The sequence below is a fragment of the Streptomyces sp. NBC_00285 genome, assembly GCF_036174265.1.
Lineage (GTDB): Bacteria > Actinomycetota > Actinomycetes > Streptomycetales > Streptomycetaceae > Streptomyces.
Genome location: NZ_CP108055.1, coordinates 2912633 through 3027975, shown reverse-complemented (window position 1 = coordinate 3027975; position 115343 = coordinate 2912633). Strand labels below are relative to the sequence as shown.

The following is a 115343-nucleotide window of genomic DNA, read 5'->3' as shown; positions in this document are numbered from 1 at the left end:
GAGTGCCCCGTACCTGGGCGGCGCGTCCATCGACTTCGTGGACACCATCGAGAAGCAGGGCTTCACGATCGACAACCCCAACGCGACCGGCTCCTGCGCCTGCGGCGACTCCTTCAGCTAAGTCGGCGCGGACCGGCTTCGGCGCAGACAGACAGAAGAAGGCGGCGGCCCCCTCCGAAGGGGCCGCCGCCTTCATGCGTCCTCAGGGCTACCGGGCCCCGGAGGTCTCCGGCAGCCGCGCCGAGCCCGCCTTCTCCAGCGGGATCGCCTTGCCGTCCGAACCCACGACCTCGCGGTCACCGAGCGGCTCGTCCAGGGTCACGGTCTTCTGGATCTCCTTGGCGATCATGATGCAGACCTTGCCCTGCCACGGCGTCTCGGTCACCGTGACCGTCACCTTGCCCGAGCTCTCGCTCGCCGTCGCCGCGTAGTCCCCGCACACCCCGCCCGTGAAGCTCACGGTCAGCTGGTCGCCGTCGGCAGAGTAGCCGTCCACCTTGACGTCGCGCGTCTTCGACGTGGAGGTCGGGTCGCCGGAAGGCGCCGTGGGGGTGGCGGGCGCGGAGGGCGTCGCGGTCGCAGGCGAGGCGATGTACGTCGGGTCGACCGCCGGATACGTCACCGTGAAGGCGTCCTGCGCGCCCGCTGCCCGCACCTCGAACAGCCAGGACGGCACGAGCGCCTGCCGGCCGTCCACGAGGTGCGAGGCCAGTCCGAACACCGCCTTCTCGACCGTGAGCGCGTTGCCCGCGGCGGGGCTCGCCGTCGACTCCCCGCAGGGCGCCTCCAGCCGGTCCTTCAGCGGTACGGGACTGGCGCAGCCGCCGATGCCCATGCGGTGGTCGGTGCCGGGCACCTTGTTCAGCAGGCCCAGCGTCTTCTCCGCGCTCAGCACGGGATACGTGTCGCTCTTGACCGGCGCCTTCAACTGACCGGTGCCGCCCACCACTTCACCCTGCGCGTTCACGGTGACGCCGGTCGACCAGCCGTACGTGGGCAGTCCGCCCACCACCGGATCGGCGTTCACGACCCGCTGGGCCCCCAGGACCTGGCTCGCGTCGAGCTTCGCGCCGTCCTGGCCCACTGCCTTCAGTACCGGCGCCGCGGCCTTCTCCGCGACCGCGACCGTCACGCTCACCGGATCACCGACCGAGCCGTCGAGGCCGCACACGGTGGCGCTCTTGCAGTCGTCAGTGACGGGGGAGTAGCGCTGGAAGGTCCACGCGCCCGGCGCCTGCCGGTTCACCGTGAGCACCGGACCCGAGCCGTCCATGACCCCGATCCGCCAGAACTGCCCCTGCGCCACCGGAGTTCCGTCGACGCCGAGCGCCTTGGCGAGCCGCGCCACGTCGGCCTCGGCGACCTGTCCACCGGTGCGGTAGACGGGCGCCGAGGCGGGCCCCTGCGGGAGGCTGCCGTCGACGCGGTAGGTCGCGCCGTACGGGTTCGGCTCCCCGGGCGCGATGCCGTTGCCGGTCCCGCCGCTCGCGCCGTAACCGTCGAGTGCGAGGGGCGGGGGAGTGTCGTCGCCGGACGCGCCGGACGTGGTGTCCTTGCCGGACCCTCCGGAGGCGCCGGCGGCGAGATACGCCCCTCCGCCTCCGACCAGCAGTACGGCGGCGGCGACAGCGGCGACGGCGACGGGCGACCGCCGCCGAGCGGAACGGAGATCGTCGGACTCGCCGTCCCGGGCGACCTCGGTATCGGGGGCCGGGAGTTCATCCGGTTCGTCGGCGGCAGCGACGGCCGGGGTCCCGGAGATGCCGGAGATGTCGATGGGCGGGGAGTCGTCCGTGTCGGCGTCGGCGATTCCCTCGACGTCCTGCGCCGGGTCCCCGGAAGCGTCCTCGGTGTCCCCGGCGCCCGTCTCTCCTGCGGGAGCATCCTCGGCGTCCCCGACCTTCCGGTCGGTCCCGGCTCCGGCGCGGCTCTCCGTCTCCGCGGCGCCCGCCTCCCCCATGGGGAGGGACTCGGCGCGGCTGGGCTCCTCGTCACCGGAAACCGCGTCACCGGAAACCTCGGTGCCCGGTTCCTCGTCAGCGCCGCTCACGTGTTCCGCGCCGCCCGCATCCTCCGGGCCGCCCGCATCCCCCGCGCCGAGCGCTTCCGTGGCGTCGGCTTCCCGCGCGACAGGAGCTTCCGCAGCGCTCCCGTCCCCGCCGCCGGAGGCCTCGGCGGAGGCGCCGGTGTCGTCGTTGTCGGGTCGCTCGGTGTCCACCGCATCGCTCCTTCTGCTGCGCAACTGTCCCTCGACCCTGACCCGACCCTGTCAAAAAGGTCGGCAAAAGGGTCGTATCCCGCATCCCCTTTCCGGGGGACGGCGATGGGACGCAGCGGGGGAGCGCGCGGTTCCCTTCTGCGCGCTGACTCGCGCGCCGTGCGTCAGTCGCCGTACTCCGACATGGCGTCCAGCAGCCGGGCGGAGCCCTCGGGAACGGTCACGCCGTGGATGAGGGAGGGAGACACCGGGAGGGAAACGATTCGGTCGGGCGCCGCCCAGTGGGGTGCCATCCGGGCGCAGTCGCCGCGCAGCGAGGCGAGGCCCCCGTCCACGTCGGCCGGGGCGGAGGCGTACAGCTCGAGGTTCGTCATGACGGCACCGTATGCACGTCGGAGCCTGCGAAGAAAGATCTACTATCGGGTAGTTTTTCCGGCTTGGCCGAGCAGTCGACCGCCTCGCGGTTCCCTATACGGACCCGGTAGCGTTAAACGTCAATTCACCCTCCCTCAGGAGAGTCCACGCCGTGCGCATCGCAGTCACCGGCTCCATCGCCACCGACCACCTCATGACCTTCCCCGGCCGTTTCGCCGACCAGTTCGTCGCGGACCAGCTGCACACGGTCTCGCTCTCCTTCCTGGTCGACAACCTCGACGTACGCAGGGGCGGCGTCGGGGCGAACATCGCCTTCGGGATGGGACAGCTCGGCACGAACCCGATCCTCGTCGGGGCCGCGGGCTTCGACTTCGACGAGTACCGCGCCTGGCTCGACCGGCACGGCGTCGACACCACGTCCGTCCGGATCTCCGAGACGCTGCACACCGCCCGCTTCGTGTGCACCACCGACGCCGACCACAACCAGATCGGCTCCTTCTACACGGGCGCGATGAGCGAAGCCCGCCAGATCGAGCTCAAGACGGTCGCCGACCGGGTGGACGGCCTCGACCTCGTCCTCATCGGCGCCGACGACCCCGAGGCGATGCTCCGCCACACCGAGGAGTGCCGTTCGCGCGGCATCCCGTTCGCCGCGGACTTCTCCCAGCAGATCGCCCGTATGAACGGCGACGAGATCCGGATCCTGCTGGACGGCGCCACGTACCTCTTCTCGAACGAGTACGAGAAGGGGCTCATCGAGTCCAAGACCGGCTGGTCCGACGCGGAGATCCTGGCGAAGGTCGGGCACCGCGTCACCACGCTGGGCGCGCAGGGCGTGCGGATCGAGAGGACCGGCGAGGAGCCGATCGTCGTCGGCTGCGCGGAGGAGGAGCGCAAGGCGGACCCCACGGGCGTCGGCGACGCCTTCCGCGCCGGGTTCCTGTCGGGACTCTCCTGGGGCGTCTCGCTGGAGCGGGCGGCGCAGGTCGGCTGCATGCTGGCGACCCTCGTCATCGAGACGGTCGGGACGCAGGAGTACCGGCTGCGCCGGGAGAGCTTCATGGAGCGGTTCACCAAGGCATACGGCGACGAGGCCGCCGTCGAGGTCCAGGGGCATCTGGGCTGAGCCCGTCGGGGTGCGCGGGCGCCGATCATGCCTGGTGCGGCGCCCGCCGCACCTCGACCCGGCCCCGCGCCCCGGACGGCGTCACCTGAGCCGGCGGACCACGTACGCCGTTCCGCTCTCCTCCGGTTCCTCTCCCACGTACTCCTGCTCCCGCATCTCGCACCAGGCGGGGATGTCGAGGCGTGCGGCCTCGTCGTCGGAGAGGATCCGGACCGTCCCGCCCACCGGGACGTCCCCGATGACCTTCGCCAACTCGATGACCGGGATCGGGCAGCGCTTGCCCAGGGCGTCGACGACCAGGGAGTCCTCGCGGGTGACGGCTGACGGAACCGGCGCGCCCAGCTTCTCCCGGACTCCCGCCACCGCCCCGGGCAGCACCTCCAGGAAACGGTCGACCTCCTCGGAAGCCGTCCCCCACGGCAGGGAAACCCTCACATTTCCCTCACTCAGCACTCCCATCGCTTTGAGCACATGGCTCGGCGTCAGCGTGCTGCTCGTGCAGGACGATCCGGAGGAAACGGAGAAACCCGCCCGGTCCAGCTCGTGCAGCAACGTCTCCCCATCGACATAGAGACACGAGAAGGTGACGATCCCCGGCAGCCGCCGCTCGGGATCCCCGACCACGTCCACGTCCGGGACCAGCCGCGACACCCGTGCCCGGATCCGCGCCGTCAGCTCCCGCAGTCGTACGGCCTCTTGTGCCGCCTCGGCCCGTACCGCCCGCAGTGAGGCCGCCGCCGCGACGATCGCCGGCAGGTTCTCGAACCCCGGCGCCCGCCCCGACTCCCGCTCGTCGGCGGGCCCGGACGCCGCGAACCGCACACCCTTGCGTACGGCGAGCAGGCCCACCCCCGACGGCCCGCCCCACTTGTGGGCACTCGCCGTCAGCACCGACCAGTCACCCCCGACCGGTCCCCACCCCAGCGACTGCGCCGCGTCCACCAGCAACGGCACCCCCGCCTCCCGGCACAACCCGGCCACCTCCGCCACCGGCTGCACGGTGCCCACCTCGTGGTTGGCCGACTGGAGACACGCCAGTGCGGTGTCCTGCCGGAGCTCGGCCGCGTAGGCCGACGGGGCCGCCGCTCCCGCCCGGCTGACGGCCACTCGGGTGACGGTTCCGCCGTCCGCCTCGTGGGATTCCGCGGCCTGGAGCACGGAGGAGTGTTCAACAGCTGACACGATCAGGTGACGTCCGACGCGACGGCGACCGGCCAGCACCCCGGCGATCCCGCTGTGCACGGCCCGCGTCCCGGACGGCGTGAACACCAGCTCGTCCGGCCGGCACCCCACCGACTCCGCGGCGGCCTCCCGGGCGGCGTCGAGCAGCATCCGGGCCCGCCGCCCCTCCCGGTACAGCCGCGCGGGATCGGCCCAGCCGTCGTCCAGGGCGGCCAGCAGGGCCTGACGTGCGACGGGATGGAGCGGAGCGGCGGAAGCGGCATCGAAGTAGGACACACGGCAACGCTAAGCGGCCCGGAGCCGTGCGGGGCCACGCGCGGGCGACCACCTGGCCCACGCAGTCGCAAACACGCCCGAACCCCCCACCCGTTGGGCGCTTTCGAGTGACCGCCCGCGCGTATGCCACCCTCCCCGCGAACCCCCGAAGAGCGTCGGCTAGGGTTTGGTCCGCATAAACATCCAAACCCCTGCCCGACGCAGGGCGGCGACCGACCCCCGATGAAGGCAGGCCGCAGCCAACACGCGCGGGCGAGACTCTCGGGAAGGCGCTACGTGAGTCCCAACGGCTCCGACCGCTCGCCGCGGCGCCCGATGCGGCGGAAGCTGCTGCAGGCAATGACCGCGGGCCTGGTCCTGGCGACCGCCACCGGTTGCACATACAAGGACTTCCCCCGCCTTGGTATGCCCACCCCGACCACGGAAGAGGCTCCGCGAATCCTCTCCCTGTGGCAGGGATCCTGGGCAGCCGCGCTGGCCACCGGCGTGCTGGTGTGGGGCCTGATCCTGTGGAGCACGATCTACCACCGGCGCAGCCGCACCAAGGTCGAAGTTCCTCCGCAAACCCGGTACAACATGCCCATCGAGGCGCTGTACACGGTCGTTCCGCTCGTCATCGTCTCGGTCCTGTTCTACTTCACGGCCCGTGACGAGTCGAAGATCCTCAGCCTCAAGAAGAACCCCGACGTCACCGTCAACGTCGTCGGCTACCAATGGAGCTGGGCCTTCAACTACATCGAGCCCGTCGCGGGCTCCACGGGCGACGCGAAGACCGACAAGAACCTGGACGCGATTCCGACCCGGTTCAAGAACGCATTCCCGGCGAACGCCGGCGGCGTCTACGACTTCGGGACGCCCGCGACGAAGAACCCGCAGACCGGCAACCCCGGCCCGACCCTCTGGCTCCCCAAGGGCAAGACGGTCCGCTTCGTCCTCACCTCGCGTGACGTCATCCACTCCTTCTGGGTGGTGCCGTTCCTGATGAAGATGGACGTCATCCCGGGCCACACCAACTCCTTCGAGGTGACTCCGAACAAGGAGGGCACCTTCATGGGCAAGTGCGCCGAGCTCTGCGGCGTCGACCACTCCCGGATGCTGTTCAACGTGAAGGTCGTCTCCCCCGAGCGCTACGAGCAGCACCTCAAGGACCTCGCGAAGAAGGGGCAGACCGGTTACGTTCCCGCGGGCATCGAGCAGACCGCCCACGAGAAGGACCGGGAGACGACGAACCTGTGAGCATCCTCAACGAACCCCAGGGTGCCGCCGAAGCAGGGTCCCACTACGCGGACGAACTGCCGGTCCGGCGCCAGAACCGCGGCAGCGTGGTCATCAAGTGGCTCACCACCACTGACCACAAGACGATCGGCACGATGTACCTGGCCACGTCGTTCGCGTTCTTCCTCATCGGTGGCGTGATGGCGCTCTTCATGCGCGCCGAGCTGGCCCGGCCGGGTCTGCAGATCATGTCGAGCGAGCAGTTCAACCAGGCGTTCACGATGCACGGCACGATCATGCTGCTGATGTTCGCGACGCCGCTGTTCGCCGGTTTCACCAACTGGATCATGCCGCTGCAGATCGGCGCGCCCGACGTGGCGTTCCCGCGGCTGAACATGTTCGCCTACTGGCTCTACCTGTTCGGCTCGACGATCGCGGTCGGCGGCTTCCTCACCCCCTCGGGCGCGGCCGACTTCGGCTGGTTCGCCTACTCCCCGCTCTCCGACGCCGTCCGCTCCCCGGGCATCGGTGCGGACCTGTGGATCATGGGTCTGGCCTTCTCCGGCTTCGGCACGATCCTCGGTGCGGTCAACTTCATCACCACGATCATCTGCATGCGCGCGCCCGGCATGACCATGTTCCGCATGCCGATCTTCGTGTGGAACGTGCTGCTGACCGCGGTGCTGGTCCTGCTCGCCTTCCCCGTTCTCGCCGCCGCGCTCTTCGCGCTGGAGGCGGATCGGAAATTCGGGGCACATGTCTTCGATGCCGCCAACGGCGGAGCGTTGCTGTGGCAACACCTCTTCTGGTTCTTCGGCCATCCAGAGGTGTACATCATCGCCCTGCCGTTCTTCGGCATCATCTCCGAGGTCATCCCCGTCTTCTCCCGCAAGCCGATGTTCGGCTACATGGGTCTGATCGCGGCGACCATCGCGATCGCGGGTCTGTCCGTGACGGTGTGGGCGCACCACATGTACGTCACCGGCGGTGTGCTGCTCCCGTTCTTCTCCTTCATGACGTTCCTCATCGCCGTACCGACGGGCGTGAAGTTCTTCAACTGGATCGGAACGATGTGGAAGGGGTCACTGAGTTTCGAGACCCCGATGCTCTGGGCCACCGGCTTCCTGATCACCTTCACCTTCGGTGGTCTGACCGGTGTCATCCTGGCCTCGCCGCCGCTGGACTTCCACGTCTCGGACTCGTACTTCGTGGTGGCGCACTTCCACTACGTCGTCTTCGGCACCGTCGTCTTCGCGATGTTCTCCGGCTTCCACTTCTGGTGGCCGAAGTTCACCGGCAAGATGCTCGACGAGCGCCTCGGCAAGATCACGTTCTGGACGCTGTTCATCGGCTTCCACGGCACCTTCCTGGTCCAGCACTGGCTGGGCGCCGAGGGCATGCCCCGTCGTTACGCCGACTACCTGGCGGCCGACGGGTTCACGGCCCTGAACACGATCTCGACGATCAGCTCGTTCGTGCTCGGCCTGTCGATCCTGCCGTTCCTCTACAACGTGTGGAAGACGGCCAAGTACGGCAAGCCGGTCGGCGTCGACGACCCGTGGGGTTACGGCCGCTCGCTCGAGTGGGCGACCTCCTGCCCGCCGCCGCGGCACAACTTCCTCACCCTGCCGCGGATCCGCAGCGAGTCCCCGGCGTTCGACCTCCACCACCCGGAGATCGCCGCTCTCGACCAGCTCGAGAACGCCGGTCACGGTGAGAAGGCTCTGGCCGGCGACGGCGGCAAGGAGGCCGGCAAGTGAAGATCCAAGGACGGATGTTCTTCTGGCTGAGCATCTTCATCCTCGCCATGGCGATCGTCTATGGCGTGTGGTCGAAGGAGCCGGCCGGTACCACCGCGCTCTTCCTGGCCTTCGGCCTGTCCATCATGATCGGCTTCTACCTGGGCTTCACGGCCCGACGGGTGGACGCCGGCGCGCAGGACAACAAGGAGGCCGATGTCGCGGACGACGCCGGCGAGGTCGGGTTCTTCAGCCCGCACAGCTGGCAGCCGCTCGCTCTCGGCTTCGGCGGCGCCCTCGCCTTCCTGTCGGTCGCGATCGGCTGGTGGCTGCTGTACTTCTCGGTGCCGGTGCTCCTGATCGGCCTGTACGGCTGGGTCTTCGAGTACTACCGCGGTGAGAACCGCACGCAGTAGCACGAATCGAGCCCAAAAGGAGCCCGGACACTCCGTCAGGAGCGTCCGGGCTCCTGCTTTTGCCGCAATCAGGGTCCCTCGTACGAGTCACCCGGCGTGCCGGAGTTGACGGCGCTCCCTAGCGTGAAGTCATGAACCAGGCACCGCGTACCCGCATCGTCGTCAGCTGCACCCTGCTGGTGATCGCCCTAGGCGTCAGCGCAACCGCCTGCGGGTCCGACGGGAACCCGCTGGCGGAGGCGCCGTACGACGCGGCGGACCAGATCGCCTTCAGCGCGCCCACGGGCAACGGGAAGAAGGCCGACCCGGACAAGCCCCTGGAGGTCACCGCCGACGACGGCGACGGGCGCCTCACCGACGTCACGGCCGCGGACGCCACAGGGCGCCATGTGGCGGGCGAACTCTCCGCCGACGGCACCCGGTGGCGCAGCACCTCCCCGCTGGCCGCGAACGCCCACTACACGGTCCGGGTGAGCACCGAGGACGACGACGGGGCGCCGGGCCGCAAGGTCCTCGACTTCGACACCAGCAGGCCCGTGGGCAAGAAGCGCCTGACGGTCACCTTCGGCCCCAAGTCGGGCTCGTACGGCGTGGGCCAGCCCATCACCGCGGCACTGGACAATCCCGTCAAGGACAAGGCGCAGCGGGCCGTCATCGAGCGCGCCCTCAGGGTCGACTCCACGCCCGCCGTACCGGGCGCCTGGTACTGGGTGGGCGACAAGGAACTCCACTACCGCCCCAAGGAGTACTGGCCCGGCCACGCCACGATCCAGGTCCGCAGCGACCTGGAGGGCGTCAAGATCGGCGACCGGCTCTGGGGCGGAAAGGCCAAGCCCCTCAAGCTGACCACCGGTGACCGCATCATCGCCGTGACGGACGCCTCGTCACACTCGATGAAGGTCTACAAGAACGGCGCGGTCATCAACGAACTCCCGGTCACCACCGGCAAGCCCGGCTTCGAGACCCGCAACGGCGTCAAGGTCGTGCTGGGCAAGGAGTACTTCGTACGTATGCGCGGTACCAGCATCGGCATCGCCGAGGGTTCCTCGGACTCGTACGACCTCCCGGTCTACTACGCGACCCGCGTCACCTGGAGCGGCGAGTACGTGCACGCCGCCCCCTGGTCCACCGGTTCCCAGGGCTACGAGAACGTCAGCCACGGCTGCACCGGCATGAGTACCTCGAACGCCGAGTGGTTCTTCGACACCGTTCACGAGGGCGATGTGGTGAAGGTCATCAACTCGAACGGCGACACGATGGAGACCTTCGGCAACGGCTTCGGGGACTGGAACCTGGACTGGAAGAAGTGGCGCACGGGCAGCGCCCTCCTGAAGGGCACCCCGGACGCCCCGAGTGCCGACCAGACGGCAAGGCTGCGACCGACGGCGGTGTGACCTGCCCGCGCGCGGGGGGCGTAACCAGCCGCAGACGGCCCGCAGCCGCCCGAACGCGGAAGTCCCCGTGTCCTTAAGCGCTCAGAGCCTTCCGGTCCCGCAGCAGGGAAGCCAGCGCCGCCGCGAACTCCACCGGATCCACCGGGTGGGTCACCGCGGCCTCCGCCCGGCTCCACGTCGCCAGCCACGCGTCCTGCGGCCGCCCGATCAGCAGGAGCACCGGCGGGCAGTCGAACACCTCGTCCTTGATCTGCCGGCAGATCCCCATGCCGCCCATCGGCACGGCCTCACCGTCGAGGACACAGACGTCGATCCCGCCCTTGTCCAGCTCCTTCAGCACCGCCGCGGGCGTGGCGCACTCCAGGAACTCGATCAACGGAACGTCGGGAGCCGGTCGCCGGCCGGCGGCGAGCCGTACCTGCTCGCGGGTGTTGGAATCGTCGCTGTAGACCAGCACCGTGGCGGTCGGCTGCATTGTTCCTCCGTGACGTCAGCGTCGTAAGGACAGGCCCGTTGGCCCGGATGCTACTCCCTTGAACACCACGTCAACACCGGTATGGAGCAGGGAGACACTCCGAACGGCACCCCCCGGAGTGAGGGCGGGATAAGCGACCGACATAATGTCGGTCGTGGCGACAGCAACGACAGTAGAAACCGGGCACGCGCACCCGTCGGTCAACCGGCCGAACCTCACCAGCGTCGGAACCATCATCTGGCTGAGTTCCGAGCTGATGTTCTTCGCGGCCCTCTTCGCGATGTACTTCACCCTGCGATCGGTGACGGGTCCCGACCACTGGAAGGAAATGGCGTCCAGCCTGAACTTCCCGTTCTCGGCGACGAACACCACGATCCTGGTGCTCTCCTCCCTCACCTGCCAGCTCGGCGTCTTCGCTGCCGAGCGCGGTGACGTGAAGAAGCTCCGGGGGTGGTTCATCATCACCTTCATCATGGGCGCGATCTTCATCGGCGGTCAGATCTTCGAGTACACGGAGCTGGTGAAGAAGGACGGGCTCTCGCTCTCCTCCGATCCGTACGGCTCGGTGTTCTACCTGACCACCGGCTTCCACGGCATGCATGTGACGGGAGGCCTGATCGCGTTCCTGTTCGTCCTCGGGCGTACCTACGCGGCCAAGAGGTTCACCCACGAACAGGCGACCGCGGCCATCGTCGTGTCCTACTACTGGCACTTCGTCGACGTCGTCTGGATCGGCCTCTTCGCCACGATCTACATGATCAAGTAGCCGGGCCCGCTCCCAGACATCGCAAGCATCGACGCAGAAGATCCTGACACCGGGGTAATCCGTGAAAAAGCTCTCCGCACGACGACGCCACCCGCTGGCTGCGCTCGTCGTCCTACTCCTCGCGCTGGCATGCACCGGGGGGCTGTACGCCGTGTTCGCACCCGCGAGCAAGGCGCAGGCAGATGAAACCGCCCAGTCCCTGGCCATCGACGAGGGCAAGAAGCTCTTCGCCGTAGGCTGCGCCAGCTGCCACGGCGCCGGAGGTCAGGGCAGCTCCGACGGCCCGAGCCTCGTGGGCGTCGGCGCGGCGGCCGTCGACTTCCAGGTCGGCACCGGCCGTATGCCGGCCCAGCAGCCGGGCGCGCAGATTCCGCGCAAGAAGGTCATCTACTCGCAGGCCGAGATCGACCAGCTGGCGGCGTACATCTCGTCGCTCGGCGCGGGTCCGACGGTCCCGACCGCGGCGCAGTACGGCCCTGACGGCGCCGACATCGCCAAGGGTGGCGAGCTGTTCCGTGACAACTGCACGCAGTGCCACAACTTCACCGGCAAGGGTGGTGCGCTGACGCACGGCAAGTACGCGCCGAGCCTTGACGGCGTCGACCCGAAGCACATCTACGAGGCCATGCAGACCGGCCCGCAGAACATGCCGTCGTTCCCCGACACCACACTGTCGGAGCAGAACAAGAAGGACATCATCGCGTACCTGAACGCGGTCAACGGCGACGACACCGTGAGCCCCGGCGGTCTTGAGCTGGGCGGTCTCGGCCCGGTCTCCGAAGGCCTGTTCGGCTGGATCTTCGGCCTCGGCGCGCTGATCGCGGTCGCCATCTGGGTCGCCGCTCGGACCGCAAAGGCCAAGAAGTCATGAGTAGCCAAGACATTCCAGAAGAGAACCTGCCCGCTGAGCAGGACGCGCACGGCGCGGTAGGCGTCGCGGACGACAAGAACCCGTTCGCCGACCCCGGACTGCCGCCCCACGAGCACCGGGTGCAGGACATCGACGAGGCGGCCGCCAGGCGGTCCGAGCGCACGGTGGCCATGCTCTTCACGGTCTCGATGCTCGCCACGGTCGGGTTCATCGCCTCCTACGTGGGCATCCCGCACGACAAGTCGATCTTCGTCTTCCCGATCGGGCACATCAACGCGCTGAACTTCGCGCTGGGCCTGACCCTCGGTCTCGCCCTGTTCTCGATCGGCGCGGGCGCGGTCCACTGGGCCCGCACCCTGATGTCCGACGAGGAGGTCGCCGACGAGCGTCACCCGATCGAGGCGTCCCCCGAGGTCCGCGCGAAGGTCCACGCGGACTTCAAGCAGGGCGCCAAGGAGTCGGCACTCGGCCGCCGCAAGCTGATCCGCAACACGATGTTCGGAGCGCTGGCCCTGTTCCCGCTCTCCGGCGTCATGCTGCTGCGCGACCTCGGCCCGCTGCCCGGCACCAAGCTCCGCCACACCCTGTGGTCCAAGGGCAAGCTGCTGGTCAACGTGAACACCGACCAGCCGCTGCGTGCCTCCGACATCGCGGTCGGCTCGCTGACCTTCGCCAGGCCCGAGGGCCTGGAGGAGCACGACGAGGACTTCCAGACCGAGATCGCCAAGGCCGCCCTGATGATCGTCCGCATCCAGCCGGACAACATCAAGGACAAGCGCGAGCTCGAGTGGTCGCACGAGGGAATCGTCGCGTACTCGAAGATCTGCACCCACGTCGGTTGCCCGATCTCCCTGTACGAGCAGCAGACGCACCACGTGCTCTGCCCTTGCCACCAGTCCACCTTCGACCTCTCCGACGGCGCCCGGGTGATCTTCGGTCCCGCCGGTCACGCCCTGCCGCAGCTGCGGATCGGCGTGAACGAAGAGGGCTACCTTCAAGCGCTCGGCGACTTCGAGGAGCCCGTCGGCCCTGCATTCTGGGAGCGCGGATGAGCACTACGAACTCCACCGACTCGCGCTCGCGCGAGAAGGCCCCGGCCGGCGAGCGTGTCGCCGACTGGGCCGACGGACGGCTCGGGATCTACTCCCTTGCCAAGTCCAACATGCGCAAGATCTTCCCCGACCACTGGTCGTTCATGCTGGGCGAGATCTGCATGTACAGCTTCATCATCATCATCCTCACGGGTGTGTATCTGACGCTGTTCTTCCACCCGTCGATGAACGAGGTGGTGTACCACGGCAGCTACCCCCCGCTGCAGGGGCAGCTGATGTCCGAGGCGTTCAACTCGACCATGCACATCTCCTTCGATGTGCGCGGTGGTCTGCTGATCCGGCAGATCCACCACTGGGCGGCGCTGATCTTCCTCGCCGGCATGTTCGTGCACATGATGCGTGTGTTCTTCACGGGCGCGTTCCGCAAGCCGCGTGAGGTCAACTGGCTGTTCGGCTTCCTGCTGTTCGTCCTGGGCATGTTCACCGGCTTCACCGGTTACTCGCTCCCGGACGACCTGCTCTCCGGCACCGGTGTCCGCTTCATGGAGGGCGCGGTCCTGTCCGTGCCGATCGTCGGCACGTACCTGTCGTTCTTCCTGTTCGGCGGAGAGTTCCCGGGCGGCGACTTCGTGGCCCGCTTCTACTCGATCCACGTCCTGCTGCTGCCGGGCATCATGCTCGGCCTGATGGTGGCGCACCTGATCCTGGTCTTCTACCACAAGCACACGCAGTTCGCGGGCCCCGGCAAGACCAACAACAACGTGGTCGGCATGCCCCTGCTGCCGGTCTACATGGCCAAGGCCGGAGGCTTCTTCTTCCTGGTCTTCGGTGTCATCGCGGTCATCGCGGCGATCGCCTCCATCAACCCGATCTGGGCGATGGGCCCCTACCGTCCCGACCAGGTGTCCACGGGCGCCCAGCCGGACTGGTACATGGGCTTCTCCGAGGGCCTGATCCGTGTCATGCCGGGCTGGGAGATCAACTTCTGGGGTCACACGCTCGTCCTGGGCGTGTTCATCCCGCTGGTCATCTTCCCGCTGGTCCTGGTCGCGATCGCGGTCTACCCGTTCATCGAGTCCTGGGTCACCGGCGACAAGAGCGAGCACCACATCCTGGACCGCCCGCGCAACGCCCCGACCCGTACGGCGTTCGGTGTCGCGTGGATCACCTGGTACCTGGTGCTGCTGATCGGTGGTGGAAACGACCTCTGGGCCACCCACTTCCACCTGTCGATCAACGCCATCACCTGGTTCGTCCGGGTCGCGTTCTTCGTCGCCCCGGTCCTCGCGTTCATCGCCACCAAGCGGATCTGTCTCGGCCTCCAGCGCCGCGACAAGGACAAGGTGCTGCACGGCCGCGAGTCCGGCATCATCAAGCGCCTGCCGCACGGTGAGTTCGTCGAGGTCCACGAGCCGCTCAGCCAGGAGCAGCTGCACACGCTCACGGCGCACGAGCAGTACCGCCCGGCCGAGATCGGCCCGACGACCGACGAGAACGGTGTCGAGCGCAAGGTCAAGGGCTCCGAGAAGCTGCGCGCCAAGCTCAGCGAGTCGTACTACGGCGAGGAGTCCCAGATCCCCAAGCCCACCGTCGAGGAGTACAAGGAGATCACGAGCGGCCACGGCCACCACTGATCGCTGCGCTCGCCACGCGCGGTAGAAGGGCCCCGTCCGAACACCGGACGGGGCCCTTCGCCGTGCACCGGGCTGGATAGGGTGGGGGCAGACTTCTCTACGACATCTGGAGCGGCCCCATGAGCGCTGTGACCCCCGCTGGAGGCGACACCGCGGCGGGCCGTTCCTGGCCCGCCCTGCTCAACGGCCTGCTGGACGGCCGTGACCTGTCCGCCGACGACACCGCCTGGGCGATGGACCTGATCATGCGCGGTGAGGCGACGGACGCGCAGATCGCCGGTTTCGCGGTGGCGCTGCGGGCCAAGGGCGAGACCGTCGAGGAGATCACCGGGCTCGTCCGCACGATGTACGAGCACGCGAACGTGATCGAGGTGCCGGGACGGACCGTCGACATCGTCGGCACGGGCGGCGACGGCGCGAAGACGGTGAACATCTCCACGATGTCGTCGATCGTCATCGCCGGCACGGGCGCGAAGGTCGTCAAGCACGGCAACCGGGCCGCATCCTCCGCGTCCGGCGCCTCGGACGTCCTGGAGAAGCTCGGCGTCAATCTGGAGCTGACGCCGAAGCGGGTGGCCGAGGTGGCCGAGGAGGCCGGGATCACCTTCTGCTTCGCGGTCAAGTTCCATCCGGCACTGCGTCATGTGGCCGCCGCGCGAGGGCAGTTGGGGATCCGGACCACCTTCAACGCACTCGGCCCGCTGACCAACCCGGCGAGGGTGAAGGCTCAGGCCGTGGGAGTCGCCGACCCCCGTCTGGCGCCGCTCATCGCCGGGGTCCTGGCCGAGCGGGGCAACTCCTCCCTCGTCTTCCGCGGCGACGACGGGTTCGACGAGCTGACCACGACGTCCACGTCCCGGGTGTGGATCGTCCGCGACGGCAAGGTCACCGAGGAGAGCTTCGACCCCAGGGACGTCGGCATCGAGCTGGTCCCGGTGGAGGCGCTGCGGGGTGCGGACCCCTCCTACAACGCCGACGTGGCGCTGCGCCTGCTGGACGGCGAGACGGGGCCCGTACGGGACGCCGTACTGCTGAACGCGGCGGCCGGGCTGGTGGCCCTGGACCCCGGCCCCGGGACGCTCGCCGAGCAGTTGCGGGCCGGGATGGACAGGGCCGCGGAGTCGATCGACTCGGGCGCGGCGAAGCGGACGCTGGAGCGCTGGGTGGCCGCGAGCAACGCATAGCAGGGCATCGCGGTCCCGTAGTTCGGACACCGGTTGCGGGACCGCGATCACTTCCCGTACGTTTCTGTACCAGGTCATGAGTGACAGTCATGAGGCCCCGGCCGACTGTCCGGCAACCCTCCGTCCGTGGCGGGGTGCCCCGGGTGAAGACCAGGCCGTAGGCAGTGAGGTCTACGGCAAGCGCGGGCCCCTCTCGACACCAGGGGTCCTGGTCGTTCGAGGGAGTCTTCCGTGAGCAATCGAATGCGATAGGGCCGCCGAGCCCCGCCTCCGCGCACCCATCTCACCTTTCTCTTTCACGGGAGTTCCCCATGTCTGTCTCCACCGCTGCCCCCGTCCAGACCATTTGTGCCCAGTTGCCCGTTCTGGGCAGGGATGTCACCGTGCCGCTCGTCACCGGCGGCGAGGTCACCTACGCGGCGCTGGACTACGCGGCCAGCGCACCGGCCCTCCAGCGGGTCTGGGACGACGTGGCGGCGTACGCGCCCTACTACGGCAGCGTGCACCGCGGTGCCGGCTACCTCTCCCAGCTGTCGACCGACCTCTTCGAGAACGCCCGCAGGACCGTCGCCGAGTTCCTCGACTGCCGTGACGACGACCAGCTGGTCTTCACCCGGTCCACCACCGACTCGCTCAACCTCCTCGCCGCCGCTCTCCCCGCCGACTGCCAGGTCTTCGTCTTCGAGACCGAGCACCACGCGAGCCTGCTGCCCTGGCAGGACGCCCGGGTCAGCTACCTCGACGCCCCGCGCACCCCGCGACAGGCCGTCGAGACCCTGGAGAGGGCCCTCGCCGTCCGTGACCCCCAGGGCCCGGCCCTGGTCTGCGTCACCGGCGCCTCCAACGTCACCGGCGAGCTGTGGCCGGTCCGCGAGCTGGCCGCCGCCGCCCACGCGCACGGCGCCCGGATCGTCCTCGACGCCGCCCAGCTGGCCCCGCACCACCCGGTCTCCGTGCAGGACCTCGACGTCGACTGGATCGCGTTCTCCGGCCACAAGCTGTACGCCCCCTTCGGCTCCGGCGTCCTCGCGGGCCGGGCCGACTGGCTGCGGGCCGCCGATCCCTACCTCGCCGGCGGCGGCGCCAGCCGCAAGGTCACCCGGCGCGAGGACGGGGGAGTGGACGTCGAGTGGCACGACACGGCCGCCCGCCACGAGGCCGGTTCCCCCAACGTCATCGGCGCCTACTCCATCGCGTCGGCCTGCAAGGCGCTCACGGAAGCCGGCTTCGACAGCCTGGTGGCCCGCGAGCAGTACCTGATCTCCAGGGTTCGTGAAGGACTGGCAGAGGTCCCCGAGGTCCGTGTCCTGTCCCTCTTCGGCGACGACGCCCCCCGCGTCGGCGTGATCTCCTTCGTCGTCGAGGGCTGGAACAGCTCCCACTTCGCCGCCGCCCTGTCCGCCGAGTACGGCATCGGCGTCCGCGACGGCCTCTTCTGCGCCCACCCCCTCCTGCGCACCCTCCTGGGCAGCGACCCGCAGGCCCAGGGCGAGTGCGGGGCCCCCGAGGCCGCGCCCGGCGAGAAGTCCCTCAACGCGATCCGGGTGAGCTTCGGCGCGGGCACGCCGGACGAGCACGTCGAGCGGTTCGTGCAGGCTGTGAAGGAACTGGTCGCGGACGGTGCGAAGTGGACGTACCGCACCGAGGACGGCCGCTGCGTCCCCGCCGTCTGACGTACGGACGGCGGGCGCGCGTATACGCTCCCCCTCGGCAGCCGTACGAAATGCAGGGGGAGCACGGGGTGCAGGAGCTGCGCGAGACGGACCCGCGGACCATCGGGCCCTACGGGGTCCTGGGCAGACTCGGGTCCGGCGGCATGGGCGAGGTGTATCTCGCCGAGGCGCGGGGCGGGCTGCGGCTGGCCGTGAAGGTCGTACGGGCCGAGCACGCCGAGGACCGCACCTTCCGCGCCCGGTTCCGGCACGAGGTGCGGGCCGCGCAGACCGTCGGCGGGGCGGGCACGTACACCGCGCGGGTCGTGGACGCGGACACCGAGGCCGCGCGACCGTGGATGGCGACCGAGTTCGTGGCCGGGCCCAACCTGCGCGACGCGGTGCTCGACCGGGGGCCGCTGCCCGCGGACGCGGTACGGCTGCTGGCCGCCGCGCTCGCCGAGGCCCTCGCCGCGATCCACGGCAAGGGACTGGTGCACCGGGACCTCAAACCCTCCAACATCCTGCTCTCGCCGGACGGGCCCCGGGTCATCGACTTCGGGATCGTGCGGGCGCTGGAAGGGACCGCGCTCACCCGGACCGGCGTGGTCGTCGGGTCGGTCGGCTATCTCTCGCCCGAGCAGATCCGCAACGGCGCCCAGGTGGTGCCGGCCAGTGACGTCTTCTCCCTGGGCGCGGTCCTCGCGTACGCGTCCGGCGGGAAGGAACCGTTCGGCGAGGGGCAGGATTCGGTCGTTCTGCTGCGGATCCTGACCGGGGACGTCGATCTGTCCGCCGTACCGGAGGAACAGCTGCCGCTGGTGGAGGCGTGTCTGCGGGACGACCCCGGCGCGCGGCCGACGACCGCGGAGCTGGTCGCGGCCGCGGGGCACACCCCGGGCTCGCTGCGCGAGCAACTGCGGGCGGGGTGGTACGCCCCCGGTGCCGTGAAGGAACCCGAGGCCGCTCAGGGCGGTGCGCGCTGGGTTCCCGCGCACGACTCGGGAGAACGGGAGAGCCGGGTCGAGTACGTGGCGCCCGCGACCGTCGCGCACGTCCCTCCGGTCACCCACGTCTCGCCGACGCCCGCCCCGCCGTCCCGGCGCCGGCTGCTGCGGGCCGTGGCGGGCGGTGCCGGGGTCGTGACGGCCGGCGGCGTGGGCGGCTGGCTGTGGCTGCGGGACCCGTCGGACTCCGTCAAGGGCGGGGCGGGGGCGCCCGGTACGGGGTCCAAGGCGCCCACGTCCGCGACGGGCTGGCAGTACAAGGTCCAGGGGCTCGGCGGGCGGCGCGGCCCCTGCGCCGCGATCTCGCCGGACGGCACGCGGGTGTACGTCGGTGGCGCGGACCGCTCGCTGCACGCGCTGGACCTGGACGGGCGGACCGTCTGGCACACCGCGCTGGGCACCGAGACCATGTCTCCGCTCGCCACCGCCCAGGGCGTGTACTGCCTGCTGGAGGACGACCAGGAGGGCGCCTCCAAGCTGTGCGCGCTCGGCAGGGGCGGCAAGGTCCGCTGGACCAGGGCGTTCGCCTCGAACAGTCAGTTCCTGGTCACCGAGGGGCAACTGATCCTGGTGTCCTACGGCAACGGTTCGGACGCGGGCGGGGTGCGGGCCTACGCCCCCGACGGCAGCGTGCGCTGGTCCACGCCGACCGGACCGGCGCCCACCGGTGAGCCCCTGGTGGCGGACGGCGTGGTGTACGTCGGCACCTTCGGGGACCAGGTGCAGGCGCTGGACGCGAAGAGCGGCAGGCGGCTGTGGGCCACCAAGGCCGGCGCCGACCCCGGGCGGCCCGCGCTGGTCGGCGGCACACTGCTGGTCGGATCGGGCGGCGAGCAGATGCTGCACGGCCTCAGCCGCGCGGGCAAGCCGCTCTGGGACTCGACCAACAACAAGGTGTACGGGGGCCGCTACCTCACCTGCGTGCCCTTCGCCGGCCTGGGCGTCACCGCGTCCGACTTCGAACTCGTGGCCCTGGACCCCGCCGACGGGTCGACGGCGTGGTCCTTCCAGTTCACCGATGAGGGAAGCCAGTACAGCAACCCGACGGTCGTCGGCGACACCGTCTACGTGCGCCGCGGCTCGACGCTCTACGGGGTCGACCGCAAGGGTCGGCAGATGTGGCAGAAGCGCGTCGAGGGCGGGGCGTCCGTCGGGACCCAGAGCCCGGTCGTCCGGGGCGGCCGCGTGTACGTCGCCACCGCCGACGGCATCACCGTGCTCACGCTCGACTCCTAGCCGTCGAGGCCGATCGCGAACGCGGCTTCCAGGTCGTGCTGGGAGTACGTGCGGAACGCCACGTGGGTGTCCGTGCCCTCCACGCCGGGGATCTTGCTGATGCTGCCCGGGATGACCTCGGCGAGGTCCTCGTGCTGCTTCACCCGGACCATGGCGATCAGGTCGTAGGTGCCCGTGACGGAGAAGACCTCACTCACGGATTCCAGTGCGGCGATCCGCTCCGCGATCTCGGGGATCCGGTCCACGCTGGTCTTGATGAGGACGATCGCGGTGATCACGGTGTGTTCTCTCCCTCGGGGGCCGTTGCTGGGGCGGCCTTCACTCTAGTCGTACGGCCGAATCGCACCCAGGCGAAGACCAGGCCCAGGCCGAAGCCCACCAGGTGGGCCAGATAGGCCACCCCCGGCCCCTCGCTCGCCCGGCCCGCCGCCAGCCACTGCAGGGACGCCCAGAAGGGGAGGACGACCCAGGCGGGGAAGCGCAGCGGGAGGAAGAAGAGGAAGGGCAGGAGACTGGTCACCCGGGCCCCGGGGAACAGGTACAGCACCGCTCCGAGGACCGCGGAGATCGCCCCGGAGGCCCCGACCAGGGACTGCTCGGAGCCGGCGTTGGCAGCTGCGTAGCCCACCAGTGCGAGGTAGCCGCAGCCGACGTAGAAGAGGAGGAACTGCATGCGGCCCAGGCGTTCCTCGGTCATCACCCCGAAGACGTACAGGAAGAGCATGTTGCCCAGCAGATGCACCCAGCTGCCGTGGATGAACAGGGCGGTGGCCGGGGTGAGGGCGGCGCCGGGGGAGCCCTGGAAGAGCTCGGCGGGGACCACGCCCCAGCGGTGGAAATAGGCCTGCTGGGCGGCCAGGAGCGAGTCTCCGGTGCCGTACGACGGGTTGAGGCCCGAGGCGGGGCCGGCCAGGAAGATGAGGCAGCACAGGGCGATCAGGCCGTAGGTGACCGGTGCCGGCCCCCACAGCGACCCGCGTGGTCCACCGACCGTCACTCTCCGGTTGCTGATCATGAACACAGAGCATGACGTAACGGGACGCAACCGAACAGACCGCCTCGCCGCCGTGGACGCCCGAGCGGCGAGTACCCGCCAGGCCTTAGGGTTACGAGCCACACACCGGGGACCCCGGTTTGTGGCGGACAATAGAGGCCTAGAAGGAAAGAGCACAGCCACGATGACGGTTCCCCTCCCGACCGCCTCGACGCGGTGGCGCTGCACCCTCTGCGGCAATCTCACGCGCTTCGATGTGACCCGTTCGTCGAAGGTGGTCGAGTACGTCCACCTCGACCTGGCCGGGGAACCGAAGGTCGAGGAGCGCGAGGTGGTCAGTGAGACCATCGAGTCGGTGCGGTGCCGCTGGTGCAACGCCGTGGATCAGGTGGAACTCGTGGACAGGCCGGGCGCCGACTCCTGAGCGGAGCGGCCCCCGCGGGCATTTTGGGGTGTGACGGATGGTGGAGACCACAGGCGGGGAGCCGGGCGACGGCGCCGCCGAGGTGCTCGACCGTCCGCTGCCCGACGGTGTGCGGCGCAGGGTCGTGCACATCGTCTCGGACGGCTTCGGCGGCCTGACCGTCGGGGAACTGCCCGCACAGCTGCGGCAGTACGCGCGCTTCGCACCGAACCGTCGGGCCAAGTTCGCGGGCAACGCGATGGCGGCCGCGCTGGAGACCGATCCGCTGTTCCGTCAGCGCATCGGGGAGAAGTTCAGAGAGGCCCAGCCGGAGCTTGCCGGTGCCCTCGACTCCGGTGCTCCGCCCCCGGCCGCGGATCCGCTCGATGTGGCGGCCGCGGCCTACGTTCTGCGGCCCACCGGCTGGGTCAAGCTGGTCGCCGCAGCAGGCGAGGAGGCCCAGCGGGCGGACGCCGAGCGGGCCGACGAGGAGAGCCGCGCCGAACTGGAGCGGCTGCGCGAGGAGCTCACGGCCGCCCGCAGTCAGACGCGGACCGAGACCGAGCGGATGCGCGGCGAGCTGGAGTCCGCCAAGAAGGAAGCCGAATCGCTTCACCGCAAGCTCCGCGCGGCACTCAGTGACGTCAAGCGCGGCGAGGCGGCCCTGCGCAAGCTGCAGGCCGAGACGGAGACCGCCCGCACCGAGGCGCAGGTCCAGGTGTCCGCCGCCGAGAGCGAGAGCAGGCGTCTCAAGGGCCGCCTCGGGGAGGTGGAGACCGCGCTGGAGGCCACGCGCCGAGCGGCACGGGAGGGGCGCAGCGTCGAGGACATGCGCGTGCGGCTGCTCCTCGACACCGTTCTGGACGCGGCCCAGGGGCTGCGGCGGGAACTGGCGTTGCCGCCCGTGTCCGTACGACCCGCCGAGACCGTGGACGCGGTCGAACCGGGACGTATGACCCCGAAGGACATCGCCGCGCGGGCGCTGTCCGAGAACGACCCCGCGATCCTGGACCAGCTTCTGGCCCTGCCCCAGGCGCACTTGGTGGTCGACGGCTACAACGTCACCAAGACCGGCTATCCCCAGATGCCGCTGGAGAAGCAGCGTCTGAGGCTCCTCGGGCAGCTCTCCCAGCTCGCCGCGCAGACCGGGGCGGAGGTGACCTGTGTCTTCGACGGGGCCGAGCTGGTCGCGCCGGTGCTGCTCGCGCCGCCGCGCGGGGTGCGGGTGCTGTTCTCCAAGCCGGGTATCACCGCCGACGAGTTGATCCGTCAGCTGGTGCGCGCCGAGCCGCCCGGGCGGCCGGTGATCGTCGCGTCGACCGACCGTGAGGTCGCCGACGGGATCGCGAAGGCGGGAGCGCGGCCGGTCGCTTCTGCGGTGCTTCTGAAGCGCTTGTCCTAAACCTTGAAGTTCCAGGTTTAATGCCCGAATTGGCGGGATCGTCACGCAACGTAGCGTCAACCGGGTATGACTGCATGTGAGTTATGGGTCACGAATGCATGCCGTGACGAGATTTTGCTCCTGAGGATTTGATCTGATCACAGGAAGGTCACTAATGTCTGGGCTCGAACCTCCGAGCGGGTGATCACTCAAAAGAAGGAGTTCACCTCCGTGGCGTCCCACCGTCGACCCAAGCAGCCGAGCCGTACGCGCGTGACCGTGCTCACGACCGCAGCCGCTGCCGCCGTGGCCCTCAGTGCCAATGCCGCCAATGCCGCGCCGAGCGAGAAGCCGAGCAAGGACGAGGTCAAGGCGAAGGTCGACGCGCTCTACGAGCAGGCCGAGCAGGCCACCGAGAAGCTGAACGGCGCCAAGGAGAAGCAGGAGACGCTCCAGAAGGAGATCTCCACCATCCAGGACAACGTGGCTCGTGGCCAGGGCGACCTGAACGAACTCCGGGACTCCATGGGCCTCGCGGCCGCCGCGCAGTACCGCACCGGCTCCATCGACCCCTCGCTCCAGCTGTTCCTGTCGTCGAACCCGGACGACTACCTGGACAAGGCCTCCACCGCGGACCAGCTCAGCTCCCAGCAGGTCGAGGCGCTGAAGAAGATCCAGGAGAAGCAGCGCGAGCTGGCCCAGGACCGCGCCGAGGCCTCCGAGAAGCTCCAGGACCTCGCGAGCACGCGCACCGAACTGGCCAAGCAGAAGAAGGCCGTTCAGGGCAAGCTCGCCGAGGCGCAGAAGCTCCTCAACTCGCTGACGGCCGCCGAGAAGGCCGCGCTCGCCGCCGCCGACTCCCGCGCCAGCCGCTCCGCCACCGAGCGCGTGGACCTCGGTGACGCCCCCGCGTCCTCCGCCCGGGCCCAGGCGGCCTTCAACGCCGCCCAGACCCAGCTCGGCAAGCCGTACGTCTACGGCGCCACCGGCACCGCCTCCTACGACTGCTCGGGTCTGACCTCCTGGGCCTACGCCCAGGCCGGCATCACCATCCCGCGCACCTCCCAGGCCCAGGCCAACGCCGGCACGCGCATCTACAGCATGAGCGACCTCAAGGTCGGCGACCTGGTCATCTTCTACGGCGACCTGCACCACGTCGCCCTGTACGCGGGCAACGGCCAGGTCATCCACGCCCCGCGCACCGGCACCGTCGTGCGCTACGAGTCGATCAACAACATGCCGTTCCAGTTCGGCGTGCGGATCTGACACACCACGGCCCGACCCCCGTTCGGGCGAATCGCGACAACCTCATCTGACTCCACGCCCCGCCCATGACCTGCGTCTGAGGCGGGGCGTCACGTTATGCACCTCTTGAGGTCTTTGGCCGGGCCCCGTTCCCGGGGCTACTGTCTGCCGCGTTCTCGTCCGCCAATGGAAGGAGCGCGGCCTCCGTGGGGTCCCATCGCCGCCTTGTCCAGACGTCCGGGTTCAACCGGGGCGCCGGTGTCGCCCTGTGCGCACTGTCCGCGGCGGCCGCCGCGCTCGGTGCCGTACCGGCGCACGCCGCCCCGTCCGAAGGCACCCGGGCCGAGGTGGACCGTCTCTACGAGCAGGCCGAGCAGGCCACCGAGGCCTACAACAAGGCCGACGAGCGCGCCGACTCGCTGCGCGAGGAGGTCGGCACCGCTCAGGACGGTATCGCCCGGCAGCAGGAGCGCATCAACTCCATGCGGGAGTCGCTCGGTTCGCTGGCCGGGGCGCAGTACCGCTCCGGCGGACTCGACCCGTCCCTCGCGCTGCTGTTCTCCGACGACCCGGACGACTACCTCGACAAGGCCGCCGTCCTCGACCGGATCAACGCCCGCCAGGCAGGTGAGCTCAAGGACCTCCAGGAGGCCATGCGCGAACTCGCCCAGGACCGCACCGAGGCGGCCCGCAAGCTCGCCGACCTGGAGACGAGCCGCAAGGCTGTCGCCTCCCACAAGCGGACCGTGGAGAGGAAGCTCGCCCGGGCGCGCGCACTGCTCAACTCCCTGCCGTCCGACGAGCGCGCCGCGTACGACCGGGCCTCCCGCTCGGGCCGCGACGAGCTGCCCGACCTCACCGGTGCCGTGGCGCCCTCGGGCCGGGCGGCCGCCGCCGTGGCCGCCGCGCAGTCCGCGGTCGGCAAGCCGTACGTGTGGGGCGCCAACGGGCCGGGCGCCTTCGACTGTTCGGGCCTGATGCAGTGGTCGTACGCCCAGGCCGGGGTCTCCCTGCCACGCACCTCGCAGGCCCAGCGCTACGCGGGCCGCCAGGTCCCGCTCTCCGAGGCCCGGCCCGGCGACCTGGTCACCTACCGGGGCGACGCCAGTCACGTCGGCATGTACGTCGGCAACGGCCAGGTCGTCCACGCCCCCTACCCCGGCGCCCCGGTCCGCTACGACCCGGTGGGCATGATGCCGGGCGCGACGGTCACGCGCCCCTGACCGGGAACCCGTGAGCCCGTACGATCGGGAAACATGGCTGGTCGAAGGCGGGCGTCGGGACACGGTGCCGTGGTGGTGTGCCTGCTGCTCGTCTCCCTCGTGGCGTGCGGCGGCAGGCCGACGGCCGCCGACACCGCGAGGGCCGACGTACAGCACGTCCTCGACCGGAGGGCAGCCGCGGTCCTGGACCGGGACAGTGCGGCGATAGCCGAGACCGGTGCCGCGGGCTGGTTCCAGGACGTCAGCGCGGTACCGCTCGCCACCTGGTCCTACAAGGTCACCGGCGTGCACCGCGACGGCTCCACGGCCACCGCCGACGCCGAACTGCGCTACCAGGTCCAGGGCTACGACCGGGCCCCGGTCACCGCCGCCCGCGTCCTGGACCTCTCCCTGGACGCGTCCGGTCAGTGGTACGTCGTCAGTGAGAAGCCCGCCACGAAGGCCTCGCAACAGCTGTGGGACCAGGGTGAGGTGACCGTGGTCAGGGGGAAGCGCAGCCTGGTCCTCGGCGTCGGACAGTCCGGCGAGAAGCTGCACACCTTCGCGGAGCTGGCCGACCGGGCGGTGCCGGCCGTGTCGGACGCCTGGGGCACCGCGTGGTCCCGCCATGTCGTCGTGCTCGTACCGAAGTCCCTGGAGGGCATGGCCGGCCTGCTCGGCTCGCCCGCCTCCTCGTACCGCGGGATCGCCGCCGTCACCACCGGCGAGACGGGCGCCCCCGCGCAGGCGCCCGCGGACCGGATCATCGTCAACCCCGACGCGTACGGCCTCCTCGGCACCCTGGGCCGGCAGGTCGTGCTCACCCACGAGACCACCCACGTCGCCACCCGCGCCGACACCTCCGCCGCGACCCCGCTGTGGCTGTCCGAGGGGTACGCGGACTGGGTCGGCTACCGCGGTACCGGGCGCACCCCGGCCGAGGCCGCGCCGGAGCTGGGGGAGGCCGTTGCCGAGCGCCGGGTCCCGGCAGCCCTGCCGTCCGACGCGGACTTCGGCTTCAGCGGCACCGCGACCGGGCTCGCGCTGTCCTACGAGGGCGGCTGGATGGCCTGCCGGATGATCGCGGACCGGTGGGGCGAGGCGAAGCTGGGCGAGTTCTACCGGGCCGTGGGTGCCCACGGGAAGCGGCCGGGCGCGGTCGAGGGGGCCCTGGCGAAGGTGCTCGACACCGACCTCGCCGACTTCACCGCGGAGTGGCGGCAGTACCTGCGCACTCAGCTCGGCTGACCGGGCGACTCGACGGCCTCCGCGGGCGAAACAGGTGCCGTAGGGCCAGTCCGCCGTCGGGGGCGGACAGTCCGGTTCAGGACGACGCGGAGGCCTCCTGGGCCGGGGCCTCGGTCTGATCCGGGGCCGGGAGCGCCGGGGCCGGCGTCGGGACCGTCGCCCTCCACAGTTCGCGCATGCCGATGACGGTGGCGAGGACCAGCAGGCCGTTGCGGACGAACAGGAGGGCGATGCCGCGCGGGGTGCTGCCCACGACGTCCGCGAACCAGATCGGGAACTCCAGGACCGTGACGAAGCACGCCGTCAGCACCAGCGCGGCCGGCACGCCCATCCCGCTGGCGCGGAAGCACAGGCACACCGCGGCCAGGCCGACCAGCCACACCATGTACTGCGGGCTGATCACCCGGCTGGTGGTGGTGAACATCAGCACCGCCACCAGCGCCGCGTCGGCCGCCGTGTGCGCTTCGAACCGGGTGGCCGTCAGCCGCCACAGCAGCAGCAGACCGAAGGCCATGCCGGTCAGGGTGATCGCGGCCGTGCTGACGAGGGTCACCCAGGGGCCGAGGAACTCGACCGAGCCGTAGTTGAGCAGGACGGAGCCGTTCCAGCCGTAGTGGCGGGCGATGTGGAAGACCAGGGAGCCCAGCGACTCCACCTCGGTGCCCCGCTCCCGCTGGAAGTTCAGGAAGGCGAAGGCCCCGGGCATCGCGACGGAGAACAGTCCGGCCACGACCGCGACCGTCACCGCGGCCGAGGCCCAGACGCTGCGCCTGCGGATCCCGACGAGGATCAGCGCCGGCCACACCTTCAGCAGTGCCCCGAAGCCCACCAGCGCCCCCGCCACCCGCGGATGCCGGGCGGCGGCGAGCACCGCGGCGACCGCCACCGCGGTCACCATCACGTCGTAGCGGGAGTAGACGGTCGGGCCGAGCAGGGGTACGCCCGCCACCCACACCCAGGCCCCCCGCAACCGCCGCCCGGGGCGCCGGCCCGCGTACAGCAGCAGGAGCAGGACGACCAGGTCGGCGGCGAAGGCGATCAGGAAGAATGCCTGTGTGTACTCCAGGAAGGGCAGCAGGGCGGGAGAGAGGATCGCGAGGGCCGCGGCGGGCGGATACTGCCAGGTCACGTCGGACTGCGGGAACGTTCCGGTGCGCAGGACGTCGTACCAGCCCTGGTAGATGACCGACACGTCACTGGTGACGTCCGGGCCCGGGAAGACGTACACCTTGTAGACCCACAGCAGGAGCAACAGCCTGGTCACGCCCCAGGTCAGCAGCAGTCCGGTCAGAGACCGCCGCCCGGCCTTCGTCTCCACGTGATCCCCTGCCGTTCTCATCCGCACCTTGAGGGGAACATGATGTCCCGCCCTCCTGTGAGGGTGCCATAAACGCGGCCGTGCCCGGCTGTGAGCAGCCGGTTCGGTAGGGTCTGCGGCGATGCACAAGACCCTGATCGTGACGAACGACTTCCCGCCCCGCCCCGGTGGCATCCAGGCGTTCCTGCACAACATGGCGCTGCGGCTCGACCCCGAGCGCCTCGTCGTCCTCGCCTCCACCTGGAAGCGCGGCCGGGAGGGCGTGGAGGCCACCGCCGCCTTCGACGCCGAGCAGCCCTTCACCGTCGTACGGGACTCGACGACCATGCTGCTGCCGACGCCCGGGACCACCCGCAAGGCCGTCGGGCTGCTGCGTGAACACGGCTGTACGTCGGTGTGGTTCGGGGCGGCCGCGCCGCTCGGGCTGATGGCACCGGCGCTCAGGCGGGCGGGTGCCGAGCGGCTGGTCGCCACGACCCACGGGCACGAGGCGGGGTGGGCCCAACTGCCCGCCGCACGGCAGCTGTTGAGGCGGATCGGGGAGTCGACGGACACCGTCACCTACCTCGGCGAGTACACGCGCTCGCGGATCGCCGGGGCGCTGACGGCGCGGGCCGCCGGGCGGATGGTGCAGTTGCCGCCCGGGGTCGACGAGAAGACCTTCCACCCCGGGTCGGGCGGCGAGGCCGTGCGGGCGCGGCTGGGGCTGACGGACCGGCCGGTGGTGGTGTGTGTCTCGCGGCTGGTGCCGCGCAAGGGGCAGGACACGCTGATCCTCGCCATGCCGCGGATTCTCGTGCAGGAGCCCGACGCCGTCCTGCTGATCGTCGGCGGCGGGCCGTACGAGAAGGAGTTGCGCAGGCTCGCCCGGGAGACCGGGGTCGCCGACTCCGTGCGCTTCACCGGAGCCGTGCCCTGGGCCGAACTGCCCGCGCACTACGGCGCCGGGGACGTGTTCGCCATGCCGTGCCGGACGCGGCGGGGCGGGCTCGATGTCGAGGGGCTCGGGATCGTCTATCTGGAGGCCTCCGCGACCGGACTGCCCGTCGTCGCCGGGGACTCCGGAGGCGCCCCGGACGCCGTGCTCGACGGTGAGACCGGCTGGGTCGTGCGCGGCGGTTCGGTCGAGGAGGCCGCCGAGCGGATCGTCGTCCTCCTCGGCGACGCGGAACTGCGGAGGCGGATGGGGGAGCGGGGACGGGAGTGGGTCGAAGAGAAGTGGCGATGGGATTTGTTGGCGGAAAAGTTGAAGACGTTGCTATAGCCGGAGGCGGATAATCCGCCGATGCTGCGCGCATGACAGGAAAACTGATACAGCGTCAGCTGAGTAGACGTCAGATCCTTGGTATGGCCGCTCTTCAGACGGCGGCCACTCTCGGCTTCACCCGCGTCGGGCTCCAGTCGGCCCGGGCGGACGAGCCCGCCGCGGTCGAATCCGCACCCGCGATCGTCGTCGGCTCCGGCTACGGCGCCTCCGTCGCCGCCCTCCGCCTCGGCCAGGCAGGCATCCGCACCCTCGTCCTCGAGATGGGCCGGCTCTGGAACACCGCCGGGCCCGACGGCAAGGTCTTCTGCAACACCGCCAACCCCGACCAGCGCTCCATGTGGTTCCGCACCCGCACCGAGGCCCCGCTGGCCAGCTTCCTGTGGCTGGACGTCGTCAACAAGGACATCAACCCCTACCCCGGCGTCCTGGACCGGGTGCACTTCTCCAACATGTCCGTCTTCGTGGGCCGCGGCGTCGGCGGCGGCTCCCTCGTCAACGGCTCGATGGCGGTCACCCCGCTCCAGACCTACTTCGCCGAGCAGTTCCCGACCGTCGACACCGCGGAGATGTACAGCACGTACTTCCCACGCGCCCGCGCCATGCTCGGCGTCAACACGGTCGACCCGGCCTGGTTCGAGTCGACCGAGTGGTACCAGTTCACCCGGGTCTCCCGGAAGCACGCCACCAACACCGGCCTCAAGACCACCTTCGTGCCCAGCGTCTACGACTTCGGCTACATGCAGCGCGAGGCCGCCGGCACCGCCACCAAGTCCGCCCTCGGCCAGGAGGTCATCTACGGCAACAACTACGGCAAGAAGAGCCTCGACAAGACGTATCTGGCGTCCGCGCTCGGCACCGGCAACGTCACCATCCACACCATGGAGAAGGTCACCGGCATCAGCCGGGCGAGCAACGGCAGTTGGGTGCTGAGCGCCGAACGCGTCGACGACACCGGCGCGGTCGTGGAGACCAAGCAGTACGGCTGCACCTATCTGTTCCTCGGCGGCGGCAGCCTCGGGACCAGTGAACTCCTGCTCCGGTCAAAGCAGTCGGGGACGCTCCCGGCACTGGACACGAGCGTCGGGGCCGGCTGGGGACCCAACGGCAACACGATGCTCGGGCGCGCCAACCACCTGTGGGACACCGTCGGCGCCAACCAGTCGACCATGCCGGTCATGGGCATCGACGACTGGGCCAACACCGACAACCCCGTCTTCGCGGAGATCGCCCCGCTGCCCACGGGACTGGAACACTGGGTCAGCCTCTATCTGGCGATCACCAAGAACCCGCAGCGCGCCAGGTTCTCGTACGGCAGCGGCGGGCTGGGCCTCGACTGGAGCGCGGCGCAGAGCGCGGTCTCCTCCGGCATGGCCAAGAAGCTCTTCGACCGGATCAACTCCGCCAACTCGACCATCTACCGGTACGACCTCTTCGGATCCCCCAGCAGAGTCTTCGCCGACGACTTCACCTACCACCCGCTGGGAGGCTGCGTACTGGGAAAGGCAACCGACAACTACGGCCGGGTGAAGGGCTATTCGAAGCTGTACGTCACCGACGGCTCGCTGATCCCCGGCAACATCGGGGTGAATCCGTTCGTCACCATCACCGCGCTCGCCGAACGCACCATGGCGCGGGTCCTCGCCGAGGACACCGCGCCATGACCTGCTGCGAGAGGGCGTACTACTTCGCGTAGATCGCCTCGATCTCGTCCGCGTAGTCCTTCGCCACCACGTTCCGCTTGAGCTTCAGCGACGGCGTCAGGTGGCCCGTCTCCTCCGTGAACTGGGAGGACAGAATGCGGAACTTCCGCACCGATTCCGCCTTCGACACCGCGGCGTTGCCGTCGTCGATCGCGGCCTGGATCGCCGCGTTCAGGTCCGCGTCCCCGGCCAGCGACGCCGCGGTGGAACCCGCCGGCTTGCCGTGCTCGTCGGCCCACCGGCCCAGGAACTCGTCGTCGATGGTGATCAGCGCGCCCACGAACGGCCGCCCGTCGCCCACCACCATGCACTCGGCCACCAGCGCGTGTGCCCGGATACGGTCCTCGATCACGGCCGGGGCGACGTTCTTGCCGCCCGCGGTGACGATGATCTCCTTCTTGCGCCCGGTGATGCGGAGGTAGCCGTCCTCGTCGAGGGTGCCGATGTCCCCGGTGTGGAACCAGCCGTCCATCAGCGCCTCGGCCGTGGCGGCCTCGTTGTTCCAGTAGCCCTTGAACAGGTGCTCGCCGTGCAGCAGCACCTCGCCGTCGTCCGCGATCCGGATCACCGAACCGGGCAGCGGCTGCCCGACCGTGCCGATCTTCGTGCGGTCCCAGGGGTTGAAGGCGGTCGCGGCACAGGACTCGGTCAGGCCGTAGCCCTCCAGGACCGTGAAGCCGATGCCGCGGAAGAAGTGCCCGAGTCGCTCGCCCAGCGGGGCACCGCCGGAGATGGCGTACTCGCCCTTGCCGCCGAGGACCGCGCGCAGCTTGCTGTAGACGAGTTTGTCGAAGGTCCTGTATTTGATCTTCAGGCCGAGGGACGGACCCGACGGGGTGTCCAGGGCCCTGCTGTAGGCGATCGCCGTGTCGGCGGCCTTGTCGAAGATCTTGCCCTTGCCGTCCGCCTGCGCCTTGGCGCGCGCCGAGTTGTAGACCTTCTCGAAGACACGCGGGACGCCCAGGATCAGCGTCGGCCGGAAGGACGCCAGCTCGTCGGTGAGGTTCTTGATGTCCGGGACCATGCCCAGCTTGATCGGCGCCATCATCGGCGCGATCTGCACGAGCCGCCCGAAGACGTGCGCGAGCGGCAGGAAGAGCAGCACCGAGCACTCGCCGGTGCGGAACAGCGGGCGCAGCCGCTCCACGATGTTGCCGCACTCGGCGAAGAAGCTGCGGTGGGTGAGCACGCAGCCCTTGGGGCGGCCGGTGGTGCCACTCGTGTACACGATGGTCGCCGGGTCGTCGGCCTTCGCCAGCGAGCTGCGCTCCTCGACGGCCGCGTCGCTGATGTCCTTGCCCGCGCGGCCCAGTGCCTCGACCCCGCCGCCCTCGATCTGCCAGACGTGCTTGAGCGCGGGCAGACCCTCGCGCACCGATTCGACGGCCGCGGCGTGGCCGTCCAGCTCCACGACGCAGGCGGTCGCGCCCGAGTCGGAGAGGATCCACTGGATCTGCTCGGCCGAGCTGGTCTCGTACACCGGCACGGTGACCGCGCCCGCGCTCCAGATCGCGAAGTCGAGCAGCGTCCACTCGTAGCGGGTACGGGACATCAGACCGACCCGGTCGCCCGGCTGGACGCCGGAGGCGATGAGCCCCTTGGCGGCGGCGTGCACCTCGGCCAGGAAGACCGTGGCGGTCACGTCCTGCCACTGGCCGCCCGCCTTGCGGGCGATGACGGCGACATCGGGGTGCTGCGCGGCGTTTCTCCGGACGATGTCGGTGAGATTGCCGTCCGCAGGGACCTCGTACAAAGCCGGAAGGCTGAACTCGCGCAAGACTGCTGCTCCTCATAGGGCGCCGGCGCCACGACGTTGTGCGATGCGACGGTGCGGTCCACGGCTCGGGCAGTGCTCGGGGTCCCCAGTGGTTTCAGCCACTGGTTGAAATCCTGAGCACGGCTGGACTGCCCGGACGTTACCCGCCGGTATGGCCTCTTCGACAGGGGGGCCGGGCGAGATGTTCGCCGCGTCACACGGATGGGGGTTCTCCCACGAAGACTAGTCCACCTACTTACTGACTGGCCAGTAACCGCAGGTCCCGTCGCCACTGTTCACGTTTGCCCCACACGCTTACCCTTGATCGTCATGGCACCCACACCCGCCGGTAACGGCCGAACCCGTGTCCACGTGGTCAGCGACGTCCACGGCAACGCCCGTGACCTGGCCGGCGCCGGCGAGGGCGCCGACGCCCTGATCTGCCTGGGTGACCTCGTCCTTTTCCTCGACTACGCCGACCACTCGCGCGGGATCTTCCCCGACCTGTTCGGCGTGGAGAACGCCGACCTGATCGTGGAACTGCGCACCGCCCGCCGCTTCGAGGAGGCGCGGGAGCTCGGGGCCCGGCTCTGGGGCGGGATCGGCGCGGACCGCGCCCCCGTGATCGAGAAGGCGGTGCGCAAGCAGTACGCCGAGATGTTCGCGGCCTTCCCGACACCGACGTACGCGACCTACGGCAATGTCGATATGCCGTCGCTCTGGCCGGAGTACGCCGGGCCCGGCACGACCGTGCTCGACGGCGAGCGGGTGGAGATCGGGGGACGGGTCTTCGGCTTCGTCGGCGGCGGGCTGCGGACACCGATGCGCACGCCCTACGAGATCAGCGACGAGGAGTACGCAGCGAAGATCGAGGCGGTCGGCGAGGTCGACGTCCTGTGCACGCACATCCCGCCGGAGGTGCCGGAGCTGGTCTACGACACGGTGGCGCGGCGGTTCGAACGGGGGAGCCGGGCGCTGCTGGCCGCCATCCACCGCACCCGCCCCCGCTACTCGCTGTTCGGTCACGTCCACCAGCCGCTCGCCCGCCGGATGCGGATCGGGGCGACCGAGTGCGTGAACGTGGGGCACTTCGCGGGGAGCGGGAAGCCGTGGGCGTTGGAATGGTGAGGCACCGAGGCCGGTGGGGGTGAAGTCGGGCGTTCACGTGCGCGGTAGCCTTCACGCTGCACACACGTGCGTATGACGGTCTCGGACCGGGATCTCCTTGTCCGGGATCTTTCTTACCGGCCCGCATCTGGAGGAGCCACCGCGATGGCGGAACACACCAGCTCGAGCATCACGATCGAGGCGGCACCGGCCGACGTCATGGCGGTGATCGCCGACTTCGCCCGCTATCCGGACTGGACCGGTGAGGTGAAGCAGGCGGAGGTGCTGGCGACCGACGCTCAGGGGCGCGCCGAGCAGGTCCGGCTCGTCATGGACGCGGGGGCGATCAAGGACGACCAGGTACTCGGGTACAGCTGGACCGGGGACAACGAGGTGTCCTGGACGCTGGTGAAGTCCCAGATGCTGCGGTCGCTCGACGGGTCGTACGTGCTGAAGCCGGCCGGGGCCGGGGCGACCGAGGTCACGTATCTGCTGACGGTCGACGTCAAGATCCCGATGCTGGGGATGATCAAGCGCAAGGCGGAGAAGGTCATCATCGACCGGGCGCTGGCCGGGCTGAAGAAGCGGGTGGAAGCGGGGAAGTAGGGCTTCGCCGGTTCGCTGTCGGCTGCGGGCCGGTGGGGGCTGGTCGCGCAGTTCCCCGCGCCCCAGGTGGGTACGGCCCGCCACCGGCCCGCAGCCGTGACACCGCACAACCGGGGTGAACCGCGGCGTGAGTTACGGTTCACGCCTATGCGCACCATCCTGATCACCGGGCCAGGCGGCAGCGGACGTACGACCGTCGCTGCCGCCACCGCGCTCACCGCCGTCCGAGAGGGCACCCGCACCCTCGTCCTCTCCGCCGACCGCACCGACACCCTCGGCACCCTTCTCGGCGTACCCACCGGAGCGGCCCCCGTGCAGGTCGCCCCCCGTCTCACCGCCTGGCGCCCCGACGCCACCGCCGGTTTCCGGGACGATCTCGCCGGGTTCCAGGACCGTGCCGCCAAGGTGCTCGACCTGCTCGGTGCCTCCCGGCTGGACCCGGAGGAGGTCACCCCCCTCCCCGGTGCCGAGGAACTCACCCTGCTCCGCGCCCTGCGCGACGCGGCGCTCTCCGAGCGGCACGACCTGCTCGTCGTGGACCTTCCGCCCACCCAGCAGGCCCTCGCCCTGCTCTCCCTGCCCGAGGAACTCCGCCGTTACCTGCGCCGCCTGCTTCCGGCGGAGCGCCAGGCGGCCGCGGGCCTGCGCCCCGTGCTCGGCCGGCTCGCCGGTATCCCCATGCCCTCGGAGTGGCTGTACGAGACCGCCGCCCGCTGGGACACCGAACTCGGCGCGGTCGAGGCCGTCCTCGCCGACCGGCACTGCGTCCTGCGGCTGGTGGCGGAGCCCGGCCCCGCCGGTGCCGACGCCGTGCGGTCCGCCGGGCTCGCCCTCGCCCTGCGCGGTCTGCGCCCCGACACCCTGGTCGCCAACCGCGTCGTACCGCAGGAGTGGCCCGCCGCCCTGGTCGCCCAGCAGCGCAAGACCCTGGAGGAGTGGCAGGAGTCGTACGACGTCCGTGCCGTCCGGCACCTCGGCCACGATCCGCGCGGCGCCGACGACCTCACGGCCCTCTCCGTGTCCGAGGTCAACGGCACGAGCTCCACCGTCGAGTGGCCCGTCATCGACCAGCTCGCCGAGGACGGGGTGCTGGTGTGGCACATCCCGCTGCCCGGCGCGATACGCGAGGAACTGGACCTGGTCCGGCGCGGCGACGAACTCGTCGTCAGCGCGGGGCAGTTCCGCCGGATCGTGCCCCTGCCCTCCGCCCTGCGCCGCTGCACCGTCGCCGGTGCCGCGCTGCGCGAGGGCGAGCTGCGGATCCGGTTCGAGCCGGACCCGGAACTGTGGCCCCGGACCCCGTGAACCGCGTACGCCCATTCGGGTAACGTCGTAGGGACGAACCGTAGTCAGGAGTCCGTCATGAGCGAAGAGCTCCCCGCGTCCGACGCCGACGATCACGAGACCGTGGACGCCGTGGACGAGGTACGGGCGACCGACGCCGACGCGTGGTCGACGGCGTGCGCCGAGGACCTCGCGGCGGAGAAGGCCCGCCGCCGCACCCAGTACGGCCCGCCCCCGGGCTCGGCCGCCGAAGAACTGCGCAAGCTCGTGGACAACGTCGCCGAAAAGCTGTCCGGCCTTCAGTCCCCGCTCCTCGGCGGCATCGCCGGACCCGCCGCCCAGCAGGTGGTCAAGCAGGTCGTCCAGCAGGCCAGGGCCGCCGTCGAGCCCGTGATCGAACGCAACCCGGACGTCTTCGACCACCTCGCCGCCGCGGGAGGCGAGCTACTCGCCGCGTACCGTTCCGCGGTCCAGGCGCAGGAGCAGCGCTGGACGGCCCGGAACGCGAACCCGCGCGACCTCGACGACCGCGGTGACGACACCGGCCCCGGCGAACGCATCGACCTGGACTGAAACCCCCTGACGGCAGGGGCTCGGGTACGGTTGGCCGTAGCGGGGCTCGACCGAAACTGAGGGATTCATGGGACTCACCATCGGCGTCGATATCGGCGGCACGAAGATCGCGGCCGGCGTGGTCGACGAGGAAGGCAACATCCTCTCGACCCATAAAGTGCCGACCCCGGGAACGCCCGAGGGCATCGTGGACGCCATCGCCTCGGCGGTGGAGGGCGCGCGCGCCGGGCACGAGATCGTCGGCGTGGGCATCGGCGCCGCCGGTTACGTCAACCGCCAGCGCTCCGAGGTCTACTTCGCGCCCAACATCCTCTGGCGCAACGAGCCGCTGAAGGAGAAGGTCGAGGCCCGTGTCGGCCTCCCGGTCGTGGTGGAGAACGACGCCAACGCGGCCGCGTGGGGCGAGTACAAGTTCGGCGCGGGCAAGGGCCACCGCAACGTCATCTGCATCACGCTCGGCACCGGCCTCGGCGGCGGCATCATCATCGGCAACAAGCTGCGCCGCGGCCACTTCGGTGTGGCGGCCGAGTTCGGTCACATCCGCATGGTCCCGGACGGCCTCCTGTGCGGCTGCGGCTCGCAGGGCTGCTGGGAGCAGTACGCGTCGGGGCGGGCGCTGGTGAGGTACGCCAAGCAGCGTGCCAACGCCACCCCCGAGAACGCGGAGATCCTGCTGGGTCTGGGCGACGGCAGCCCCGACGGCATCGAGGGCAAGCACATCTCCATGGCCGCCCGTCAGGGCGACCCGGTGGCCGTCGACTCCTACCGTGAGCTCGCCCGCTGGGCAGGCGCCGGACTCGCCGACCTCGCCTCCCTGTTCGACCCCTCCGCCTTCATCGTCGGCGGCGGTCTCTCCGACGAGGGCGAACTGGTCCTCGACCCGATCCGCAAGTCCTACAAGCGCTGGCTGGTCGGCGGCAACTGGCGCCCGGTGGCCGACGTCATCGCGGCCCAACTGGGCAATGAGGCGGGCCTGGTGGGCGCGGCGGACCTGGCGAGAGAGCCGGACCCGATCATGTGACTTTCAAGGGCAGGGTGACTGTACCCACCCAGGGGCGCGGGGCCCCGTATAAACATGCGGCTCCGCCGCGTGGGCGCGACCAGCCACGATGCACCGGCAGTCGCACACGATCCTCGCGCCCCGAGTCATCGGGCGTAAATTGATCCACATGGTTCTGGTCAAGGTCCTGAGCTACAACATCCGCTCGATGCGAGACGACACAGCCGCACTGGCCCGCGTCATCAAGGTCTGCGAGCCAGATCTCGTACTGATCCAAGAAGCCCCCCGCTTCTTCCGCTGGCGCAAGAAGCTGGCACGGCTCGCGTCGGCCTCAGGACTGGTCGTCCTCACCGGCGGCGGAAGCGCGGCGGGACCGGCGATCCTGTGCAACCTCCGCGCCACCGCCGAGCGCACCGAGGACGTCCTCCTCCCCCTCGTGCACGGCCAGCACCGACGGGGCTTCGCCACCGCGGTCGTCCGCGTCAAAGGCGCCAGGCTGGGCGTACTGAGCTGCCATCTCTCCCTGCAGAAGGACGAGCGGTACGACCAGGCAGGCATGCTCCTCGACCGGCTGGCCGGCATGGGCGTGGACCATGCCGTCGCGGGCGGTGACCTCAACGACCGCCCGGGCGGCTCCGCCTTCGAGCGCATCGCCGCCAACCTCCAGGACTGCTGGGCGATGAGCCCCCGCGGCGGCGAACACACCTGGACCCGCACCGATCCGCCCCGGCGCATCGACGCGATCTTCGCCACGAAGGACATCGAGGTGCTCGGCTGCGGAGTCCCCACGGACGTCCCGGGAGTGACCGGGACAGACCTGAGGGCGGCCACCGACCATCTCCCGGTCCTGGCCACCCTCAGAATTCCCGCGAACTGAGCGGAACGGTTGTTCAGAGCTAGACGACGGCCCCGCGCCCGGGGCCGTCCTCGTCCTCTTCGTCGGTCCGCATCCGCGTCACCAGCGTGACGAAGCCGCCGAGGAAGCCACCGATCCCCACCGTGGCCAGCCACCACGTCATCTCCCAGCCGAGCAGTACCGCGACCAGCAGGACGAGCGGCCCGCCCAGCACCCCCAGCCACGCGAACTTCGCGGTGGTGTCGGCGGCCGGCAGCGGCGGCGGCTCCGGCGGGACGAAGTGCCCCTCGTCGTCCTCCTCGAAGTCGTCCTCGGACGCGTCCGGGGCGTTGTAGTCGCGGGGCCCGACGCCGGGTGCGAAGGAGACGGAACCGCCCAGCGGCTTCGCCGACTTCTCGTCCTTCTTCGGCTCGTCCTTCTTCGGCGTCGCCGCCGTCGCCGTCGGCTCGTCGTTCGTCCCGGTCTCCAGCAGCGCGAGATCCTCGACCGACTTGAACGGCTTCGTGCCCGGCGGGTCCGGCGGCTCGTCGCCGTACCCGGCGACGATGGCCGCCCACGCGGCACGCTCGTCGAAGGGGACGCCCTGCTCGTCCGGCTCGTGACCCTCGCGGTCCTCGCGCTCGGAGTCGTGCTCAGCCACGTGCGGCCGTCCCTTCGCTGCCGATGCCGGTGGTGTGCCGGCCGATGAACGCGAGGCTCTCGTCGAAAATCCGCTCCGCATCATGGTCCAACGTCGCCACGTGGTAGCTCTGTTCCAGCACGATCTCAGTTACGTCCGTCGATGACACCCGGCTCAGCACACGCGCGGAATCGGCCGGCGGCACCACATGGTCCTGGGCGCTGCGCAGCACCAGCAGCGGCTGGGTGACCTGCGGCAGCTCGCCGTCGACCTGCCGGAAGAAGGTCCGCAGGGAGTGCGCCGCGTGCAGCGGCACCTTGTCGTACCCCAGTTCGACACTGCCCTCCTTGGCGATGTCGCTGGCGATCCCGGGCGCCGTACGGACGAAGTGCCGCGCCACCGGAAGGGCGTAGGGCGCGAGGCCGTGCATGCGGTTCGCCGGGTTGACGACCACGACACCGCGCACCGTGTCCCCGTGCTTGGCGGCCAGTCGGAGGGCCAGGGTGCCGCCCATGGACAGACCTGCCACGAACACGGAGGTGCAGCGCTCGCTGAGGGCGCGCAGCTCACGGTCCACCTCGGCGTACCAGTCCTGCCAGCCGGTCAGTGCCATGTCCTGCCAGCGCGTGCCGTGCCCGGGCAGCAGCGGCAGCGAGACCGTGAGGCCGTGCTCGGCGAGGTGCTGGGCCCAGGGCCGCAGCGACTGAGGGGAACCGGTGAAACCGTGACAGAGAAGGACACCGGCCTCCCCGCCCTCATGGCGGAACGGCTCGGCTCCGGGGAGGACCGGCACCTAGGTCTCCTGTTCATGAAAGAAGCATCAGCAAGTCCAGGTGAGGTTCACCGTACGCGACCGCACTGACACCGACCAGGGCCGTCGGGCTGTTTGCCAGGTCCCCGGGTTAAGGTCTGATCCACGGAAACAGGAGGCACTCGGTTGTTGTACGGCACGATGAAGGTCGCCATCGGCGGGCCGCTGAAGGTCGCCTTCAGGCCCTGGGTGGAAGGCCTCGAGAACATTCCCGCCGAGGGCCCGGCCATCCTGGCGAGCAACCACCTGTCCTTCTCCGACTCCTTCTTCCTGCCCGCGGTCCTCGACCGCAAGGTCACCTTCATCGCGAAGGCCGAGTACTTCACGACACCCGGAGTGAAGGGCCGCCTGACGGCCGCCTTCTTCAAGGGCGTCGGCCAGCTCCCGGTGGACCGCTCCGGCGCGCGCGGCGCGGGCGAAGCGGCCGTCAAGAGCGGGGTCGACGTCCTGGAGCGCGGCGAACTCTTCGGCATCTACCCCGAGGGCACGCGCTCGCCCGACGGCCGCCTCTACCGCGGCAAGCCCGGCGGCCTCGCGCGCGTGGCGCTCGCCAGCCGTGCCCCGGTCATCCCGGTCGCCATGATCGACACCGAGAAGATCCAGCCTCCCGGCAAGGTGATGCCCAAGCTGATGCGCCCGGGCATTCGCATCGGGGAGCCGCTGGACTTCAGCCGCTACCAGGGCATGGAGCACGACCGTTTCGTCCTGCGCGCGCTGACCGACGAGGTCATGTACGAGATCATGAAGCTCTCCGGCCAGGAGTACGTCGACATCTACGCGACCGCCGCCAAGCGGCGGATCTTGGAAGCGGCCAAGGCCGAGAAGGCAGCCAAGGCCGACAAGACGGCTCTTGTGAAGGCCGAGAAGGACAAGCCCGGTACCACCGCGTCCTAGGATCCTGGGACAGGGCGGTCCGGGCCGGGGGTGGGGGAGATGGCCAAACAAGTACGCGTCATGCGCATGTCGGTCGAGCAGCCGCTGTGGCGTGCGCTGACCGGGTACCGGGTGCTCACCATGCTGTACGCGGTCGGCCTCTTCGCCACCGCGTACGACGAGTTCGACCGGCCCGGCATCGCCATCACCTACTACGTCGTCCTGTGCGTGTGGACGCTCGCCACGCTGCCCCGCGTCCAGAACGCGGCCGCGTGCACCAAGCGTTTCCTCGCCGTGGACCTCGCGATCGCGGTCACCGGGATCGTCCTGACCCCGCTGGTCGTCAACGATCACCACATCGACAGCGGTGGTCCCACCCTGCCGTCGATATGGACCGCCGGTTCCGTCCTGGCGTTCGCCATCAAGGGCGGCTGGCGCTGGGCCGCGCTCGCCTCCACGCCGGTCGCCGCCGCCAACCTGATCGAGCGCGGCCACCCGGCCCGCGACACCGTCCACAACGTGATCCTCGTCTGGGTCGCCTCCATCGCCATCGGCTACGTCGTCGAGGTCGCCCGCGCCTCCGAGCGCACCCTCGCCCGCGCCCTGGAGATCGAGGCGGCGACCCGGGAACGCGAGCGGCTGGCCCGGGACATCCACGACAGCGTCCTTCAGGTGCTGGCCATGGTGCAGCGCCGGGGCACGGTCATGGGCGGTGAGGCGGCCGAGCTGGGCCGGATGGCCGGTGAGCAGGAGGTGGCGCTGCGCACCCTGGTCTCCGGCGGCCTGACCTCGGTCTCCCGGATCTCGCGCGACGCGGCGCAGGGTGCGGTCGTCCACGTCGTCGACGACGAGCGGGACGATGACGAGCCGGGCGGCCCGCTCGACCTGCGGGCGCTGCTCGCCCCGTACGCCTCGGCGAAGGTCTCTCTCATCGAGCCCGGCGCCCCCGTCCCGCTGCCCCCGCCCGCCGCGCGGGAGCTGGCCGCGGCCGTCGGGGCCGCCCTGGACAACGTGCACCGGCACGCCGGTGAGTACGCGCGCGCGTGGATCCTCGTCGAGGACGAACCCGACGAGGTGATCGTGACCGTGCGGGACGACGGACCCGGCATCCCCGAGGGGCGGCTCGACCAGGCCGAGGGCGAGGGGCGGCTCGGGGTGGCCCAGTCGATCCGGGGCCGGCTGCGTGACCTCGGCGGCAGCGCCGAGCTGATCTCCCCTCCGGGGCAGGGCACGGAGGTCGAACTGAAAATACCGAAGGTCTCACGGGGTAAGGCAGGACAGCGATGAGCGACCAGGGTCCGATCAAGGTCATGGTGGTCGACGACCATCCCATGTGGCGCGACGCGGTCGCCCGGGACCTGGCCGAGGCCGGCTTCGACGTGGTCGCCACCGCGAGCGACGGCGACCAGGCCGTGCGCCGGGCCAGGGCCGCGGGCCCGGACGTGCTGGTGCTCGACCTGAACCTGCCCGTGAAGCCGGGCGTCCAGGTCTGCAAGGAACTCGTCGGCCACAACCCGGCGTTGCGTGTCCTCGTACTGTCGGCGAGCGGCGAGCACGCCGACGTACTGGAGGCCGTGAAGTCGGGCGCGACCGGCTATCTGCTGAAGTCGGCGTCGACCGAGGAACTCCTGGACGCGGTCCGCCGCACGGCCGTCGGCGACGCCGTCTTCACGCCCGGCCTCGCCGGTCTGGTCCTCGGCGAGTTCCGCCGGCTCGCCTCCGACCCCGCGCCCGCCTCCGACCCCGACCGGCCCAAGGCCCCGCAGCTCACCGAGCGCGAGACCGAGGTGCTGCGCCTGGTCGCCAAGGGCCTGAGCTACAAGCAGATCGCCGAACGCCTGGTCATCTCCCACCGCACCGTCCAGAACCACGTCCAGAACACCCTCGGCAAGCTGCAACTCCACAACCGGGTCGAGCTCGTCCGGTACGCCATCGAACGAGGCCTCGACGACGAGTGAGGCGCACGTCACACTGACCCTTCGTCAGGCACCTGCGGCGAAGGGAACTGTCCATGCGCGTCGGAGTACTGACCGGAGGCGGCGACTGCCCCGGCCTCAACGCCGTCATCCGGGCCATAGTCCGCAAGGGCGTTCAGGAGTACGGCTACGACTTCACCGGCTTCCGGGACGGCTGGCGCGGTCCGCTGGAGGACCGCACCGTACGTCTCGACATTCCGGCCGTCCGCGGCATCCTGCCCCGCGGCGGCACCATCCTCGGCTCCTCCCGCACCAATCCGCTGAAGCAGGAGGACGGCATCCGCCGGATCCAGGACAACCTGGCCGAGCGGGAGGTCGACGCGCTGATCGTGATCGGCGGCGAGGACACCCTCGGCGTCGCCGCGACCCTGTCCGACGAGCACGGCGTGCCCTGTGTCGGCGTACCGAAGACCATCGACAACGACCTCTCCGCCACCGACTACACCTTCGGCTTCGACACCGCGGTCGGCATCGCGACGGAGGCCATCGACCGCCTGCACACCACCGCCGAGTCCCATATGCGGGTCCTGGTCTGCGAGGTGATGGGCCGTCACGCCGGCTGGATCGCCCTGCACTCCGGCCTCGCGGGCGGCGCCAACGTCATCCTCATCCCCGAGCAGCGCTTCGACGTCGACCAGGTGTGCGCCTGGATCACGTCCCGCTTCAAGTCGTCGTACGCCCCGATCGTGGTCGTCGCCGAGGGCGCCATGCCGAGGGACGGTGACGTCGTCCTCAAGGACGAGTCGCTCGACTCCTTCGGACACGTGCGCCTGTCGGGGGTCGGCGAATGGCTGGCCAAGCAGATCGAGAAGCGCACCGGCAAGGAGGCCCGCACGACCGTGCTCGGGCACGTCCAGCGCGGCGGCACCCCCAGCGCCTTCGACCGCTGGCTCGCCACCCGCTTCGGCCTGCACGCCATCGACGCCGTCCGCGACGGCGACTTCGGCACGATGGTCGCCCTGCGCGGCACGGACATCGTCCGCGTCCCGATCGCGGAGGCGACCGCGCAGCTGAAGACGGTGGATCCGAAGCTGTACGAGGAAGTGGGGGTCTTCTTCGGCTGAACGGCGGGGGCGGGGTGGTGGGCCGCCGGTTCGGCCCACCATCCACGGACATCCTTCCTACCGGGCCGGCCGCCGCTCCGAGAACGTGCCCCGCAGCCGGCCCACCAGCTCCCGTACGACGGCGGCGCCGTTCAGGGTCAGGACCGACTCGGGGTGGAACTGCACGCCGGCGAAGCCGGGCCCGCGCACGGCATGGACCTCACCGTTGCCGGCCCGGCTGACCTCGATGCCTCGGGCGGCCAGTTCCTCGGCCGTCCCGTCGTCGCAGCGCGCCACGAAGCTGTTGTAGAAGCCGACGGTCTCCGGCCGCCCGAACAGATCGACCGTCACCTGCGCGCCCTGGTACGGCACTTCCTTCCGTACGATCTCCAGGCCCAGCTCGGCCGCGATCAGCTCGTGGCCCAGGCAGACGCCGAGGACGCCGTGCCGGTGCTCCCAGACGACGAGCGCGGTCAGGTCCCGCAGGAACCGCATCTTCGGGTCCCTCTCGTCGGCGGGGTCACCGGGGCCGGGACCCAGGACGACCGGACCCTCGTGCGCGAGGACCGCTTCCCTGAGACCGGGCTCGTCATACCGCCGTACCGTCACCTCCAGGCCGCTCGACCGCAGCACGTGCGCCAGCATCGCCGTGAAGGTGTCCTCCCCGTCGACGACGAAGGCGTGCCCGCTGAGCTCCTTGAGCGGTTCCTGCATCCGCAGCCAGAACGGCGCGAGGGAGGTGCGGCGCCCGTCGAGGGCGGCACGCACGCGTGGGTCGTCGGAGAGAGCCACGCGCGTGTGCTCCCCACGCGGCCGGGACGGTCGTACGCCGAGAGCCGCCAGCACCCCCGCCGCCTTCGCGTGGGTCTCGGCGACCTCGCTCGCCGGGTCCGAGCCGCGCACCAGGGTCGCGCCGACCGGGACCCGCAGCCGGCCGTCGGCGGCGATGTCGGCGGTGCGGATGAGGATGGGGGAGTCCAGGGTCTGCGCCCCGCCGGAATCCCGGCCGAGCAGGGCCAGCGCGCCCGCGTAGTAGCCGCGGCCGCCGACCTCGTGCCGCTCGATGACCCGGCAGGCGTTCTGCACCGGCGAACCGGTGACGGTCGCCGCGAACATGGTCTCCTTCAGGACCTCCCGCACGTCCAGCGAGGACCTGCCGCGCAGTTCGTACTCGGTGTGCGCGAGGTGCGCCATCTCCTTCAGCCGGGGTCCGATCACGACCCCGCCCATGTCGCCGACGGTGCACATCATCTTGAGTTCCTCGTCGACGACCATCGACAGCTCCTCGATCTCCTTGCCGTCAGCGAGGAAGTCGAGCAGGTGCTCGGGGGTCGGGCCCTCGGCGGGGTAGCGGTACGTCCCGCTGATCGGGTTCATGACGACGGTCCCGCCGGTCATCCGGACGTGCACCTCGGGGCTCGCGCCGACGAGTGTGCGCTCCCCGGTGTGGACGACGAAGGTCCAGTACGCGCCCCGTTCGCCTTCGAGGAGCCGCCGGAACAGGGCGAGGGCGTCGGCGCGGGAGAACCCCGGGATCTCGCCCTCGTACGTCCGCCTGATCACGAAGTTGGCGCCCTCGCCGCGCCCGATCTCCTCGTCCAGGACCCGCCCGACGATCCTCGCGTACTCCTCGTCGGCCACGTCGAAGCCGCCGTTCTCGACACGGACCTCGTGCGCGGGGAGCTGGGCCAGGGCCTCCTGGAGGGACAGCGAGTGCGTCTCCTCGGGTGTCAGCACCGCGAGCGGCGTCCCGTCGTCCCGCACATCGAAGCCGCGCTCGCGGATCTGGCGGAAGGGGACGAGCGCCAGGCCCTCGTCGGGGAGGTCGGCGAGACGGTCGTAGGAGGTGACGGGGCCGAGCAGCAGCTCCACCGTGTTCTCGTCATGCCCGGGCGTACGACGTCGGAGCAGGGCGAAAGGGCGATCGTCGTCCAGCAGCTGTGACAGGTTCATGGTTCCTCAACCCTCGATGTCGATGCAGGTGAGGAACGACCCCGGAAACGCCGAAGGCCGCCCCTCGGGCGGCCTTCGCGAAGTCTTGCGTACGCGCAGTCAGTGGGCCGCCGGATGAGCGGTCCACCACCAGGTCTGGATCGAATGCGCGAACATGGGACGCACCATACCCCAGGTCCGTACCGGGCGACGCGTGTCTCATTTCCTGGGCATGGCACGGGAGCCATGACACGACCCCGTAATGTTGACGTCGTGACCGTGAACGCTAAGACCAGCGCCAGCGCTGGCAACACCTGGCGAGACCTGCCCGCGGCGCAGCAGCCCGAGTACCCCGACACCGAGGCTCTGCGCGCAGTGATCGCGGACCTCGAGTCGTATCCGCCGCTCGTCTTCGCGGGCGAGTGCGACCAGCTGCGCGCCCGGTTGGCGGCCGTCGCCAAGGGAGAGGCGTTCCTGCTCCAGGGCGGCGACTGCGCCGAGGCCTTCGACGGCGTGTCCGCAGATCAGATCCGCAACAAGCTGAAGACGCTGCTCCAGATGGGCGCCGTGCTGACGTACGCCGCCTCGGTGCCGGTCGTCAAGGTCGGCCGCATCGCCGGCCAGTACTCCAAGCCGCGTTCCAAGGGCACCGAGACCCGCGACGGCGTGACCCTGCCGACGTACCGCGGCGACTCGGTCAACGGCTTCGACTTCGACGAGAAGTCCCGCATCCCGGACCCCGAGCGCCTGAAGCGGATGTACAACGCGTCCGCCTCCACGCTCAATCTGGTCCGCGCCTTCACCACCGGCGGCTACGCCGACCTGCGTCAGGTGCACGCCTGGAACCAGGACTTCGTGAAGTCGTCCCCCTCCGGCCAGCGTTACGAGCAGCTGGCCAGGGAGATCGACCAGGCGCTGAACTTCATGCGGGCCTGCGGGACCGACCCGGAGGAGTTCAAGACCGTCGAGTTCTACTCCTCGCACGAGGCGCTGCTGCTGGACTACGAGTCGGCCCTCACCCGCGTGGACTCGCGCTCGGGGCAGCTGTACGACGTCTCCGCGCACATGGTGTGGGTCGGTGAGCGCACCCGGCAGCTGGACCACGCGCACATCGAGTTCGCCTCGCAGATCCGCAACCCGATCGGCATCAAGCTCGGCCCGACGACCACGGCCGAGGAGGCGCTCCAGTACATCGAGCGTCTGGACCCCGACCGCGAGCCGGGCCGGCTGACCTTCATCGTCCGCATGGGCGCCGACAAGGTCCGCGACAAGCTGCCCGAGCTGGTCGAGAAGGTCTCCGCCTCCGGCGCGACCGTGGCCTGGATCACCGACCCGATGCACGGCAACACCTACGAGGCGGCCTCCGGCCACAAGACCCGCCGTTTCGACGACGTGCTCGACGAGGTCAAGGGCTTCTTCGAGGTGCACAAGGGCCTCGGCACCCACCCGGGCGGCATCCACGTCGAGCTCACCGGTGACGACGTCACCGAGTGCGTGGGCGGCGGCGACGAGATCTTCGTCGACGATCTGCACCAGCGCTACGAGACGGCCTGCGACCCGCGGCTCAACCGCAGCCAGTCCCTCGACCTGGCCTTCCTCGTGGCGGAGATGTACAGGGACCAGTGACCGGGGCACCTGTTACAGGAGCATGAAGTGGGGCGTGGATCACATACGATCCACGCCCCGCACCACTTTTGCGGCCCCTGAGCGCCGGGTAAGGTTAGGTTAGCCTCACCGATTTAATCGGGACGGGCGCGACTTATCGATCCAGGCCGGGAGGTGGACCGCGTGTACATCTGCAGTTGCTTCGGCGTCACCGAACAGCAGGTCAAGAAGCACGCGGCGGACGGTGCCTGCACCCCTCGCCAGATAGCGTCCGCCTGCAAGGCGGGTACCGACTGCGGATCGTGCGTACGCCGGATCCAGGCTCTCCTGGGCAGGGGTGCGTGCCCCCGGCCCGACCTGGCCGACCAGGGCCGGCCGGTCCTCGCCGGCGTCACCGAACTCGAAGAGGCCGCCTAGCTCTCCGGCTGCTCGATCAGCTGCGCGATGTAGAGCGCCTCGCCGAGCTTCTCCAGAAGCTCCAGCTGCGTGTCGAGATAGTCGATGTGGTGCTCCTCGTCCGCGAGGATCGACTCGAAGATGTTCGCCGACGTGATGTCGCCCTTGGCGCGCATGACCTCGATACCGCGCTTGAGGCGGTCGATGGCCTCGACCTCGACCTGCCGGTCGGCCTCGAACATCTCCTTGACGGTCTGGCCCACGCGCACGTGGAACAGCCGCTGGTAGTTCGGCAGACCCTCCAGGAAGAGGATGCGGTCGGTGAGCACCTCGGCGTGCTTCATCTCGTCGAACGACTCGTGCCGCGTGTACTTCGCGAGCTTCGTCCAGCCGAAGTTCTCCTGCATCTTCGCGTGCAGGAAGTACTGGTTGATCGCGGTGAGCTCGCCCGTGAGCTGCTCGTTGAGGAATTCGATGACCTCGGGGTCGCCCTGCATCGCAGAGGCTCCTTCCGACCGTGGGGAACTGGCAGATTGCGCCGCATCCTTGCATCGGCGAAGAAGATCGTCCAGTAAGTCTCCACTTAGTAAGTAAGGGCATGCTTAGTCCAGTCTGTGGTGCATTGGGTAGTGGCTGGTCGGGTGCATCGCCTCTGGTCTGTCAGGATGGAAGGCATGGGGCAGCCGGTGGAGAGCGAGAGTGGAGCAGCGGCGCACTCCGAGCTTCCGCCGGGGCAGCGGATCCAGCGCGGCTGGCCCGTCACGCACTACGGTCCGGTTCCCAGGTTCCGCCCGGAGCGCTGGGAGTTCGGGGTCTTCGGTGCCACCGCGGACGGCGAGAAGTACTCCTGGAACCATGAGGAGTTCGCGGATCTGCCGTACGCCACCGTTGTGGGCGATCTGCACTGCGTGACGAAGTTCAGTATGCTCGGCAGCGAATGGGGCGGAGTCCCCACGCGGACGGTCCTGGAGATCGCTCCGCCCGCGCCCACGGTCACCCATGTGATGGTCTGGGCCGAGTACGGCTTCAGCTCCAACCTCCGCCTCGCCGACTTCGCGTCCGAGCGCGCGATCTTCGCCACCCACAAGGACGGGGAGCTGCTGACCGCGGAACACGGCTTCCCGCTCCGGCTCGTCGTCCCCCATCTGTACGCCTGGAAGGGCCCCAAATGGGTCCGCGGCGTGGAGTACATGACCGCCGACCGCCGGGGCTTCTGGGAGGAGCGCGGCTACCACAACGTCGGCGACCCCTGGAAGGAACAGCGGTACTCGTACCAGGAGGAGCCCGGGGACGGGCCCGAGCTCTGACTCCCGGTTCCCCGACTCCCGGCGTACGTCAGTGGTGGTACTGGTGCACCACCGCGTGGCCCTTGCCCCGGCCGATCGTCCACTTGTTGACCGGCGTCGTGATCACGAAGGCGACGGCCAGGGAGATCGCCAGCGTCGCCCAGAACAGCAGGTCGCCCAGTCCGGCGTCCATCGCGCCCGGCCACAGCACGATCACTCCGTTGTCGACCAGTTCCATCACGGCGATGGACAGCGTGTCCGCTGCCAGCGCCACCCGGACCGCCGTCCGCAGGCCGACGCCCGCCTTCAGGACGCCGCGCAGGGTCAGTGAGTAACCGAAGAGGAACGCGAGCACGATCGCCAGGACGGTGGTGGGCAGGTTGCCCCAGCCCAGCGCGGTACCGACCACCATGCCGAGCACCTCGCCGATGGCGCAGCCGGTGAGGCAGTGAAGGGTGGCCTGGACGGCGGTGGCCCAGGTCGCGGTGGATGGCGCCATGTCGTGGTGGTGCGTCTCGTCCTGTTCGTGGTGTGTGTGCGCCTCGTGCTCCATGGAAGCCCCCAATAGCGGATGACGGTTCCTGCCAGTGCGGGAACCATATACCCCCCAGGGGTATTCCTCGACGTCTCAGTCGTCCCGGAGTTTCTTCAGCCGCTCCACGTCCGCCGCGTGACCCTCCTTGCCACCGGGCGTCTCGATGACCAGGGGTACCCCCTCGGTGGCGGGGTGGGTCATCAGCGCGCGGAACGGGTCCTCGCCGATGTGGCCGGAGCCGATGTTCTCGTGGCGGTCCTTGTGTGCGCCGACCACGTCCTTGGAGTCGTTGGCGTGGATCAGCTTCAGCCGGCCCTCGCCCACCGTGTCCACCAGCAGATCGAGCGTCTGGTGCATCCCGCTCGGGCCGGTCAGGTCGTGCCCGGCGGCGAAGATGTGGCAGGTGTCCAGACAGACGCCCAGCTTCGGGTGGGCGTCCAGCGCCTCGAAGTACGGGCCGAAGTCCCAGGTCCGCGAGCAGAGCGAGGCCCCCTGGCCCGCGGTGGACTCCAGGAGCAGATACGGGTCGTCGTCGTGGGTGAGCTCGTCGAGCAGCGGCAGCAGGTACTCGCGGACCTGCTTCAACGCCACGGAGCGGTCCCGGCCGCCGGTTGCGCTGCCGGTGTGCACGACGACGCCGAGGGCACCGATCTCACGCCCGCGCCTGAGGGAGTGCCGCAGCGACTCCACCGACTTCTCCGCCGTCGCCTCGGTGTGCGAGCCGAAGTTGATCAGGTACGGGGCGTGGACATACGCCGGGATCGACTCCTCGGCGCAGGCCTCGCGGAACGCCTCGTCCTGGCGGGGGTTGCCGGGAGGTGCGGCCCAGCCGCGTGGGTTGGCGACGAAGACCTGCACGGTTTCGGCGGCGAGGTCACGGGCGTAGGACAGGCCCACGGAGTTCAGACCGCCGGCCACGGGGACATGGCCGCCGACGGGGTTGCGCTGAGTTGTCACCGGTCAAGGGTGCCATTGCCCGCGGCGCCGGTACGGCTCGGGTGGACCTGGGGGCCCGGGGCCGTATCGGCATCGTCAGCGGATGGTGATCGTGATCGACGACCCCTTCGGCGCCGTGTCCCCGCCCTCCACGGACTGCTTCTTCACGGTGTCGCCGAACAGACCGAGCAGACCCCGGTCCTCGTCGACCTGGAAGCCCTTGGCCTCCAGCTCAGCCTTCGCGTCGTCGACGCTGTCGCCGGTGACGTCCGGGACCTCGACCATTTCGGGGCCCTTGGAGATCGTCAGCGTGACGGTGTCGCCGTCGGCCGCCTGGCTGCCCTCGCCGGGGCTCTGCCGGGCGACCTGGCCCGCGTCGTCCTCGGAGTTGACCCGGGTGGCGGCGACCTTCACCTTCAGGCCTGCCTCCGCCAGGTCGGCCTTCGCGTCCTCCAGGTTCTCGCCGGTGACGTCCGGGACGTCGACCGGGGCGCCCTTGCTGACGGTGAGTGCGATCGCGGAGCCGGCATGCAGCGTGGTGCCGTCGTCGGGGTCCGTGCTGATCACGAAGCCCTTCGGGACGTCGTCGCTGAACTCCCGGGTGACCATGCCCGGTTGGAGCCCCTCGGTCCGCAACCGGGCTTTCGCCGTGCCCAGTGCGTCGCCCTGAACATCGGGCACCTTCACGGTCTGCGGGCCCTTGGAGATGGTGATCGACACGGAGTCGTTGTTCCGTATCCGGACACCCACCCCCGGGTCGGTTCTGATGACGGTGCCGCGCTTCACGGTGTCGCTGTAGGCGTAGGTGACCTTCCCGGTCTCCAGTCCGGCCCCGTCCAGGCGGTCCCGGGCCTGTGCCTCGGTCTTCGCCAGCAGGGTCGGGACCCGGGTGAACTGGCCGGAGTTGATGTACCAGACACCCGCCCCGAGGCCCAGGGCCAGCAGGACCGCGGCGACGATCAGGAGCGGGCCGCGCCGTGAGCTGCCGGACGATCGTCCGCGCCGGGGCGGCAGGGGCGGAGGGCTCTCCAGGCGGCTGGTGCGGTGGTACCGCGGCTCGTCCTCGTTGACCGGCAGCGGGCGCGGGACGGTCAGGGTGCGCGGGATCACGCTCGTGCGGTTCTCGGCGCCCGCGTAGTCCGCGGCGAGCGCCTGCGGCGGCACCGCGTCCAGCTGGTCGGTGCTCAGCCTGCTGTGCGCCTCGCGGGTCTGCGCGAGCAGCGCCACCGCGTCGTACGGCCGCAGGTCCGGGGTGCGGGCGGTGGCCGACACGACCAGCTCGTCCAGTTCGTACGGCAGTCCCGGGACCACGGCCGAGGGCGGCGGGACGTCCTCGTGGAGGTGCTTGTACAGCACTATGGCGGGGGATTCGCCGGAGTGCGGAAGGTCGCCGGTCAGCATCTCGTACAGGACGACACCGCACGCGTACACGTCGACGCGGGCGTCGGCGGTGCCGGGCTGCTCGATCTGCTCGGGCGAGAGGTACGAGACCGTGCCGAGGACGGTTCCGGTGGTGCTCGTCACTGTGTTCACGGACCGCACCAGCCCGAAGTCGGCGACCTTGACCCGGCCGTCATCCCCTATCAGGACGTTCTCCGGCTTCATGTCCCGGTGCACGAACCCGGCGCGGTGGGCGGCGCCCAGGGCGGCGAGGACCGGCTCCAGGATGTCGAGGGCGGCGCGCGGCTGCAGCGCCCCGCGCTCGCGAAGTACGTCCCGCAGCGTGCAGCCGGCGATGTACTCCATGGCGAGGTAGACGTACGACCCGTCGGTGCCCTGGTCGAAGACCTGCACGACGTTGGGGTGGGCGAGCCGGGCGACGGACTTGGCCTCACGGATGAAACGCTCGACGAAGACGCCGTCCGCCGCGAGCGCGGGGTGCATCACCTTGAGGGCGAGCACCCGGTCCAGACGGGTGTCCACGGCCCGGTAGACCGTGGCCATCCCGCCGACCGCGATGCGCGCGTCCACGCGATAGCGGCCGTCGAGCACCTGCCCGACCAACGGGTCCTGAAGGGTCGTATCCACGCAGGCGAGTGTACGAGCCGCCGCTGACAGTCCATCCGGTTCGGGCGGGATAGGGGTGGTACTGCAGCCGTCCTGTGACGCAGATCGCACGGATCGCCTCCGCCGCTGCGGCGACCGTTCGGCTGCGGCCGGGTGGGGGCCGGCCGCGCAGTTCCCCGCGCCCCCGGGTGGGCGTAGTGGCGGCCGTTTGGGCAGGTGAGGCGGTGTTCGGTCGGCGGTTGCGGGTGGGGGCTGGTGGTGCGGTTGCGGGTGCCCGCCGGCGTGCGTAGTGGCGGGCGGTAGGGCCGGGGTGAGGCGGTGTTCGGTCGGCGGCGGTGAGCGAGAGCCGGGGTCGGTCGGCACCCGTGCCCGATTACCGGAAAGCAGGCCGTTCGGGGTCCAGCGCGGCCAGGCCCTCTGCCGGAGACGACGCCTCCGCGAAGTGCCGCCGGGGGATCCGGCCCGCCCGGAACGCGAGACGCCCCGCCTCCACCGCGTGCCGCATCGCGTGAGCCATCAGCTCCGGCTCCCGCGCCCGCGTCACCGCTGAGGCGAGCATCACACCCGCGCATCCCAGCTCCATCGCCAGCGCGGCGTCGGACGCGGTGCCCGCCCCCGCGTCGAGGATCACCGGCACGCGCGCGTGCTCGACGATCAGCTGGAAGTTGTGCGGGTTGCGGATGCCGAGGCCCGAGCCGATCGGCGAGCCGAGCGGCATGATCGCCGCGCAGCCCACGTCCTCCAGCTTGCGGGCCAGCACAGGGTCGTCGTTCGTGTACGGCAGCACCGTGAAGCCGTCGTCGACCAGGACCTCCGCCGCGTCCAGCAACTCGATGGGATCGGGGAGCAGCGTCCGCTCGTCGGCGATGACCTCCAGCTTGATCAGATCGGTGCCGAGCGCCTCGCGCGCGAGGCGGGCCGTCAGAACGGCCTCCCCGGCGGTGAAACAGCCCGCCGTGTTGGGCAGGACCCGGATGCCGAGCCTGGTGAGGACGGACAGCACGGAACCGTGCACCGAGGGGTTCACGCGCCGCATCGCGACCGTGGTCAGCTCGGTGCCGGAGGCGACCAGCGCCCGCTCCAGCACGTCCGGGCTGGGCGCCCCGCCGGTGCCCATGATCAGCCGGGACGAGAAGGACGTACCGCCGATGACAAAGGGATCGTCGGCCATGGGTCAGCCTCCTTGGACGGCGGTGAGGACTTCCACGCGGTCGCCCTCGGCGAGGGACGTCGAGGCCCACTGCGCGCGCGGGACGACGGTCTCGTTGAGCGCGGCGGCGACTCCGGAGGGTGCCGGGGCCAGCGCCCCCACGACGGTGTCGAGGGCCGTGCCGGGGGCGCACTCCCGCGGCTCCCCGTTGACGGAGATGTTCATGCCGGCTGCTCCACGAGATTCAGGAAACGCCTCGGGGTGAACGGGCGGGCCACCTCCGGCAGTTCACCGGTCGTCAGGACGTGCGCCATCGCGTCCCCGGTGACCGGCGTCAGCAGTACGCCGTTGCGGTAGTGCCCCGTGGCCAGCAGGAGGCCGGGCAGTTCCGTCGGACCGAGCAGCGGGGCGTTGTCCGGTGAGCCCGGGCGCAGTCCCGCGCGGGTCTCCGTCAACGGCAGCTCGGTGATCCCGGGGACCAGTTCGTGGGCGTCCCGCAGCAGCTCGTACACGCCGCCCGCGGTGACCGTCGTGTCCCAGCCCAGTTCCTCGCTGGTCGCGCCGACCACCAGCTCGCCGTTCTCCCGGGGCACCAGGTAGACCTGGCTGCCGCGCACGACGGCCCGCACGGTACGGCTCAGGAAGGGCGCGTACCGCGGGGGCACGGTCAGTCGCAGCACCTGCCCCTTCACGGGCCGCACGGGAGGCAGTACGTCGTCCGGGACGCCCGTCAGGCGTCCGCTGAGACTCCCGGCGGCGAGCACCACCTGCCCCGCGTCCAGTTCGGCGCCGTCGGTCGTGGTGATCCCGGTGGCCCGGTCCCGTACGACACGAAGGTGTGCGGCCCACGCGCGGTGGAACACCACGCCCGCCCCTTCGCACGCGGCCAGCAACGCGCGCGTGAGGCGCCTCGGATCGACCTGGTGGTCGCCGTCCACCCGCAGCCCGCCCCGCACCCCCGGCGCGAGCATCGGCTCCAGGCGTCGGCACTCCCGGCCGGACAGCCACTCCGACTCCAGCCCCGACTGCCGCTGCAGCGTGTGCAGTTCGCGCAGGTGGGCGCGGTCATCGGCGTCCAGGGCGACGGCGAGTGTGCCGCAGCGGCGGTAGCCGAGGTCGTGCCCGGTGAGGTCGGTGAGCTCGGCCGCGAAGTCGGGGTAGCGGCGGGCCGAGGCGAGGTTCAGGCTGAGCAGGGTCTGCTCGCCGTAGTGCAGTTCCGTGACGGCGGCCAGCATTCCTGCGGCCACCTGGGCGGCCCCGCCGCCCGGCTCCGGGTCCACGACGGTCGTGGTGAAACCGCGTTGCGCGGCCCGCCAGGCCGTGACCAGGCCGATGATTCCGCCCCCGACGACGAGGACGTCTGACGTACCTGAGGACATGGGCGTCCAGCCCCTCCCTTCGCCGGCATGACCCGGATCAGGTTCGTACGGTCGGAGGCCGCCAGCCTCCCTCTCAGCCCGGTGCGTCCGGGCTCCCGCGAGTGCTCTACGTTGGCCACCCTAGCCCTATGCTCCGCGCCTCAGTAAGGGAGCCTGCCGCCATGCCCCGCTCGCTGGACGGCCTCGTCCTCGCCCCGGTGGTCGACCAGGCCCCGGGGCAGGTGGGTACGCGGACCCGGTTCACGTACCACGAGCAGGACGGGGCGATCTGGGCGGATTACGCGGGCGGCGACGTCGTCCGCGGGCATCTGGTCGGCACCCGCGCGGGAGACCGTCTCGACTTCCGGTACGTGCAGCTCAAGCACGACGGAACGACGTCCTCCGGGCACTGTCTCTCGACGGTCGTCGAAGGCCCCGACGGCCGGGTGCGGTTGGAGGAGACGTGGGAGTGGGAGTCGCAGCCGGGCAGCGGGACGAGCGTGGTGGAACAGGTCGACGAGGTTGTGCAGCAGGTCACGGCGCACGCCCCCTGACTGACTGATTGTCAGTTGACTATGGTGATCAAATGAGCGAGCAGACGCAGGCGCAGGCGCAGCAGCGGGTGGTCGTGGTCGGTGCGGGCATGGCCGGCGTTCAGTCCGCGGTCGCTCTGCGTGAGCAGGGCTTCAAGGGCACCGTGACGGTGATCGGCGCGGAGCCCCATCAGCCCTACGACCGTCCGCCGCTGTCCAAGGCGGTCCTGCTCGGCAAGGCCGAGGGCTCCGCCTTCGACGTGGACTTCGAGGCCCTCGGCATCGAGCTGCTGCTCGGCCGCGAGGTCCTGGGCGTGCGCCCCGACGCGCACGAGCTGGACACCGAGGCCGGGACCGTGCCGTACGACGTCCTGGTCCTCGCCACCGGCGCCGAACCGGTCCGGCTGCCCGGCACGGAGGGCGTGCCCGGAGTGCATCTGCTGCGCACCCTGGACGACGCCGAGCGGCTGCGCCCGGTGCTCCGCCTGCAGCACGACATCGTGGTCGTCGGTGCGGGGTGGATCGGCGCCGAGTTCGCCACCGCCGCGCGTGAGTCGGGCTGCGCGGTGACGGTCGTGGAGGCCGCCGACCGGCCGCTCGCGGGCGCGCTGCCCGCCGAGGTGGCAGCGCCGATGGCCTCCTGGTACGCCGACGCGGGCGCCTCCCTTCGCACCCACACGCGTGTGGCGCGCGTCGAGCCCGGCGCGGTCGTCCTCGACGACGGTTCCCGGGTGGCGGCGGGCGCGGTCGTGGTCGGGATCGGCGCCCGGCCGGCCACGGCCTGGCTCGCCGGTTCCGGCATCGAGCTCGGCGCGCACGGCGAGGTGGTCGCCGACGAGCGGCTGCGCACGTCCGCGCCGGACGTCTACGCGGTCGGTGACTGCGCCTCCTTCCCTTCGTGGAGGTACGGCGAGCGCCTGCTGGTCCATCACTGGGACAACGCCCTTCAGGGCCCGCGCACGGTGGCCGCCGACATCCTGGGCGAGACCCCCACGGTCTACGACCCGGTCCCGTACTTCTGGTCCGAGCAGTTCGGCCGCTTCGTCCAGTACGCCGGCCACCACGCGTCCGCCGACGCGACCCTGTGGCGCGGCGAGCCGTCCGGCCCCGCCTGGACGGTGTGCTGGCTCCGGGAGAACCGCCTGGTCGCCCTCCTGGCGGTGGGCCGCCCGCGCGACCTGGCCCAGGGGCGCCGCCTGATCGAGGCAGGCACGGAAATGCGCCCGGAGCTGCTGGCGGACCCGGCGAGGCCCCTGAAGGCGGCGACGGCGTGAGCGACGGCGGTGCCACGTCGAGCCCGGCAGCACCCGGCCCCTGTGAACCCGCCGCCGACCCGGTCGCCGGCGCTGGTCCTTGCCCGAGTCGGGGCTCGGCGGCACGGCTGCCCACGCCCGGCTCACTGGCCGGGGGCGGCCCGCGAGTCGAGGTGAGGCTCGGCGGTACGCCTCGTTCGCCCGCCGGGGTGGCCCGCGCGCAGGCGAGTCGTCCAACGGCAGTGCTCGGCCGTGTCCGGTACCGCCCGGGCCCGGCGAACCACTGTCGGACAAGGTGTCGGCCGTCGCCCGAGGCGGCCCGGAACGGTCCGTCGGCGCCTGGTCGCGCACTCCTCGTTCGCCCGCCGGAGGCGCCCCGGCTTCCGACTGTCAGTGCGGGATGGCAGGCTTGATCCCGTGACCGAGATTGACGCAAAGACCGATGCACTCGTCCCTGCCTGGCTCACCCTCCCCGACATCGCGGAGCTGCTCGACATCGAGGTGACGCGTGTGCGGCAGCTGATGAAGGACGGCCAGTTCATCGCCGTACGCCGTGGTGAGAACCGCGCGCTGCACGTCCCCGCCGCCTTCATCGACGTGGCCGAGCAGAAGGTCGTCAAGGGCCTGGCCGGGACCTTGACGCTCCTGAGGGACGACGGCTTCTCCGACGAGGAGATGCTGGAGTGGCTCTTCACCCCTGACGAGAGCCTGCCCGGCACCCCCGCGCAGGCCCTGAGCGAGAATCGCGGTACGGAGGTGAAGCGCCGGGCCCAGGCGCTCGCCGTCTGATCCGAACCACACCGTCGTACGGGCCGTGACCGCCGAGGCCACGGCCACGGTCCCGCACGGCCCGTACACCGCCCGACCCGGGGGAGACACACGCATGCCCGACACCGCCCGCGACCAGCTGGCCGACGCCCGCGTCTACCTCTGCACGGACGCCCGCAGCCGCCAGGGCGACCTCGCCGAGTTCCTGGACGCGGTCCTGGCCGGCGGCGTCGACATCGTGCAGCTGCGGGACAAGGGCATGGAGGCGGCCGAGGAGCTGGAGCACCTGAAGGTCTTCGCCGACGCCTGCGCCCGGCACGGCAAGCTCCTCGCGGTCAACGACCGGGCCGACGTCGCCCACGCGGCCGGGGCCGGCGTACTCCACCTCGGCCAGGGTGATCTCCCCGTCCCCGCCGCCCGCGCGATCCTCGGCGACGGCATCCTCGTGGGCCGCTCCACGCACGCCGAGGCGGAGGCCGCCGCGGCCGCGGTCCAGGGCGGTGTCGACTACTTCTGCACCGGCCCCTGCTGGCCGACCCCCACCAAGCCCGGCCGGCACGCGCCCGGCCTCGACCTGGTCCGGTACACCGCCGCGCTCGGCACCGACCGCCCCTGGTTCGCCATCGGCGGCATCGACCTCGGCAACCTCGACGAGGTCCTGGAGGCCGGCGCCCGCAGGGTCGTGGTCGTCCGGGCGATCACCGAGGCGGACGACCCCGGTGCGGCAGCGGCGGAGTTCGCGAAGCGACTCCGACACCCGGTGTAGTCGCGCCGAGGGCCACCACGATCCCGCCGTATGTCCGAGGCGTGTCCGAAGGGTGGACAACAAGTCGACAAAACCGGCAAATTTCCCCGATTCGGTTGGGCGGCAGCTGCCCCCTGACTAACCTGCGGGTATGGCCTTCGGAACCGCATCCACCAGGACTGACCGCGCGCGCACCGTGCGTGACATGCTCGCCGCAGGCAAGACGACGTACTCCTTCGAGTTCTCGGCGCCGAAGACCCCCAAGGGTGAGCGGAACCTGTGGAGTGCGCTCAGGAGGGTCGAGGCGGTCGCCCCGGACTTCGTCTCCGTCACCTACGGTGCCGGTGGCTCCACCCGCGCGGGCACCGTCAAGGAGACCGAGCAGATCGTCGCGGACACCACCCTGACCCCGGTCGCCCACCTCACCGCGGTCAACCACTCCATCGCGGAACTGCGCAACATCATCGGCCAGTACGCCGACGCCGGGATCCGCAACATCCTGGCCGTGCGCGGCGACCCGCCCGGCGACCCCATGGGCGACTGGCTCGCACACCCGCGGGGGCTGACCTACGCCGCCGAACTCGTCCGGCTCATCAAGGAGTCGGGCGACTTCTGCGTCGGTGTCGCGGCCTTCCCGGAGATGCACCCGCGCTCCGCCGGATGGGACGCCGACGTCACGCACTTCGTCGACAAGTGCCGCGCCGGCGCCGACTACGCCATCACCCAGATGTTCTTCCAGCCGGAGTCCTATCTGCGGCTGCGTGACCGAGTCGACGCGGCGGGCTGCTCGACCCCCGTCATCCCCGAGATCATGCCCGTGACCAGCGTGCGGATGCTGGAGCGGCTCCCGCAGCTCAGCAACGCGATCATCCCCTCCGCCCTGGAAGAGCGGATCCTCACAGCCAAGGACGATCCGGCCGCTGTACGCTCGATCGGAATCGAGTTCGCCACGGAGTTCTGCGCACGTCTGCTGTCCGAGGGAGTGCCCGGACTGCACTTCATCACGCTGAACAACTCCACGGCGTCCCTGGAAATCTACGAAAACCTGGGCCTGCACCATCCACCGCAGGCCTAGACCGGCCGCACGGCCATACGACACACTGCGTAGCGGTCACTGGGAGAGGGGCGTACATGGGCTGGACGGTCCTCTACATCGCGTTCGGATTCGTCGCGCTGTGGCTGCTCGGCGAGGTACTGCTGCAGTACAAGGCACGACTGCGCTGGCGGGTGCTCGCCTTCGCAGGCTTCCTCGGCGTGGTCCTCGGCGTGCTGATCTCGCAGGTGATCGTCATCGGGCTCGGCGCGATCGCCTTCGCGGTCGGCCAGACCTACGTCACCCTGTCCTTCCGTCGCGGCTTCGAGCAGGGCTGGGCGGTCAACCCGCCGGCTGCGCTCGGTGGTCTGACCGGCGGCAAGAAGAGCCGCCGGGAGCGCGGCCGCGACGAGTCCGGCCTGGGGGTCTCCGACCCGGAGTCGGGTGACGCGGCCTACGGCGACGAGGCCGGATACGACCAGAGCCGGCCGGACAGCGTCGGCTACGGGCACGACGACGACTACGACCGCGACGACGTCTTCACCCCCGCGCGCTCCGCCGGCCCCACGGCCGCCGAGAGCGCCGCGGTCTACGAGCCCCAGCCCCTGCCCGACGACACCGGCTCCTACGGCGTGTACAGCGATCAGGCCTACGCCGGTGACCAGTCCTACGGGTCCGCGGACCAGGGCCAGGACCAGTACGCGGCGGCCGCCGCCGACCAGACGTACGGCTACGACGGCTACTCCGGCTACGACCAGCAGCAGTACGGCTACGACCAGGCCGGGCAGCAGCAGTACGCCGCCTACTCCGACCCGTACATCGGCACCCAGACCTACGGGGCGGGGTCGTACGACACCTCCTACGGCGGTCAGCAGCAGTTCGCCCCGCAGGACTACGGCCAGGACCAGTACGCCGGGTACGGCGGCGAGACCCCGGCCGGCGGCGTGTGGGTGCCGCAGCAGCGCACCGACGAGTACGGCGCCGAACTCCCGCAGGAGCAGCAGTACTACCAGGACAACGGTCAGGAGCAGAACCAGGGGCAGGGCCAGGGGAACGGGTACGACGAGCAGTACCGCTTCTGATCCCGCGGCTCCTCACTGAGAACCGCGGAACTCCGGCCCCTCCACGATCAGCCCGGCCACCAGCGCGCCCGACATCCCGGCGTGGGGGAGGCCCCCGCCGGGATGTGACCAGCCTCCGGCCGTGAACAGGCCCGGCATCGCTGTGCTGTTGGACGGGTGCAGGGTGCCTTCACCACCCGCCAGTGAGGGCGGCGGAACGGCACCGCCCTCGGCACCCGTCTCCCGCTCGGTGTGCACGGGCGTCCGCACCTCGCGCCACAGCACCCGCTCACGCAGCCCCGGCAGCGCCCGCTCCGCGGCGGCGACCATCTTGTCCGCGAAGGCGTCGACGACCGACGGCGTGGCCCAGTCGTGCCCGCGCCCGCACGGCACCGTCGCCGTCAGCACCACCGACTCGTGCTCCGCGTCGGGACGCAGGGCAGGGTCGTCCGGCCGGTCCACCCGCACGGTGGGTTCCGGCATCTCACCGTGCCGGAACAGGTCCAACTCGTCCCCGGGCTCGGGGCCGTACACCACCGTGCGGTGCACGGCGTGCGGGTCCCGCGCGCCCCGCAGCGCGAGGCACACCACCACCCGGCCCGGGTGCAGGTCCTCGCCGTCGGGAGGGACGTCCTTCGCGCCGTAGAGCTCGCGGCCCGGCACGAGCCCGCGCAGCCGCCAGGGCCCGGTGCCGACGACGGTGTCCGCCTCCGCGACCGTCCCGTCGGCGAACTCCACCCCCGCCGGGCGGCCGTCCTTCTCCAGAACGGCGGTCACCTCGGCGCCGAAGTGGAACTCGACCCTGCGCTGAACGCACCGCTCGTACACCGCGCGCGCCAACTCCCGCATGCCGCCGCGCACATACCAGGTCCCGAAGGCGTGCTCCATGTACGGCAGGATCGCCGCGCTCGCCGGAGCGGTACCGGGGTCGACGCCGTACGCGAGCGCGTGGCCGTCCAGCAGGGCCGCGAGGCGCGGGTCGCGCAGCTCCCACGCACCGATCTCGTACAGAGTGCAGGCGCGCCGGGTGCGCAGCCGCCGCTTGTGCGGCACCGCCGGATAGGGCTCGTCCATCAGCACCGGCCAGTTGGGCCACAGCGGCTCCTCCAGGAGCGGCCTGCGGGTACGGTCCCAGGCCTCGCGGGCCCGGATCAGGAAGTCGCCCCAGCGTCCGCCCGCGCCCGCGCCGAGGGCTTCGTCCAGAGCGGCGACCACGCCCGCGCGGGAGGCGTTCGGCAGGGACACCTCGGTTCCGTCCGTGAAGACATGCCGCGACGACGGGTCGACCTGGACCAGCTCGACGGCCGACTCCAGCGGCTCCTTGCCGGTCTTGACGAACAGATCGCGGTAGACCGCGGGCAGCGTGAGCAGCCCCGGTCCGGTGTCGAAGGCGAAGCCGTCCCGCTCGAAACGGCGCACCGCCCCGCCGTACGTCTCCGTACGCTCGTACACCGCCACCTGGTGGCCCGCGACGGCCAGCCGGGCAGCGGCTGCCATCGCGCCCATCCCGGCGCCGATCACCGCAATCCTTGCCATGCCTGCGACTTTATCGACCCCCACTGACACTCCGGCCACGCCCGGTCAGCCGGGTGGTCGTCCCGTCCGCGCCACGAGGCGTCTCTCCTCCCGGCGCTGGGCCCTGCGGCGCCGGAACCTGCGGATGCGGGAGATCAGGAAGAAGAGCACCGTCAGGCCGGCCACCAGCAGCACACCCGCGATGACCGCGGCCGCCTGCGGGTGGAACATCGCGAACGTGACGATGCCGCCGACGCCGAGATCCTCGGCCAGGCTCAGGACGATGTTGCTGAACGGCTCGGGGGAGGCGTTGACGGCCATCCTGGTGCCCGCCTTGACCGTATGGCTGGCCAGCGCCGTCGAACCGCCGATCAGGCCCGCCGCCACGTCGGAGAGCGAACCGCTCTGCCCGGCGAGCAGCGCCCCGACCCATGCGCCCGCGACCGGCCGGACCACGGTGTGCACCGTGTCCCACGCGGAGTCGACGTACGGGATCTTGTCGGCCACCGCCTCGCAGAGGAACAGCACGCCCGCCGCGACGAGGACCTCGGGGCGCTGAAGGGTCTCCGGGACGTCGTCGCTCAGCCCGGTCGCGCCGAACACGCCGAGCAGCAGCACCACCGCGTACGCGTTGACACCGCTGGCCCAGCCACTGGTGAACACCAAGGGGAGTACGGACACGGACGCGATCGTAACCAGTCGGCGACAAGGAGTCCTGGGGTTGAGTGCGGACGACTGAGTATCCGTACCTAGGGGGTGAGATGAGTACGCGCGCGGATGGGCTGCGGCCTGCGCGGACGAGAGAGTTGAGCCACGGCGAAGGGGAACGGCTCCGGCACCGGCGACACGGGGCGCCGGAACGGAGCCGCCCCGGATCCGCTCCTTCCGTCGGCCGAGGCCGGCGGGAGCGAGGCACGGGGGATCCCCGGATCCGGGGGAACGACCGCGCGGGGCCCGACGGGGGCACGGGGGAAACGGGGAAGCACGAGAAGGCGCCGGTTCGAGGTGGCCCGCGGGGGACGCGGCCACAGCGGACCGGCGCCTTCGTCCATCATCCCCGGCGCCCGCTCACCCGCCCCTGAAGCAGCCGCGACAGCGCCGCGTGCACGTCGTCCAGGGAGCGCTCGGGCTGGAACGCCTGCCAGTCCAGGGCGGCCACCAGGACCATGCCGACCAGGGCGGCGGCGGAGAGTGGGACGTCGATCTCGTCGCTGAACTCGCCGTTCTCGATGCCCTCGCGCAGCACGTCCTCCACCACCGCCACGGCCTGCTGACGGACCACCATGAGCGTGGACTGCCAGGCCCTGTTGGTACGCCACAGCTCGGCGACGTAGAGCTGGGTGAAGGCCGGATAGCGGTCGATGAACACCAGGCCGGCCCGGATCATCGCGTCCAGGGCGTCCACCTTGCCGCCGCCCGCGCGTGCCGTGCTCTCGGCCGCCTCCCTCAGGGAGGCAGTGAGGAGACCCACGCCGTGCCGCAGCAACTCCTCGAAGAGGACGGACTTGCTCGCGAAGTTGTAGTAGACCGTGCCCTTCGCGACCCCGGCCCGCTCGGCGATCTCATCGACCGTGGTGGCGGAGAAGCCCTGCTCGGCGATGAGCGTGACGGCCGCCTCGTAGAGCTTCTGCCGGGTGGCCTCGCGGCGCGTACTGACGCCCGCCCTGGCGCTGCTGCTTTCCATGCTTCTGATTCTCACAGGTGAGGCGGCCCCCGAGCTCACGGAAGGGCTCACAGGGTCAGCTCCGGGTGCAGCCGGTCCAGTGTCCACACCTGCCGTCGGCGGGCCGACAGGGCGGTCAGGGCGAGGGCGCCCGCGGTGAAGGCGACGAGCACCACGCACGCGTGCCACACCGGAGTCAGACCACCGCCCGTGATGAGCCTCCTGAGGGCCTCGACGACGTAACTCATGGGCAGGAACGGGTGGAGCGCGTTGAAGAAACCGGGACTCGTCTGGACGGGGTAGGTGCCGCCAGCCGAGGTCAGCTGGAGCATCAGGAGGGCGAGGACGAGGATGCGGCCCGCCGCTCCGAAGCGTGCGTTCAGCCATTGGACGATCGCCGCGAAGCACGCCGTGACCAGGAACAGGAAGCCCACTGTCCCGGCCGCCCGCACCATCTGCAGGCCGACCGCCCAGTGCAGCACCGACATCAGGGCCACCGTCTGGAGCACCCCGATCGCCAGCACCGGCAGCCAGCCCGCCAGCGCGATCCGCCAGGCCGGGGCACCGGCGGCGAGCGCACGCCGGTTCATCGGCGTGATCAGCATGTACGCCACCATCGCGCCCACCCACAAGGACAGCGGGATGAAGTACGGGGCGAAACCGGTGCCGTAGTTCGGTGCCTTGTGCAGGTCCCTGGAGACCAGCTGGACCGGGTCGGCCATCACGTCGGTGCGCTGGTCGCGGTCCTTCCTGTCGTAGTCGGGGATCTGCGAGGCGCCGTCGTGCAGACCGTCGGAGAGCTTCCCGGAGCCGTCGGCGAGCTTGTACATACCGCCGCTCAGGTCGTCGGCACCGGTCTTGAGACGGCCGACACCCTCGTCCAGGTCCTGCGCGCCGGTGCGCGCGGTGCCGAGGCCCGTGTGGAGCGTCCTGGCTCCGGCGGCGACCTTGACCGCGCCCTCGTTCAGCTTGTTGATCTTCGATACGGCGTCGTCGAGGTCCTCGGAGAGCCGGGGCGCCCGGTCGGCGAGCGTTCGGGCCTGCTGCTGGAGGGTGGCCAGTTGTCCGTCGAGCTTCTTGAGGTCGCCGTTCTGGTCGGCGACCAGTGCGTCGACGTCGTCGGCGACCTTCGCCACGTCGTCGGCGGCCTGCCGCGCCTTCTTCAGGTCGGCGCAGGCGGCGTCAGGCAGTACCGGGTCCGTGCAGCGCGCCTTGTAGACGGCGTTCAGTGTGTCGGCGGCCGTGTGCGCGCCCTTGGCGGCCGCTGGAGCGGTCCTCACCAGCGTGTCCAGGTTGTGGCGGACGACTCCGGCAGAGTCGGCGACGAGCCTGGCCGTGTCGCCGATGGTCTTCTCGTTGTCCCGGAGGAAGGGACCCACCTTGTCCGCGACCCCGTTGACCTTCCCGGCGAGTGTCCGGGTGCCGTCGGCGACCTGCTGTGCCCCGTCGGCCAGGTCACCCGAGCCGGTGTCGAGCCTCGTCAGTCCGTCGGAGAGCCGGGAGCTGCCCTGTCGGGCCTTCGTCAGACCGGAGGCGAGATCCTCGGAGCCCTGTTCCGCCTTGCCGATGCCGCCTTCCAGGTCGTCGGCCCCGTTCGCGGCCTTCACCGTGGCGCCGTGGATGTCGGAGAAGGAGATGAAGATCCGGTCCAGGAAGGACCGTGAGGCCTTGGTGGACGCGGCCTGGCGGACCTCGGCGAAGACCGTCCGCGAGATCTGCCCGACGATGTAGTTGTTGGCGTCGTTCGTACGGACCTGGAGTGCGCCCGTCTCGGGGGAGTCACCCGCGCTGGAGGCGATCCGGCGGCTGAAGTCGGCCGGCATGGTGAGCGACAGGTAGTACCTGCCGTCCTCGACGCCCTCCCGAGCCTCGGTGGCGCTCACCTGGTGCCAGTCGAAGACCTGACTGTCCCGCAGCCCCTTGGTGATCTGGTCGCCAGCGGCGAGTCTGCTGCCGTCGGCGGTGGCGCCCTTGTCGTCGTTCACGAGGGCGACCGGGATGCGGTCCAGGCGGCCGTAGGGGTCCCAGAAGGACCACAGATACAGGGCGCCGTACAGCAGCGGCAGCACCAGCAGGGCCACCAGGGCGGCACGCGGCAGCTTCCCCCTGCCGAATCGGCGCAGCTCAAGCGCGGCCAGTCGCGGCGAGCGCATCGGCTTCCTCCTTCCGTGTCCCGGGCTGTGTGTCCTCTCCGGGCTCAGGTCGCGTGGACACCGTCACGGCGTCCGCCGGGGCCTCGCTGCACACCGCCACGACCGTCGTCCCGGCCGTGGCGAGGGACCTGAGCAGCGCCCAGGCCTCGGCCCGCTCGGCGTCGGACAGCTTCAGGTCCAGGTCGTCCACGGCGAGCAGCCCCGGGCGGCCGATCAGGGCCAGGGCGATCGACAGCCGCAGGGCCTCCAGCCGCTCCAGATCGCGTACGGCGGTCCGCGCGCCCTTGGGCAACGTCTCCCGGTCGAGCCCGGCGGCCGTCAGCGCGGTGTCGACGCGCAGCTTCGCCTCGGCCGTACGCCCCCCGCGCGGCCGTAGCAGCGCGCGCACCGAGTCGCCGAACCGGTGCTGCAACAGCGCCCGTTCGCGCAGGTGCTCGCCCACGGTCAGTGCCGGGTCGAGGTCGGTGACCCCGGCGACATGCGCGGGCGCGCTGAACCGGCGCACCGCCGCGAGCTGCTTCGGGAGCTGTGCTCCACCCACGGTCGCGGTTCCCTCGGTGGCCTTCATCCGTCCGGTGAGCGCGAGCAGCAGGCTCGTACGGCCGGACCCCGAGGGCCCCTCGACGGCGATCAACGCACCGGGCTCCGCGGCGAGGTCGATCCCGCGGAACGCCCAGCCGCGGGGCCCCTTCAACCCGAAACCCTCGGCCGTCACAGCGACTCCGTCCACGGCCACCCCCCTGATCCTCTTGAACCCGAAACTTTTTGAACTGACTGGTCAGTGCAAAAACTAACCCGAACCTTCGATCGAAGCAAAAGACCAGGTCAGAACGGATTGTCAGTGGCATACCTCACGATGGGCACATACGGCACTCCGTAGCGCGATGTGCCGTCAACCAGACGACAGGAGGTTCGTCATGGCCAGCTACCACGCAGCCGCCGCCCGTCGGCGCCGCGCCACCGGCCCTGCCCCCTCACTGACCGGCCCGGCGAGCGACGTACACCCCGTGCTGCGCCGGGCGACCGCCCCGCCCGCCGCCCTCGACCTGCTCGCCCAGGCCCGTGCCGGCCTCGACGAGGCCTCGGCGCTGGAGACGCCGAACGAGCGCTATGCCACGGCCCATCTCGCAGCCCTGCGCACCGCGGCCGCCGTGCTCGCCGCCCGGGGGCGCCCGGAACCGACGTCCAGGCGCCGCGCCAAAATACGCAGCGCCTGGGAAGTCCTTCCGGAGATCGCGCCCGAACTCGCCGAGTGGAGCGGGCTCTTCGCCTCCGGGGCCCGGCGCCGCGCCCGCGCGGAGGCCGGCATCCAGGGCGCGGCGAGCCGCCGGGACGCCGACGACCTCATACGTGACGTGGCGATGTTCCTGCGCCTCGTCGAGCGGATGCTGGTGCTGCAGCCGGTCCTGCCCCAGCCCCGCCAGGACGCGGACGGGCCGGAGGAGCCCGGCCGCGACACCCACCGCGACTTCCCGGACGCGGGCTGACCGGGCGGCCAGGGCCGCGGTCGGAGCCAGGGCCAGGGCCGGGACCGTGACCGCAGCGGTGGGGCGACCTTCGGTCCGGCGGGCGGGATCACCGCGCGATCCACCCCCGTGGCCGGCCGGGTGGGACGTACCCGGTGGCCCGGGCTGCGATGACCGGCCGCGGTACCCGAGGCAATAGGGTGGGGAGCGCCTTGAGCCTTCCCCGTCCACGCCCCCGGCCGGGGAGGCACCCCGATCCGCTCCGCCGTGCAACAGGCGGTGCCGCGCCGAGGAGTCAACTGCCGTGCCGGACCCGCTGCGACCCCGCGCCTCCCTCCGTACCGCCGTGGTCTGGGAGGTCCTCCAGGACGCCCTCGACCGCCGGGTCAAGGCCACGGGACGCCAGGCGCTGGACGTCCTCGACACCGGAGGCGGCAGCGGCAACTTCGCGGTGCCCCTCGCCCGCCTCGGGCACCGGGTCACCGTCGTCGACCCCAGCCCCAACGCGCTGTTCGCGCTGGAGCGCCGCGCCGCGGAGGCGGGTGTCGCCGACCGGGTGCGGGGTGTCCAGGGCGATGTCCACGGTCTCTTCGACGTGGCCGAGCGCGGCGCCTACGACGTGGTGCTGTGCCACGGCGTCCTGGAGTACGTGGACGACCCGGCCGAGGGCATGACCAACGTGGTGGCCGCCCTGCGCCCCGAGGGCGTCCTCAGCCTGCTCGCCGCAGGTCTCGGCGGCGCCGTGCTCGCGCGGGCCCTGGCCGGTCACTTCAAGGAGGCCCGGCAGGCGCTCCACGACCCGGACGGCCGCTGGGGCGACGGCGACCCCGTGCCGCGCCGCTTCACCGCCGAACAGCTCACCGCGCTCGTCGAGGGCGCGGGCCTCACCGTGGGCGCCGTGCACGGCGTGCGGGTCTTCGCCGACCTCGTCCCCGGCGTGCTCGTGGACACCGAGCCCGGTGCCCTGGAAGCGCTGCTGAAGCTCGAGGAGGCGGCGGCCGAACTCTCCGCCTTCCACTCCGTGGCCACCCAGCTCCACGTGCTCGGCGGGACGCGGGAGGCCGCCGGGGCCTGAGCAGCCTCCTGCGCCGTACTGCTGATCAGGTACTTGATGGCACATGGAGTACGCCACAGGCCCCCCGATCGGGCGCTCAGCGCCGTATGATCGAGGGAGACCGCCCGGCATGACGGGACGGCCGCTGGGGAATGACAAGATTCAGCGGCCGGAGCGCTCATGGCGGATCCCGGTCGGCCAATTGGCGCAGAGGGGCGGGTTTCACGGGGGCGATTCCCTGCCTATCCTGAAGGGACCCCCGAGTCGCCCCGGCGACTGCACGATGAGGAGGACGACGTGCCGCTCTCGGAGCACGAGCAGCGAATGCTCGAGCAGATGGAGCGAGCGCTGTACGCCGAAGATCCCAAGTTCGCGACAGCGCTTGAGGGAAGCGGGCTGCGTACGTACACCCGGCGACGGGTCTACCAGGCGGTCGCCGGCTTCCTCGTGGGTATCGCGCTCCTCATGGCCGGTATGGTCGCCAAGCAGGTGTGGCTCAGCGTGGTGGGCTTCCTGGTCATGCTGGGCTGTGCGGTGCTGGCAGTGACCGGGTGGCGCAAGGCCCCCAAGCCGGGCGAACAGCCCGCCGCGGGCGCCCCGCACGCCCGTCGCCAGGGACGCCAGAAGCGCTCGATGATGGACCGGATCGAGCAGCGCTGGCAGCGGCGCCGCGACGAGCAGGGCGGCCAGTAGCCGCGGCCCTGCCGCTCCCGCAGAACTCCTGAGGGGGTGACCTCACCCGGCAAGGTGGGGTCACCCCCTCAACCCATGCCCTCAACCCTCAGGACGTCTCCGGCAGCACGGTGGCCCGGGCCTTCGAGAGGCCCGGGCCACCGGCGTTCCGTCGCCCGTAGGCGCGGCTTTCAGCCTTCCTGACCGGACGGCTTGCGCAGCGTCGGCCGGGCCGCCGCCACGCGTGTCCTGACCTCGGCCCACCACTCCGACGCCGCCCACACCACTCGTGCGGTCGAACGCGGCGCGAGCAGTGCACGCATCCGCGTGCCCCTGCCGACCGACCCCCGCAGTCCGCCGATCACCCGGTGGACGTCCTGGGTGAGGCCGACCGTCGGCAGGGGCCGCGGGGCGTAGAGCACCTGCTCCACGGCGTCCGCCACCCGGTGCACCGAGGCCGCGGCCGTCGGTTCGAGATGCCCGAGCCGTACGATCCGCGCCGCCGCCCTGCGTGGTGTCTGCGAGTCGTCCGGCGTGATCCCGAAGTCCCAGGCCGTGTCGGTCAGTTCCTGCCAGGCCGCCAGGGTGTGCGCGGCGGCGTCCGCCTCGCTGCGGCCGTGCGCACCCAGACGTACCGAACGGGCGCGCAGCCGCAACAGCATCGGTGACAGGGGGATCGCGAGACCGGCCAGCCCCACGACCATCCAGAACAGCAGCTTCAGGTACCACCACTGGCCGCGTACGGCCCACCAGGGGCCCCCGCCGTCCTGGGCGGCCGCTGCCGCGGGAGACGCGCTGTCGCACGCCTCCAGCTTCCGCAGCTGGGCCGAGCAGTTGTCGCTCGCCGAGGCTGAGGCCGACGGAGCCGTGGACGACCCCGCGGACGGCCGTGCCACGTCGGGAGGCAGGTTGCCGGTGGCGTCCGGGACGGTGTACGAGGGCACCGTGCCCCGGGTCGGAGTGGGCTCGAAGCGGGTCCAGCCCACTCCCTCGAAGTACAGCTCGGGCCAGGCGTGGGCGTCCTTGAGCCCCACCGACACCGAGCCGTCCGCCTGCGGGACACCGGGTGCGAAGCCCACCGCGACACGGGCCGGAATGCCCAGGGAGCGGGCCATCGCCGCCATGGCGAAGGAGAAGTGGACGCAGAAGCCCTGCTTGTCCCGCAGGAAGTTGGCGATCGCGTTGGGCCCGTCGCCGACCTCCACATGGGTGTCGTACTGGAAGCCGCCGTTCACCGCGAAGTAGTCCTGGAGCGCGACCGCCTGCTCATAGGGGTTCTTCGAACCCTCGGTGACCTGGCGGGCGGTCGTGGCGACCACCCGGGGCAGCGAGTCGGGCAGTTCGGTGTACTCGCGCTGGATGGACGGGGGAGCGGCCGGTGCCGCCGCGAGCTGCTCGGCCGTCGGCTCCACCTCCAGGCTCTTCACCTGGTACGTCAGCCCGCCCGTGTTCTGCCCGTGGTCCCCGACCAGCGCCATGCCCTCGGGCTCGTACCGCCAGCTGCCCCGGGTCTTGACGCCACTGGGCGGATACGGCATCGGCAGGTAGTTCTGCTGGTACCAGCTCGCCGCCGAGACGGTGGTCTCGATCTCGGTGCGCTTGACGTCCGAGCCGAGGCCGACCGGGGTGGGGAAGTCGTCCGGTACGCCGGTGATGGACCGCTTGGACGGCTTCCAGGTCCGGCCGTCGAAGTCGTCGAGGGAGACGATCCGCAGGTACAGGTTGGAGACGTCGGTGTCCTTCCCGGTCTGCACGGACAGGGCCTGGCGGTCCTCGTCGACGTTCAGGCTGTCGCGCAGGGTCAGCAGGGGGTTCACCGCGGAGATGGTGCCGCCGTTCCCGTTGCCCACGCCCACACCCGCGCCGGCCGCGTCCAGGAGACCGCCGCTCATCGTGGGCAGGGCGATCGGCACCACGAGGGCGATGCCCAGCGCGACCGCGCCGATGCGCCGCCCGGTACGGACCGGTGCCACCGGGCCGGAGTCACCGCCCGGTACCCGCGACGCCCCGCCGAAGACCCGGCCCCACTGCGAGAGCCGTTCGCGGCCCTCGGCCAGGAGCAGCAGCAGATAGCCGGCCGCGGCGAGCAGGAACCACAGCCAGTCGCCCCCGCCGTCGGACAGCCCCGCGGCGACGGAGTACAGCGCGAGCAGCGGCAGGCCCGCCGGGGCCGCGCTGCGGAAGGTCACCGCGATGGTGTCCACCGCGAGCCCGATGATCAGGACACCGCCGAACACCATCAGCTTGATGCCGTCGGACTCCAGCGGCGCCGGGATCGCGTACCGCGCGATGTCGTCGCCGCCCTGCTGGAGCAGGTCCCCGAAGTGCAGGAACACGCTCGGGCCGGGGATCAGTCCGAGGAAGGCCTGAGAGCGGGCGAAGATCAGGGTCAGCATGACCAGCGTGACGATCGTCTGGGCCGCCACCGTCAGCGGACGGGCCAGCGGTATCCGCCGGGTCACCGCTCCCACCACGGTCTGCACCCCGAGCAGGAAGGCCGCCTGGATGATCCAGGTGACCGGCTCGACCAGCGGGAGCAGAGCGCACGCGGCCATCAGCGTGGCCGCCCACGCGCACAGCGCCAGTCGTGCCCGCCCGCTCATCACGATGCCTCCCCGGCGCCGGCCGCACCGACGCCCGTGCGCTCGCGGTCCGCGAGACGCCACAGCTCCTCCAGCGAGGTGCCGCGCGGCACGCCCAGTGCGGTCCAGCCCGCCTCGCGCAGCATCCGCAGCCGTTCCTCGTGCTCCTCCACCGGCGCGGGCCCGTCGGCCGGTTCGCGCACCCAGCTCTCGCTGTCGAGCACGAAGGCGAGCGCACCCCCGCTGCGCTGCCGCATCTTGGCGGCCACCGCGGCCTGTTCCTCGTCGAGGTCCCCGAAGAAGGCCACCAGCAGCCCTTCGTTCCCGCTGCGCAGCACGTCGTACGCGAGCGACAGCCCTGTGCCGTCGGAGTGGTCGATCACCGCGAGAGTGTCCATCATCAGTCCCGCCGCGTCAGCCGTCCCCTGGCTGGCGCCCGCGAAGCCGTCGGCGCCCTCACCGGGCACGGAGTTCCCGGTGTCCGTCAACAGCCGCACGGAGAAGCCCCGTTCGAGCATGTGGACCAGGACGGAGGCGGCTCCCGAGACGGCCCACTCGAAGGCCGAGTCCGGGCCCGCGCCCGCGAAGGCGATGCCCCGGGTGTCCAGGAGCACCGTGCAGCGGGCGCGCTGGGGCTGCTCCTCACGGCGGACCATCAGCTCGCCGTAGCGGGCGGTGGAGCGCCAGTGCACGCGGCGCAGGTCGTCGCCGTAGCGGTAGCCGCGCGGGATCACGTCGTCCTCGCCGGCCAGGGCGAGCGAGCGCTGCCGTCCGTCGCCGTACCCCCTGGCCTCGCCGTTCAGCCGCACCGGCGGCAATGCCTCCACGCGCGGGATCACGGTCAGGGTGTCGTGCGTCGAGAAGGAGCGGGTCAGCTCGCACATCCCGAACGGGTCGGTCAGGCGCAGCTGGAGCGGGCCCAGCGGGTAGCGGCCGCGCAGGTCGGAGCGGACCCGGTAGGACACCTCGCGGCGGCCGCCCGGCTCGACCCGGTCGAGCACGAAGCGGGGGCGCGGGCCGAGGACGTAGGGCACCCGGTCCTGGAGCATCAGCAGGCCGGTGGACAGCCGGGAGACGTTGTCCATCCGCAGATGGACGCGCGCCTCGCTGCCGGCGGGCACGCGCGCGGGAGAGAGCCTGCGGCTGCCCGCGACCCGGTAGCGGGTGCGGTAGAGCACGCCCGCGCACACCAGGGGCAGCACGGCCAGCAGCAGGCCGACCCGCAGCAGGTCGCTCTGGCCGAGGACGTAGGAGCAGATGGCCGCGGCGATGCCGGCGGCGAAGAAGGAACGGCCCCGCGTGGTCAGACCGGCCAGCGCCGTACGGATCCCGCCCTTGTCGCCCCGGTCGGCCTCGGCATGGCCGGAGCTGCCAGGGCCGCCGGAGCTCATCACAGACTCCGCGGCGGCTGCTGCGGATACGAGGGCGCGCCGCGGCCGATCCCGAGGCCGCCCTGCTGGGGCGCGGCGGGCACCGGCGTGCGCTGGAGGATCTCCTGCACGACCTGCTCCGCGGTGCGCCGGTTCAACTGGGCCTGGGCGGTGGGCAGCAGCCGGTGGGCGAGGACGGCGACGGCGAGCGCCTGGATGTCGTCCGGCAGCGCGAACTCCCGGCCGCTGAGCGCGGCGGAGGCCTTGGCCGCGCGCAGCAGGTGCAGCGTCGCGCGCGGGGAGGCACCGAGTCTGAGGTCGGGGTGGGTGCGCGTGGCGGAGACCAGGTCGACGGCGTACCGCCGGACCGTCTCGGCGACGTGGACGCCACGGACGGCCTCGATGAGCTTCACGATGTCGTGCGCGTGGGCCACCGGCTGAAGGTCCTCCAGCGGGCTCACTCCGCCGTGGATGTCGAGCATCTGCAACTCGGCCTCCGCGCTCGGGTAGCCGACGGAGACACGCGCCATGAAGCGGTCGCGCTGGGCCTCGGGCAGCGGGTAGGTGCCCTCCATCTCGACCGGGTTCTGGGTGGCCACCACCATGAACGGGTGGGGCAGTTCGTAGGTCTGCCCGTCGATGGTGACCTGGCGCTCCTCCATGGACTCCAGGAGCGCGGACTGGGTCTTCGGCGAGGCACGGTTGATCTCGTCGCCGATCACGATCTGCGCGAAGATCGCACCCGGTTTGAACTCGAAGTCCCGGCGCTGCTGGTCCCAGATGGACACACCCGTGATGTCCGAGGGCAGCAGGTCGGGCGTGAACTGGATGCGGCGCACCGAGCAGTCGATGGACCGCGCCAGGGCCTTGGCCAGCATGGTCTTGCCGACGCCTGGGACGTCCTCGATCAGAAGATGTCCCTCGGCGAGCAGCACGGTCAGCGAGAGCCGTACGACCTCGGGCTTCCCCTCGATCACGCCCTCAACCGAACTGCGTACCCGCTCCACGACGGCGGTCAGATCAGTGAGGCTCGCTCGATCGTCATAGGTGGTCACCCGGCCCTCCTCGGCCCGTACGTTCCGGGCCGACGCTCTGTGACGCGTAACCGGCCCACCCCGAATCACGGACACCACACGTGAAACGCTCAGCGTGATGTCACACCCGCATTCTTGCTGCCGTTACCGATTCGTGTCACTCGACTGTGGACAACTGGCTGCACTATGTCGGTCTTGCGGTGTTCTGGGCACCCCAAGCGTCGAAATCAACAGCCGAACGACAGCTTCGGCCGCCCGTCAGGCGGGGTCGATCTCGCGCAGCAGGCCCGTCTTCACGTCGAACACGAAGCCGCGCACGTCGTCGGCGTGGAGCAGGAACGGTGAGGTGCGCACCCGCTGCATGGACTGCCGTACGTCCTGGTCGACGTCCCGGAAGGCCTCCACCGCCCATGCGGGCCGCTGGCCGACCTCCATCTCCAGCTCGGTGCGGAAGTCCTCGGTGATCGCCTCCAGACCGCAGCCGGTGTGGTGGATCAGGACGATGCTGCTGGTGCCGAGCTTGCGCTGGCTGATGGTGAGCGAGCGGATCACGTCGTCGGTGACCACGCCACCCGCGTTGCGGATGGTGTGGCAGTCGCCGAGCTCCAGACCGAGCGCGGCGTGCAGGTCGAGACGGGCGTCCATGCAGGCCACGACGGCCACGTGCAGGACCGGGCGGGCGTCCATACCGGGGTCGGCGAACGCGGCGGCGTACCGCTCGTTGGCATCGACCAGGCGGTCGGTCACGCTGCCGTCGCGGGATATGGCGCCTTCGGTGGGAACGGATGCGGAAGTCGTCATAACCATGACGGTACTGGTCACCGGCGTCCCGGTCCTGCCGTGAGAAGGGAAAAAGAGCGTCATCACGTCCTAGGTGTGAGGTACCCCACACGGAGTCCCGGGTGCACCCGAACGGGTGGTTTCCGGCCTCTCGTCGCTTCGGGGCGGGACCGCTGCGCGACGCGCAGGCCGGTTGATTGACCGCGAGACCCCGTGGACTAAAGTGACGCGAAGCGGGAGGCGAGGCCTCCTTGCTGACACTCCCCGGAGGCCCCCGGCTCACGCACGGGCGGTCTCCCCACGTGCGCGGCGCGTACGTACGGCTCGGCCTCCTCCCGCTCCCGGTCGGCTGACGCTTCCGGCGCCGGCAGGCCTCCCCTTCACCGGGACCCCGCGTGCCGGGGAGAGCGAGGGAACCGGCGGTGCGCACGGCCCGCCGGACCTGAGAGGGCCCCTTGAGCCAGAGTCGACACGTCCCGGTGATGCTCCAGCGGTGCCTGGACCTGTTGGCCCCCGCCATCGAGCGGCCCGGAGCGGTGGTCGTCGACTGCACGCTCGGCCTCGGCGGCCACAGCGAGGCCCTGCTCCAGCGGTTCCCCGAAGCCCGGCTGGTCGCCCTGGACCGGGACAAGGAGGCCCTGCGCCTGTCCGGCGAGCGGCTCGCGCCCTTCGGCGAGCGCGCGACCCTGGTGCACGCGGTCTACGACGAGCTCCCGGACGTCCTGAGCAGGCTCGGCATCGCCCACGTCCAGGGTGTCCTCTTCGACCTCGGCGTCTCCTCCATGCAGCTCGACGAGGCCGACCGCGGCTTCGCCTACGCCCAGGACGCGCCGCTCGACATGCGCATGGACCAGACGACCGGCATGAGCGCCGCCGAGGTCCTCAACACCTACCCGCCGGGTGAACTCGTGCGGATCCTCAGGGCGTACGGCGAGGAGAAGCAGGCCAAGCGGATCGTGTCCGCGATCGTGCGCGAGCGGGCCAAGGAGCCCTTCTCCCACAGCGCAAGGCTCGTCGAGCTGATCCGGGACTCCCTGCCGCAGGCCGCCAAGCGCACCGGCGGCAACCCGGCCAAGCGCACCTTCCAGGCCCTGCGCATCGAGGTCAACGGCGAACTCTCCGTCCTGGAGCGGGCGATCCCGGCCGCGGTGAAGTCCCTCGCCGTCGGCGGCCGGATCGCCGTGCTGTCGTACCACTCGCTGGAGGACCGGCTGGTCAAGCAGGTCCTCGCGGCCGGCGCCGCCATCACCGCCCCGCCCGGGCTGCCCGTCGTACCCGAGCGTTACCAGCCCCGGCTCAAGCTGCTCACGCGCGGTGCCGAACTTCCCACGGAGGAAGAGGTCGCCGAGAACCGGCGAGCGGCACCGGCGCGCTGCAGGGGCGCCGAGCGAATCAGGGAGTCCATCGAGTGAAGTGCATGAGGTGCGTGACGGGTGTGAGTGGGTTCGGGAACCGGACTCACTGGAGGACGTGTGAGTAGGAAACCCGAACTGAGAGGGAGGGCGGCCAGGTTCGCACGCCTCTTTCCCGGCACGGCGAGCCCCGGACAGGCGGCCCGCGCCCCCTTCGTGCTTCTCGTGGTCCTTCTCCTCGGAGGTGGCCTCATCGGACTGCTGGTGTTGAACTCCGCGCTCAGCGAAGGGTCGTTCAAGCTCAGCGACCTCCAGAAGGACACGAAGAGCCTCACCGACGAGCAACAGGCCCTCCAGCGGGACATCGACGCCTACTCCGCGCCCGAGGCCCTCGTGCGCCGGGCCCGCGAACTCGGCATGGTGCCCGGCGGCGACCCGGCGTTCCTCGACCCCGACGGCACCGTCAAGGGCGTCCCGTCCCCCGCCTCCGGCGCCGAACCGGCCTCCGTGCGGATGCCGCTGGTCCTCGCACCCGAGGCGATCGGCAACGCGGCCGTCCCGACGCCGGCGGTGAGTCCCACGCCGACGGACGCCCTGTCGCAGGCCCCCGAGGCCGCCGAGACCCCCGGACCCGCCGTACCAGCCCCGGAAACCGCCCCCTCCGAAGCGCCGCCCTCCACGAACCCGACCCCGACCCCCGGCAGGTGACGGAAGTGTCCGACGATTTCGGCAGGCAACCGCCGCGCCGCCGCGTGCCCGGACCCGCGCGCCCCGAGCGCTCCGCCCGCCCTGTCGGCCGGCCGCGCCCGGGTCCCGGAGCCCGCCCGGCCCGCCGCCCTGCGGCACCCCGCGCCGCGGCGCCCAAGACCATCCGCCTGGGCAGCCCCCGCCCCCGGCTGCGCCTGGTCGGCCTCGCACTGACCCTCGTACTGAGTGCCTTCGTCGTACGGCTGCTCCAGGTGCAGGCGGTCGATGCCAGCACCTATGCCGCCAAGGCCGAGCAGAACCGGTACGTCGGCTACACGCTGGCCGCCGAGCGCGGCGGGATCACCGACCGCGACGGCGTGGCCCTCGCGACCAGTGAGGACGCGTACGACATCACGGCCGACCCCACGCTGTTCGCCCGCAAGCAGCTGAAGATCGACGACGGCCCCGAACAGGCCGCCGCCCTGCTCGCCCCGATCCTGGGGCAGGAGCAGGAGACGATCGTGAACAAGTTGCGGCCCAAGGACAAGAAGCTCCGCTACGTCCTGCTCGCGCACCGCCAGACCCCGCAGGTCTGGAAGCAGATCAAGGACCTCAGGTCCGCGCTGGCCGACAAGGCGGAGACCGACCCGGGCACGGCCAACGTCCTCGCGGGCGTCCTGTCCGTGCCGACGACCAAACGCGTGTACCCCAACGGCGATCTCGCCGCCGGGATACTGGGCTGGGTCAACGCCGACGGCAAGGGCGGCGGTGGGGTCGAGCAGCAGCTGAACACCCTGCTGGCCGGCAAGGACGGCAAGATCCGCTACGCCCAGTCCGGCGGCCGTCAGGTGCCCACCGTGGGCTCCACCGAGACCCCCGCGGTACCCGGCAGTGACGTCGAACTCACCATCGACCGCGACATCCAGTGGGCCGCGCAGAACGCCATCACCGACCAGGTGAAGGAGTCCGGTGCGGACCGCGGGTACGTGATAGTGCAGGACACACAGACCGGCCAGGTCCTCGCCATGGCCAACGCGCCCGGCTTCGACCCCAACGACCTGAGCAAGGCCAGCTCGGTCAACATGGGCAACGCGGCCCTCCAGGACGCCTACGAGCCCGGTTCCACCGCCAAGGTCATGTCGATGGCCGCCGTACTGGAACAGGGCGTCGCCACCCCGCTGACGCATGTGATCGTGCCCAACCGCCTGCACCGCGGCGACCGGCTCTTCAAGGACGACATCGACCACGCGACCTGGTACCTCACGCTCAACGGCGTGCTCGCCAAGTCCAGCAACATCGGCACCATCCTGGCGACCGGACAGCTCGGCAAGACCCAGACGCAGGCCAACCAGGTCCTCTACTCGTACCTGCGCAAGTTCGGCCTCGGCAGCTACAGCGGGCTCGACTTCCCCGGCGAGACCCCGGGCATCCTGGCCAAGCCCGCCGACTGGTCGACCTCGCAGCAGTTCACGATTCCTTTCGGCCAGGGCGTGTCCCTCAACGCGATGCAGGCCGCGTCCGTCTACTCGACGATCGCCAACGGCGGTGTCCGCGTCGAACCCACGCTCGTACGCGGCACGAAGGGGCCCGACGGACGCTTCACCCCCGCCGCGACCCCCAAGCAGACAAGGGTCGTCAGCGCGAAGACGGCCAGGACGCTCGCCAAGATGCTGGAGTCGGTCGTGGACGACCAGGAGGGCACCGGCGGCAAGGCGCGCATCCCCGGCTACCGGGTCGCGGGCAAGACGGGTACGGCCAACCGCGTGGATCCGGCCACCGGCAGGTACAAGGGCTACACCTCGTCGTTCGCCGGCTTCGCGCCCGCCGACAAGCCCCGCATCACCGTCTACTGCGCCATCCAGAACGCCACCAAGGGCAGTTACTTCGGCGGCCAGATCTGCGGACCCGTCTACAAGCAGGTCATGGAGTTCGCGCTGAAGACCCTCCAGGTCCCGCCCACGGGGGCGAAGGCCGCGAACCTGCCCGTCACCTACATGCCCTGATCAGCACCTCGGAAAGGCCACCAGGAACCACCTCGTGACGACGAACACCCCCGATTCCGGGAACCAGGGCGCGCCCCGCACCTCGCTCGCCCGTCGCCCACCAGCACCCCTGCCCGACTGCGCTGTGCGCGGGCCCTCTTTTAGCTCCGAGGCGGGTGAGCCCGGTACGCTCACCGCCGTGTCACACGCCGATCAGTCCCAAATCACCCAGAAGGGCGCACCCGTGACCTATCCGGGACCGCCCCGGCCGGTCCAGGTCTCCGCAACACCCCTCGCGGAGCTCGCCGATCAGCTGGGTGCCGCCAGGCCGGAGAGCGCCGCGCAGGTCACGGGCATCACCCATGACTCGCGCGCGGTGCGCCCCGGCGACCTGTACGCCGCCCTCCCGGGCGCCCGTCTGCACGGCGCCGACTTCGTCGCCCAGGCCCTCGGCCTCGGCGCGGTCGCGGTGCTGACCGACCCGGCCGGCGCCGAGCGCGCCACCGCGAGCGGACTTCCGGCACTGGTCGTCGACGACCCGCGCGCGCGGATGGGCGAACTGGCGACCACCATCTACGGCCGCCCTGGCGCCGACCTGCTCCAGATCGGCATCACCGGCACCTCCGGCAAGACCACGACGGCATACCTGGTCGAGGGCGGTCTGAAGACCTCCCTCAGCACCGGGCTCATCGGCACCGTCGAGACGCGCATCGGCGACGAGCGCATCAAGTCCGAGCGCACCACGCCGGAAGCCACCGATCTCCAGGCCCTGTTCGCGGTCATGCGCGAGCGCGGGGTGGAGGCGGTCGCGATGGAGGTCTCCAGCCACGCGCTGGTGCTCGGCCGGGTCGACGGCTGCGTCTTCGACATCGGCGTCTTCACCAACCTCAGCCCGGAACACATGGAGTTCCACTCCGACATGGAGGACTACTTCCGGGCGAAGGCGCAGCTGTTCACGCCGAAACGCAGCCGTCTCGGCGTCGTCAACCTCGACGACGAGTACGGCCGTCGGCTGGCCGAGGAAGCCACGGTCCCGGTCGTCACCTTCTCCGCCGAGGGCCACCCCGACGCCGACTGGCGTGCCACGGACGTCCAGGTCGGCCCCATGGACTCGACGTTCACCGTGATCGGCCCCAAGGACGAGCGGATCACCGCCAGGTCACCGCTCGCGGGCCCCTTCAACGTGGCGAACACCCTCGCCGCGATCGTCGCGCTCGCCGCCGCGGGACTCGACCCGCAGACCGCCGCCGACGGCGTCGCCGCGGTGCCGGGTGTGCCGGGCCGCCTGGAACGCGTGGACGCCGGACAGCCCTATCTCGCGGTCGTGGACTACGCCCACAAGACGGACGCCGTCGAATCGGTCCTCAAGGCGCTCCGCAAGGTCACCGAGGGCAAGGTGCACATCGTGCTGGGCTGCGGAGGCGACCGGGACCGGACCAAGCGCGGGCCCATGGGCGCCGCCGCGGCCCGCCTCGCCGACACCGCCGTACTGACCTCCGACAACCCCCGCTCCGAGGATCCCCTCGCGATCCTCGCAACCATGCTCGAGGGCGCGGCGTCCGTGCCAGTACACGAGCGCGGCGAGGTCCAGGTCTTCGAGGACCGGGCCGCCGCGATCGCCGCAGCCGTGGCCCGTGCGCGGCCGGGCGACACCGTACTGGTCGCCGGGAAGGGCCACGAGCAGGGCCAGGACATCGCCGGGGTGGTCCGTCCCTTCGACGACCGCCAGGTGCTTCGAGAAGCCATCCAGCAGACCCAGGGATGAACTTGTGATCGCCCTCTCTCTCGCCGAGATCGCCTCAGTCGTCGGCGGGCAGACGCACGACATACCGGATCCGTCGGTGCAGGTGCACGGGCCCGTCGTCATCGACTCCCGGCAGGTGAAGGACGGCACACTGTTCGCCGCCTTCGTCGGGGAGCGCGTCGACGGCCACGACTACGCGGACCAGGCCGTCCGGGCGGGCGCGGTGGCCGTACTGGCCCAGCGCCCCGTCGGGGTCCCCGCGATCGTCGTCCAGGACGTCCAGACGGCTCTCGGCGCCCTCGCGCGTCATGTCGTACGACGGCTCGGCGCGACCCTGGTCGCCCTCACCGGCTCGGCCGGCAAGACCAGCACCAAGGACCTGATCGCCCAGGTGCTCCAGCGCAAGGCTCCGACGGTGTTCACGCCGGGCTCGCTCAACAACGAGATCGGGCTGCCGCTCACCGCGCTCACCGCCACCGAGGAGACACAGTTCCTCGTCCTGGAGATGGGCGCCCGCGGCATCGGCCACATCAGCTACCTCACGGATCTGACGCCCCCGAAGATCGGCCTCGTCCTGAACGTCGGCACCGCCCACATCGGCGAGTTCGGCGGCCGCGAGCAGATCGCGCAGGCCAAGGGCGAACTCGTGGAGGCTCTTCCGGAGGACGGCGCCGCGATTCTCAACGCCGACGATCCCCTCGTAAGGGCCATGGCATCCCGTACGAAGGCGAAGGTGATCCTTTTCGGAGAGTCCGGCGAAGCGGACGTACGCGCCGAGAACGTACGACTCACGGACAGCGGACAGCCCGCCTTCAGCCTTCGCACACCCTCCGGTGCAAGCGAAGTGACCATGCGCCTGTACGGTGAGCATCACGTGTCGAACGCGCTCGCCGCGGCCGCCGTCGCCCATGAGCTGGGCATGTCCGCCAGTGAGATCGCCACCGCGCTCTCCGAGGCGGGCTCCCTCTCCCGCTGGCGTATGGAGGTCACCGAGCGCCCGGACGGCGTGACCATCGTCAACGACGCCTACAACGCGAACCCCGAGTCCATGCGAGCGGCCTTGCGCGCGCTCGCTGCGATGGGCAGGGGCCGGCGGACCTGGGCGGTGCTCGGCAAGATGGCCGAGCTCGGGGACGAGGCGCTCGCCGAGCACGACGCGATCGGACGGCTTGCCGTCCGGCTCAATGTCGGCAAGCTCGTCGCGGTCGGGGGCAGGGAAGCGTCCTGGCTGCAACTGGGCGCATATAACGAGGGTTCGTGGGGTGAGGAGTCGGTGCACGTGTCCGACGCACAGGCGGCGGTCGACCTGCTGCGCAGCGAGTTGCGCCCGGGAGACGTCGTCCTCGTGAAGGCGTCCCGGTCGGTCGGTCTGGAGAGCGTCGCCCAGGCGCTGCTCGATGCCGAGGGTGAGGTTTCCGCCCGATGATGAAGCAGATCCTGTTCTCGGGAGTCATCGGCCTCTTCCTGACCATGGTCGGCACTCCGCTGCTGATCAAGCTGCTCGCGCGCAAGGGTTACGGCCAGTACATCCGGGACGACGGCCCCCGCTCGCACGGCAGCAAGCGCGGTACGCCGACGATGGGCGGTATCGCCTTCATCTTCGCGACGGTCGCCGCCTACTTCCTGTCCAAGGTCATCACCGGCTACCCCCCGACCTACTCGGGCCTGCTGGTGCTCGGCCTGATGTGCGGCATGGGTCTGGTCGGCTTCCTCGACGACTACATCAAGATCGTCAAGAGGCGTTCGCTCGGCCTGCGGGCCAAGGCGAAGATGGCCGGCCAGCTGATCGTCGGCATCAGCTTCGCGGTGCTCGCGCTGATGTTCCCGGACGTCCGCGGCAACACCCCGGCCTCGACGAAGCTGTCGTTCATCACGGACTTCGGCTGGAAGATCGGCCCGATCCTGTTCGTGGTCTGGGCGCTGTTCATGATCCTCGCGATGTCGAACGGCGTGAACCTGACGGACGGTCTGGACGGCCTCGCAACAGGCGCCTCCGTCCTCGTCTTCGGCGCCTACACCTTCATCGGCGTCTGGCAGTTCCAGGAGTCCTGCGCCAACGCGGGCACCCTGACCAACCCGAACGCCTGTTACGAGGTGCGAGATCCGCTCGACCTGGCGGTCATCGCCTCGGCGCTGATGGGCGCCTGCCTCGGCTTCCTGTGGTGGAACACCTCGCCGGCCAAGATCTTCATGGGTGACACCGGTTCGCTGGCCCTCGGCGGCGTCCTCACGGGCCTCGCGATTCTCTCCCGCACGGAGCTGCTGGTCGCCATCATGGGTGGCCTCTTCGTCCTCATCACCATGTCGGTGGTCATCCAGGTCGGCTCCTTCAAGCTCACCGGCAAACGGGTCTTCCGCATGGCCCCGCTCCAGCACCACTTCGAACTCAAGGGCTGGTCCGAAGTACTCATCGTGGTCCGTTTCTGGATCATCCAGGGCATCTGTGTGATCGTCGGCCTGGGTCTCTTCTACGCGGGATGGGCAGCAGAAAAGTGACCTCCTCGGCGCCCGTCGACTGGCAGGGCAAGCACGTCACCGTCGCCGGGCTCGGAGTCTCAGGCCTCCCGGCGGCCAAGGCGCTGCACGCGCGCGGGGCGAACGTCACGGTCGTCAACGACGGCGACGACGCACGCGCGCGTGAGCAGGCCGCCGAGTTGGAGGCGCTGGGCATCACCGTGCGCCTCGGTGACGGCGCGACCCTGCCCGAGGGCACCGGACTCGTCGTCACCGCACCGGGCTGGAAGCCGGACAAGCCCCTCTTCACGGCGGCCCGTGAGGCCGGTGTCGAGATCTGGGGCGACGTCGAACTCGCCTGGCGGCTCAGGGGTCCCGACGCGGCCCCCTGGCTCGCGATCACCGGCACCAACGGCAAGACGACCACCACTCAGATGCTGGCGTCGATCCTCAAGGCTGCGGGCCTGCGCACCGCCGCGGTCGGCAACATCGGAGTCTCCGTACTGGACGCGGTACTCGGCGACGAGCAGTACGACGTGCTGGCCGTCGAGTTGTCGAGCTATCAGCTCCACTGGGCCCCCTCCCTGCGCGCCCACTCCGCCGCCGTCCTGAATCTGGCGCCGGACCATCTCGACTGGCACGGCTCCATGGAGGCGTACGCCGCCGACAAGGGCCGCGTCTACGAGGGCAATCGGGTCGCCTGCGTCTACAACGTCGCCGACAAGGCCACCGAGGACCTGGTGCGCGAGGCGGACGTCGAAGAGGGCTGCCGGGCCGTCGGCTTCACCCTCGGCACTCCCGGGCCGTCGCAACTCGGCGTCGTGGAGGGCATCCTGGTCGACCGCGCCTTCGTCGAGAACCGGCAGAAGAACGCCCAGGAACTCGCCGAGGTCTCCGACGTCCGCCCGTCGGCCCCGCACAACATCGCCAACGCCCTCGCGGCGGCGGCCCTCGCACGCGCTTTCGGGGTGCCCGCGAGCGCCGTACGGGACGGGCTGCGGAACTTCACCCCGGACGCCCACCGCATCGCCCACGTGGCCGATGTGGCCGAGGTCGCCTACGTCGACGACTCCAAGGCCACCAACACCCACGCGGCACAAGCCTCGTTGGCGGCGTACGAATCGATCGTGTGGATCGCGGGCGGGCTCGCCAAGGGCGCGACCTTCGACGAGCTGGTCGCCAAGTCGGCAAAGCGGCTTCGCGGGGTCGTACTCATCGGCCAGGACCGCGCCCTGATCCGTGAAGCCCTCGCGCGACACGCCCCGGAAGTACCCGTGGTCGACCTCGACCGGACCGACACTGGGGCGATGCTCGCGGCTGTCCGGGAGGCTACGCGCCTCGCCGTCTCAGGTGACACGGTGCTGCTGGCCCCGGCCTGCGCCTCGATGGACATGTTCGCCAACTACAACAAGCGCGGTGACGCGTTCGCGGAGGCGGTTCGCGAACTCGGCTCCTGACCGACGCAGCGGAGGCGTTGATGCCCACCAGCCGTACCGGCAGGCCGCCCGTGCAGCGGGCGCCCCGCCGCCCCGCAGTCTCCCGGCCGCCCCGAGGCAACCCCGTGCGACGGCTGTACGGCAACGCCCGGCGCGCCTGGGACCGGCCGCTGACGGCCTACTACCTGATCCTCGGCGGCAGTCTGCTGATCACCGTGCTCGGCCTGGTGATGGTCTACTCGGCCTCCCAGATCACGGCCCTGCAGATGTCGCTGCCGGGATCCTTCTTCTTCCGCAAACAGTTCCTGGCCGCCGTCATCGGCGGCGTCCTGATGCTGGTCGCCTCACGGATGCCGGTCAAGCTGCACCGGGCGCTCGCCTATCCGATCCTCGCGGGCGCGGTCTTCCTGATGGCCCTCGTGCAGGTGCCGGGGATAGGGATGTCGGTCAACGGCAACCAGAACTGGATCTCGCTCGGCGGCTCCTTCCAGATCCAGCCCAGCGAGTTCGGCAAGCTCGCCCTCGTGCTGTGGGCGGCCGACCTGCTCGCCCGCAAACAGGACAAGAAGCTGCTGACCCAGTGGAAGCACATGCTGGTGCCGCTCGTGCCGGTCACCTTCCTGCTGCTCGGGCTGATCATGCTCGGCGGCGACATGGGCACGGCGATCATCCTCACGGCGATCCTGTTCGGTCTGCTGTGGCTGGCGGGGGCGCCGACCCGGCTGTTCGTCGGAGTGCTGTCGGTCGCCGCCCTCATCGGTGTGATCCTCATCAAGACCAGCCCGAACCGCATGGCCCGGCTCGCCTGCATCGGTGCCACCGAGCCCAGGTCCGGCGGCGCCGACTGCTGGCAGGCCGTGCACGGCATCTATGCGCTCGCCTCCGGCGGAATCTTCGGTTCCGGGCTCGGTGCGAGCGTGGAGAAATGGGGCCAACTACCCGAAGCCCACACCGACTTCATTTTCGCCGTCACCGGTGAGGAACTGGGCCTCGCGGGGACGCTGTCGGTGCTCGCCCTCTTCGCGGCTCTAGGCTATGCGGGTATCCGCGTGGCCGGACGCACGGAGGATCCCTTCGTCAGGTATGCCGCGGGTGGCGTGACCACCTGGATCACCGCTCAGGCGGTGATCAACATCGGTGCGGTGCTCGGCCTGCTGCCGATCGCCGGCGTCCCGCTCCCGCTGTTCTCCTACGGAGGTTCCGCCCTGCTGCCGACCATGTTCGCCGTCGGGCTGTTGATCGCGTTCGCGCGTGACGACCCCGCCGCGCGGGCGGCGCTGTCGTTGCGGCAACCTCGCTTCGGCAGAAAGCGGGTGGGAGGCGCCGTGCCGGCACGGGGGCCTCGGAGATGGAACACGATGCGACGGCGTGCCCCGGTGGCGCGTTCGTCCGGAGAGCGGTGAATTTCGGTGCATGTCGTACTCGCCGGTGGGGGGACCGCCGGCCACATCGAGCCGGCGCTCGCCCTCGCGGATGCCCTGCGCAGGCAGGACCCGAGCGTGGGGATCACGGCTCTGGGAACGGAACGGGGGCTGGAGACCAAGCTCGTCCCACAGCGGGGCTACGAGCTCGCGCTCATCCCTGCCGTCCCGCTGCCCCGTAAGCCCACCCCTGAGCTGATCACCGTCCCGGGCCGGCTGCGCGGCACGATCAAGGCCACCGAGCAGATCCTGGAGCGCACCAAGGCCGACGCCGTCGTCGGCTTCGGCGGCTACGTGGCGCTGCCCGGCTATCTCGCCGCCAAGCGCCTCGGTGTGCCGATCATCGTCCACGAGGCCAACGCCAGACCCGGTCTGGCCAACAAGATCGGCTCCCGGTACGCCGCCCAGGTCGCCGTCGCCACGCCGGACAGCAAGCTGCGCAACTCCCGCTACATCGGGATCCCGCTGCGCTACTCCATCGCCACCCTGGACCGGGCCGCCGCCCGGCCCGAGGCCCGGCGCATGTTCGGCCTCGACCCCAACCTGCCGACGCTGCTGGTCTCCGGCGGCTCGCAGGGCGCGCGGCGCCTGAACGAGGTCGTCCAGCAGGTCGCGCCCTGGCTCCAGCAGGCCGGGATCCAGATCCTGCACGCGGTCGGCCCCAAGAACGAACTGCCGCACGTACAGCAGATGCCGGGGATGCCCCCCTACATCCCGGTAAGTTACCTGGACCGGATGGACCTCGCGTACGCCGCGGCCGACATGATGCTCTGCCGCGCGGGCGCGATGACCGTCGCCGAACTCTCCGCCGTCGGGCTCCCGGCCGCCTATGTCCCGCTGCCCATCGGCAACGGCGAACAGCGGCTGAACGCCCAGCCGGTGGTCAAGGCCGGCGGCGGAGTGCTGGTCGACGACGCGGAGCTGACGCCCGACTGGGTGCGGGGCAACGTCCTGCCCGTGCTCGCCGACCCGCACCGGCTGTACGAGATGTCCCGCGCAGCCGCCGAGTTCGGCCGCCGGGACGCCGACGAACTGCTCGTCGGCATGGTGTACGAGGCGATCGCCTCGCAGCGCCGTTAGGACCCGTGTACGAAGGGCAGGAAGCGTGGCCGGATCGACAACCGCCGAGCGCGGTGAACGCCAGCAGGAGTCATCCGGCCCGCCTCCCGTCCGGCGGTTGAGGGTGCGTCGACTTCGTGTGATCATCATCCTCGCCGTGGCATTCGTGCTTGTTTCCGCCGGCTCCGTCTGGCTGTTGTACGGCTCCCAGTGGCTGCGCGTTGAACGGGTGTCGGTCTCGGGAACCGACGTGCTGACTCAAAAGCAGGTGCGCGAGGCCGCCGCCGTGCCGGTCGGATCGCCGTTGATTTCCGTCGACACCGACGCGATCGAGGCCCGACTGCGCCGAAAATTGCCCCGAATTGACGCGGTTGATGTGACCCGTTCCTGGCCTCACGGAATCGGGCTGAAAGTGACGGAGCGTACTCCGGTTCTGCTTGTCCAAAAGGGCGGAAAGTTTGTCGAAGTGGACGATGAAGGTGTCCGATTCGCCACGGTTTCCCAGGCCCCGAAAGGCGTTCCCGCACTGGAATTGACGCTCACTCAGCCAGGTTCCCGCGCCGCGAGCCTGCGCCGCTTCGGCGAGAGCCGGCTCGTGCGCGAAGCGGTGCGCGTGGCGGGTGACATTCCGGCCGCCGTCGCCCGCGCGACCCGTTCCGTCAAGGTGCGTTCGTACGACGACATCTCGCTGGAGTTGAACGACGGGCGGACCGTCGCCTGGGGCGGCGCCGAGGCGGGCGCCGCGAAGGCGCGCACCCTCATCGCTCTCATGAAAGCCGCCCCGGATGCGCGGCACTTCGATGTCAGCGCTCCCACCGCCCCTGTGTCATCAGGGAGTTGACGCACATTGGTGCAGGCCAGCACCCTGGTTGGGCACCGCTATGGCTGATCACATAGGGTGAAAAGAAAAACGGGAGGTTCGGCGTGTTCGTTGAACGTGCGCCACTTGTCGACTTAGTGTCCTGTTCAGAAGACTCCAGAGAACAGACACACTGGTAACCCTAAACTTCAGCGTTAGGGTTCGGGTCGGCACTACGGACCGTCCCATTCGGCATCAGTCGTCGGATCGCACACACCCGCGAAGCGACGACACGTAACTCGAGGCGAGAGGCCTTCGACGTGGCAGCACCGCAGAACTACCTCGCAGTCATCAAAGTCATCGGTGTCGGCGGCGGTGGTGTCAATGCCATCAACCGGATGATCGAGGTCGGTCTCAAGGGCGTCGAGTTCATCGCCATCAACACCGACGCGCAGGCGCTGTTGATGAGCGACGCCGACGTCAAGCTCGACGTCGGCCGTGAACTCACCCGCGGACTCGGCGCCGGAGCCAACCCGGCCGTCGGCCGCAAGGCCGCCGAGGATCACCGCGAGGAGATCGAGGAGGTCCTCAAGGGGGCCGACATGGTCTTCGTGACGGCCGGCGAGGGCGGCGGCACAGGCACCGGCGGCGCGCCCGTCGTGGCCAACATCGCCCGCACCCTCGGCGCCCTCACCATCGGCGTGGTCACCCGTCCGTTCACCTTCGAGGGACGGCGCCGGGCCAACCAGGCCGAGGACGGCATCGCGGAACTCCGCGAAGAGGTCGACACCCTCATCGTCATCCCCAACGACCGCCTGCTGTCCATCTCGGACCGCCAGGTCTCGGTGCTCGACGCCTTCAAGTCGGCCGACCAGGTCCTCCTGTCCGGTGTCCAGGGCATCACCGACCTGATCACCACTCCCGGTCTGATCAACCTCGACTTCGCCGACGTCAAGTCGGTCATGTCCGAGGCGGGTTCGGCCCTCATGGGCATCGGCTCCGCCCGCGGCGACGACCGCGCGGTGGCCGCAGCCGAGATGGCGATCTCCTCGCCGCTCCTGGAGGCGTCCATCGACGGCGCCCGCGGTGTGCTGCTCTCCATCTCCGGCGGCTCCGACCTCGGCCTGTTCGAGATCAACGAAGCGGCCCAGCTGGTCAGCGAGGCCGCCCACCCCGAGGCCAACATCATCTTCGGCGCGGTCATCGACGACGCCCTCGGTGACGAGGTCCGCGTCACCGTGATCGCCGCCGGCTTCGACGGGGGGCAGCCGCCGACCCGCCGGGAGACCGTCATGGGCTCGTCCTCGACGTCGGCCCGCCGCGAGGAGCCCACTCCGGTACGGCAGACCGAGAGCCGCCCGTCCTTCGGTTCGCTCGGCAGCGTCACGCCGAAGGAGGACCCGCAGCCCGCCCCCGAGCCGGTCGCCGACCTTCCGGTCGCCCCGCCGGTTCCGCCGTCGCGGACCTACTCCGACAGCGCGGCCGAGGAACTGGACGTGCCGGACTTCCTGAAGTGATAGGACAGCGCGAGAGCGCGAGCGGCGCGCACTTCGCCTTCACCGACAGGTGGGGCGGGGTGAGCGCCGCTCCGTATGAGGAGCTCAACCTCGGCGGGGCGGTCGGCGACGACCCCCAGGCCGTGGGGACCAATCGTGAACTGGCTGCCAAGTCACTGGGACTCGATCCCACGCGGGTGGTCTGGATGAACCAGGTGCACGGGGCGGACGTCGTGGAGGTCTCCGCGCCGTGGGGCGAGAGGACGGTGCCGGAGGTGGACGCGATCGTCACCGCCGAGCGCGGTCTCGCCCTCGCCGTCCTCACCGCGGACTGCGTGCCCGTCCTGCTCGCCGACCCGGTCGCCGGGATCGCCGCGGCGGCTCATGCGGGCCGGCCCGGCATGGTCGCCGGAGTCGTCCCCGCCGCCCTGCGCGCGATGACGGAACTCGGCGCCGACCCCGCCCGGATCGTCGCCCGCACCGGCCCCGCGGTCTGCGGCAGGTGCTACGAAGTGCCCGAGTCGATGCGCGCCGACGTCGCCGCCGTCGAACCCGCGGCGCACGCCGAGACGAGTTGGGGCACACCCGCGGTCGACGTGACCGCCGCAGTGCACGCGCAACTCGACCGGCTCGGAGTGCGCGACCGACAGCAGTCGCCGGTCTGCACCCTCGAGTCCGGTGACCATTTCTCGTACCGTCGCGATCGCACCACGGGGCGACTCGCGGGATATGTCTGGCTGGGCTGACAGAACATGATGGACCGCAGGGACGAAATCGCCGCGAACCTGGCGAAGGTGGAGGAGCGCATCACCGCCGCGTGTGCGGTCTCCGAGCGCAAGCGGGAGGAGGTGACCCTCATCGTGGTCACCAAGACGTACCCCGCGAGCGATGTACGGATCCTGTCGGAGCTCGGCGTGCGGCACGTCGCCGAGAACAAGGACCAGGATGCGGCGCCCAAGGCTGCCGAATGCGCGGACCTGCCGCTGACTTGGCACTTTGTTGGCCAGTTGCAGACCAACAAAGTGCGATCCGTGGCCGGTTACGCGGATCTCGTGCAGTCCGTCGATCGTTCGAAGTTGGTGACGGCCCTCTCGAAGGAGGCCGTGAGGGTCGGGCGCGAAGTGGGATGTCTCATCCAGGTCGCGCTGGACGCCGGGGCGAGTGAGCGAGGGGAGCGGGGTGGCGTGGCGCCGGGCGGGATCGAGGAGTTGGCCGGACTCGTGGCTCGCGCCCCGGGGCTGCGGCTCGACGGGCTGATGACCGTCGCTCCGCTCACCGGTGAGTACGCGGGACGCGAACAGGCGGCGTTCGAGCGGTTGATGGATTTGTCGACCGACCTGCGCCGATCCCATCCGGCTGCGAACATGGTCTCCGCAGGGATGAGTGCGGACCTCGAACAGGCCGTGGCGGCAGGGGCGACACATGTACGCGTCGGCACCGCGGTACTCGGAGTCCGTCCCAGGCTCGGGTAACGTCGCCAGGAAGTCGGACCACAGCAGAAAATATGGTCATTACCGCCGGAGGGCGGTCGTAACGACCTCGTGGATCGCGGGCACTTGGCAGTCGTCAGCCGATCCACCACAGAGCGGAGGACTCAGAGAATGGCCGGCGCGATGCGCAAGATGGCGGTCTACCTCGGCCTCGTGGAGGACGACGGGTACGACGGCCGCGGGTTTGACCCCGACGACGACTTCGAGCCCGAACTCGACCCGGAGCCCGAGCGGGACCGCCGACGGCACGAGCCGTCACACCAGTCTCATCAGGCACTTCAGCCCGAAAGGGACGAATCGGTCAGAGTTGTGCACTCTGCGGCGCCGCGCGACCCGGTGTCCCGATCCGCTTCGCCGGCTGCGGAATCGATGCGCCCCGCGCGTATCGCGCCCGTGGCATCTATCACACAAGAGCGCGCAAGCCTGGAGAAGAACGCACCGGTGATCATGCCCAAGGTCGTGTCGGAACGAGAGCCTTACCGGATCACCACGCTGCACCCCCGGACCTACAACGAGGCCCGTACCATCGGGGAACACTTCCGTGAGGGCACCCCGGTGATCATGAATCTGACTGAGATGGATGACACAGACGCCAAGCGACTTGTCGACTTTGCGGCCGGTTTGGTGTTTGGTCTTCACGGCAGCATCGAGCGGGTGACGCAGAAGGTGTTCCTGTTGTCGCCTGCTAACGTCGATGTCACGGCGGAGGACAAGGCCCGCATCGCAGAGGGCGGGTTCTTCAACCAGAGCTGAGACGCAGGACCGGAATCAGCAGTACGAGCAGTACCCAGCAGCACGGAAACAGGGGAGAGGGAAGCACCAGCAATGAGCGTGGTTGTTCAGATCGTCTACATCGCGCTGATGTGTTTCCTCATCGTGCTCATCTTCCGGTTGGTCATGGACTACGTCTTCCAGTTCGCCCGCTCGTGGCAACCCGGCAAGGCGATGGTGGTCGTTCTGGAGGCCACCTACACTGTCACTGATCCACCGCTCAAGCTTCTGCGGCGAGTTATCCCGCCGTTGCGTCTCGGGGGCGTGGCGCTCGACCTGTCCTTCTTCGTACTGATGATCATCGTCTACATCCTGATCTCCGTCGTGAGCCGGCTGTGAACGATACGGTCTTGCCGAATGCCGACGACTACGTTGAGGTGAAGAGATGCCGTTGACCCCCGAGGACGTGCGGAACAAGCAGTTCACGACCGTCCGCCTCCGAGAAGGCTATGACGAGGACGAGGTCGATGCCTTCCTCGATGAGGTCGAAGCCGAACTGACCCGCCTGCTCCGCGAGAACGAGGACCTGCGCGCCAAGCTGGCCGCTGCCACGCGCGCTGCTGCCCAGAACCAGCAGAACATGCGCAAGCCCCCGGAGCAGGACCAGCAGGGCGGCATGCAGCAGGGCGGCATGCAGCAGGGCGGCATGCAACAAGGTGGCATGCAGCAGGGCGGTATGCAGCAGGGTGGGATGCCCGGACAGGGAATGCCGCAGCAGGGCATGCGTGGGCCCGGTCCCGGTGCCCCCGTCCCGGCCGGCATATCTGGGCCGCCGCAGCAGCAGATGGGCGGCCCCATGGGCGGCCCGCCCCAGCTGCCGAGCGGTGCGCCGCAGCTGCCTCCCGGCGGCCAGGGTGGCCCGCAGGGTCAGGGTCAGATGGGCCAGGGCCCCATGGGTCAGGGTCAGATGGGCCAGGGCCAGATGGGTCAGGGTCCGATGGGCCAGGGCCCCATGGGCGGTCCGATGGGTCAGGGCCCCATGGGTCAGGGCACGATGGGCGGCCAGCCCATGCAGCAGCAGATGGGTGGCCCGATGGGCGGCCCCATGGGCGGTCCGATGGGTGGCCCCGGTCAGGGCCCCGGTGGCGACAGCGCCGCCCGAGTCCTCTCGCTGGCCCAGCAGACCGCCGACCAGGCGATCGCCGAGGCCCGTTCCGAGGCCAACAAGATTGTCGGCGAGGCGCGTTCGCGTGCCGAGGGCCTGGAGCGGGATGCCCGTGCCAAGGCCGACGCCCTGGAGCGGGACGCGCAGGAGAAGCACCGCGTCGCGATGGGCTCCCTGGAGTCCGCTCGCGCCACGCTTGAGCGCAAGGTCGAGGACCTGCGCGGCTTCGAGCGCGAGTACCGCACGCGTCTGAAGTCGTACCTCGAGTCGCAGCTGCGTCAGCTGGAGACCCAGGCCGACGACTCGCTGGCTCCGCCGCGGGCCCCGGCGACCGCGTCGCTGCCGCCGTCCCCGGCGCCGTCCATGGCTCCGGCGGGCGCCCCGTCCTACGGCAACCAGGGCATGGGTGGCGGCCCTTCGCCGGCCGGTCCGTCCTACGGCGGTCAGCAGCAGATGTCGCCCGCGATGACCCAGCCGATGGCGCCGGTGCGGCCGCAGGGTCCCGGCCCGATGGGCCAGGCTCCCTCGCCGATGCGTGGGTTCCTCATCGATGAGGACGACAACTGACGGCCTCTAGTACGCCTTAGGCGTCGGCGGCGTTCAGGGCGGGGCCCCGGATTTTTGATCCGGGGCCCCGCCCTTTTACGCGTGTTGATCACGGTGTCGCCCACCTGCGTACGTCCCGGGTACGCGGAAGGCCCGGTCCCTTGCAGGGGGACCGGGCCTTCCGCGTCGGCTCACGCCTTGCGCAGGCGGAACGTCAGTGACAGGCCCTCGTCGGTGAACGGGGTGCCGTAGGTGTCGTCCGCCTCGCCCTGGGCGAAGGCCGTTGCCAGGACCTCGTCGGAGATCAGGGGCGTGTGCTCGGACAGGGCCGCGACGACCGCCGGGTCCGTCGCCGTCCAGCGCAGGGTGATGCGGTCGGCCACGTCGAGGCCGCTGTTCTTGCGGGCCTCCTGGATCAGGCGGATCGCGTCACGAGCCAGGCCCGCCTGGCGGAGCTCCTCCGTGATCTCCAGGTCCAGGGCGACCGTCGCGCCCGAGTCGGACGCCACCGACCAGCCCTCGCGCGGGGTCTCCGTGATGATCACCTCGTCGGGCGCCAGCGTGACCGTCTCGCCGTCGACCTCGACCGACGCCGTGCCCTCACGCAGGGCCAGCGAGAGCGCGGCCGCGTCGGCGTTGGCGACGGCCTTGGCCACGTCCTGGACGCGCTTGCCGAAACGCTTGCCCAGGGCGCGGAAGTTGGCCTTCGCCGTGGTGTCGACGAGGCTGCCGCCGACCTCGCTCAGGGACGCCAGGGAGCTGACGTTCAGCTCCTCCGTGATCTGCGCGTGCAACTCGCGGTCGAGGGAGTCGAAGCCGGTTGCGGCGATGAGCGCCCGGGACAGCGGCTGACGGGTCTTCACGCCCGACTCCGCGCGCGTGGCCCGGCCCAGCTCGACGAGCCGGCGGACCAGGACCATCTGCTTCGAGAGCTCAGGGTCGATCGCCTTGAGGTCCGCCTCCGGCCAGGTGGCCAGGTGCACGGACTCCGGGGCGTCCGGAGTGACCGGCACGACCAGGTCCTGCCAGACCCGCTCGGTGATGAACGGGGTCAGCGGGGCCATCAGCCTGGTGACCGTCTCGACGACCTCGTGCAGGGTGCGCAGCGCGGCCTTGTCGCCCTGCCAGAAGCGGCGCCGGGACCGTCGTACGTACCAGTTGGACAGGTCGTCGACGAACGCCGACAGGAGCTTGCCGGCGCGCTGGGTGTCGTACGCCTCCAGCGACTCGGTCACCTGGTCGGTCAGCGCGTGCAGTTCGGACAGCAGCCAGCGGTCCAGGACCGGGCGGTCGGCCGGGGCCGGGTCCGCCGCGGAGGGGGCCCAGTTCGACGTACGCGCGTACAAGGCCTGGAAGGCGACCGTGTTCCAGTAGGTGAGGAGCGTCTTGCGGACGACCTCCTGAATGGTGCCGTGGCCGACGCGGCGGGCCGCCCAGGGGGAGCCGCCGGCCGCCATGAACCAGCGGACCGCGTCGGCGCCGTGCCGGTCCATCAGCGGGATCGGCTCCAGGGTGTTGCCCAGGTGCTTGGACATCTTGCGGCCGTCCTCGGCGAGGATGTGGCCGAGGCAGACGACGTTCTCGTACGAGGACTTGTCGAAGACCAGGGTGCCGATGGCCATCAGCGTGTAGAACCAGCCGCGGGTCTGGTCGATGGCCTCGCTGATGAACTGGGCCGGGTAGCGGGACTCGAACAGTTCCTTGTTCTTGTACGGGTAGCCCCACTGCGCGAACGGCATCGAACCCGAGTCGTACCAGGCGTCGATGACCTCCGGCACACGCGTCGCCGTCTGTCCGCAGTCGTCCTGGGGGCAGGCGAAGGTGACCGCGTCGATGAACGGGCGGTGCGGGTCCAGGTCCGACTGGTCGGTGCCCGTGAGCCCAGTCAGTTCCGCGCGGGAGCCGACGACCGTGAGGTGGTCGTCCTCGCAGCGCCAGATCGGCAGCGGGGTGCCCCAGTAGCGGTTGCGGGACAGCGCCCAGTCGATGTTGTTCTGCAGCCAGTCGCCGAAGCGGCCGTGCTTCACCGTCTCCGGGTACCAGTTGGTGTTCTCGTTCTCCTGGAGGAGACGGTCCTTGACGGCGGTCGTGCGGATGTACCAGGACGGCTGCGCGTAGTAGAGGAGCGCGGTGTGGCAGCGCCAGCAGTGCGGGTAGCTGTGCTCGTACGGGATGTGCTTGAAGAGGAGGCCGCGCTGCTGGAGGTCCTCGGTGAGCTTTTCGTCCGCCTTCTTGAAGAAGACGCCGCCGACCAGGGGGACGTCCTCCTCGAAGGTGCCGTCGGGGCGGACCGGGTTCACCACCGGCAGGCCGTAGGCGCGGCAGACCTTGAGGTCGTCCTCACCGAAGGCGGGGGACTGGTGGACCAGACCCGTACCGTCCTCGGTCGTGACGTACTCGGCGTTGACCACGTAGTGGGCCTCTGCCGGGAACTCCACGAGCTCGAACGGACGTTGATAGGTCCAGCGCTCCATTTCGGCACCGGTGAAGGACTGGCCGGTGGTCTCCCAGCCCTCGCCGAGCGACTTGGCGACGAGCGGCTCGGCGACCACGAGCTTCTCCGCGCCGTCGGTCACGACGACGTAGGTGACCTCCGGGTGCGCGGCGACCGCCGTGTTGGACACCAGTGTCCAGGGGGTCGTCGTCCACACCAGGAGCGCGGCCTCACCGGCGAGCGGACCGGAGGTGAGCGGGAAACGGACGTACACGGACGGGTCCACGACCGTCTCGTAGCCCTGCGCCAGCTCGTGGTCCGACAGGCCGGTGCCGCAGCGCGGGCACCAGGGGGCGACGCGGTGGTCCTGGACCAGCAGGCCCTTGTCGAAGATCGTCTTCAGCGACCACCAGACGGACTCGATGTACTCCGGGTCCATCGTGCGGTAGGGGTCCTGGAGGTCGGTCCAGTAGCCCATGCGGGTCGTGAGCGCCTCGAAGGCGTCGGTGTGCCGGGTCACCGACTCGCGGCACTTGTCGTTGAACGCGGCGATGCCGTACGTCTCGATGTCCTGCTTGCCGGAGAAGCCGAGCTCCTTCTCCACCGCGAGCTCGACCGGGAGGCCGTGGCAGTCCCAGCCGGCCTTGCGGGCCACGTGGTAGCCGCGCATGGTGCGGAAGCGGGGGAAGACGTCCTTGAAGACGCGCGCCTCGATGTGGTGGGCGCCCGGCATGCCGTTGGCGGTGGGCGGGCCCTCGTAGAACACCCACTCGGGGCGGCCCTCGGACTGCTCCAGGCTCTTGGCGAAGACCTTCTGCTCACGCCAGAAGTCGAGCACGGCGTGCTCCAGCGCGGGCAGGTCGACCTGGGCGGGCACCTGGCGGTACGTCGGCGTTGTCATCAGCGAGCTTCCTCCGGCGGACTTGCTGCCTTCCGTCCGGAGGGACGAGAGTCCGTGCGTCGATTTCGACGCGCTCCCGCGGTACCACCCTCCTTGGCCCGCCGACACGTGGTGTGCGTCGGTGAGCCCCCTCATTGGGGTCGCGATGCCGGGTCTACCAGCCCCTGCGGCCCGTGGGCCGAGCCCACTGATCCAAGGCTTTCTTCCGGCGGCTCCGGGGTGATCTTCACGTCGCGCTCGCCCCCGGGCTTCCACCGTCCCCGGGTCGCTCTGGGCTGCGTACGCCGCTACTCGTCCCCATCCACGCTTCTCGCACCGCCCAGTGTACGGCGCCCCGAGGACAGTGGCCGACCGGTTTTCCCGGCCCGGACGCGGAGACCGCCGTGGTGCTCGGAGTGACCCGAATGGAGCGGCACGGGTGCTCGGGATTCCGGCACGGGCGGTCCGGCGGATTACCCGGCGGGGAGCTGGGCACAACGCATGCATGCCTACTGCCCGGCAGGCCTGGGACGGGCGGATCGGGCGGCGTGCCCCGTTGCCGCGGGACTGAAGTCGATTTATCGTCCCAGCACGATGCGCGAGCAAGATCACAACATGTGAAGGGGCCGCGGCATGGTGGCGAAGAAGACCGCCGCAGAGCAGTCGGCGTCGGGCCGGTCCACGCATGTCTCCGGTGGTGCGGCCAAGGGCGCGGGCGCGAAGAAGAGCACCCGGGCCGCGCCGTCCGCGGCGGCGAAGGGCGCCGTGAAGAAGGCGGCCGTGCAGAGCACACGCGCGGGTGCCGGGAAGGCCGCGGCCGATGAGGAGGGCGCGGCCGGAAGACCGGACACCGAGGCACCGGTCGGCGGGGCTTCGGACACCACCAAGGGCGTCGGCAAGGCCTCGGTCACCAAGAAGGCACCGGTCACCAAGAAGGCCCCGGCCGCGAAGAAGGCTTCGGTCACCAAGAAGGCGGTCGCGAAGAAGGCGGTCGCCAAGAGCACGGTCGCGACGAAGAGCGCGGCGAAGAAGACGGCCGCGAAGGACTCCGCGGACGGCAGGACGGCCGCCACGGAGGCCGGTGCCCCACAGGGAGACACCGGGCAGGACACCTCCGGGAAGAGCACCCTCACCAAGAGGGCGGCCAAAAAGAGCACGGCCAAGAAGGCGGGCGCGGCCGAGGCCGCGAAAAAGACGGGAGCCACGACGGTGGTTGCGAAGAAGACTTCTGGCACGGCCACGGCGGCCAAGACCGCCCTACCCGGCGCGCGTGCCGCCGCGTTGGTTCCCGGCGAACTCGCGGTGCGCCCCGGTGAGGACCCGTGGACGCCTGAGGAGGTCGAAGAGGCGCACGCGGAACTCACGGCCGAGGTCCTGCGGCTGCGCACCGAGATCGCCGCCTCCGAGGAGTCCCTGGTGGGGCTCATGCGGGACTCCGGGGACGGAGCGGGCGACGACCAGGCCGACACCGGGACCAAGAACATCACGCGCGAGAGCGAGATGGCCCTCGCGGCCAACGCGCGCGAGATGCTCCTGCAGGCCGAGCGTGCCCTTGGACGGCTCGACGCCGGCACCTACGGTCTGTGCGAGAACTGCGGCAACGCCATCGGCAAGGCACGGATGCAGGCCTTCCCGCGGGCCACCCTGTGCGTGGAGTGCAAGCAGAAGCAGGAACGCCGGTACTGAGGGTCCCAGTGGGCGTGTCGTACCCTCGTCCTCAGTCAGGTACCTAGGTCGAGGGACTCACGTGACAGAGGCGGAGCGCATCATCGGTACGCCGGATACCCCAGAGGCGGCGGGGGCCGAGCCGGAGCAGGACCAGACGGCGCGGCCCAGGGGCAGGCGCCGTATCGCCGTGCTGTTCACGGTGGCCGCCTTCGCGTACGCCCTCGACCTGATCAGCAAGATGATCGTGGTCGCCAAACTGGAGCACCACGAGCCGATCGAGGTCATCGGGGACTGGCTGAGGCTGGAGGCGATCCGCAACGCGGGCGCCGCCTTCGGTTTCGGCGAGGCCTTCACGGTGATCTTCACGGTGATCGCGGCCGCCGTGATCGTGGTCATCGCCCGGCTCGCCCGCAAGCTCTACAGCCTGCCCTGGGCGTTTGCGCTCGGCCTGCTGCTCGGCGGCGCGCTCGGCAACCTCACCGACCGGCTCTTCCGCTCGCCCGGCGTGTTCGAGGGCGCGGTCGTCGACTTCATCGCGCCCAAGCACTTCGCGGTCTTCAATCTCGCCGACTCGGCGATCGTGTGCGGCGGCATCCTGATCGTGCTGTTGTCGTTCAAGGGGCTGGACCCCGACGGCACCGTCCACAAGGACTGATCCGCAGGCGCCGGTCGGGGCTGTCGGTGCGGTCCTGCATACTCGACGGGTGAGCACCGTTCCCGATATCCGTACCCTGCCCGTGCCCGACGGCCTGGAGGGCGAGCGCGTCGACGCCGTCATCTCCCGCATGTTCGGCTTCTCCCGCACCAAGGCCGCGGAGCTCGCCGCCTCGGGGAAGGTCACGGTCGACGGGTCGGTGGTCGGGAAGTCGGAGCGGGTGCACGGCGGGGCCTGGCTCGAAGTGGAGATGCCGCAGGCGGCCGCGCCCGTGCAGATCGTCGCCGAGCCGGTCGAGGGCATGGAGATCGTGCACGACGACGACGACATCGTCGTGATCGTCAAGCCGGTCGGCGTGGCCGCGCACCCCTCGCCCGGCTGGACCGGGACGACCGTGATCGGCGGGCTCGCCGCCGCCGGGTACCGCATCTCGACCTCGGGTGCCGCCGAGCGGCAGGGCATCGTGCACCGGCTCGACGTGGGCACCTCGGGTCTGATGGTCGTGGCCAAGTCGGAGCGGGCGTACACCTCGCTCAAGCGGCAGTTCAAGGAGCGCACGGTCGACAAGCGCTACCACACGCTGGTCCAGGGCCATCCGGACCCGACCAGCGGCACCATCGACGCGCCCATCGGCCGCCACCCCAACCACGACTACAAGTGGGCGGTCACCGCCGAGGGCAAGCCCTCCGTGACGCACTACGACCTCATCGAGGCGTTCCGTGCGGCCTCCCTGCTCGACGTGAAGCTGGAGACCGGGCGCACCCACCAGATCCGCGTGCACATGGCGGCCCACCGCCATCCCTGCGTCGGCGACCTGACGTACGGCGCCGACCCGACGCTCGCCAAGCGGCTGCGGCTGACCCGGCAGTGGCTGCACGCCGTGCGGCTCGGCTTCGAGCACCCCGGGGACGGGGAGTGGGCGGAGTTCGCGAGCGAGTACCCGGAGGATCTGCAGCAGGCCCTGGCCCTGGTGCGTGAGGAGACCTACGGGTGAGCACGCGCGCGTACGCGGTCCGGGTCGCCGAGGATCTTGCCGACCGTGAGGCCTGCTTCGCGGTGCGCAAGGAGGTCTTCGTCGGCGAGCAGGGCGTGCCCGAGGATCTCGAGTACGACGCCTACGACGCCGTAGCGGTCCATGTGCTGGCCGTGCGGGAGGACGGTGAGCCGATCGGGGCCGGGCGGCTGCTGTACGGCGAGGCGGCGGCCGGGAAGACCGGCGGCGACATGACCGTGGGGTCGCTGGGGCGGCTCGCGGTGACATCGGCGGCGCGCGGACTCGGAGTGGGCGCGACGCTGGTGCGGGCCGTCGAGGACGCGGCACGCGCGCGTGGGCTGGCGGCTGTGGATCTGCATGCGCAGACGCACGCGCTGGGGTTCTACGAACGGCTGGGGTACGTGGCGTACGGGCCGGAGTACCCGGAGGCGGGGATGGCGCACAGGGCCATGCGGCGCGTTCTCTGACGGTCTCCAGGAGCGGCGGCCGAAATGGTCCGGGCGTCCAGGGGCAGACTGAAGGGACCGTTGGTTCGTCGAGCTGCCCGGAGTACTGACCGTGGATCAGTTGGCCCTGTTGTTCGTGTTGTTGCTGGGGGCTCTGATCAGTGTCCCGGTGGGGGACCGGTTCGGGTTGCCGGCGCCGGTTCTGATGACCTTGCTCGGCATAGTGCTCGCGGTGCTGGACTTCGTGCCCAATGTCGAGATCCCTCCCGAGCTGATCCTGCCCATCCTGTTGCCGCCGTTGCTGTACGCGGCGGTGCGGCGGACCTCTTGGCGTCAGTTCGCGGCCAACAGGCGGCCGATCTTCCTGCTCGCCGTCGCGCTCGTGTTCGTCACGACCCTGTGCGTGGCGGTCGTAGCCCACTCGATCGTGCCCGGGCTGCCGATCGCCGCCGCCGTCGCGCTCGGTGCGCTGGTCGCACCGCCCGACCCGGTCGCCGCGACCGCGGTCGCCGGGCAACTCGGGCTGCCGCGCAGGCTGGTGTCCATCCTGGAGGGCGAGGGGCTCTTCAACGACGTGACGGCGATCGTGCTCTACCACGTGGCCGTCGCCGCCGCCGTGAGCGGCTCGTTCAAGCCCGGGGAGGCTGTGTTCGAACTGGTGCTCTCCGCGGTGGTCGCCGTCGCCGTGGGGCTCGCGCTGGGCTGGGGCGCCAACAAGCTGATGGACCTGCTGGGGGACGCCACCCTCCAGATCGGGCTGACGGTCCTCGTGCCGTACGCCTCTTATGTGCTCGCCGAGGAGCTCCACGGGTCCGGTGTGCTCGCGGTGCTGACCACCGCCCTGTTCATCGCCGAGTACGCCACCGACGCCGACGACGTGATGACCCGGCTCGCCGGGCACACCTTCTGGTCCATCGTCGACACACTCGTGACCGGCGTCGCCTTCGGGCTCATCGGACTCGAACTGCACAATGCGATCCGGACCGCGTCCGGACGCTGGGGCGAGATGCTCGGCTGGGCCGCGGCGATCGTGGCCGTGGTGGTGTTCGTACGGCTGCTGTGGCTGTTGCCGGCCTCCTGGCTCGCCAGGCGGCTGCACGCCAAGCGGGACATCGACGAGGAGATCCCGATGGGCTGGCGGGAGACCGTCGTCATGTGGTGGTCCGGGATGCGCGGCGTGGCGTCCGTGGCGCTGGCGCTGGCCATTCCGCTGGAGACCGACTCCGGGGCGGGGTTCCCCGATCGGGACGAGATCGTGTTCATCGCGTTCGGGGTGATCATGGCGACGCTCGTGCTGCAGGGGCTGACGCTGCCGTGGCTGGTGAAGCGGCTGGGGGTGCGGGCGGACAGCGAGCGGGAGATGGAGTTCGAGAAGGTCCTCGCCGTTCGCGCGGCGAAAGCGGCCAAGAAGCGGCTGCGGGAGATCGAGAGCGTGGAGGAACTGCCGGAGGAACTGTCCGAGCAGATGCTGCGGCGGGCGTTCGAGATCGGGGTGCGGATCTCCCCCGAGATGGGGGACGAGGAGCGGCGCGAGGCCCGGCGGCGGCTCAAGCGGATGCGGCGGATCCAGGCGGAGATGCTGAGCGCGGCGCGGCACGAGGTGCTGGCGGCGCGCAGTGAGCCGGGGGCCGACCCCGAGATCGTGGACCGGGTGCTGCGGCATCTGGACGTCCGCAGCATGCGGTGACGTGCTTGCGACAGTCATGTGAATCCGTGGGCCCGTCGGCGTTCCGTTTGTAGGGTCCCTTGTATGGCTCGCAATGTAGTGATCAGCGGTGGCGGTACGGGAATCGGACGCGCGGCGGCGCAGGTGTTCACCGCGGAGGGGGACCGGGTGCTGCTGTTGGGGCGGCGCGCCGAGGTGCTGGAGAAGGCCGGGGTGCCCGGGGCGCTGACGTACGCCGCCGATCTGGGCGACGTCGACGCGGTGCGCGGGGTCGTCGCTTTCGTTGAACGGGAGTTCGGGACCGTGGACGTGCTGATCCACGGCGCCGGGGGCACCGGGCAGCTCGAACCGCCCGTGGAGAGCGCCGATCCGCTCGACGCCGTCGTGCACAACTGGACCGTGAACTTCCGGCTCAATCTGCTGACCGCGGCGCTGCTCACGGAGGGGTTGAAGGACCGGCTCGCCTCACCGGGCGGGCGGGTGCTGTTCGTGAGTTCCATCGCCGCGTACCGAGGCTCCGGGAACGGGGCGTACGGGGCGGCCAAGGCGGGGCTGCATCCGTACGCCCATGATCTCGCCCGGGAGTTGGGGCCGCGGGGGATCACCGCGAACGTGGTGGCGCCCGGGTACATCGAGGACACGGAGTTCTTCGGCGCGGCCATCGACCCCGCCCGGCGGGAACGGCTCATCGGTGACACGTCGACGGGGCGGGCGGGGACGCCCGAGGATGTCGCCGCCACCCTGCGGTGGCTGGCCTCACCGGGGGCCGGGCATGTGACGTCGCAGGTCGTGCAGGTCAACGGTGGGGCCGAGCGGGGGCATTGAGGGTGTCCCTGTGCGGCCGCGCGCCCACGCATCGCCGACCCCACATGGACACGGCCCCCGCGCCCCTGGGTGGGGCGCGGGCACCCGGCGGCGCGAAGGGACCGTCAGCCGCGTCCTGTTCGAGGCGGCTCGTGGGCCCGGCGGGGTGCCTCGCCGTTGCGTGAGTTGCGGAGTCCCGGTGCCAGTGTCGCGTCCGCCGTGTTGACCCGGGGCAACGCGTACGGATGGTGGTCCGTCAGCCAGCGGACCATCTGCTCGCGGACCGTGACCCGTACCGTCCAGATGTCGTCGGCGTCCTTGGCGGTCACCAGGGCCCGTACCTGCATGGTGTTCGGGGTGGTGTCGGTGACGGCCAGGCCGTAGTCGCGGCCGTCCCAGGAGGGGCACTCGCGCAGGATGTCCCGCAGCCGCTCGCGCATCAGCTCCACGGGGGCCGTGTGGTCGACGTGCCAGAACACGGTGCCGGTCATCTGCGGGGTGCCGCGGGACCAGTTCTCGAAGGGCTTCGAGGTGAAGTACGACACCGGCATGGTGATCCGGCGCTCGTCCCAGGTCCGCACGGTCAGGAAGGTCAGGGTGATCTCCTCGACGGTGCCCCACTCGCCGTCCACCACCACCGTGTCGCCTATGCGCACCATGTCGCCGAAGGCGATCTGCAGGCCCGCGAACATGTTGCTGAGCGTCGACTGGGCGGCGACACCGGCGACGATGCCGAGGATTCCGGCCGAGGCCAACAGTGAGGCACCGGCCGCGCGCATCGCGGGGAACGTCAGCAGCATCGCGGCCACGGCCACCACGCCGACGGTGGCGGCGACCACCCGCATGATCAGCGTGACCTGGGTGCGCACTCGGCGGACCCGCGCGGCGTCGTGATGGGCGCGCGCGTAGCGGGTGTACGTCGACTCCACGATCGCGGCGGCGATCCGGATCACCAGCCAGGCGGTCGCCCCGATCAGGACGAGCGTCAGCGTCTGGCCGATGCCGGCGCTGTGCCGCTCAAGGACCCGGGCCTCGTCGTACGACCCTCTCAGCATGGCCGCGCACAGGACGAGCTGGTAGGGGATGCGGCCGCGGCGCAGCAGACCCCACATCGGGGTCTCGCTGTGCCGTGCGTCGGCCTTGCGCAAGAGACGGTCGGTGGCCCAGCCGATCAGCAGTGTGAGCAGCACCGAGCCGCCGATCACGATCAGTGGGCGGAGTACGTTCACCATGACCCCGAACCTAACCGGCCCGGGGCGGTCATGAACATGTGACTTCGGCCGCGGAGTGGGTACGCCCGCGCGTGGGCACCCGACGGCACTGTCAGTACCGGCTGGCACCATGGGCTCATGAACATCATGCTCTTTCACTCGACCTACGGCCTTGGGCCCGCCGTCCGTCAGGCCGCCGACCGGCTGCGGGAGGCCGGGCACGAGGTGTGGACGCCGGACCTCTTCGAGGGGCGCACGTTCGAGACGGTCGAGGAGGGCATGGCCTTCAACGAGAGCATCGGCAAGGACGAACTGCTCAAGCGGGCCGTCCTGGCCGCCGCGCCCTATTCCGAGCGCGGCCTGGTCTACGCCGGCTTCTCGCTCGGCGCCTCGGTCGCACAGACCCTCGCCCTCGGCGATGAGCGGGCCCGCGGCCTGCTGCTCCTGCACGGCACGTCGGACATCTCGCCGAACGCGACCGTGGACGACCTTCCGGTCCAGCTGCACGTGGCCGAGCCGGACCCCTTCGAGACCGACGACTGGCTGAGCGCCTGGTATCTCCAGATGGGCCGCACCGGCGCCGACGTGGAGGTCTACAGATACGCGGGCGCCGGCCACCTCTACACGGACCCGGACCTCCCGGACTACGACGAGGAGGCCGCCGAGGCCACCTGGCGGGTGGCACTCGGCTTCCTCGGCACGCTGTGACCTAGACCGGCGTGTACGTCCGCTCGACCTTCTGCGTGCCGGTCCGCGTGCGGTAGGACCGCGCCCAGGACGAGGTCGCGTCGGCCTTCGTCTTGTCGGACAGGACGTAGTAGTCCATCTGCGCCCGGTCGGCGGTGATGTCCAGGACGCCGTAGCCGTGGCGGTCGGTGTCGACCCAGTGGACGTGCCGGTTGGCGAGCTGGATGATCGGCGCGGCGAGCGCGGTGACCGTGCCCTCGGGGACCTTCACCAGGTCGTCGAGGTTGTCGGAGGTCACCGAGGTGACGACGAACTCCGTGGCGGCCGAGGCCGACAGCGGGTAGGTGCCGGCGTCCACGGGCACGTCGTTGGCCCACGCCATGTGGATGTCGCCGGTCAGGAAGACGGTGTTGCGGATCGCGTTCGCGCGCAGGTGGGCGAGGAGTTCACGGCGGTCGTCCGTGTAGCCGTCCCACTGGTCGGTGTTGAGGCCGAGGCCCTCCTTCGGCAGGCCGAGGAGCTCGGCCAGCGGCTTCAGCAGGTCCGCCGAGAGCGAGCCGATCGCGAACGGCGAGATCATCACGGAGTTGCCGACCAGCCGCCAGGTCGTGTCGGAGGACTTCAGCCCCGCCTTGAGCCAGTCCAGTTGGGCGCGGCCCGTGATCGTACGGTCGGGGTCGTCGACCGAGCCGTTGCCCACGGCGACCTGCTGGGAGCGGAAGGACCGCAGGTCGAGCAGGGAGAGGTCGACCAGCTTGCCGAAGCGCAGCCGGCGGTAGGTGGTGCCCGCTATCGCGGGGCGCACCGGCATCCACTCGAAGTAGGCCTGCTTGGCGGCGGCCTGACGTGCCGTCCAGGTGCCCTCCGCGCCCTCGGTGTGGTTCTCGGCACCGCCCGACCAGGCGTCGTTGGCGAACTCGTGGTCGTCCCAGATCGCGACGACGGGGGCGGCCGCGTGCAGGGCCTGGAGGTCGGCGTCGGTCTTGTACTTCCCGTGCCGGGTCCGGTAGTCGGCGAGGGTGAGGATCTCGTGGGTCGGCGCGTGCTGCCGTACGACGGTGTCCCGGGTCCCGTAGTCGCCGGTGCCGTACTCGTAGATGTAGTCGCCGAGGTGCAGCCAGGCGTCCAGGTCGCCGCGGGCCGCGAGATGGCGGTACGACGAGAAGTAGCCGGCCTCCCAGTTGGCGCAGGAGACCACGCCGAAGCGGAGGCCCGTGACGGACGCGTCCGCCGCCGGCGCGGTGCGGGTGCGCGCCGCCGGGGAGTCGGTGCCGCCGGCCGAGAAGCGGAACCAGTAGTCGGTCGAGGGCGTGAGGCCTCGGATGTCCGCCTTGACGGTGTGGTCGGAGGCGGCGGTCGCGGTCAGGGAGCCCTTGGCGACGACGGCCCGGAAGGCCTTGTCCTTGGCGACGGTCCAGCTGACCTCGGTGTCCGGGCCGAGCCCGGAACCGGGGACGGCGTCGGTGGCCGGGGTCACCCGGGTCCACAGCAGGATGCCGTCCGGGAGCGGGTCTCCGGAGGCGACGCCGTGCAGGAAGACGGGGGCGTCGGCCGCGCGGGCCGGCAGGGCGGCGGCGAGCGGGGCGGCCAGGACGGCCGTGGCCGCCGCGGCCTTGACGACCGTACGGCGGCGCGGGTTGAGGGAGTTGGCGGGCACGTTCGATCTGTATCGACTGGTCACGGCCGATCAGGTTACTGATCGGTACGCGCGAGAGCGGGCGAACCGGGAAAAGTTCGCCCGCTCTTTGTCTCAAGGCCTCTTCGACGCCTGAGGGCCTCTTCGGCCGGAGGGCGCGGTCAGGCCTTCAGGGCCGCGTCGAGCGCCGTGGTGAAGTCGGCGACCGTCATCGGCGCGCTCTTGCCGTCGGAGCCGGTCAGCGTCTTGCCGTCCATCTTCAGGGTCGGGGTGCCCGTCACGCCGTCCTTGTTGAACTTCTCGGACATGACCAGGGCCCACTTGTCGTAGGTGCCCTTCTTCACTGCGTTCTGGAAGGCCTTGTTGTCCTTCAGTTCCGGGACGGTCTGCGCGATCTTGATGAGGTAGGCGTCGTCCTTGAACTTGTCGGGGCCGTCCTCGGCGGGGTGCCACTTCGTGGAGTACATCGCGGTCTTGTACTCCTGGAACGCCTCGGGGCTGACGTTCAGCGCGGCACCGAGGGCGCTGAGCCCGTTCTTGGAGCCCTCGCCGCCGAGGTTGCCGTCGAGGAAGCTCGCGCCGACGAACTGGATCTTGAACTTGCCCGCGTCGAAGTCCTTCTTCACCGTCGTGCCGACGGTCTGCTCGAACTGGGCGCAGACCGGGCAGCGCGGGTCCTCGTACATGACCAGGGTCTTCTTGGCCGTGCTCTTGCCCATGACGACCGTCGTGCCGTTGGTGCCCGTGCTGTTGGCCGGCTTGACGAGCTTGTCGTTCTTGGCCTCTTCCCAGTAGCTGGGTTTGTTGCCCTGGACGACCGCGTAGCTGATGCCGCCGGCTATCGCCAGGACGCCGACTATGGAGCAGGCGACGATGACCTGCCGCTTGACCTTGTCGCGCTTGGCCTGGCGCTCGCGTTCGACGCGCAGCCGCTCGCGGGCGGCGGTCTTCGCCTGCTGGCTGTTCCGCTTGCTCATGGGTGATCTCCGTAAGGGGACGCGCACACGTCGTGTGCGGGGTACGTAGGGGGACTGGTGGTGCTCAGTGCTCTTCGGGCTTCAGGCGAAAGCAACCGAGCACGGCGGTCCACGCCGTCCCAGGGAGTGCACGAGGATCTCTTCGAGAACGACGGCCGTACGGCGGCCCGGCCGCACCGGCCGGATCGTCTCCGGCGCCGTCCGCACCCGCAGCGCGGCGGCCACCAGCAGCAGCGGCCGGAAGGTCGTGGCGGACACGGCCCGTAGCAGCTGGGCCAGGGCCCGCTCGCCGCGGCGCAGCCAGGTGGCCGCGAGGAGGCCGACGACGATGTGCGCACCGAGCAGCAGCCAGGCGGTCCGCGGGTCCGCGTGGGCCAGCAGTCCGCCGAGCCGGTCGGTGTCGGTGCCGGTCATCCGGGCCAGCGGCGAGCCGACGCCGGTGCCGTCGCCGCAGAACAGGTCCCAGCCGACCGAACGCAGCGGGCCCGTGACCGGGCCGCCCGCGGCGCCGTAACAGACGTGCTGGCCCGTGGTGAAGACGGTGTCGGCGGCCAGCTCCAGCGGGATCAGCACGGCGGCGATCCGCCCGAAGCCGCGCTCACGGCCGGCCAGCCCGTATGCGAGCACGAACACGACGACGGCGACGGCCGCCACCGTGTTCAGCGGCAGGGGGGCCCGGGACAGCAGTACGTGCGACGCGGTGCTGAGCGTCACGACGAGTGCCGTGAACAGCGCCGCGCGGAGCGCTCGTAGCGGGGTCCCGGATATGTCCATAGCGTGGAGAGTCTGACACGCGGGCCTGTAAGGGACCCCTAAAGGGTCCCTGTGAGCGGCCCTATCGTTATGGGGCTCGTCGTGAGGCCTGTCACAGACCAGGAATGCGGCCGTTGCGGAACAGGTCCACGAAGGTCTGGTGGTCGGCACGCGCGCGTGCGCCGTAGCTGTGCGCGAAGTCGACGAGGAGACCCGCGAAGCTCTCCTCGTCGGCCGCGATCGCGGCGTCGATGGCCCGCTCCGTGGAGAACGGCACCAGGGACTCGCCGGACTGGTCGTCCGCCGCCCCGTGCATGGTGGCGGTGGCCCGGCCGAGGTCGGCGACGACCGCCGCGATCTCCTCGGGGTCGTCGATGTCGCCCCAGTCCAGGTCCACGGCGTACGGCGAGATCTCGGCGACCAGCTGGCCGGCCCCGCTCAGCTCGGTCCAGCCCAGCCACGGGTCGGCGTGCTGCTGGAGGGCGCGCTGGGAGATCACCGTGCGGTGGCCCTCGTGCTGGAAGTAGTCCCGGATCGCCGGGTCGGTGATGTGCCGGGAGACGGCCGGGGTCTGGGCCTGCTTGATGTAGATCACGACGTCGTTCTCCAGGGCGTCGCTGTGGCCCTCCAGGAGGATGTTGTACGACGGCAGCCCGGCCGAGCCGATGCCGATGCCCCGGCGGCCGACGACGTCCTTGACGCGATAGGAGTCCGGGCGGGCCAGGGAGGTCTCCGGCAGGGTCTCCAGATAGCCGTCGAACGCCGCGAGGACCTTGTAGCGGGTGGCCGCGTCCAGCTCGATGGAGCCGCCGCCGCCCGCGAAGCGGCGCTCGAAGTCACGGATCTCCGTCATCGACTCCAGCAGGCCGAAGCGGGTCAGGGAGCGGGCGTCGCGCAGCGCGTCCAGAAGGGGGCCCTCGGCGGTGTCCAGGGTGAAGGGCGGCACCTCGTCGCTCTTGGCGCCGGTGGCCAGGGCGTGGATCCGCTCGCGGTACGCGCCCGCGTACACCCGCACCAGCTCGCTGATCTGCTCGTCGCCGAGCGCCTTGGCGTACCCGATCAGCGCGACGGAGGCGGCGAACCGCTTGAGGTCCCAGGTGAAGGGGCCGACGTAGGCCTCGTCGAAGTCGTTGACGTTGAAGATCAGCCGGCCGTTGGAGTCCATGTACGTGCCGAAGTTCTCCGCGTGCAGGTCGCCGTGGATCCACACGCGCGAGGTGCGCTCGTCGAGGTACGGGCCGCCCCGCTTCTCGGCGTCCAGGTCGTGGTAGAAGAGCCCGGCGCTGCCCCGGTAGAACGCGAACGCCGAGGCGGCCATCTTGCGGAACTTCACCCGGAACGCGGCCGGGTCGGCGGCCAGGAGCTCGCCGAAAGCGGTGTCGAAGACGGCAAGGATCTCCTCGCCGCGGTGCTCGTCGTTGAGCTGCGGTACCGACATCGCGGGGTGCCTCCTGGTGCATGTGTACGACAGCGTTTCTGTCGTCTCTCCAACGGCCGGGTCCGGGTGAAAGTGCCCGCGACCCTCGCTGTGAAGGTACGCGGGGCGACCCCCTGAGTGTCAGTGCCGAGGCATACACTTCGACGCTGTCCCCCGAACTGTCGCCGAGTGTTTTCCATGGAGGCCATGCCGTGTCAAAGCCGCCGTTCACGCACCTGCACGTCCACACCCAGTACTCCCTGCTGGACGGTGCTGCGCGGCTCAAGGACATGTTCGACGCGTGCAACGAGATGGGCATGACCCATATCGCCATGTCCGACCACGGCAACCTGCACGGGGCGTACGACTTCTTCCACACCGCGAAGAAGGCGGGGGTCACCCCGATCATCGGGATCGAGGCGTACGTCGCGCCCGAGTCCCGGCGCAACAAGCGCAAGATCCAGTGGGGCCAGCCGCACCAGAAGCGGGACGACGTCTCCGGTTCCGGTGGCTACACCCACAAGACGATGTGGGCCGTGAACAGCACCGGCCTGCACAACCTCTTCAAGCTCTCCTCGGACGCGTACGCCGAGGGCTGGCTCCAGAAGTGGCCCCGGATGGACAAGGAGACGATCTCTCAGTGGTCCGAGGGGATCGTCGCCTCCACCGGCTGTCCCTCCGGCGAGCTCCAGACCCGGCTGCGCCTCGGGCAGTACGACGAAGCACTGAAGGCGGCCTCGGAGTACCAGGACATCTTCGGCAAGGACCGCTACTTCCTGGAGCTGATGGACCACGGCATCGAGATCGAGCACCGGGTCCGTGACGGCCTGTTGGAGATCGGCAAGAAGCTCGGCATCCCGCCGCTGGTCACCAACGACTCGCATTACACGTACGCGCACGAGTCCGTCGCGCACGACGCCCTGCTCTGCATCCAGACCGGCAAGAACCTCTCCGACCCGGACCGCTTCCGCTTCGACGGCACCGGCTACTACCTGAAGTCCACGGACGAGATGTACGCCGTCGACTCCTCGGACGCCTGGCAGGAGGGCTGCGCCAACACCCTCCTGGTCGCCGAGATGGTCGACACCGCCGGCATGTTCGAGGCGCGGAACCTCATGCCGAAGTTCGACATCCCCGAGGGCTACACCGAGGTCTCCTGGTTCAAGGAGGAGGTCCGCCTGGGCATGAACCGCCGCTTCCCCGGCGGCGTCCCCGACGACCGGCAGAAGCAGGTCGAGTACGAGATGGACGTCATCATCCAGATGGGGTTCCCGGGCTACTTCCTCGTCGTCGCCGACTTCATCATGTGGGCCAAGAACCAGGGCATCGCGGTCGGCCCAGGCCGAGGCTCCGCGGCCGGCTCGATCGTCGCCTACGCCATGGGCATCACCGACCTCGACCCGATCCCGCACGGCCTGATCTTCGAGCGGTTCCTCAACCCCGAGCGCGTCTCGATGCCCGATGTCGACATCGACTTCGACGAGCGTCGGCGCGTCGAGGTGATCCGGTACGTGACGGAGAAGTACGGCGCCGACAAGGTCGCCATGATCGGCACCTACGGCAAGATCAAGGCGAAGAACGCCATCAAGGACTCCGCGCGCGTGCTGGGTTACCCGTACGCGATGGGCGACCGCCTCACCAAGGCCATGCCCGCCGACGTCCTCGGCAAGGGCATCGACCTCAACGGCATCACCGACCCCTCGCACCCGCGCTACAGCGAGGCCGGCGAGATCCGCGCGATGTACGAGAACGAACCGGACGTCAAGAAGGTCATCGACACCGCGAAGGGCGTCGAGGGCCTGGTCCGGCAGATGGGTGTGCACGCGGCCGGCGTCATCATGTCCAGCGAGCCCATCGTCGACCACGCCCCGATCTGGGTGCGGCACACGGACGGCGTGACCATCACGCAGTGGGACTACCCGCAGTGTGAGTCGCTCGGCCTGCTGAAGATGGACTTCCTCGGCCTGCGCAACCTGACGATCATGGACGACGCCGTCAAGATGGTGAAGTCCAACAAGGGCGTCGACCTCGACCTGCTGTCCCTGCCGCTCGACGACCCCAAGACCTTCGAACTGCTCCAGCGCGGCGAGACCCTCGGCGTCTTCCAGTTCGACGGCGGCCCCATGCGCTCCTTGCTGCGCCTGATGAAGCCCGACAACTTCGAGGACATCTCCGCCGTCTCCGCGCTCTACCGTCCCGGCCCGATGGGCATGGACTCGCACACCAACTACGCGCTCCGCAAGAACAAGCTCCAGGAGATCACCCCGATCCACAAGGAGCTGGAGGAGCCGCTCCAGGAGGTCCTGGCCGTCACCTACGGCCTGATCGTCTACCAGGAGCAGGTGCAGAAGGCCGCCCAGATCATCGCCGGCTACTCACTCGGCGAGGCCGACATCCTGCGCCGCGTGATGGGCAAGAAGAAGCCCGACGAACTGGCCAAGAACTTCACCATCTTCCAGGCCGGCGCCCAGAAGAACGGCTACAGCGACGAGGCCATCAAGGCCCTGTGGGACGTGCTGGTCCCCTTCGCCGGATACGCGTTCAACAAGGCGCACTCCGCCGCGTACGGCCTGGTCTCGTACTGGACCGCCTACCTCAAGGCCAACCACCCCGCCGAGTACATGGCCGGGCTGCTCACCTCGGTCAAGGACGACAAGGACAAGTCGGCCGTCTACCTCAACGAGTGCCGGCGCATGGGCATCAAGGTGCTCCCGCCCAACGTCAACGAATCGGTGCACAACTTCGCCGCCCAGGGCGACGACGTGATCCTCTTCGGCCTGGGGGCCGTGCGCAACGTCGGCACCAACGTGGTCGAGTCGATCATCAGGAGCCGCAAGGCCAAGGGGAAGTACGGCTCCTTCCCCGACTACCTCGACAAGGTCGAGGCGGTCGCCTGCAACAAGCGCACCACGGAGTCGCTGATCAAGGCGGGTGCCTTCGACACCCTGGGCCACACCCGCAAGGGCCTCACCGCCCAGTACGAGCCGATGATCGACAACGTGGTCCAGGTCAAGCGCAAGGAGGCCGAGGGCCAGTTCGACCTCTTCGGCGGTGACGAGGACAGTGCCGAGCCCGGCTTCGGGCTCGACGTGCAGTTCACCGAGGACGAGTGGGACAAGACCTATCTGCTCGCCCAGGAGCGCGAGATGCTCGGTCTGTACGTCTCCGACCACCCCCTCTTCGGCCTGGAGCACGTGCTGTCCGACAAGGCCGACGCGGGCATCGCCCAGCTCACCGGCGGCGAGCACTCCGACGGCGCGGTCGTCACCATCGGCGGCATCATCTCGGGCCTCCAGCGCAAGATGACCAAGCAGGGCAACGCCTGGGCGATCGCCACCGTCGAGGACCTCGCCGGTTCCATCGAGTGCATGTTCTTCCCCGCGACCTACCAGTTGGTGTCGACCCAACTCGTCGAGGACGCCGTCGTGTTCGTCAAGGGCCGCCTCGACAAGCGCGAGGACGTGCCCCGCCTGGTCGCCATGGAGCTCCAGGTCCCGGACCTGTCCAACGCGGGCACCAACGCGCCCGTCATCGTCACCATCCCGGCGCTGAAGGTCACCCCGCCGATGGTCAGCAGGCTCGGGGAGATCCTCAGCCACCACAAGGGCGAGAGCGAGGTCCGCATCAAGCTCCAGGGCCCCAGCAAGACCACGGTCCTACGGCTGGACCGGCACCGGGTGAAGGCGGACCCGGCGCTCTTCGGCGACCTGAAGGTGCTGCTCGGACCGTCCTGCCTGGCCGGCTGAGGGACCGGGATGGCACCGGCACAGGTCAAGGTCATGCAGAGGGGCGCACCCCGCACGGGGTGCGCCCCTCTGTGTGCCTGGGTCTCAACAACCCTTTATGCAGATGTCAGTTGTGCCCGAAGCTCTTCTGCCGTCCTTTGCGGGCGACATCGCCGGGGGTCACCTGGGTGGCGCGCTGCTCGGTCTGCGCCTCCATCGAGGACTGCTGGGCCTCCTCGCGGCCACGCTCGGACTGCGGCTGCTTACGGTTCTGCTTCTTGTTCTTGGCCATGACGGTCTGCCTCCTGAGGGGGATCTAGGGGCCAGGGCCGGGACCAGATTCACATAGGCTGACAGTGGGCGCATTTCGGATAATTACCGTGTGTGACAGGGAATGTCGCCACGCGATGCCCTGAAACGCCACGCCGAAGATCGAGTTCGGGCCGTTAACCCTTGCGTGGTCGGGCAGACTCGAAGCAAGCCCGAAGCAAACCTCCCGGAAAGAGGGTGGATCGCGTGGACCGCTGCATCGTCCTGGTGGACGCCGGGTATCTGCTGGGGGCCGCCGCCAGTCTCCTTGCCGGGGAGCCCTCCCGTTCCCGCATCACCGTCGATCACGCCGCCCTGGTCCAGGGACTGCGTGACCGGGCCGAGTCCGACACCGAACGACCCCTGCTGCGCATCTACTGGTTCGACGGCGCCCCCGACCGCGTCCCGCAGCCCGAGCACCGCAGGCTGCGCGTGATGCCCCGGGTCACCGTCCGGCTCGGCGCCCTGACCCGCAGCGACGGACGCTGGGCCCAGAAGGGCGTGGACGCCGCCATGCACGCCGAGCTCACCGAGCTGGCCCGCAACCGTGCCTGCTCCGACGTCGTCCTCGTGACCGGCGACGGGGACCTGTTGCCGGGCATGATGGCCGCCAAGGAGCACGGGGTCGCCGTACACCTGTGGGCCGTGCAGGCCGCCGACGGGGACTACAACCAGTCCGAGGACCTGGTCGCCGAGGCGGACGAGCGGCGGGTGCTGGACCGCACGTGGATCACCAAGGCCGTCCGCGCGAAGGAACTCGGCGGGGTCTGCGCGCCGTCGCCGGTGCCGCGGCCCGAGATCGCCGCGATCCTCTCGGCGCCGCTGCCCGAATCCGTGCCCGCGTCCGAGCGGACCGCGCAGGAGAGCGAGCACGCCTCGGCGGCCCCCTCGGAGAACGGCACACAGGAGCGGGTCCCGGCGCCGAAGGGCGTGCCGACGCCCAAGGACCTCGCCGCGCTGCGGGCACCCGGCGCCCAGGTCGCGCAGCATCCCGCCAGCGCGACCCTGCGGTGGTCCTCCGACAAGGGTTGGGTTGACCGGCCCGGAGGCGCCGCCGAGCCGCCCGAGGTCGCCGCCATGCCGACGCTCGCACAGCTGACCACCGCCGAGCAGCGCTGGGCCGATCGTGAGGAGGACATCACCACGGTCGGTGGGGACCCGTTCGAGGTGGGGCAGGTCTTCGCGCGGCGGTGGATGGAGCGGTTGGGGGACCAGGGAAAGCTGCAGCATCTGTCCGGGATGTACCCGCGCGTTCCGCACCGGATCGACGGAGAGCTCCTCAGGTACGCGGCGCGGTTCGGGCTGCTCGCGCACAAGGACGACCAGATCGACGAGCACGACCGTTACGCGATCCGGGCCGGGTTCTGGCGGGAGATCGATGTGCGGACGACCGCGGAGCACGCGCCTGCCGGTGAGTGAGCTCCGCGGCGTAATTCGGTAGGAGAGTCGCCCCGGGAACGGCGGAGCGCTCCCGACCCCGTAGTCTCGTTCCTTGTGAGTACGCGCGCGACACAGGCACTTCGGCATGGTGGTGATGTCGTGTGTGCGGTGCGCGGGCTGACCAAGACCTATCCGGCGGTGCGCGGGCGGCGCGGGGCGCCGGGGACACCCGAGGTGCGAGCCACCGACGACGTACGGCTCGACATCCGGCGCGGTGAGATCTTCGGGCTGCTCGGACCCAACGGGGCCGGCAAGACCACACTCGTACGGCAGCTCACCGGGCTGATGCGTCCCGACCGCGGCAGCGTCGAGATCCTCGGGCACGACATCGTGCGCCACCCGGACCGGGCCTCGCGGATCCTCGCCTACCTCGGCCAGGACTCCACCGCCCTCGACGAACTGACCGTCTCGCTGGCCGCCGAGACCACCGGACGCCTGCGCGGCCTGGAGGCCCGGCAGGCACGGGCCGAGCGGGACGCCGTACTCGACGAGCTGGGGCTCACGCCCCTCGCCGGACGGCCCCTGAACAAACTGTCCGGCGGCCAGCGGCGGCTCGCGTGTCTCGCGGCGGCCCTCGTGGGGGCACGGCCGCTGCTCGTGCTCGACGAGCCGACCACCGCGATGGACCCCGTGGCGCGGCGCGCGGTGTGGTCCGCCGTGGACCGGCGCCGGGCCGAGCACGGTACGACCGTGCTGCTCGTCACCCACAACGTCATCGAGGCGGAGACGGTCCTGGACCGGGTCGCCGTCCTCGACCAGGGGCGGGTCATTGCCTGCGACACACCTTCCGGCCTGAAGGAACAGGTCGCAGGAGAGGTCCGCGTCGACCTGGTGTGGCGCGAGGCGGCCCCGCTGCACGTCCCCGAGGTCGCCGCACTCCAGGACCGGGCCGTGGCCTCAGGGCGCCGCTGGACGCTGCGGCTCGTCCCCGAGGAGGCCCGCGCGGTCGTCGCCACCGTCACCGGCGGTGCCGCCTTCGCCGCGCTGGACGACTTCACGCTCACCACGCCCAGCCTGGAGGACGTCTACCTGGCGCTGGGCGGGGCCGCGCGGCAGGGGCTGGTGAGGGCTTGAGCACGTTGAGTACGCGGACCGTCGCGTCCGTACGTCACAGGGCGAGTGCCGGAGCGAAGAGGAGCAGAGCCACGTGAGTGTCGTACCCGCCGAGGCTCTGCCGGGCGGCGCCCTGGCCGTCGAGGAGACGGGCCGGGCCGTGGCCGCCGAACTCGGTCCGCGCGCGCGGCTGTGGCCGTCGCTGGCGGCCGTGTACCGGGCGCAGCTGTCCCGCGCGCGGGTCGCGCGCATCCCGCTGCTGTTCGTGGCGACCTTCCA

104 protein-coding genes and 2 riboswitches (2 of these 106 running past the window's edge) are annotated in these 115343 nt (G+C 70.4%); of the genes, 69 read left to right on the top strand and 35 right to left on the bottom strand.

Going from position 1 to position 115343, the window contains the following annotated elements:
• Positions 1–121, top strand: partial view of a HesB/IscA family protein gene (locus tag OHT57_RS13965; protein ID WP_328746695.1) — the 3' portion only. The gene continues 236 nt to the left of window position 1, outside the view; 121 of the gene's 357 nt are visible here — the last part of the coding sequence; the start codon falls outside the window, past its left edge; it ends in the stop codon at positions 119–121.
• Positions 122–208: 87 nt separating this feature from the next.
• Here the strand turns inward: OHT57_RS13965 and OHT57_RS13960 are convergent, their stop codons facing one another.
• Entirely contained in the window at positions 209–2218 is a 2010-nt protein-coding gene (locus OHT57_RS13960) for a hypothetical protein (protein WP_328746694.1), read from the bottom strand.
• A 164-nt stretch (positions 2219–2382) separates the two neighbouring features.
• Complete coding sequence (locus OHT57_RS13955) at positions 2383–2592, bottom strand: hypothetical protein (RefSeq protein ID WP_328746693.1); 210 nt, start codon at positions 2590–2592, stop codon at positions 2383–2385.
• A 152-nt stretch (positions 2593–2744) separates the two neighbouring features.
• Here OHT57_RS13955 and OHT57_RS13950 point away from each other — a divergent pair, with 152 nt between their 5' ends.
• Complete coding sequence (locus tag OHT57_RS13950; RefSeq protein WP_328746692.1) at positions 2745–3719, top strand: carbohydrate kinase family protein; 975 nt, start codon at positions 2745–2747, stop codon at positions 3717–3719.
• An 81-nt stretch (positions 3720–3800) separates the two neighbouring features.
• Here OHT57_RS13950 and OHT57_RS13945 read toward each other — a convergent pair whose 3' ends face one another.
• Positions 3801–5177 (bottom strand): cysteine desulfurase/sulfurtransferase TusA family protein, encoded by a 1377-nt coding sequence (locus tag OHT57_RS13945; RefSeq protein ID WP_328746691.1) that lies wholly within the window; start codon positions 5175–5177, stop codon positions 3801–3803.
• A 276-nt stretch (positions 5178–5453) separates the two neighbouring features.
• On the opposite strand from OHT57_RS13945, the gene ctaC reads away from it, so the two are divergent.
• The 4 genes from ctaC (at position 5454) to OHT57_RS13925 (ending at position 9941) form a co-directional block, all read left to right on the top strand.
• Positions 5454–6413: an aa3-type cytochrome oxidase subunit II gene (gene ctaC, locus OHT57_RS13940; protein ID WP_328746690.1), complete on the top strand. Its 960-nt coding sequence runs from the start codon at positions 5454–5456 to the stop codon at positions 6411–6413.
• Positions 6410–8152, top strand: coding sequence for an aa3-type cytochrome oxidase subunit I (ctaD, locus tag OHT57_RS13935; protein WP_328746689.1), 1743 nt, complete (start codon positions 6410–6412; stop codon positions 8150–8152). Before ctaC ends, ctaD begins: the two co-directional genes overlap by 4 nt.
• Positions 8149–8547: a cytochrome c oxidase subunit 4 gene (locus OHT57_RS13930; RefSeq protein ID WP_328746688.1), complete on the top strand. Its 399-nt coding sequence runs from the start codon at positions 8149–8151 to the stop codon at positions 8545–8547. Before ctaD ends, OHT57_RS13930 begins: the two co-directional genes overlap by 4 nt.
• A 131-nt stretch (positions 8548–8678) precedes the next feature.
• A complete protein-coding gene (locus OHT57_RS13925) occupies positions 8679–9941 on the top strand; it encodes a L,D-transpeptidase (protein ID WP_328746687.1) in 1263 nt (420 codons plus the stop codon).
• Positions 9942–10014: 73 nt separating this feature from the next.
• On the opposite strand, the gene OHT57_RS13920 is transcribed toward OHT57_RS13925, so the two are convergent.
• Positions 10015–10416 (bottom strand): hypothetical protein, encoded by a 402-nt coding sequence (locus tag OHT57_RS13920; protein WP_328746686.1) that lies wholly within the window; start codon positions 10414–10416, stop codon positions 10015–10017.
• 145 nt (positions 10417–10561) lie between these two features.
• Between OHT57_RS13920 and ctaE the strand changes: the two genes are divergently transcribed.
• The 7 genes from ctaE to OHT57_RS13885 all read left to right on the top strand — a co-directional run bounded on the left by ctaE (position 10562) and on the right by OHT57_RS13885 (position 19818).
• Positions 10562–11182 carry an aa3-type cytochrome oxidase subunit III gene (gene ctaE / locus OHT57_RS13915; protein ID WP_266565888.1) on the top strand — a complete coding sequence of 207 codons (621 nt, stop codon included), beginning with the start codon at positions 10562–10564 and terminating at the stop codon, positions 11180–11182.
• A gap of 61 nt (positions 11183–11243) precedes the next feature.
• Positions 11244–12053 carry a cytochrome bc1 complex diheme cytochrome c subunit gene (gene qcrC, locus OHT57_RS13910; protein ID WP_328746685.1) on the top strand — a complete coding sequence of 270 codons (810 nt, stop codon included), beginning with the start codon at positions 11244–11246 and terminating at the stop codon, positions 12051–12053.
• Complete coding sequence (gene qcrA, locus OHT57_RS13905; protein ID WP_328746684.1) at positions 12050–13105, top strand: cytochrome bc1 complex Rieske iron-sulfur subunit; 1056 nt, start codon at positions 12050–12052, stop codon at positions 13103–13105. The genes qcrC and qcrA overlap by 4 nt, the downstream gene beginning before the upstream one ends.
• Entirely contained in the window at positions 13102–14739 is a 1638-nt protein-coding gene (qcrB, locus tag OHT57_RS13900; RefSeq protein WP_328746683.1) for a cytochrome bc1 complex cytochrome b subunit, read from the top strand. Before qcrA ends, qcrB begins: the two co-directional genes overlap by 4 nt.
• Positions 14740–14858: 119 nt before the next feature.
• On the top strand, positions 14859–15923 hold the full coding sequence (gene trpD, locus OHT57_RS13895) for an anthranilate phosphoribosyltransferase (RefSeq protein WP_328746682.1): 1065 nt from the start codon (positions 14859–14861) through the stop codon (positions 15921–15923).
• A gap of 72 nt (positions 15924–15995) precedes the next feature.
• Positions 15996–16112, top strand: a riboswitch (SAM riboswitch).
• A gap of 122 nt (positions 16113–16234) precedes the next feature.
• A complete protein-coding gene (locus OHT57_RS13890; RefSeq protein WP_328746681.1) occupies positions 16235–17596 on the top strand; it encodes an aminotransferase class V-fold PLP-dependent enzyme in 1362 nt (453 codons plus the stop codon).
• 68 nt (positions 17597–17664) lie between these two features.
• Positions 17665–19818: a serine/threonine-protein kinase gene (locus tag OHT57_RS13885; RefSeq protein WP_328746680.1), complete on the top strand. Its 2154-nt coding sequence runs from the start codon at positions 17665–17667 to the stop codon at positions 19816–19818.
• On the opposite strand, the gene OHT57_RS13880 is transcribed toward OHT57_RS13885, so the two are convergent.
• Both OHT57_RS13880 and OHT57_RS13875 read right to left on the bottom strand, forming a co-directional pair.
• Entirely contained in the window at positions 19815–20096 is a 282-nt protein-coding gene (locus OHT57_RS13880; RefSeq protein WP_057611794.1) for an Lrp/AsnC family transcriptional regulator, read from the bottom strand. The two genes, OHT57_RS13885 and OHT57_RS13880, sit on opposite strands and share 4 nt — an antisense overlap.
• Positions 20093–20833, bottom strand: coding sequence for a rhomboid family intramembrane serine protease (locus OHT57_RS13875; RefSeq protein ID WP_328746679.1), 741 nt, complete (start codon positions 20831–20833; stop codon positions 20093–20095). The genes OHT57_RS13880 and OHT57_RS13875 overlap by 4 nt, the downstream gene beginning before the upstream one ends.
• A gap of 163 nt (positions 20834–20996) precedes the next feature.
• Between OHT57_RS13875 and OHT57_RS13870 the strand changes: the two genes are divergently transcribed.
• The 5 genes from OHT57_RS13870 to OHT57_RS13850 all read left to right on the top strand — a co-directional run bounded on the left by OHT57_RS13870 (position 20997) and on the right by OHT57_RS13850 (position 26291).
• A complete protein-coding gene (locus OHT57_RS13870; protein ID WP_020137397.1) occupies positions 20997–21236 on the top strand; it encodes a hypothetical protein in 240 nt (79 codons plus the stop codon).
• Between the two features lie 37 nt (positions 21237–21273).
• Positions 21274–22617, top strand: a complete 1344-nt coding sequence (locus OHT57_RS13865) for an NYN domain-containing protein (protein WP_328746678.1) — start codon at positions 21274–21276, stop codon at positions 22615–22617.
• 210 nt (positions 22618–22827) lie between these two features.
• The gene (locus tag OHT57_RS13860) at positions 22828–23862 is read left to right on the top strand and encodes a C40 family peptidase (RefSeq protein ID WP_328746677.1); all 1035 of its coding nucleotides are present in this window, start codon (positions 22828–22830) and stop codon (positions 23860–23862) included.
• A gap of 185 nt (positions 23863–24047) precedes the next feature.
• Positions 24048–25064: a C40 family peptidase gene (locus tag OHT57_RS13855; protein ID WP_328746676.1), complete on the top strand. Its 1017-nt coding sequence runs from the start codon at positions 24048–24050 to the stop codon at positions 25062–25064.
• A gap of 33 nt (positions 25065–25097) precedes the next feature.
• Positions 25098–26291: a hypothetical protein gene (locus OHT57_RS13850; protein ID WP_328746675.1), complete on the top strand. Its 1194-nt coding sequence runs from the start codon at positions 25098–25100 to the stop codon at positions 26289–26291.
• Between the two features lie 76 nt (positions 26292–26367).
• On the opposite strand, the gene OHT57_RS13845 is transcribed toward OHT57_RS13850, so the two are convergent.
• A complete protein-coding gene (locus OHT57_RS13845; protein WP_328746674.1) occupies positions 26368–27609 on the bottom strand; it encodes a glycosyltransferase 87 family protein in 1242 nt (413 codons plus the stop codon).
• Positions 27610–27730: 121 nt separating this feature from the next.
• Between OHT57_RS13845 and OHT57_RS13840 the strand changes: the two genes are divergently transcribed.
• A complete protein-coding gene (locus OHT57_RS13840; protein WP_328746673.1) occupies positions 27731–28873 on the top strand; it encodes a glycosyltransferase family 4 protein in 1143 nt (380 codons plus the stop codon).
• A gap of 83 nt (positions 28874–28956) precedes the next feature.
• Entirely contained in the window at positions 28957–30537 is a 1581-nt protein-coding gene (locus tag OHT57_RS13835; RefSeq protein WP_328746672.1) for a GMC oxidoreductase, read from the top strand.
• 19 nt (positions 30538–30556) lie between these two features.
• Here OHT57_RS13835 and OHT57_RS13830 read toward each other — a convergent pair whose 3' ends face one another.
• Entirely contained in the window at positions 30557–32353 is a 1797-nt protein-coding gene (locus tag OHT57_RS13830; protein ID WP_328746671.1) for an AMP-dependent synthetase/ligase, read from the bottom strand.
• Positions 32354–32704: 351 nt separating this feature from the next.
• On the opposite strand from OHT57_RS13830, the gene OHT57_RS13825 reads away from it, so the two are divergent.
• The 6 genes from OHT57_RS13825 to OHT57_RS13800 all read left to right on the top strand — a co-directional run bounded on the left by OHT57_RS13825 (position 32705) and on the right by OHT57_RS13800 (position 37779).
• Positions 32705–33460 carry a metallophosphoesterase family protein gene (locus OHT57_RS13825; protein WP_328753191.1) on the top strand — a complete coding sequence of 252 codons (756 nt, stop codon included), beginning with the start codon at positions 32705–32707 and terminating at the stop codon, positions 33458–33460.
• 144 nt (positions 33461–33604) lie between these two features.
• Positions 33605–34045 (top strand): SRPBCC family protein, encoded by a 441-nt coding sequence (locus OHT57_RS13820; RefSeq protein ID WP_328746670.1) that lies wholly within the window; start codon positions 33605–33607, stop codon positions 34043–34045.
• Between the two features lie 147 nt (positions 34046–34192).
• A complete protein-coding gene (locus tag OHT57_RS13815) occupies positions 34193–35350 on the top strand; it encodes an ArsA family ATPase (protein WP_328746669.1) in 1158 nt (385 codons plus the stop codon).
• A gap of 57 nt (positions 35351–35407) precedes the next feature.
• Positions 35408–35902 carry a DUF5304 domain-containing protein gene (locus OHT57_RS13810; protein ID WP_328746668.1) on the top strand — a complete coding sequence of 165 codons (495 nt, stop codon included), beginning with the start codon at positions 35408–35410 and terminating at the stop codon, positions 35900–35902.
• Positions 35903–35969: 67 nt separating this feature from the next.
• Positions 35970–36923 carry an ROK family glucokinase gene (locus OHT57_RS13805; protein ID WP_328746667.1) on the top strand — a complete coding sequence of 318 codons (954 nt, stop codon included), beginning with the start codon at positions 35970–35972 and terminating at the stop codon, positions 36921–36923.
• Between the two features lie 148 nt (positions 36924–37071).
• Entirely contained in the window at positions 37072–37779 is a 708-nt protein-coding gene (locus OHT57_RS13800; protein ID WP_328746666.1) for an endonuclease/exonuclease/phosphatase family protein, read from the top strand.
• Between the two features lie 19 nt (positions 37780–37798).
• Here the strand turns inward: OHT57_RS13800 and OHT57_RS13795 are convergent, their stop codons facing one another.
• On the bottom strand, positions 37799–38398 hold the full coding sequence (locus tag OHT57_RS13795; protein ID WP_328746665.1) for a hypothetical protein: 600 nt from the start codon (positions 38396–38398) through the stop codon (positions 37799–37801).
• Complete coding sequence (locus tag OHT57_RS13790) at positions 38391–39170, bottom strand: alpha/beta hydrolase (protein ID WP_328746664.1); 780 nt, start codon at positions 39168–39170, stop codon at positions 38391–38393. The genes OHT57_RS13795 and OHT57_RS13790 overlap by 8 nt, the downstream gene beginning before the upstream one ends.
• Positions 39171–39314: 144 nt before the next feature.
• Between OHT57_RS13790 and OHT57_RS13785 the strand changes: the two genes are divergently transcribed.
• Genes OHT57_RS13785 through OHT57_RS13770 form a run of 4 tightly spaced genes read left to right on the top strand, consistent with a single transcriptional unit; the run spans position 39315 to position 43101 of the window.
• Positions 39315–40082 carry a lysophospholipid acyltransferase family protein gene (locus OHT57_RS13785; RefSeq protein ID WP_328746663.1) on the top strand — a complete coding sequence of 256 codons (768 nt, stop codon included), beginning with the start codon at positions 39315–39317 and terminating at the stop codon, positions 40080–40082.
• A gap of 39 nt (positions 40083–40121) precedes the next feature.
• Positions 40122–41348, top strand: a complete 1227-nt coding sequence (gene macS, locus OHT57_RS13780) for a MacS family sensor histidine kinase (RefSeq protein WP_328746662.1) — start codon at positions 40122–40124, stop codon at positions 41346–41348.
• Positions 41345–42019, top strand: a complete 675-nt coding sequence (locus tag OHT57_RS13775) for a response regulator transcription factor (RefSeq protein ID WP_328746661.1) — start codon at positions 41345–41347, stop codon at positions 42017–42019. Before macS ends, OHT57_RS13775 begins: the two co-directional genes overlap by 4 nt.
• A 53-nt stretch (positions 42020–42072) precedes the next feature.
• A complete protein-coding gene (locus OHT57_RS13770; RefSeq protein ID WP_328746660.1) occupies positions 42073–43101 on the top strand; it encodes a 6-phosphofructokinase in 1029 nt (342 codons plus the stop codon).
• A 57-nt stretch (positions 43102–43158) separates the two neighbouring features.
• Here the strand turns inward: OHT57_RS13770 and OHT57_RS13765 are convergent, their stop codons facing one another.
• Together OHT57_RS13765 and OHT57_RS47440 are read right to left on the bottom strand one after the other, a co-directional pair.
• A complete protein-coding gene (locus OHT57_RS13765; RefSeq protein WP_328746659.1) occupies positions 43159–45033 on the bottom strand; it encodes an anthranilate synthase family protein in 1875 nt (624 codons plus the stop codon).
• Between the two features lie 99 nt (positions 45034–45132).
• Positions 45133–45189 (bottom strand): trp operon leader peptide, encoded by a 57-nt coding sequence (locus OHT57_RS47440; protein ID WP_082319877.1) that lies wholly within the window; start codon positions 45187–45189, stop codon positions 45133–45135.
• Between the two features lie 96 nt (positions 45190–45285).
• Here OHT57_RS47440 and OHT57_RS13760 point away from each other — a divergent pair, with 96 nt between their 5' ends.
• On the top strand, positions 45286–46638 hold the full coding sequence (locus tag OHT57_RS13760; RefSeq protein ID WP_328746658.1) for a class II 3-deoxy-7-phosphoheptulonate synthase: 1353 nt from the start codon (positions 45286–45288) through the stop codon (positions 46636–46638).
• 153 nt (positions 46639–46791) lie between these two features.
• Positions 46792–47034 (top strand): (2Fe-2S)-binding protein, encoded by a 243-nt coding sequence (locus tag OHT57_RS13755; RefSeq protein ID WP_328746657.1) that lies wholly within the window; start codon positions 46792–46794, stop codon positions 47032–47034.
• Here OHT57_RS13755 and bfr read toward each other — a convergent pair.
• Positions 47031–47510, bottom strand: a complete 480-nt coding sequence (gene bfr, locus OHT57_RS13750; RefSeq protein ID WP_007381448.1) for a bacterioferritin — start codon at positions 47508–47510, stop codon at positions 47031–47033. The two genes, OHT57_RS13755 and bfr, sit on opposite strands and share 4 nt — an antisense overlap.
• A gap of 177 nt (positions 47511–47687) precedes the next feature.
• Between bfr and OHT57_RS13745 the strand changes: the two genes are divergently transcribed.
• Positions 47688–48320, top strand: a complete 633-nt coding sequence (locus OHT57_RS13745) for a sulfite oxidase-like oxidoreductase (protein WP_328746656.1) — start codon at positions 47688–47690, stop codon at positions 48318–48320.
• Between the two features lie 28 nt (positions 48321–48348).
• Here the strand turns inward: OHT57_RS13745 and OHT57_RS13740 are convergent, their stop codons facing one another.
• The 6 genes from OHT57_RS13740 to thiO form a co-directional block, all read right to left on the bottom strand.
• On the bottom strand, positions 48349–48852 hold the full coding sequence (locus OHT57_RS13740; protein ID WP_328746655.1) for a DUF4396 domain-containing protein: 504 nt from the start codon (positions 48850–48852) through the stop codon (positions 48349–48351).
• A 75-nt stretch (positions 48853–48927) separates the two neighbouring features.
• Entirely contained in the window at positions 48928–49791 is an 864-nt protein-coding gene (locus OHT57_RS13735) for a deoxyribonuclease IV (RefSeq protein ID WP_328746654.1), read from the bottom strand.
• A gap of 75 nt (positions 49792–49866) precedes the next feature.
• Positions 49867–51798, bottom strand: a complete 1932-nt coding sequence (gene pknB, locus OHT57_RS13730; protein ID WP_328746653.1) for a Stk1 family PASTA domain-containing Ser/Thr kinase — start codon at positions 51796–51798, stop codon at positions 49867–49869.
• A gap of 352 nt (positions 51799–52150) precedes the next feature.
• The gene (locus OHT57_RS13725; RefSeq protein WP_328746652.1) at positions 52151–52948 is read right to left on the bottom strand and encodes a thiazole synthase; all 798 of its coding nucleotides are present in this window, start codon (positions 52946–52948) and stop codon (positions 52151–52153) included.
• 3 nt (positions 52949–52951) lie between these two features.
• Complete coding sequence (thiS, locus tag OHT57_RS13720; RefSeq protein WP_328746651.1) at positions 52952–53152, bottom strand: sulfur carrier protein ThiS; 201 nt, start codon at positions 53150–53152, stop codon at positions 52952–52954.
• Positions 53149–54306, bottom strand: coding sequence for a glycine oxidase ThiO (gene thiO, locus OHT57_RS13715; RefSeq protein ID WP_328746650.1), 1158 nt, complete (start codon positions 54304–54306; stop codon positions 53149–53151). Before thiO ends, thiS begins: the two co-directional genes overlap by 4 nt.
• A riboswitch (TPP riboswitch) is annotated at positions 54304–54415 on the bottom strand. It overlaps the preceding gene by 3 nt.
• Before the next feature lie 52 nt (positions 54416–54467).
• On the opposite strand from thiO, the gene OHT57_RS13710 reads away from it, so the two are divergent.
• The 6 genes from OHT57_RS13710 to OHT57_RS13685 all read left to right on the top strand — a co-directional run bounded on the left by OHT57_RS13710 (position 54468) and on the right by OHT57_RS13685 (position 59699).
• Positions 54468–54839, top strand: coding sequence for a hypothetical protein (locus tag OHT57_RS13710; protein WP_328746649.1), 372 nt, complete (start codon positions 54468–54470; stop codon positions 54837–54839).
• Between the two features lie 32 nt (positions 54840–54871).
• On the top strand, positions 54872–56092 hold the full coding sequence (locus OHT57_RS13705; RefSeq protein WP_328746648.1) for an NAD(P)/FAD-dependent oxidoreductase: 1221 nt from the start codon (positions 54872–54874) through the stop codon (positions 56090–56092).
• 396 nt (positions 56093–56488) lie between these two features.
• The gene (locus tag OHT57_RS13700; protein WP_328746647.1) at positions 56489–56860 is read left to right on the top strand and encodes an Rv2175c family DNA-binding protein; all 372 of its coding nucleotides are present in this window, start codon (positions 56489–56491) and stop codon (positions 56858–56860) included.
• Between the two features lie 94 nt (positions 56861–56954).
• Positions 56955–57605 carry a thiamine phosphate synthase gene (gene thiE / locus OHT57_RS13695; protein WP_328746646.1) on the top strand — a complete coding sequence of 217 codons (651 nt, stop codon included), beginning with the start codon at positions 56955–56957 and terminating at the stop codon, positions 57603–57605.
• Between the two features lie 130 nt (positions 57606–57735).
• Positions 57736–58659 (top strand): methylenetetrahydrofolate reductase [NAD(P)H], encoded by a 924-nt coding sequence (gene metF, locus OHT57_RS13690; protein WP_328746645.1) that lies wholly within the window; start codon positions 57736–57738, stop codon positions 58657–58659.
• A gap of 56 nt (positions 58660–58715) precedes the next feature.
• Entirely contained in the window at positions 58716–59699 is a 984-nt protein-coding gene (locus tag OHT57_RS13685) for an SCO2102 family sporulation regulator (protein ID WP_328746644.1), read from the top strand.
• 12 nt (positions 59700–59711) lie between these two features.
• On the opposite strand, the gene OHT57_RS13680 is transcribed toward OHT57_RS13685, so the two are convergent.
• From OHT57_RS13680 to OHT57_RS13660, 5 genes are all read right to left on the bottom strand, one after another.
• Positions 59712–61214 (bottom strand): phytoene desaturase family protein, encoded by a 1503-nt coding sequence (locus OHT57_RS13680; RefSeq protein ID WP_328746643.1) that lies wholly within the window; start codon positions 61212–61214, stop codon positions 59712–59714.
• Positions 61215–61259: 45 nt separating this feature from the next.
• Complete coding sequence (locus OHT57_RS13675; RefSeq protein ID WP_328746642.1) at positions 61260–61874, bottom strand: DUF4126 domain-containing protein; 615 nt, start codon at positions 61872–61874, stop codon at positions 61260–61262.
• 370 nt (positions 61875–62244) lie between these two features.
• The gene (locus tag OHT57_RS13670; protein ID WP_328746641.1) at positions 62245–62877 is read right to left on the bottom strand and encodes a TetR/AcrR family transcriptional regulator; all 633 of its coding nucleotides are present in this window, start codon (positions 62875–62877) and stop codon (positions 62245–62247) included.
• Positions 62878–62924: 47 nt separating this feature from the next.
• Positions 62925–65009 carry a YhgE/Pip domain-containing protein gene (locus OHT57_RS13665; RefSeq protein WP_328746640.1) on the bottom strand — a complete coding sequence of 695 codons (2085 nt, stop codon included), beginning with the start codon at positions 65007–65009 and terminating at the stop codon, positions 62925–62927.
• On the bottom strand, positions 64981–65745 hold the full coding sequence (locus OHT57_RS13660; protein WP_328746639.1) for an ATP-binding cassette domain-containing protein: 765 nt from the start codon (positions 65743–65745) through the stop codon (positions 64981–64983). The genes OHT57_RS13665 and OHT57_RS13660 overlap by 29 nt, the downstream gene beginning before the upstream one ends.
• A gap of 181 nt (positions 65746–65926) precedes the next feature.
• On the opposite strand from OHT57_RS13660, the gene OHT57_RS13655 reads away from it, so the two are divergent.
• The 3 genes from OHT57_RS13655 to OHT57_RS13645 all read left to right on the top strand — a co-directional run bounded on the left by OHT57_RS13655 (position 65927) and on the right by OHT57_RS13645 (position 68222).
• Positions 65927–66496, top strand: a complete 570-nt coding sequence (locus tag OHT57_RS13655; RefSeq protein WP_328746638.1) for an SAV_6107 family HEPN domain-containing protein — start codon at positions 65927–65929, stop codon at positions 66494–66496.
• A gap of 283 nt (positions 66497–66779) precedes the next feature.
• Positions 66780–67550 carry a methyltransferase gene (locus OHT57_RS13650; protein WP_328746637.1) on the top strand — a complete coding sequence of 257 codons (771 nt, stop codon included), beginning with the start codon at positions 66780–66782 and terminating at the stop codon, positions 67548–67550.
• A gap of 276 nt (positions 67551–67826) precedes the next feature.
• Positions 67827–68222, top strand: coding sequence for a DUF3040 domain-containing protein (locus OHT57_RS13645; RefSeq protein WP_328746635.1), 396 nt, complete (start codon positions 67827–67829; stop codon positions 68220–68222).
• A gap of 170 nt (positions 68223–68392) precedes the next feature.
• On the opposite strand, the gene OHT57_RS13640 is transcribed toward OHT57_RS13645, so the two are convergent.
• The 4 genes from OHT57_RS13640 to OHT57_RS13625 all read right to left on the bottom strand — a co-directional run bounded on the left by OHT57_RS13640 (position 68393) and on the right by OHT57_RS13625 (position 74051).
• Positions 68393–70804 (bottom strand): transglutaminase TgpA family protein, encoded by a 2412-nt coding sequence (locus OHT57_RS13640; RefSeq protein ID WP_328746634.1) that lies wholly within the window; start codon positions 70802–70804, stop codon positions 68393–68395.
• Entirely contained in the window at positions 70804–72174 is a 1371-nt protein-coding gene (locus tag OHT57_RS13635; RefSeq protein WP_328746633.1) for a DUF58 domain-containing protein, read from the bottom strand. Before OHT57_RS13635 ends, OHT57_RS13640 begins: the two co-directional genes overlap by 1 nt.
• Positions 72174–73208 (bottom strand): AAA family ATPase, encoded by a 1035-nt coding sequence (locus tag OHT57_RS13630; protein ID WP_328746632.1) that lies wholly within the window; start codon positions 73206–73208, stop codon positions 72174–72176. Before OHT57_RS13630 ends, OHT57_RS13635 begins: the two co-directional genes overlap by 1 nt.
• Positions 73209–73445: 237 nt before the next feature.
• Positions 73446–74051: a beta-class carbonic anhydrase gene (locus OHT57_RS13625; RefSeq protein WP_443053445.1), complete on the bottom strand. Its 606-nt coding sequence runs from the start codon at positions 74049–74051 to the stop codon at positions 73446–73448.
• A gap of 371 nt (positions 74052–74422) precedes the next feature.
• Here OHT57_RS13625 and rsmH point away from each other — a divergent pair, with 371 nt between their 5' ends.
• From rsmH to OHT57_RS13545, 16 genes are all read left to right on the top strand, one after another.
• The gene (gene rsmH, locus OHT57_RS13620) at positions 74423–75379 is read left to right on the top strand and encodes a 16S rRNA (cytosine(1402)-N(4))-methyltransferase RsmH (RefSeq protein WP_328746630.1); all 957 of its coding nucleotides are present in this window, start codon (positions 74423–74425) and stop codon (positions 75377–75379) included.
• Positions 75380–75439: 60 nt separating this feature from the next.
• Positions 75440–76027, top strand: a complete 588-nt coding sequence (locus OHT57_RS13615) for a hypothetical protein (protein ID WP_328746629.1) — start codon at positions 75440–75442, stop codon at positions 76025–76027.
• Positions 76028–76032: 5 nt separating this feature from the next.
• Positions 76033–78009, top strand: a complete 1977-nt coding sequence (locus tag OHT57_RS13610) for a peptidoglycan D,D-transpeptidase FtsI family protein (RefSeq protein WP_328746628.1) — start codon at positions 76033–76035, stop codon at positions 78007–78009.
• Positions 78010–78232: 223 nt separating this feature from the next.
• The gene (locus tag OHT57_RS13605; protein ID WP_328753190.1) at positions 78233–79753 is read left to right on the top strand and encodes a UDP-N-acetylmuramoyl-L-alanyl-D-glutamate--2,6-diaminopimelate ligase; all 1521 of its coding nucleotides are present in this window, start codon (positions 78233–78235) and stop codon (positions 79751–79753) included.
• A 4-nt stretch (positions 79754–79757) separates the two neighbouring features.
• On the top strand, positions 79758–81158 hold the full coding sequence (locus OHT57_RS13600) for a UDP-N-acetylmuramoyl-tripeptide--D-alanyl-D-alanine ligase (RefSeq protein ID WP_328746627.1): 1401 nt from the start codon (positions 79758–79760) through the stop codon (positions 81156–81158).
• Positions 81155–82228 carry a phospho-N-acetylmuramoyl-pentapeptide-transferase gene (gene mraY / locus OHT57_RS13595; RefSeq protein WP_328746626.1) on the top strand — a complete coding sequence of 358 codons (1074 nt, stop codon included), beginning with the start codon at positions 81155–81157 and terminating at the stop codon, positions 82226–82228. The genes OHT57_RS13600 and mraY overlap by 4 nt, the downstream gene beginning before the upstream one ends.
• Positions 82210–83643: a UDP-N-acetylmuramoyl-L-alanine--D-glutamate ligase gene (gene murD / locus OHT57_RS13590; protein ID WP_328746625.1), complete on the top strand. Its 1434-nt coding sequence runs from the start codon at positions 82210–82212 to the stop codon at positions 83641–83643. The genes mraY and murD overlap by 19 nt, the downstream gene beginning before the upstream one ends.
• Before the next feature lie 20 nt (positions 83644–83663).
• Positions 83664–85025 (top strand): putative lipid II flippase FtsW, encoded by a 1362-nt coding sequence (ftsW, locus tag OHT57_RS13585; RefSeq protein WP_328746624.1) that lies wholly within the window; start codon positions 83664–83666, stop codon positions 85023–85025.
• A gap of 6 nt (positions 85026–85031) precedes the next feature.
• Positions 85032–86123: an undecaprenyldiphospho-muramoylpentapeptide beta-N-acetylglucosaminyltransferase gene (murG, locus tag OHT57_RS13580; RefSeq protein ID WP_328746623.1), complete on the top strand. Its 1092-nt coding sequence runs from the start codon at positions 85032–85034 to the stop codon at positions 86121–86123.
• Between the two features lie 25 nt (positions 86124–86148).
• A complete protein-coding gene (locus OHT57_RS13575) occupies positions 86149–86943 on the top strand; it encodes a cell division protein FtsQ/DivIB (RefSeq protein WP_328746622.1) in 795 nt (264 codons plus the stop codon).
• Between the two features lie 278 nt (positions 86944–87221).
• Positions 87222–88418 (top strand): cell division protein FtsZ, encoded by a 1197-nt coding sequence (ftsZ, locus tag OHT57_RS13570; RefSeq protein WP_328746621.1) that lies wholly within the window; start codon positions 87222–87224, stop codon positions 88416–88418.
• Positions 88415–89143 (top strand): peptidoglycan editing factor PgeF, encoded by a 729-nt coding sequence (gene pgeF / locus OHT57_RS13565; RefSeq protein ID WP_328746620.1) that lies wholly within the window; start codon positions 88415–88417, stop codon positions 89141–89143. Before ftsZ ends, pgeF begins: the two co-directional genes overlap by 4 nt.
• A gap of 6 nt (positions 89144–89149) precedes the next feature.
• Positions 89150–89869 (top strand): YggS family pyridoxal phosphate-dependent enzyme, encoded by a 720-nt coding sequence (locus tag OHT57_RS13560; protein ID WP_328746619.1) that lies wholly within the window; start codon positions 89150–89152, stop codon positions 89867–89869.
• Positions 89870–89998: 129 nt separating this feature from the next.
• The gene (locus tag OHT57_RS13555; RefSeq protein ID WP_328746618.1) at positions 89999–90640 is read left to right on the top strand and encodes a cell division protein SepF; all 642 of its coding nucleotides are present in this window, start codon (positions 89999–90001) and stop codon (positions 90638–90640) included.
• A gap of 72 nt (positions 90641–90712) precedes the next feature.
• Complete coding sequence (locus OHT57_RS13550; RefSeq protein WP_328746617.1) at positions 90713–90997, top strand: YggT family protein; 285 nt, start codon at positions 90713–90715, stop codon at positions 90995–90997.
• A gap of 46 nt (positions 90998–91043) precedes the next feature.
• Complete coding sequence (locus OHT57_RS13545) at positions 91044–92330, top strand: DivIVA domain-containing protein (protein ID WP_328746616.1); 1287 nt, start codon at positions 91044–91046, stop codon at positions 92328–92330.
• A 170-nt stretch (positions 92331–92500) separates the two neighbouring features.
• Here OHT57_RS13545 and ileS read toward each other — a convergent pair whose 3' ends face one another.
• Positions 92501–95644 (bottom strand): isoleucine--tRNA ligase, encoded by a 3144-nt coding sequence (ileS, locus tag OHT57_RS13540; RefSeq protein WP_328746615.1) that lies wholly within the window; start codon positions 95642–95644, stop codon positions 92501–92503.
• Positions 95645–96256: 612 nt separating this feature from the next.
• Between ileS and OHT57_RS13535 the strand changes: the two genes are divergently transcribed.
• From OHT57_RS13535 to OHT57_RS13510, 6 genes are all read left to right on the top strand, one after another.
• Complete coding sequence (locus OHT57_RS13535; RefSeq protein WP_328746614.1) at positions 96257–97309, top strand: TraR/DksA family transcriptional regulator; 1053 nt, start codon at positions 96257–96259, stop codon at positions 97307–97309.
• A gap of 61 nt (positions 97310–97370) precedes the next feature.
• Positions 97371–97946, top strand: coding sequence for a signal peptidase II (gene lspA / locus OHT57_RS13530; RefSeq protein WP_328746613.1), 576 nt, complete (start codon positions 97371–97373; stop codon positions 97944–97946).
• 49 nt (positions 97947–97995) lie between these two features.
• Positions 97996–98940, top strand: coding sequence for an RluA family pseudouridine synthase (locus OHT57_RS13525; protein ID WP_328746612.1), 945 nt, complete (start codon positions 97996–97998; stop codon positions 98938–98940).
• On the top strand, positions 98937–99407 hold the full coding sequence (locus OHT57_RS13520; RefSeq protein WP_328746611.1) for a GNAT family N-acetyltransferase: 471 nt from the start codon (positions 98937–98939) through the stop codon (positions 99405–99407). Before OHT57_RS13525 ends, OHT57_RS13520 begins: the two co-directional genes overlap by 4 nt.
• Before the next feature lie 91 nt (positions 99408–99498).
• Entirely contained in the window at positions 99499–101073 is a 1575-nt protein-coding gene (locus tag OHT57_RS13515) for a Na+/H+ antiporter (protein ID WP_328746610.1), read from the top strand.
• Between the two features lie 63 nt (positions 101074–101136).
• Positions 101137–101877, top strand: coding sequence for an SDR family NAD(P)-dependent oxidoreductase (locus OHT57_RS13510; protein WP_328746609.1), 741 nt, complete (start codon positions 101137–101139; stop codon positions 101875–101877).
• Positions 101878–101981: 104 nt separating this feature from the next.
• On the opposite strand, the gene OHT57_RS13505 is transcribed toward OHT57_RS13510, so the two are convergent.
• Complete coding sequence (locus OHT57_RS13505) at positions 101982–103088, bottom strand: mechanosensitive ion channel family protein (protein WP_328746608.1); 1107 nt, start codon at positions 103086–103088, stop codon at positions 101982–101984.
• Between the two features lie 117 nt (positions 103089–103205).
• On the opposite strand from OHT57_RS13505, the gene OHT57_RS13500 reads away from it, so the two are divergent.
• Positions 103206–103775: a dienelactone hydrolase family protein gene (locus OHT57_RS13500; RefSeq protein ID WP_328746607.1), complete on the top strand. Its 570-nt coding sequence runs from the start codon at positions 103206–103208 to the stop codon at positions 103773–103775.
• 1 nt (position 103776) lies between these two features.
• On the opposite strand, the gene OHT57_RS13495 is transcribed toward OHT57_RS13500, so the two are convergent.
• From OHT57_RS13495 to OHT57_RS13480, 4 genes are all read right to left on the bottom strand, one after another.
• The gene (locus OHT57_RS13495; RefSeq protein ID WP_328746606.1) at positions 103777–105435 is read right to left on the bottom strand and encodes an alkaline phosphatase D family protein; all 1659 of its coding nucleotides are present in this window, start codon (positions 105433–105435) and stop codon (positions 103777–103779) included.
• 116 nt (positions 105436–105551) lie between these two features.
• Entirely contained in the window at positions 105552–106367 is an 816-nt protein-coding gene (locus OHT57_RS13490) for a thioredoxin domain-containing protein (RefSeq protein WP_328746605.1), read from the bottom strand.
• Positions 106368–106448: 81 nt separating this feature from the next.
• Complete coding sequence (locus tag OHT57_RS13485; RefSeq protein WP_328746604.1) at positions 106449–107141, bottom strand: hypothetical protein; 693 nt, start codon at positions 107139–107141, stop codon at positions 106449–106451.
• Positions 107142–107232: 91 nt separating this feature from the next.
• Positions 107233–108558, bottom strand: a complete 1326-nt coding sequence (locus tag OHT57_RS13480; protein WP_328746603.1) for a DUF2252 domain-containing protein — start codon at positions 108556–108558, stop codon at positions 107233–107235.
• A gap of 191 nt (positions 108559–108749) precedes the next feature.
• Between OHT57_RS13480 and dnaE the strand changes: the two genes are divergently transcribed.
• Positions 108750–112283, top strand: coding sequence for a DNA polymerase III subunit alpha (dnaE, locus tag OHT57_RS13475; protein WP_328746602.1), 3534 nt, complete (start codon positions 108750–108752; stop codon positions 112281–112283).
• A gap of 106 nt (positions 112284–112389) precedes the next feature.
• Here the strand turns inward: dnaE and OHT57_RS13470 are convergent, their stop codons facing one another.
• A complete protein-coding gene (locus OHT57_RS13470) occupies positions 112390–112554 on the bottom strand; it encodes a hypothetical protein (RefSeq protein WP_328746601.1) in 165 nt (54 codons plus the stop codon).
• A gap of 224 nt (positions 112555–112778) precedes the next feature.
• Between OHT57_RS13470 and OHT57_RS13465 the strand changes: the two genes are divergently transcribed.
• From OHT57_RS13465 to OHT57_RS13455, 3 genes are all read left to right on the top strand, one after another.
• Positions 112779–113990: an NYN domain-containing protein gene (locus tag OHT57_RS13465; protein ID WP_328746600.1), complete on the top strand. Its 1212-nt coding sequence runs from the start codon at positions 112779–112781 to the stop codon at positions 113988–113990.
• Positions 113991–114110: 120 nt separating this feature from the next.
• Complete coding sequence (locus tag OHT57_RS13460; protein ID WP_328746599.1) at positions 114111–115085, top strand: ABC transporter ATP-binding protein; 975 nt, start codon at positions 114111–114113, stop codon at positions 115083–115085.
• A gap of 73 nt (positions 115086–115158) precedes the next feature.
• Positions 115159–115343: the beginning of an ABC transporter permease gene (locus tag OHT57_RS13455; protein WP_328746598.1), read on the top strand. The gene runs 640 nt beyond the window's last position; only the first 185 of its 825 coding nucleotides appear in the window; its start codon is at positions 115159–115161; the stop codon falls past the right edge of the window.

Coding starts and splice junctions, on each gene's coding strand:
- OHT57_RS13875 (WP_328746679.1), bottom strand. CDS start 20,833: ATGATCAGCAACCGGAGAGTGACGGTCGGTGGACCACGCGGGTCGCTG.
- OHT57_RS13535 (WP_328746614.1), top strand. CDS start 96,257: ATGGTGGCGAAGAAGACCGCCGCAGAGCAGTCGGCGTCGGGCCGGTCC.
- OHT57_RS13810 (WP_328746668.1), top strand. CDS start 35,408: ATGAGCGAAGAGCTCCCCGCGTCCGACGCCGACGATCACGAGACCGTG.
- OHT57_RS13710 (WP_328746649.1), top strand. CDS start 54,468: ATGCCCCGCTCGCTGGACGGCCTCGTCCTCGCCCCGGTGGTCGACCAG.
- mraY (WP_328746626.1), top strand. CDS start 81,155: ATGATGAAGCAGATCCTGTTCTCGGGAGTCATCGGCCTCTTCCTGACC.
- OHT57_RS13835 (WP_328746672.1), top strand. CDS start 28,957: ATGGCCGCTCTTCAGACGGCGGCCACTCTCGGCTTCACCCGCGTCGGG.
- OHT57_RS13545 (WP_328746616.1), top strand. CDS start 91,044: ATGCCGTTGACCCCCGAGGACGTGCGGAACAAGCAGTTCACGACCGTC.
- OHT57_RS13920 (WP_328746686.1), bottom strand. CDS start 10,416: ATGCAGCCGACCGCCACGGTGCTGGTCTACAGCGACGATTCCAACACC.
- OHT57_RS13635 (WP_328746633.1), bottom strand. CDS start 72,174: ATGAGCTCCGGCGGCCCTGGCAGCTCCGGCCATGCCGAGGCCGACCGG.
- qcrB (WP_328746683.1), top strand. CDS start 13,102: ATGAGCACTACGAACTCCACCGACTCGCGCTCGCGCGAGAAGGCCCCG.
- OHT57_RS13775 (WP_328746661.1), top strand. CDS start 41,345: ATGAGCGACCAGGGTCCGATCAAGGTCATGGTGGTCGACGACCATCCC.
- OHT57_RS13655 (WP_328746638.1), top strand. CDS start 65,927: ATGGCCAGCTACCACGCAGCCGCCGCCCGTCGGCGCCGCGCCACCGGC.
- OHT57_RS13890 (WP_328746681.1), top strand. CDS start 16,235: ATGTCTGTCTCCACCGCTGCCCCCGTCCAGACCATTTGTGCCCAGTTG.
- ftsW (WP_328746624.1), top strand. CDS start 83,664: ATGCCCACCAGCCGTACCGGCAGGCCGCCCGTGCAGCGGGCGCCCCGC.
- OHT57_RS13805 (WP_328746667.1), top strand. CDS start 35,970: ATGGGACTCACCATCGGCGTCGATATCGGCGGCACGAAGATCGCGGCC.
- OHT57_RS13680 (WP_328746643.1), bottom strand. CDS start 61,214: ATGGCAAGGATTGCGGTGATCGGCGCCGGGATGGGCGCGATGGCAGCC.
- OHT57_RS13725 (WP_328746652.1), bottom strand. CDS start 52,948: ATGGCCGACGATCCCTTTGTCATCGGCGGTACGTCCTTCTCGTCCCGG.
- OHT57_RS13640 (WP_328746634.1), bottom strand. CDS start 70,804: ATGAGCGGGCGGGCACGACTGGCGCTGTGCGCGTGGGCGGCCACGCTG.
- thiS (WP_328746651.1), bottom strand. CDS start 53,152: ATGAACATCTCCGTCAACGGGGAGCCGCGGGAGTGCGCCCCCGGCACG.
- OHT57_RS13815 (WP_328746669.1), top strand. CDS start 34,193: ATGCGCACCATCCTGATCACCGGGCCAGGCGGCAGCGGACGTACGACC.
- OHT57_RS13470 (WP_328746601.1), bottom strand. CDS start 112,554: ATGGCCAAGAACAAGAAGCAGAACCGTAAGCAGCCGCAGTCCGAGCGT.
- OHT57_RS13800 (WP_328746666.1), top strand. CDS start 37,072: ATGGTTCTGGTCAAGGTCCTGAGCTACAACATCCGCTCGATGCGAGAC.
- OHT57_RS13510 (WP_328746609.1), top strand. CDS start 101,137: ATGGCTCGCAATGTAGTGATCAGCGGTGGCGGTACGGGAATCGGACGC.
- OHT57_RS13705 (WP_328746648.1), top strand. CDS start 54,872: ATGAGCGAGCAGACGCAGGCGCAGGCGCAGCAGCGGGTGGTCGTGGTC.
- thiE (WP_328746646.1), top strand. CDS start 56,955: ATGCCCGACACCGCCCGCGACCAGCTGGCCGACGCCCGCGTCTACCTC.
- OHT57_RS13555 (WP_328746618.1), top strand. CDS start 89,999: ATGGCCGGCGCGATGCGCAAGATGGCGGTCTACCTCGGCCTCGTGGAG.
- OHT57_RS13550 (WP_328746617.1), top strand. CDS start 90,713: ATGAGCGTGGTTGTTCAGATCGTCTACATCGCGCTGATGTGTTTCCTC.
- OHT57_RS13850 (WP_328746675.1), top strand. CDS start 25,098: ATGGCTGGTCGAAGGCGGGCGTCGGGACACGGTGCCGTGGTGGTGTGC.
- OHT57_RS13770 (WP_328746660.1), top strand. CDS start 42,073: ATGCGCGTCGGAGTACTGACCGGAGGCGGCGACTGCCCCGGCCTCAAC.
- OHT57_RS13870 (WP_020137397.1), top strand. CDS start 20,997: ATGACGGTTCCCCTCCCGACCGCCTCGACGCGGTGGCGCTGCACCCTC.
- metF (WP_328746645.1), top strand. CDS start 57,736: ATGGCCTTCGGAACCGCATCCACCAGGACTGACCGCGCGCGCACCGTG.
- OHT57_RS13840 (WP_328746673.1), top strand. CDS start 27,731: ATGCACAAGACCCTGATCGTGACGAACGACTTCCCGCCCCGCCCCGGT.
- ctaE (WP_266565888.1), top strand. CDS start 10,562: ATGTCGGTCGTGGCGACAGCAACGACAGTAGAAACCGGGCACGCGCAC.
- bfr (WP_007381448.1), bottom strand. CDS start 47,510: ATGCAGGGCGACCCCGAGGTCATCGAATTCCTCAACGAGCAGCTCACG.
- OHT57_RS13625 (WP_443053445.1), bottom strand. CDS start 74,051: ATGACGCTCTTTTTCCCTTCTCACGGCAGGACCGGGACGCCGGTGACC.
- qcrA (WP_328746684.1), top strand. CDS start 12,050: ATGAGTAGCCAAGACATTCCAGAAGAGAACCTGCCCGCTGAGCAGGAC.
- OHT57_RS13480 (WP_328746603.1), bottom strand. CDS start 108,558: ATGTCGGTACCGCAGCTCAACGACGAGCACCGCGGCGAGGAGATCCTT.
- OHT57_RS13865 (WP_328746678.1), top strand. CDS start 21,274: ATGGTGGAGACCACAGGCGGGGAGCCGGGCGACGGCGCCGCCGAGGTG.
- murD (WP_328746625.1), top strand. CDS start 82,210: ATGGGCAGCAGAAAAGTGACCTCCTCGGCGCCCGTCGACTGGCAGGGC.
- trpD (WP_328746682.1), top strand. CDS start 14,859: ATGAGCGCTGTGACCCCCGCTGGAGGCGACACCGCGGCGGGCCGTTCC.
- OHT57_RS13745 (WP_328746656.1), top strand. CDS start 47,688: ATGGGGCAGCCGGTGGAGAGCGAGAGTGGAGCAGCGGCGCACTCCGAG.
- OHT57_RS13665 (WP_328746640.1), bottom strand. CDS start 65,009: ATGCGCTCGCCGCGACTGGCCGCGCTTGAGCTGCGCCGATTCGGCAGG.
- OHT57_RS13490 (WP_328746605.1), bottom strand. CDS start 106,367: ATGAGCAAGCGGAACAGCCAGCAGGCGAAGACCGCCGCCCGCGAGCGG.
- macS (WP_328746662.1), top strand. CDS start 40,122: ATGGCCAAACAAGTACGCGTCATGCGCATGTCGGTCGAGCAGCCGCTG.
- OHT57_RS13820 (WP_328746670.1), top strand. CDS start 33,605: ATGGCGGAACACACCAGCTCGAGCATCACGATCGAGGCGGCACCGGCC.
- OHT57_RS13740 (WP_328746655.1), bottom strand. CDS start 48,852: ATGGAGCACGAGGCGCACACACACCACGAACAGGACGAGACGCACCAC.
- thiO (WP_328746650.1), bottom strand. CDS start 54,306: ATGTCCTCAGGTACGTCAGACGTCCTCGTCGTCGGGGGCGGAATCATC.
- OHT57_RS13500 (WP_328746607.1), top strand. CDS start 103,206: ATGAACATCATGCTCTTTCACTCGACCTACGGCCTTGGGCCCGCCGTC.
- OHT57_RS13765 (WP_328746659.1), bottom strand. CDS start 45,033: ATGAACCTGTCACAGCTGCTGGACGACGATCGCCCTTTCGCCCTGCTC.
- OHT57_RS13670 (WP_328746641.1), bottom strand. CDS start 62,877: ATGGAAAGCAGCAGCGCCAGGGCGGGCGTCAGTACGCGCCGCGAGGCC.
- OHT57_RS13925 (WP_328746687.1), top strand. CDS start 8,679: ATGAACCAGGCACCGCGTACCCGCATCGTCGTCAGCTGCACCCTGCTG.
- OHT57_RS13685 (WP_328746644.1), top strand. CDS start 58,716: ATGGGCTGGACGGTCCTCTACATCGCGTTCGGATTCGTCGCGCTGTGG.
- OHT57_RS13955 (WP_328746693.1), bottom strand. CDS start 2,592: ATGACGAACCTCGAGCTGTACGCCTCCGCCCCGGCCGACGTGGACGGG.
- ileS (WP_328746615.1), bottom strand. CDS start 95,644: ATGACAACGCCGACGTACCGCCAGGTGCCCGCCCAGGTCGACCTGCCC.
- OHT57_RS13485 (WP_328746604.1), bottom strand. CDS start 107,141: ATGGACATATCCGGGACCCCGCTACGAGCGCTCCGCGCGGCGCTGTTC.
- OHT57_RS13560 (WP_328746619.1), top strand. CDS start 89,150: ATGATGGACCGCAGGGACGAAATCGCCGCGAACCTGGCGAAGGTGGAG.
- OHT57_RS13505 (WP_328746608.1), bottom strand. CDS start 103,088: ATGGTGAACGTACTCCGCCCACTGATCGTGATCGGCGGCTCGGTGCTG.